Annotated in this window: 112 protein-coding genes, 3 tRNA genes and 1 other annotated feature (2 of these 116 cut by a window edge); of the genes, 100 read left to right on the top strand and 15 right to left on the bottom strand. The window is 29.5% G+C overall.

Features of this window, described 5'->3' with window-relative positions:
* The 29 genes from KQI68_RS06570 to KQI68_RS06435 form a co-directional block, all read left to right on the top strand.
* Positions 1-919, top strand: partial view of a baseplate J/gp47 family protein gene (locus KQI68_RS06570; protein WP_216549333.1) — the 3' portion only. The gene continues 137 nt to the left of window position 1, outside the view; the window shows 919 of its 1,056 coding nt (coding positions 138-1,056); the start codon falls outside the window, past its left edge; it ends in the stop codon at positions 917-919.
* Positions 919-1,920 (top strand): hypothetical protein, encoded by a 1,002-nt coding sequence (locus KQI68_RS06565; protein ID WP_216549332.1) that lies wholly within the window; start codon positions 919-921, stop codon positions 1,918-1,920. The genes KQI68_RS06570 and KQI68_RS06565 overlap by 1 nt, the downstream gene beginning before the upstream one ends.
* Before the next feature lie 6 nt (positions 1,921-1,926).
* Positions 1,927-2,481 carry a hypothetical protein gene (locus tag KQI68_RS06560; protein ID WP_216549331.1) on the top strand — a complete coding sequence of 185 codons (555 nt, stop codon included), beginning with the start codon at positions 1,927-1,929 and terminating at the stop codon, positions 2,479-2,481.
* A 10-nt stretch (positions 2,482-2,491) separates the two neighbouring features.
* On the top strand, positions 2,492-5,911 hold the full coding sequence (locus tag KQI68_RS06555; RefSeq protein WP_216549330.1) for a DUF4815 domain-containing protein: 3,420 nt from the start codon (positions 2,492-2,494) through the stop codon (positions 5,909-5,911).
* Positions 5,912-5,917: 6 nt separating this feature from the next.
* A complete protein-coding gene (locus KQI68_RS06550; protein ID WP_216549329.1) occupies positions 5,918-6,091 on the top strand; it encodes a hypothetical protein in 174 nt (57 codons plus the stop codon).
* Positions 6,092-6,103: 12 nt separating this feature from the next.
* Positions 6,104-6,673, top strand: a complete 570-nt coding sequence (locus KQI68_RS06545; protein ID WP_216549328.1) for a hypothetical protein — start codon at positions 6,104-6,106, stop codon at positions 6,671-6,673.
* A gap of 8 nt (positions 6,674-6,681) precedes the next feature.
* The gene (locus KQI68_RS06540) at positions 6,682-7,251 is read left to right on the top strand and encodes a BppU family phage baseplate upper protein (protein ID WP_216549327.1); all 570 of its coding nucleotides are present in this window, start codon (positions 6,682-6,684) and stop codon (positions 7,249-7,251) included.
* 12 nt (positions 7,252-7,263) lie between these two features.
* The gene (locus KQI68_RS06535) at positions 7,264-7,881 is read left to right on the top strand and encodes a hypothetical protein (RefSeq protein ID WP_216549326.1); all 618 of its coding nucleotides are present in this window, start codon (positions 7,264-7,266) and stop codon (positions 7,879-7,881) included.
* A 56-nt stretch (positions 7,882-7,937) separates the two neighbouring features.
* Positions 7,938-8,411, top strand: a complete 474-nt coding sequence (locus tag KQI68_RS06530; RefSeq protein ID WP_216549325.1) for a hypothetical protein — start codon at positions 7,938-7,940, stop codon at positions 8,409-8,411.
* Positions 8,412-8,415: 4 nt separating this feature from the next.
* Positions 8,416-8,907, top strand: coding sequence for a hypothetical protein (locus KQI68_RS06525; protein ID WP_216549324.1), 492 nt, complete (start codon positions 8,416-8,418; stop codon positions 8,905-8,907).
* A gap of 100 nt (positions 8,908-9,007) precedes the next feature.
* Positions 9,008-9,427: a hypothetical protein gene (locus KQI68_RS06520; RefSeq protein ID WP_216549323.1), complete on the top strand. Its 420-nt coding sequence runs from the start codon at positions 9,008-9,010 to the stop codon at positions 9,425-9,427.
* Between the two features lie 78 nt (positions 9,428-9,505).
* Complete coding sequence (locus KQI68_RS06515) at positions 9,506-9,811, top strand: hypothetical protein (protein ID WP_216549322.1); 306 nt, start codon at positions 9,506-9,508, stop codon at positions 9,809-9,811.
* Between the two features lie 11 nt (positions 9,812-9,822).
* On the top strand, positions 9,823-10,440 hold the full coding sequence (locus KQI68_RS06510; protein ID WP_216549321.1) for a hypothetical protein: 618 nt from the start codon (positions 9,823-9,825) through the stop codon (positions 10,438-10,440).
* Positions 10,441-10,512: 72 nt separating this feature from the next.
* Positions 10,513-10,656 carry a CD1375 family protein gene (locus KQI68_RS06505; RefSeq protein WP_216549320.1) on the top strand — a complete coding sequence of 48 codons (144 nt, stop codon included), beginning with the start codon at positions 10,513-10,515 and terminating at the stop codon, positions 10,654-10,656.
* A gap of 87 nt (positions 10,657-10,743) precedes the next feature.
* A complete protein-coding gene (locus tag KQI68_RS06500; protein ID WP_216549319.1) occupies positions 10,744-11,193 on the top strand; it encodes a hypothetical protein in 450 nt (149 codons plus the stop codon).
* 14 nt (positions 11,194-11,207) lie between these two features.
* Positions 11,208-11,576 (top strand): hypothetical protein, encoded by a 369-nt coding sequence (locus tag KQI68_RS06495; RefSeq protein WP_216549318.1) that lies wholly within the window; start codon positions 11,208-11,210, stop codon positions 11,574-11,576.
* Between the two features lie 12 nt (positions 11,577-11,588).
* Positions 11,589-12,347, top strand: a complete 759-nt coding sequence (locus KQI68_RS06490) for an N-acetylmuramoyl-L-alanine amidase (RefSeq protein WP_216549317.1) — start codon at positions 11,589-11,591, stop codon at positions 12,345-12,347.
* The gene (locus tag KQI68_RS06485) at positions 12,329-12,979 is read left to right on the top strand and encodes a phosphodiester glycosidase family protein (protein ID WP_216549517.1); all 651 of its coding nucleotides are present in this window, start codon (positions 12,329-12,331) and stop codon (positions 12,977-12,979) included. Before KQI68_RS06490 ends, KQI68_RS06485 begins: the two co-directional genes overlap by 19 nt.
* 12 nt (positions 12,980-12,991) lie before the next feature.
* Positions 12,992-13,249: a hypothetical protein gene (locus tag KQI68_RS06480; RefSeq protein WP_216549316.1), complete on the top strand. Its 258-nt coding sequence runs from the start codon at positions 12,992-12,994 to the stop codon at positions 13,247-13,249.
* The gene (locus KQI68_RS06475) at positions 13,246-13,470 is read left to right on the top strand and encodes a hypothetical protein (RefSeq protein ID WP_216549315.1); all 225 of its coding nucleotides are present in this window, start codon (positions 13,246-13,248) and stop codon (positions 13,468-13,470) included. Before KQI68_RS06480 ends, KQI68_RS06475 begins: the two co-directional genes overlap by 4 nt.
* Positions 13,471-13,608: 138 nt before the next feature.
* On the top strand, positions 13,609-13,920 hold the full coding sequence (locus KQI68_RS06470) for a phage holin, LLH family (RefSeq protein WP_216549314.1): 312 nt from the start codon (positions 13,609-13,611) through the stop codon (positions 13,918-13,920).
* A gap of 145 nt (positions 13,921-14,065) precedes the next feature.
* Positions 14,066-14,524 carry a DUF7659 family protein gene (locus tag KQI68_RS06465; protein ID WP_216549313.1) on the top strand — a complete coding sequence of 153 codons (459 nt, stop codon included), beginning with the start codon at positions 14,066-14,068 and terminating at the stop codon, positions 14,522-14,524.
* Positions 14,525-14,526: 2 nt separating this feature from the next.
* Positions 14,527-14,727: a defense against restriction DarA-related protein gene (locus tag KQI68_RS06460; RefSeq protein WP_216549312.1), complete on the top strand. Its 201-nt coding sequence runs from the start codon at positions 14,527-14,529 to the stop codon at positions 14,725-14,727.
* Positions 14,728-14,736: 9 nt separating this feature from the next.
* On the top strand, positions 14,737-15,114 hold the full coding sequence (locus KQI68_RS06455) for a hypothetical protein (RefSeq protein ID WP_216549311.1): 378 nt from the start codon (positions 14,737-14,739) through the stop codon (positions 15,112-15,114).
* A gap of 101 nt (positions 15,115-15,215) precedes the next feature.
* The gene (locus KQI68_RS06450; protein ID WP_216549310.1) at positions 15,216-15,461 is read left to right on the top strand and encodes a hypothetical protein; all 246 of its coding nucleotides are present in this window, start codon (positions 15,216-15,218) and stop codon (positions 15,459-15,461) included.
* A gap of 52 nt (positions 15,462-15,513) precedes the next feature.
* Positions 15,514-15,708: a hypothetical protein gene (locus KQI68_RS06445; RefSeq protein ID WP_216549309.1), complete on the top strand. Its 195-nt coding sequence runs from the start codon at positions 15,514-15,516 to the stop codon at positions 15,706-15,708.
* A 98-nt stretch (positions 15,709-15,806) separates the two neighbouring features.
* Positions 15,807-15,941: a hypothetical protein gene (locus tag KQI68_RS10435; protein WP_281422244.1), complete on the top strand. Its 135-nt coding sequence runs from the start codon at positions 15,807-15,809 to the stop codon at positions 15,939-15,941.
* 44 nt (positions 15,942-15,985) lie between these two features.
* Positions 15,986-16,459, top strand: a complete 474-nt coding sequence (locus tag KQI68_RS06440) for a hypothetical protein (protein WP_216549308.1) — start codon at positions 15,986-15,988, stop codon at positions 16,457-16,459.
* Positions 16,446-16,718 (top strand): hypothetical protein, encoded by a 273-nt coding sequence (locus KQI68_RS06435; protein WP_216549307.1) that lies wholly within the window; start codon positions 16,446-16,448, stop codon positions 16,716-16,718. Before KQI68_RS06440 ends, KQI68_RS06435 begins: the two co-directional genes overlap by 14 nt.
* Before the next feature lie 145 nt (positions 16,719-16,863).
* Here the strand turns inward: KQI68_RS06435 and KQI68_RS06430 are convergent, their stop codons facing one another.
* Positions 16,864-17,382, bottom strand: coding sequence for a hypothetical protein (locus KQI68_RS06430; protein ID WP_216549306.1), 519 nt, complete (start codon positions 17,380-17,382; stop codon positions 16,864-16,866).
* A 125-nt stretch (positions 17,383-17,507) separates the two neighbouring features.
* On the opposite strand from KQI68_RS06430, the gene KQI68_RS06425 reads away from it, so the two are divergent.
* From KQI68_RS06425 to KQI68_RS06385, 9 genes are all read left to right on the top strand, one after another.
* Complete coding sequence (locus KQI68_RS06425; protein WP_216549305.1) at positions 17,508-18,734, top strand: hypothetical protein; 1,227 nt, start codon at positions 17,508-17,510, stop codon at positions 18,732-18,734.
* Positions 18,735-18,736: 2 nt separating this feature from the next.
* Positions 18,737-20,170, top strand: coding sequence for a DEAD/DEAH box helicase (locus KQI68_RS06420; RefSeq protein ID WP_216549304.1), 1,434 nt, complete (start codon positions 18,737-18,739; stop codon positions 20,168-20,170).
* A complete protein-coding gene (locus tag KQI68_RS06415; RefSeq protein ID WP_216549303.1) occupies positions 20,103-20,984 on the top strand; it encodes a hypothetical protein in 882 nt (293 codons plus the stop codon). Before KQI68_RS06420 ends, KQI68_RS06415 begins: the two co-directional genes overlap by 68 nt.
* On the top strand, positions 20,962-22,077 hold the full coding sequence (locus KQI68_RS06410) for a phosphoadenosine phosphosulfate reductase domain-containing protein (protein ID WP_216549302.1): 1,116 nt from the start codon (positions 20,962-20,964) through the stop codon (positions 22,075-22,077). The genes KQI68_RS06415 and KQI68_RS06410 overlap by 23 nt, the downstream gene beginning before the upstream one ends.
* The gene (locus KQI68_RS06405) at positions 22,074-22,661 is read left to right on the top strand and encodes an IbrB-like domain-containing protein (protein ID WP_216549301.1); all 588 of its coding nucleotides are present in this window, start codon (positions 22,074-22,076) and stop codon (positions 22,659-22,661) included. Before KQI68_RS06410 ends, KQI68_RS06405 begins: the two co-directional genes overlap by 4 nt.
* Positions 22,658-23,290 carry a class I SAM-dependent methyltransferase gene (locus tag KQI68_RS06400; protein ID WP_216549300.1) on the top strand — a complete coding sequence of 211 codons (633 nt, stop codon included), beginning with the start codon at positions 22,658-22,660 and terminating at the stop codon, positions 23,288-23,290. The genes KQI68_RS06405 and KQI68_RS06400 overlap by 4 nt, the downstream gene beginning before the upstream one ends.
* 4 nt (positions 23,291-23,294) lie before the next feature.
* On the top strand, positions 23,295-23,489 hold the full coding sequence (locus KQI68_RS06395; RefSeq protein ID WP_216549299.1) for a hypothetical protein: 195 nt from the start codon (positions 23,295-23,297) through the stop codon (positions 23,487-23,489).
* An 83-nt stretch (positions 23,490-23,572) separates the two neighbouring features.
* The gene (locus KQI68_RS06390; protein ID WP_216549298.1) at positions 23,573-24,505 is read left to right on the top strand and encodes a hypothetical protein; all 933 of its coding nucleotides are present in this window, start codon (positions 23,573-23,575) and stop codon (positions 24,503-24,505) included.
* Positions 24,506-24,515: 10 nt separating this feature from the next.
* The gene (locus tag KQI68_RS06385; RefSeq protein WP_216549297.1) at positions 24,516-25,136 is read left to right on the top strand and encodes a hypothetical protein; all 621 of its coding nucleotides are present in this window, start codon (positions 24,516-24,518) and stop codon (positions 25,134-25,136) included.
* A 200-nt stretch (positions 25,137-25,336) separates the two neighbouring features.
* Here KQI68_RS06385 and KQI68_RS06380 read toward each other — a convergent pair whose 3' ends face one another.
* Positions 25,337-26,248 (bottom strand): ribonuclease H-like domain-containing protein, encoded by a 912-nt coding sequence (locus KQI68_RS06380; protein ID WP_216549296.1) that lies wholly within the window; start codon positions 26,246-26,248, stop codon positions 25,337-25,339.
* Positions 26,249-26,369: 121 nt separating this feature from the next.
* On the opposite strand from KQI68_RS06380, the gene KQI68_RS06375 reads away from it, so the two are divergent.
* The 4 genes from KQI68_RS06375 to KQI68_RS06360 are packed head-to-tail and all read left to right on the top strand — an operon-like array spanning position 26,370 to position 30,128.
* Entirely contained in the window at positions 26,370-27,515 is a 1,146-nt protein-coding gene (locus KQI68_RS06375) for a cysteine desulfurase family protein (RefSeq protein WP_216549295.1), read from the top strand.
* An 8-nt stretch (positions 27,516-27,523) separates the two neighbouring features.
* Positions 27,524-28,711: a tRNA uracil 4-sulfurtransferase ThiI gene (gene thiI, locus KQI68_RS06370; RefSeq protein WP_216549294.1), complete on the top strand. Its 1,188-nt coding sequence runs from the start codon at positions 27,524-27,526 to the stop codon at positions 28,709-28,711.
* Positions 28,695-29,267, top strand: coding sequence for a LemA family protein (locus KQI68_RS06365; RefSeq protein ID WP_216549293.1), 573 nt, complete (start codon positions 28,695-28,697; stop codon positions 29,265-29,267). The genes thiI and KQI68_RS06365 overlap by 17 nt, the downstream gene beginning before the upstream one ends.
* Before the next feature lie 21 nt (positions 29,268-29,288).
* Positions 29,289-30,128: a TPM domain-containing protein gene (locus KQI68_RS06360; RefSeq protein ID WP_216549292.1), complete on the top strand. Its 840-nt coding sequence runs from the start codon at positions 29,289-29,291 to the stop codon at positions 30,126-30,128.
* Positions 30,129-30,222: 94 nt separating this feature from the next.
* Here KQI68_RS06360 and KQI68_RS06355 read toward each other — a convergent pair whose 3' ends face one another.
* The gene (locus KQI68_RS06355; protein WP_216549291.1) at positions 30,223-31,284 is read right to left on the bottom strand and encodes a M24 family metallopeptidase; all 1,062 of its coding nucleotides are present in this window, start codon (positions 31,282-31,284) and stop codon (positions 30,223-30,225) included.
* A gap of 41 nt (positions 31,285-31,325) precedes the next feature.
* On the bottom strand, positions 31,326-32,042 hold the full coding sequence (locus tag KQI68_RS06350) for a heparan-alpha-glucosaminide N-acetyltransferase (RefSeq protein ID WP_216549290.1): 717 nt from the start codon (positions 32,040-32,042) through the stop codon (positions 31,326-31,328).
* Positions 32,043-32,233: 191 nt separating this feature from the next.
* Here KQI68_RS06350 and KQI68_RS06345 point away from each other — a divergent pair, with 191 nt between their 5' ends.
* From KQI68_RS06345 to mgtE, 20 genes are all read left to right on the top strand, one after another.
* Complete coding sequence (locus KQI68_RS06345; protein ID WP_216549289.1) at positions 32,234-32,773, top strand: helix-turn-helix domain-containing protein; 540 nt, start codon at positions 32,234-32,236, stop codon at positions 32,771-32,773.
* A gap of 10 nt (positions 32,774-32,783) precedes the next feature.
* Positions 32,784-33,833 carry an ABC transporter ATP-binding protein gene (locus tag KQI68_RS06340; protein ID WP_216549288.1) on the top strand — a complete coding sequence of 350 codons (1,050 nt, stop codon included), beginning with the start codon at positions 32,784-32,786 and terminating at the stop codon, positions 33,831-33,833.
* A 4-nt stretch (positions 33,834-33,837) separates the two neighbouring features.
* Positions 33,838-34,671, top strand: coding sequence for an ABC transporter permease (locus tag KQI68_RS06335; protein WP_216549287.1), 834 nt, complete (start codon positions 33,838-33,840; stop codon positions 34,669-34,671).
* A complete protein-coding gene (locus KQI68_RS06330; protein WP_216549286.1) occupies positions 34,668-35,450 on the top strand; it encodes an ABC transporter permease in 783 nt (260 codons plus the stop codon). The genes KQI68_RS06335 and KQI68_RS06330 overlap by 4 nt, the downstream gene beginning before the upstream one ends.
* Before the next feature lie 14 nt (positions 35,451-35,464).
* The gene (locus KQI68_RS06325) at positions 35,465-36,511 is read left to right on the top strand and encodes an ABC transporter substrate-binding protein (protein ID WP_216549285.1); all 1,047 of its coding nucleotides are present in this window, start codon (positions 35,465-35,467) and stop codon (positions 36,509-36,511) included.
* Between the two features lie 82 nt (positions 36,512-36,593).
* Positions 36,594-37,619 (top strand): hypothetical protein, encoded by a 1,026-nt coding sequence (locus tag KQI68_RS06320; protein WP_216549284.1) that lies wholly within the window; start codon positions 36,594-36,596, stop codon positions 37,617-37,619.
* Between the two features lie 262 nt (positions 37,620-37,881).
* Complete coding sequence (locus KQI68_RS06315) at positions 37,882-38,256, top strand: YbaN family protein (protein ID WP_216549283.1); 375 nt, start codon at positions 37,882-37,884, stop codon at positions 38,254-38,256.
* Positions 38,249-39,955 carry an ABC transporter ATP-binding protein/permease gene (locus KQI68_RS06310; RefSeq protein ID WP_216549282.1) on the top strand — a complete coding sequence of 569 codons (1,707 nt, stop codon included), beginning with the start codon at positions 38,249-38,251 and terminating at the stop codon, positions 39,953-39,955. Before KQI68_RS06315 ends, KQI68_RS06310 begins: the two co-directional genes overlap by 8 nt.
* Positions 39,948-41,606, top strand: coding sequence for an ABC transporter ATP-binding protein (locus KQI68_RS06305; RefSeq protein WP_216549281.1), 1,659 nt, complete (start codon positions 39,948-39,950; stop codon positions 41,604-41,606). Before KQI68_RS06310 ends, KQI68_RS06305 begins: the two co-directional genes overlap by 8 nt.
* Before the next feature lie 5 nt (positions 41,607-41,611).
* On the top strand, positions 41,612-42,445 hold the full coding sequence (locus KQI68_RS06300) for a hypothetical protein (RefSeq protein ID WP_216549280.1): 834 nt from the start codon (positions 41,612-41,614) through the stop codon (positions 42,443-42,445).
* Between the two features lie 219 nt (positions 42,446-42,664).
* Positions 42,665-44,140 (top strand): NEAT domain-containing protein, encoded by a 1,476-nt coding sequence (locus tag KQI68_RS06295; RefSeq protein WP_216549279.1) that lies wholly within the window; start codon positions 42,665-42,667, stop codon positions 44,138-44,140.
* Positions 44,130-45,104, top strand: coding sequence for a heme-binding Shp domain-containing protein (locus tag KQI68_RS06290; protein ID WP_216549278.1), 975 nt, complete (start codon positions 44,130-44,132; stop codon positions 45,102-45,104). Before KQI68_RS06295 ends, KQI68_RS06290 begins: the two co-directional genes overlap by 11 nt.
* Positions 45,094-45,984, top strand: a complete 891-nt coding sequence (isdE, locus tag KQI68_RS06285; protein ID WP_216549277.1) for a heme ABC transporter substrate-binding protein IsdE — start codon at positions 45,094-45,096, stop codon at positions 45,982-45,984. Before KQI68_RS06290 ends, isdE begins: the two co-directional genes overlap by 11 nt.
* On the top strand, positions 45,971-46,960 hold the full coding sequence (locus KQI68_RS06280; protein ID WP_216549276.1) for a FecCD family ABC transporter permease: 990 nt from the start codon (positions 45,971-45,973) through the stop codon (positions 46,958-46,960). Before isdE ends, KQI68_RS06280 begins: the two co-directional genes overlap by 14 nt.
* Entirely contained in the window at positions 46,950-47,711 is a 762-nt protein-coding gene (locus KQI68_RS06275; RefSeq protein ID WP_216549275.1) for an ABC transporter ATP-binding protein, read from the top strand. Before KQI68_RS06280 ends, KQI68_RS06275 begins: the two co-directional genes overlap by 11 nt.
* 106 nt (positions 47,712-47,817) lie before the next feature.
* Positions 47,818-48,345, top strand: a complete 528-nt coding sequence (locus KQI68_RS06270) for a flavodoxin family protein (protein WP_216549274.1) — start codon at positions 47,818-47,820, stop codon at positions 48,343-48,345.
* Between the two features lie 76 nt (positions 48,346-48,421).
* Positions 48,422-56,629, top strand: a complete 8,208-nt coding sequence (locus KQI68_RS06265) for an S-layer homology domain-containing protein (RefSeq protein WP_216549273.1) — start codon at positions 48,422-48,424, stop codon at positions 56,627-56,629.
* A 175-nt stretch (positions 56,630-56,804) separates the two neighbouring features.
* Positions 56,805-57,686 (top strand): stalk domain-containing protein, encoded by an 882-nt coding sequence (locus KQI68_RS06260; RefSeq protein WP_216549272.1) that lies wholly within the window; start codon positions 56,805-56,807, stop codon positions 57,684-57,686.
* A gap of 136 nt (positions 57,687-57,822) precedes the next feature.
* Positions 57,823-59,682: an ATP-dependent helicase gene (locus KQI68_RS10500; RefSeq protein WP_216549271.1), complete on the top strand. Its 1,860-nt coding sequence runs from the start codon at positions 57,823-57,825 to the stop codon at positions 59,680-59,682.
* On the top strand, positions 59,666-61,003 hold the full coding sequence (gene mgtE / locus KQI68_RS06250) for a magnesium transporter (RefSeq protein ID WP_216549270.1): 1,338 nt from the start codon (positions 59,666-59,668) through the stop codon (positions 61,001-61,003). The genes KQI68_RS10500 and mgtE overlap by 17 nt, the downstream gene beginning before the upstream one ends.
* A gap of 31 nt (positions 61,004-61,034) precedes the next feature.
* Here mgtE and KQI68_RS06245 read toward each other — a convergent pair whose 3' ends face one another.
* A complete protein-coding gene (locus KQI68_RS06245; RefSeq protein ID WP_216549269.1) occupies positions 61,035-61,541 on the bottom strand; it encodes a GNAT family N-acetyltransferase in 507 nt (168 codons plus the stop codon).
* Positions 61,499-62,230, bottom strand: a complete 732-nt coding sequence (gene sfsA / locus KQI68_RS06240) for a DNA/RNA nuclease SfsA (RefSeq protein WP_216549268.1) — start codon at positions 62,228-62,230, stop codon at positions 61,499-61,501. The genes KQI68_RS06245 and sfsA overlap by 43 nt, the downstream gene beginning before the upstream one ends.
* Before the next feature lie 78 nt (positions 62,231-62,308).
* Between sfsA and KQI68_RS06235 the strand changes: the two genes are divergently transcribed.
* A complete protein-coding gene (locus tag KQI68_RS06235; protein WP_216549267.1) occupies positions 62,309-62,833 on the top strand; it encodes a cysteine hydrolase family protein in 525 nt (174 codons plus the stop codon).
* A 99-nt stretch (positions 62,834-62,932) separates the two neighbouring features.
* Here KQI68_RS06235 and KQI68_RS06230 read toward each other — a convergent pair.
* From KQI68_RS06230 to KQI68_RS06220, 3 genes are all read right to left on the bottom strand, one after another.
* Positions 62,933-63,008: transfer RNA gene (locus tag KQI68_RS06230), tRNA-Phe, on the bottom strand.
* A gap of 6 nt (positions 63,009-63,014) precedes the next feature.
* A tRNA-Ile gene (locus KQI68_RS06225) sits at positions 63,015-63,091 on the bottom strand.
* Positions 63,092-63,098: 7 nt separating this feature from the next.
* Positions 63,099-63,189 (bottom strand) — tRNA-Ser (locus KQI68_RS06220).
* Between the two features lie 515 nt (positions 63,190-63,704).
* On the opposite strand from KQI68_RS06220, the gene KQI68_RS06215 reads away from it, so the two are divergent.
* Both KQI68_RS06215 and KQI68_RS06210 read left to right on the top strand, forming a co-directional pair.
* Complete coding sequence (locus KQI68_RS06215) at positions 63,705-63,875, top strand: DUF362 domain-containing protein (RefSeq protein ID WP_216549266.1); 171 nt, start codon at positions 63,705-63,707, stop codon at positions 63,873-63,875.
* 322 nt (positions 63,876-64,197) lie between these two features.
* On the top strand, positions 64,198-68,478 hold the full coding sequence (locus tag KQI68_RS06210; RefSeq protein WP_216549265.1) for a 2-hydroxyacyl-CoA dehydratase: 4,281 nt from the start codon (positions 64,198-64,200) through the stop codon (positions 68,476-68,478).
* Positions 68,479-68,526: 48 nt separating this feature from the next.
* Here the strand turns inward: KQI68_RS06210 and KQI68_RS06205 are convergent, their stop codons facing one another.
* Positions 68,527-69,453, bottom strand: a complete 927-nt coding sequence (locus KQI68_RS06205; protein ID WP_216549264.1) for a copper amine oxidase N-terminal domain-containing protein — start codon at positions 69,451-69,453, stop codon at positions 68,527-68,529.
* A 12-nt stretch (positions 69,454-69,465) separates the two neighbouring features.
* Positions 69,466-69,939, bottom strand: coding sequence for a hypothetical protein (locus KQI68_RS06200; protein WP_216549263.1), 474 nt, complete (start codon positions 69,937-69,939; stop codon positions 69,466-69,468).
* Positions 69,940-70,041: 102 nt separating this feature from the next.
* Here KQI68_RS06200 and KQI68_RS06195 point away from each other — a divergent pair, with 102 nt between their 5' ends.
* From KQI68_RS06195 to KQI68_RS06175, 5 genes are read left to right on the top strand one after another with little or no spacing between them, the layout of a single operon-like run.
* Positions 70,042-71,364: a CCA tRNA nucleotidyltransferase gene (locus KQI68_RS06195; protein WP_216549262.1), complete on the top strand. Its 1,323-nt coding sequence runs from the start codon at positions 70,042-70,044 to the stop codon at positions 71,362-71,364.
* A 4-nt stretch (positions 71,365-71,368) separates the two neighbouring features.
* A complete protein-coding gene (gene glmM / locus KQI68_RS06190; protein ID WP_216549261.1) occupies positions 71,369-72,712 on the top strand; it encodes a phosphoglucosamine mutase in 1,344 nt (447 codons plus the stop codon).
* A gap of 8 nt (positions 72,713-72,720) precedes the next feature.
* Positions 72,721-73,554, top strand: coding sequence for a DegV family protein (locus KQI68_RS06185; RefSeq protein ID WP_216549260.1), 834 nt, complete (start codon positions 72,721-72,723; stop codon positions 73,552-73,554).
* 7 nt (positions 73,555-73,561) lie between these two features.
* Positions 73,562-74,683 (top strand): 5-bromo-4-chloroindolyl phosphate hydrolysis family protein, encoded by a 1,122-nt coding sequence (locus KQI68_RS06180; RefSeq protein WP_216549259.1) that lies wholly within the window; start codon positions 73,562-73,564, stop codon positions 74,681-74,683.
* A gap of 5 nt (positions 74,684-74,688) precedes the next feature.
* Entirely contained in the window at positions 74,689-75,813 is a 1,125-nt protein-coding gene (locus KQI68_RS06175; protein ID WP_216549258.1) for a toxic anion resistance protein, read from the top strand.
* A 144-nt stretch (positions 75,814-75,957) separates the two neighbouring features.
* On the opposite strand, the gene KQI68_RS06170 is transcribed toward KQI68_RS06175, so the two are convergent.
* Complete coding sequence (locus KQI68_RS06170) at positions 75,958-76,539, bottom strand: nitroreductase family protein (protein WP_216549257.1); 582 nt, start codon at positions 76,537-76,539, stop codon at positions 75,958-75,960.
* Between the two features lie 331 nt (positions 76,540-76,870).
* Between KQI68_RS06170 and KQI68_RS06165 the strand changes: the two genes are divergently transcribed.
* The 18 genes from KQI68_RS06165 (at position 76,871) to KQI68_RS06080 (ending at position 95,822) form a co-directional block, all read left to right on the top strand.
* Entirely contained in the window at positions 76,871-78,808 is a 1,938-nt protein-coding gene (locus tag KQI68_RS06165) for an acyl-CoA dehydrogenase family protein (RefSeq protein ID WP_246541266.1), read from the top strand.
* Positions 78,809-78,819: 11 nt separating this feature from the next.
* Positions 78,820-80,058 carry an FprA family A-type flavoprotein gene (locus tag KQI68_RS06160; protein WP_216549256.1) on the top strand — a complete coding sequence of 413 codons (1,239 nt, stop codon included), beginning with the start codon at positions 78,820-78,822 and terminating at the stop codon, positions 80,056-80,058.
* Between the two features lie 167 nt (positions 80,059-80,225).
* Positions 80,226-81,341, top strand: coding sequence for a peptide chain release factor 2 (prfB, locus tag KQI68_RS06155; RefSeq protein WP_216549255.1), 1,116 nt, complete (start codon positions 80,226-80,228; stop codon positions 81,339-81,341).
* Positions 81,342-81,348: 7 nt separating this feature from the next.
* A complete protein-coding gene (gene pyrF, locus KQI68_RS06150) occupies positions 81,349-82,056 on the top strand; it encodes an orotidine-5'-phosphate decarboxylase (RefSeq protein ID WP_216549254.1) in 708 nt (235 codons plus the stop codon).
* Positions 82,056-82,682, top strand: coding sequence for an orotate phosphoribosyltransferase (gene pyrE / locus KQI68_RS06145; protein ID WP_216549253.1), 627 nt, complete (start codon positions 82,056-82,058; stop codon positions 82,680-82,682). Before pyrF ends, pyrE begins: the two co-directional genes overlap by 1 nt.
* Positions 82,683-82,730: 48 nt before the next feature.
* Positions 82,731-83,114 (top strand): YkvA family protein, encoded by a 384-nt coding sequence (locus KQI68_RS06140; protein WP_216549252.1) that lies wholly within the window; start codon positions 82,731-82,733, stop codon positions 83,112-83,114.
* Positions 83,101-83,700 carry a DNA-3-methyladenine glycosylase gene (locus KQI68_RS06135; protein ID WP_216549251.1) on the top strand — a complete coding sequence of 200 codons (600 nt, stop codon included), beginning with the start codon at positions 83,101-83,103 and terminating at the stop codon, positions 83,698-83,700. Before KQI68_RS06140 ends, KQI68_RS06135 begins: the two co-directional genes overlap by 14 nt.
* 69 nt (positions 83,701-83,769) lie before the next feature.
* The gene (locus KQI68_RS06130; protein WP_216549250.1) at positions 83,770-84,594 is read left to right on the top strand and encodes an energy-coupling factor transporter ATPase; all 825 of its coding nucleotides are present in this window, start codon (positions 83,770-83,772) and stop codon (positions 84,592-84,594) included.
* Positions 84,585-85,451, top strand: a complete 867-nt coding sequence (locus tag KQI68_RS06125; RefSeq protein WP_216549249.1) for an energy-coupling factor transporter ATPase — start codon at positions 84,585-84,587, stop codon at positions 85,449-85,451. Before KQI68_RS06130 ends, KQI68_RS06125 begins: the two co-directional genes overlap by 10 nt.
* Complete coding sequence (locus tag KQI68_RS06120) at positions 85,444-86,241, top strand: energy-coupling factor transporter transmembrane component T family protein (RefSeq protein ID WP_216549248.1); 798 nt, start codon at positions 85,444-85,446, stop codon at positions 86,239-86,241. Before KQI68_RS06125 ends, KQI68_RS06120 begins: the two co-directional genes overlap by 8 nt.
* Positions 86,238-86,978: a tRNA pseudouridine(38-40) synthase TruA gene (truA, locus tag KQI68_RS06115; protein WP_216549247.1), complete on the top strand. Its 741-nt coding sequence runs from the start codon at positions 86,238-86,240 to the stop codon at positions 86,976-86,978. Before KQI68_RS06120 ends, truA begins: the two co-directional genes overlap by 4 nt.
* Before the next feature lie 75 nt (positions 86,979-87,053).
* Positions 87,054-87,977: a LysR family transcriptional regulator gene (locus KQI68_RS06110; RefSeq protein WP_216549246.1), complete on the top strand. Its 924-nt coding sequence runs from the start codon at positions 87,054-87,056 to the stop codon at positions 87,975-87,977.
* Positions 87,978-88,076: 99 nt separating this feature from the next.
* The gene (metE, locus tag KQI68_RS06105) at positions 88,077-90,356 is read left to right on the top strand and encodes a 5-methyltetrahydropteroyltriglutamate--homocysteine S-methyltransferase (RefSeq protein ID WP_216549245.1); all 2,280 of its coding nucleotides are present in this window, start codon (positions 88,077-88,079) and stop codon (positions 90,354-90,356) included.
* Positions 90,334-91,206, top strand: a complete 873-nt coding sequence (gene metF / locus KQI68_RS06100) for a methylenetetrahydrofolate reductase [NAD(P)H] (protein WP_216549244.1) — start codon at positions 90,334-90,336, stop codon at positions 91,204-91,206. Before metE ends, metF begins: the two co-directional genes overlap by 23 nt.
* 219 nt (positions 91,207-91,425) lie before the next feature.
* A complete protein-coding gene (locus KQI68_RS06095; RefSeq protein WP_216549243.1) occupies positions 91,426-92,115 on the top strand; it encodes a glycerophosphodiester phosphodiesterase family protein in 690 nt (229 codons plus the stop codon).
* Between the two features lie 82 nt (positions 92,116-92,197).
* A complete protein-coding gene (locus KQI68_RS06090; protein WP_216549242.1) occupies positions 92,198-93,475 on the top strand; it encodes a dihydroorotase in 1,278 nt (425 codons plus the stop codon).
* A 63-nt stretch (positions 93,476-93,538) separates the two neighbouring features.
* Positions 93,539-95,299, top strand: a complete 1,761-nt coding sequence (locus tag KQI68_RS06085; protein ID WP_216549241.1) for a DUF4153 domain-containing protein — start codon at positions 93,539-93,541, stop codon at positions 95,297-95,299.
* A gap of 4 nt (positions 95,300-95,303) precedes the next feature.
* A complete protein-coding gene (locus tag KQI68_RS06080) occupies positions 95,304-95,822 on the top strand; it encodes a hypothetical protein (RefSeq protein ID WP_216549240.1) in 519 nt (172 codons plus the stop codon).
* A 28-nt stretch (positions 95,823-95,850) separates the two neighbouring features.
* Here the strand turns inward: KQI68_RS06080 and KQI68_RS06075 are convergent, their stop codons facing one another.
* Complete coding sequence (locus KQI68_RS06075; protein WP_216549239.1) at positions 95,851-97,485, bottom strand: putative manganese-dependent inorganic diphosphatase; 1,635 nt, start codon at positions 97,483-97,485, stop codon at positions 95,851-95,853.
* Between the two features lie 91 nt (positions 97,486-97,576).
* Here KQI68_RS06075 and KQI68_RS06070 point away from each other — a divergent pair, with 91 nt between their 5' ends.
* From KQI68_RS06070 to KQI68_RS06035, 8 genes are all read left to right on the top strand, one after another.
* Positions 97,577-98,773 carry an aminoacetone oxidase family FAD-binding enzyme gene (locus tag KQI68_RS06070; protein ID WP_216549238.1) on the top strand — a complete coding sequence of 399 codons (1,197 nt, stop codon included), beginning with the start codon at positions 97,577-97,579 and terminating at the stop codon, positions 98,771-98,773.
* Between the two features lie 18 nt (positions 98,774-98,791).
* Positions 98,792-100,069 carry an NAD(P)H-dependent oxidoreductase gene (locus tag KQI68_RS06065; protein ID WP_216549237.1) on the top strand — a complete coding sequence of 426 codons (1,278 nt, stop codon included), beginning with the start codon at positions 98,792-98,794 and terminating at the stop codon, positions 100,067-100,069.
* A gap of 43 nt (positions 100,070-100,112) precedes the next feature.
* Entirely contained in the window at positions 100,113-100,520 is a 408-nt protein-coding gene (locus KQI68_RS06060; RefSeq protein WP_216549236.1) for an RrF2 family transcriptional regulator, read from the top strand.
* Positions 100,515-100,706: a binding site (T-box leader), on the top strand. It overlaps the preceding gene by 6 nt.
* Before the next feature lie 47 nt (positions 100,707-100,753).
* Positions 100,754-103,855: an isoleucine--tRNA ligase gene (gene ileS, locus KQI68_RS06055; protein ID WP_216549235.1), complete on the top strand. Its 3,102-nt coding sequence runs from the start codon at positions 100,754-100,756 to the stop codon at positions 103,853-103,855.
* A 44-nt stretch (positions 103,856-103,899) separates the two neighbouring features.
* Complete coding sequence (locus tag KQI68_RS06050) at positions 103,900-104,538, top strand: nitrilase-related carbon-nitrogen hydrolase (RefSeq protein WP_216549234.1); 639 nt, start codon at positions 103,900-103,902, stop codon at positions 104,536-104,538.
* 355 nt (positions 104,539-104,893) lie between these two features.
* Positions 104,894-105,172, top strand: coding sequence for an ArsR/SmtB family transcription factor (locus KQI68_RS06045; protein WP_343221674.1), 279 nt, complete (start codon positions 104,894-104,896; stop codon positions 105,170-105,172).
* A 15-nt stretch (positions 105,173-105,187) separates the two neighbouring features.
* Positions 105,188-108,127 (top strand): UvrD-helicase domain-containing protein, encoded by a 2,940-nt coding sequence (locus KQI68_RS06040; RefSeq protein WP_216549233.1) that lies wholly within the window; start codon positions 105,188-105,190, stop codon positions 108,125-108,127.
* A 16-nt stretch (positions 108,128-108,143) separates the two neighbouring features.
* Positions 108,144-109,487: a butyryl-CoA:acetate CoA-transferase gene (locus KQI68_RS06035; RefSeq protein WP_216549232.1), complete on the top strand. Its 1,344-nt coding sequence runs from the start codon at positions 108,144-108,146 to the stop codon at positions 109,485-109,487.
* Positions 109,488-109,527: 40 nt separating this feature from the next.
* Here the strand turns inward: KQI68_RS06035 and KQI68_RS06030 are convergent, their stop codons facing one another.
* The gene (locus KQI68_RS06030; RefSeq protein ID WP_216549231.1) at positions 109,528-110,865 is read right to left on the bottom strand and encodes an MATE family efflux transporter; all 1,338 of its coding nucleotides are present in this window, start codon (positions 110,863-110,865) and stop codon (positions 109,528-109,530) included.
* 59 nt (positions 110,866-110,924) lie between these two features.
* Positions 110,925-111,863 carry a tRNA modification radical SAM protein MnmL/YtqA gene (gene mnmL / locus KQI68_RS06025; protein ID WP_216549230.1) on the bottom strand — a complete coding sequence of 313 codons (939 nt, stop codon included), beginning with the start codon at positions 111,861-111,863 and terminating at the stop codon, positions 110,925-110,927.
* Positions 111,864-111,959: 96 nt separating this feature from the next.
* On the opposite strand from mnmL, the gene KQI68_RS06020 reads away from it, so the two are divergent.
* The 4 genes in view from KQI68_RS06020 to KQI68_RS06005 are tightly spaced (at most 11 nt apart) and all read left to right on the top strand, a layout consistent with a single transcriptional unit that may run on beyond the window.
* The gene (locus KQI68_RS06020; protein WP_216549229.1) at positions 111,960-112,856 is read left to right on the top strand and encodes a tetratricopeptide repeat protein; all 897 of its coding nucleotides are present in this window, start codon (positions 111,960-111,962) and stop codon (positions 112,854-112,856) included.
* Entirely contained in the window at positions 112,844-113,599 is a 756-nt protein-coding gene (gene map, locus KQI68_RS06015; RefSeq protein ID WP_216549228.1) for a type I methionyl aminopeptidase, read from the top strand. Before KQI68_RS06020 ends, map begins: the two co-directional genes overlap by 13 nt.
* A gap of 3 nt (positions 113,600-113,602) precedes the next feature.
* Positions 113,603-114,967, top strand: coding sequence for an MATE family efflux transporter (locus KQI68_RS06010; protein WP_216549227.1), 1,365 nt, complete (start codon positions 113,603-113,605; stop codon positions 114,965-114,967).
* Between the two features lie 11 nt (positions 114,968-114,978).
* Positions 114,979-115,343 carry the 5' portion of a peptidylprolyl isomerase gene (locus KQI68_RS06005; RefSeq protein WP_216549226.1) on the top strand. It continues 241 nt past the right edge of the window, so 365 of the gene's 606 nt are visible here — the first part of the coding sequence; the start codon lies at positions 114,979-114,981; its stop codon lies off the right edge, out of view.

Raw genomic sequence — 115,343 nt, 5'->3', positions numbered from 1 at the left:
TCAAATAGAAGAGTTTTATTATAACTTATTTAATGCTATTAAATATGCAGTAAGAAACGCATGCTACAACGCTTTTAAGTTCGAAAAATATGCATCAAGCTATGCAAGTGGAACAGTAACGATATATTACGAAGACCCTATTTTACAAGATAAGGTTATAAAAAAGGGAACAGAATTTCATACTGGAGAAAACACCCTAAGAAAAATATACTTTAAATCTACAAAAGATATCCTTATTAAAGAGGGAGCACAAGCAGTTATAGTGCCAGTAGAATGTACAGAAAAAGGAACAATAGGAAATGTTACAGCTGGAGAAATATCTAAGCTATCTATCGGAAACCCTAATATATATCTAATATCTAACAATAACGATTTTAGCAATGGCAAAGACATTGAATCAGACACAGAAAGAGAACAACGCTTTAGAGAGTATGTACACACTTTACAAAGGGGCACAAAAGATGCTGTAGCTTATGGCATAAAGCAAGTAAACGGAGTAGCTGGAGTTTACATCGACGACAACTATATAGGATACTTAATTGCTTATGTACACGATATTTATGGAAATCTAACAGATGAATTAAAACAAGAAGTTTTAAAAGAAGTTGAAGGCTATAGAAGTGCGGGTATTGAAGTAGTCGTAAGACCAACAGTTAAAAAAGTTGTTGACCTTGATATAAAGGTTGTCTATAGACCAGGTTATGACCCTAACGTTTACAATCAAGCGATAGAGAAGATTATTTATCAGTATATAAACAACTTAAAGGTATCAGAGGACCTTAATATATCAACTTTAATTACTGTAATAAATGACAATTTTAGAGAGATTATAGCCTATATAGACCTAGAGGATAAAAAAGATATTGTCACACTCAACAACGAAATCCTAAAACCAGGTGAAATAGTGGTGAGTGATTGATGAACTTTTTAAACAGTATATATTACAAAACTCTAGTAGCATTATATAAACTAAACACAGATAAAGACGGAAGAAGTAAAAGCGTATTAATTGATGCAATTTATGAAGCTTTAAGAATTGGTGATGAAGGTCTACAAAACGGAAAGCTTGCAATGGCACTAGATACCGCAACTGGTGAATGGTTGGACTATTGGGGATATGTTTTAGGAGTATCAAGAGACTTTGGAGAAAATGACGATGATTATAGATTCAGAATTATCGAAGAAATCATAGCACCTAAAAATACTATTGAAGCTATTAAAAGAGCAACAGCAAGAAAGATTAACAAAGGCCACAAAGAAGAATTTATTCCGGAATCCATAAGAGTATTCGAGCCTTGGACTGAACTTATTATCTTAGATGAAAGAGGAGTCTTAGACGGCACTTCAAGAATAATATCTTATGATTATTGGATATATTCAGTAATTGACATTAGTTTGCCAGATTCTTCGTACATCACACCAGACTTAATAAAATATCTTAATAAGATAAAAGCTGGTGGAGTAAAAATAGTTTTTTCACTTGCACCACGATGGGATATTATAACGGATATAGACCGATTAGAAAGAAATACGCATGTATGGGAAAAAATCCACAGAAATACTTATATAGATGTTAAAGAAGTAGACAACACAATATTCCACACAGTACCTATTGGAGCAACTAACGAAGAAGATATACAAAACACTATCCTAGATGGATTCTCACTACTTGAAGGTAAGCAAATAATCTATTGGGACGGAGTTGAACTATCTAGAAGTTACTACGGAACTGGAACAATAAGAAACTACGCTGGCGGTTATTTATCTTTAGAAGATTTAGCGGTAATAATGCAAAAAGAAAATCCTACAATTGCAGATGCTTTAGAATATGAAAGACAAGCTATTGAAGGAACTAGAGAAAAAGAAGGTAAATTCAACATATCTTTAAAACCGATAGAAATTAAAACAGAAAGGATTTAGTGAGAAATGGCAATAAGAGCAGTAAGCACGAATATTCACGAAAGGCTACCAATTATCACAAATACCGCACATTGTTCAAGGGCACTTGCATTTGTAGAACAAGGCAATGTATTCTTTGGAATTGGTAAGACTTCGCCTTGGGAAAAGGAAACGGAAGAAGGATTTATTCCACCAGAGCCTGATTTAGATGCAGAAAATCTTGAAGAGTTAGTAGGACTTAAAAAGGCTGAAAGGGTAAGTCTTGTAGTACCTGACGAAAATGGTGGAATTGAGTATGCTAAACAAAGATTTAGAACTGTATCTAAGGAAGAAGGACTAAGACTTAAATCAAGGTGGGTACTTATAGAAACTACAATTTATTTTGAAGAACTACCACCAGTTGCATATAGACAAATAGGTCTATTCTCTAGAGTAACGCCAGTGAGTGGTAAAGAAAATAGTAATGTATTATTACCTAAAGATATTAAAGATATTGGAATCTTAGAGGTCCTAAACAACAGAAAGCCAGTCACAAGACAATCAGATACTAAAGACACTTATATTATGATAATTGAGTGCTAAGGGGGAAATAATGGCAGATAAATTTGAAAACTTGGATATTTCGCAAGCACCTTATTATGATACGAACTTAAATAACGATTATACGCAAGTTCTTTTTAGACCAGGAACACCACTTCAAAATAGAGATTTAAACGAAATTCAATCCACATCAAAAAGAATAGTTAAAGGAGTTGCAGACTGTTTCCTTAAAGACGGAGACATCAAGAGTGGTGCACAAATAATCATTGAAAGTATTGAAGGTAGCATTGAAAAAGATATCACTATCACAGATGGAAAAATCTATATCAACGGGATTGTAAGAGATTTCAAAAGTCAAAAAGTTAGAATAAAGGGAAAAGGCCTTGAATCAGTTGGAGTAAGACTATCAACTAAAGCGGTAAAATACACCGATGATAATAGGCTTGTATCTCCAGCAAGTGGATTACCAGCCTTTGGATTACCTAGTTCAGACAGACTTGAAGAAACTCTAATCTTAACAGCTAACGATGATAAGGCAACAGCTATATACCTATTGCAAGATGGAGAGTTAGTAACAAATAATAAAAAAGAAGATGACACAATGTACAACAAGTTATTAGCACTACTTGCTAGACGTACATTTGATGAATCAGGACACTATAAAGTTAGAGGATTAGAGCTATCTCAAAAGGCACAACAAGATGAAAACAACTTATACCTCAACTTATCCATTGGTAAAGCTTATGTAAATGGTTGGGAAATAGAAAAGCAAACAGCAACTACTATTCCAATTCCTAGAGCTAAAGCTACAAGGTCAATAGTTGCAGAACCTAAGATATATCAAAGTGGAAATAAAAAATACGCATTAAACAATAATCCGGTATCTAAAATCGACAGATTAATTTCAGTTATTAAGGTATCTACAAGGCTGACAAGACAAGGTTCAGTAAATGGTACAGACCCTATACCTAGCCAGTACACACCAGTAGCCGAAGTTTTATCAATCAAACAATCAAATACAAGTACTAATTACACTAAGAACGTTGACTACGTATTAGAATCAGATACTATTAGATGGTTAAATGGTGGAAAGCAACCCGATTTAGGTTCAACTTATGAAATTGAATTCAACTACAATAAAACAATGATACCTAGTAAAGATTACAAGCTAACAGTAGATAACGGGCAATATTACGTAGAACTACTTAATGGAGATACACCAGTAGAACGAAGTCAAATGCTTATAGACTACACTTTTTATCTTCACTATATAGCTAGTATTACTTTAGATGAAAAAGGTATTTTAAGAGCAGTTCCAGGACAATCAGATACAGAGGACAAGATAGCACCACCGGATATTACAGACCAGGCGGTATTATTACTTGGATATGTTCACGTAGCACCAGTTAATGATACTCTAAAGATTAGAAATTCAAGAAATATTAGGTCAGATATGGATAGAATTCAAAAAATGTTCGAAAGAATCGAAGATATGGAAGTAAATCAAGCTATTACAGACCTAGACAAAGAAGCATTAGAGGGAGAAGATGCAACACAACTTAAAGGTATTTTTACAGATGGATTTTTAGGATTTACAAAATCAGACATCAATCACCCTAAATATAATGCAAGTATCGATGTAGCAAACAACGAATTGACACTTGGGTATAAGCTAAATACTAATAAGTTGAGTATTGACAAAGACAATTCAAAAAACTATTCAGCGTACAACAGAATTGTTACAGCTTTAGGGGAAGAAAAAGCAGGAGACAAACAGCCTTTCGCAACTAGAGCACACAGAATCAATCCTTATACAGTATTCCCTCAAACACCTAGCATAGACATATATCCTAGAGTGGATAATTGGATTGAAACAAACAATATAACACTAAGAGAAAATGGCGGAACTACAGTATCTTATAACTCAATTAGAGATGGTAATAATAGCAGCCCAAATAGAGAAGCTAGAAGATGGTACGAATGGAGACAGTCAGGCACTACCTCATCTACTACTTCAAGTTCATATACAACTACAGATACCAGTACTAAGGTAACAGATTCAGCTATAGAGTACATGAGACCAATCGAAATAAAGGTCACTGGTTCAAGATTTTTCCCTAGACAAGATAACATTAGAGTAATATTTAACGATATTCCAGTAGACGTCACACCTGAATCATCAACATACAAAGGCTCTAATGGTTCGCTAATGGCAGATACTAATGGAGTCGTTAAAGGTAAATTCACCATTCCTAATAATGTTAGATGCGGTACTGTAAATGTAAAAATTTATGCAGAGGAATTTCCAAAACTAGTTGGAGATACACCTTTCATAGCTAATGGTACATTAAAGACAACTACAACAACTTATACAACTAGAACGCACACAACTTATACAACAGTATATAGCACTAAGTGGACCGAAGTATATGTAGACCCAGTAGCTCAAACTTTTTCAGTATTAACAGACCAAATGCTAACTTCAATAGGACTTTACTTTGCATCTAAAGACAATAAGCACGACTTAAGAGTGCAGATAAGAAAATGTGACAACGGATATCCTAGTGAAGAAATTTTATCAGAAACAGTAGTAGGATATAACGACATTAAAATTAGTAACGACAGTTCAGTTCAAACTCTCATAAAGTTCGATGACCCTATCTATTTAAAGGCCAATGAACAATATGCAGTTACTGTTTTATCCAACTCACCTACAGCTAGTATCTATGTACAAGAACTAGGTAAGAAAGATTTAATTACCAATAAAATAGTCTTAGAAAATCCATATGTACCAGGTATGATGTTCGAATCTTCTAATGCTATAGCTTGGAGTGCTAAGCAAGACTTTAACCTTAAATTTGACCTTTATATCAATGATTATACTAGGAAGTCAACTATCTATTTTAACTCAATTAAAGGGGTAGAATACGATGGAATAAAGCTTTTAGCAGATACATCAGTGCCTTTAGATTGTACGCTTAAATGGGAATATTCAATAGATGAATCTAAAACTTGGTTACCACTTGCAATAGAAAATCATGTAGACCTATTAAAGAAAATTAACAATGTTACAGTTAGAGCAAAAATGACAACTAAAGGAAATGTATCTCCAGCAATAGCACTAGATAGCTTACTACTTCTTGGAACTTTAAACAGTCCATCAAGTACTTATGTATCACGAAATATTGTTACTGATGCTAAGTATACAAGTGTAAAGGTAATAGCCGATGTTTATGCACCTAGTGGAGCAGGAGTTGTATTCTACTACGCTACAGATAGAGATGGTAATACTTGGAAAAAACTTACTCAAAATGGTGATGGAAAAGTTAAAAAAGTAGGTGGATATATCGAATACACTTATACAGCTAACGAATCAAGTGGAGTTAATAACTTTAGAGTTAGAGTGGACCTAACAACTAATAATCCGGCAGTTAGACCTACTGTTAGAAGATTAAAATGTATTGTAAAGTAGGCGAATATGAGTTATAGAGTAGATGCAGTAGGAGCTTTAATCTTTAAACCTAAAGACGAAGATAAACCTACTATAGAAAGCTTGAATAAAGAAGTGGTTGAGTTAAGAACGGAAGTAGAATTATTAAAAAATGAATTAAAAGAGATTAAGAAGATAGTTAATAAGCTATCTTCTTTTTAATTAGGTGATTAAATGGAAAAATTAAAAGGCCATTCATATTTAGTTGAAATCATTAGTAGAATCAATGAAATAGTTGAAGAGATTAACAACAATAAAGAGGTTTACGAAACATTAAAGCCTAACATCAAAGAAAAAATTAATTATTCAATAAAAAATACTGATATTCCTAAAGAAATACCAATTCTTGTAATGGGAATGTATAAGATTGAGATGTTAGCAGATATTGGAACTGTAAATATAGACCTATTCAGTAATGGAAAAACAACAAATATTTCACTAAATCCTCAAAGAAAAACTCTAGATGATGTATTTCTTTTAAAGGGCGACAAGATAATTATTAGACAAAGTAACATCAATAGTGAATCTAGCATAAAGATAAATCTTGAAAAGAACATTGTAGAATCCTTTATGGACCAATACAAGTTGTCTAAAAGTAACATCGCAACTATGCAAGGCATATCAGATGAATCTAAAGAAATATTAGAGACTATAAAGAAACAAATAGAAGAATTTAACTATAAATTAAACATTGAGAGTGCATCTAGTGAGGACTTAAAAAGCTTACTTAATATACTAGGGTAGGTGATTTAATGGAGAAACTTTTTAATATAAAAGTAGACGTAAAAAACAACAGCGGAGTTTACAGTGGATTAGTCCAATACGACAACAAAACAAGCATTATATATATTAAGTTAGTTGAAAATCTAAGGGAAATAACAATAGGAAAACACGAAGATATATATTGCTTAATTAAAAGACCAGACAAGGTAAAAATAAAACTACCTTGCGAAGTTTCAAAAGATAAAAAAGTATTAAAGGTAGTCTTGACAGATTCAGTATTATCAGTACCCGGCATATGCGAATGTGAAATCAAAATAATTAATGGCGACACCGTTTTTACAAGCGGTGATTTTTATTTAGAAATAAGAGAAACATTAGCAAGTGGAGTATGTGGAAATATAGTTACTAATCCATTCTTACCTAACATTCAAGGGCCACAAGGACCACCAGGACCGCCTGGGAGAGATGGTAAAGATGGCAAAGATGGGAAAACGCCAATAGTAGGTATAGACTTCTTTAGAGAAGACGACCAAAAGAAGATGCTAGAAGATATAAACATTAGACCGATTGAAGAGGGAGAAATCCTAAAACTATTTTAGAGGGGGAAACAAATGGCAAAATTTCTTGATTTACAAGGATTACAACAACTAATAGGACTTATTAAAGAAAGATTCGTACAAGTGGAAAGCGGAAAAGGACTATCAGAAAATAACTTTACAAATGAAGAAAAACAAAAACTTTCGACCTTAAAAACTTATAACGTAGCAACTAGTGAAGAGCCTGGACTATTATCAAGTGCTAACCTAAATAAGATTAATGGACTTGAAGATGGTGCTGAAAAGAACGTAATTACAAAGATTAAGAGAAACGGAACACTACTTAATATTTCAGGTACAGAAGTAAATATTCAAGTACCTACAAAGTTATCGGAATTAGTTAATGACAATTCTTTTATTAATGAAACTAAGGTTAAAACATTAATTAATGATGCTAGACACATGAAAAAGGAAATATTAGCGACTAGACCATCTACCGGTGAAGAAAATGTAATTTATCTAGTAGGCCCTAAAGGAAGTGGAAACAACATTTACGAAGAATGGTTATACATTAATAGTAAGTGGGAGAAAATAGGAGATACAGACACTAGAGTTGATTTAACTGGCTATCTAAAAGAGGAAGATATTAAGACAATTACCAATACTGAAATTAACGAAGCAATGGGTAGCTGATTATGAAGATATTAGACTATAACGGCTTAAAACAGCTGATAATTAAGATTAAAGAATTGCTAGATAAAAAGGCTGATACAAGTTCTATACCTACCAATTTATCGCAATTAAGAGAAGATAGTACGCATAGACTAGTTACAGATTCAGAAAAATCTACTTGGAATAATAAACTTTCTAGTCTATCAGGGAAAGATATATCAAGAGCAAAAACTGATGGTTATAACACCTCTAACGTTTGGCAATCAATAGATACACAAAGAGATTTAGAGGATTGGATAGGGGATTTTGATAAAAGAACTAGAGAAAATAAAAGTAGTGTATCTTCTTTAGATTCAAACATCTCTACTAAGTTAAATAATAAAGTAGATAAAATAAGTGGAAAGGCTCTATCTTCAAACGACTATACAAATGCAGATAAAACTAAATTATCCAATCTAAAAGAACAGATAATTTTAACAGAATCTCAATATAATGCTTTATCTACTTCTCAAAAGAATGATGAAAGCAAAATTTATTTTATAAAAGAGTGATTTTATGAATAGTAAAAATATAAAAGATATAAAAATTAATGGAAATATTAATAAAGTTTTATGCAAAAATGACGTCGTTTGGGAGTATCCATTTAAAAATTTCTACTATCTATTTGACGAGAAAAATATAATTGATAATGGGTATTACACTATGAACCCTGGTTACCCAATAAGATTTAACAGTAATGAACGTTTCTTTTGTATTAAACCAGTGCTTTTGCCAGAATATTTAGATTATTCCACTTTAAAAATAAATGCTATCCAATACCCTAACACAAATGATATTTTCAGATTTAAAAGTATTGATAGAAAAGAAAGCATTTACTTTGGATTGCAAGATACGATGAGTTCCAGTTTTATAAATAATATGAAAAACAAACTAGCGACACAGCCACAATGGTATCTCGCTTTGGAAGTGCATAAAAGTCTATTAAGCACAAAAAAATTAATTGATGCTTATATTACCATTAGTTTAACAAGTAAATACAGTAGATAGTAGGTGAAACATGAAAATAGATAATAATATTAAAAGAATAACCTCTACAAACGCTGATATTAAGCGAATTGTGAGTGGGGGGGGTATTCTGTGGGAGAAATTGTATTTATGGAAAAGGTACGAGAAAAAGGCGATTTATAGAAGAATAACTAAAAGAGCAATAGGTTTCATTCGTGATGTTGAAAATAATAACAACATAGATTACTACTATGAAACTTGTAAATTAATTGGTAATAAAATTATTTTAAATAATGAAGTAAGTAAAAACTATGTAGAATCTGTTGATACTGGTACATTTTACTATGAGCATGATGGCAAGTTCTATAAATATAGAAGATATTATCTTGGTGGATTTGGAGTAGATACTTATACAGAAGAAATAGGTATTACAAACGAGGAAGAACAAGTATTTTCTCATTATTCAAAAGGAAAATTCTTAAATCTAATTAAACATCAAAACATAAACCAATATCCTCATAGTGGATTCCAGGGAGATTATTATTATGAATTCATAAGATAAAAAAGGAGAATATAAATGGCAAAAAAAATAAATAAAATAGCTTATAATGGCGTAGTTTACGAGATTGGGGGGGGGGTATTGGATTATCAAGTCTTTGAGGGTAGTGGATATATAATTCATGCGAGGAAACTTGATAATAAGTACGCAGAAGTCATAGTCAATACTAATCCTGAAGAGTTGCGTTCTTATAGAATGAATCTTAATCTTAAATCCAGTTTAATTCCGAAGGAGACAACCTGCGAGTATAAGTTCTACAACGCTAAAGATTCTAGCCATACAAAATATCCTAATACTGTTATAATAACCGATTTAGGAGAAATACAAATATTAATACAAGACTCTAGATGTGCCATAATGGCATCAATAGTATATAGAACTCGATAAGAGGTGACATATTGAAAATATATAATTATATAGATGATGGTGAACGTTCAGAATTAACCATTATTTATAAAAACAACACTTGCAATAAAGTGAATATAATAAGCAAAAACAGACAAAAAGACGACATTTTAAAAGATGCTTACATTTTATCTAAAGCTTTACCTAAAGAAGAATTTAAAGGTAATTCAGAACTCATAGAGGAATATGAATTACCTAGACCAGTGGAAACTAATATGGAAGTAGATTTTTATAATTTAACTGGCAAAGTCTATGACCAGTACGGAGATATAATCAATAAAACAATAGAGTTTAAAGTAGATGGAACGGAAAAGGCAAGAATTGAAAATAATAAATTAGTAACAGAGGAGGTCGATAAAGAGACTTCCTTTTTTATTGTAGCTAAATGTGGAGACTTGATACAAAAGGAAGAAAGATATTTATATCCTAAACCTAAGGAAGAGCCTAGACCTCAAATATCAGAAACAGAAAAGTTGGAATTAAAAATAAAAGCGATAGAAGAACAAGGAGCATTTAGAGACGACTTAATACAAGAAATGGCAACTATAGTTTATGGAAGTCTAGAAACAATTCCGCCTGAAGCTACTAATACAGATTCACCCACTACTTAATGAGGTGATTTTATGAAAGGGCTAATTAATTTTATTAATTGGATAAAACTTTATTTTAAAGGGGGTGAAACCATGATGGCAATGTTTTTTGCACAAAGAATTATTCTTGAAAAATGCACATATGCACAAGTACCTAAGGTATTAAAAGCTAGAGTAAAAGAAATCCTAGTTGATTCAGGACTTGGCTTCTTAACAGAAGAAAAAGAAAATAAGTAAGGGATTGGAGCTATCGAAAGGTAGCTCCCTACTTATTTAAAATTGAAAATAATAATTACATTTTATATAGATTTAAAAGAGGAATTTATGAAAATAGATAATAAAATAAAAAGAATAACCTCTTCAAACGTTGATATTAAGCGAATTGTTAATGGGGGGGGTATTCTATGGGAGAAAATTATTTGGTTAAAATCTAATTGTGAATATAGAGTTTATAGCGATTCAATCATGAGTACCAGTTATGGGGCAAAAACATTAGTGGATAGGCCATGGAAAACAGCAGAATTTAAAATAGATTTGAATTTTGCTAGGATATATGCCGTAAAGGAGATTACATTAATGACACCTAGTGCGGTTGATGGTTCTTATGGTGTACAATACTTAGATTTTAAAGTAAAAAGTAATATTTTTAGAATTGAATGCGATAGAACAATTAAAAAAAATAATTCCATAATTATAACTTTAGGTAAGAATTTACAAAATACTTATGGAAATGTAGCTAATGCTTTAGATTTACATTATAGAATTATTGAATGAAAATGAGGTGAGAGATGGCAAACGAAAAATTTATAACCTTTATGATAGAAAAAGGCTTGTCAATGGCTCTATCTATCGTAGTTATATATGCAGTAATAACTCTAATACAAAAGTCACCTAAGATTATATCAGAATTTTTAGATGCTTTTAGAGCGAATATAAAGGCAATGGAAAACAGTACCGAAGTTATAAAGGACACGAAGGAGATGCACAACAGAATGGATAAAAAGATAGACGACATTCAAAGAACCATCGAAGAATTAAAACACGTCCTTGTAACGGTACAAAGTGACAACGAAGTATGCAAAAGGGAATTACTGGATAAAATAGAAAAACTTTATGAAGAAGTTGAAGATTTAAAGAAAGGTCCTAAGAATTTATAGGAGTTGATTTAAATGAAATTTAAGTATAGGCCTATCAGCAACAAAAAACAGATAGGAAAAAAAAGAAGTTACGACGACATTAAATATATTGTTATCCACGATACTGGAAATAGTTCTAAGGGTGCAGATGCAGAAAATCACTTAAGATATCTTAATGGAGCAACTAGATACGGGTCAGCACACTACTATCTTGATGATAAAGAGATTATTCAAACTATAGGAGATTCGTTCGTGGCTTGGTCTATAGGTGATAAGTGGGGATATGCTAACAATCCTAATAGGATTAAAAATGCATATAATAGCAACAGTATAAGCATAGAATTATGTATAAATAGCGATATAGACCAGGAAAAAGCATATAAGAATTTAGTTGAATTAACTAAAAACCTAATGGTTAAGTTTAAAGTTCCAATAGAAAGAGTGATTAGGCACTTCGATGCAACTGGAAAAATTTGTCCTGGTAGCTGGAGTAAAAACAATTGGTCTAAGTGGTGGCAATTTAAAGAGGATATTAAAAAACCTATAGAATGGCAAATAGACTTATCTAAAGATTCAGAATTTGGAACATTAGAATCTAATAAAATATCTAAGGTGAAAGAGGAAAAGAAGATGGAGAAAGACTATAAAGGACATTGGGCAGAAAAACAGATTGACGAGGTCCTAAAAAAAGAAATAATGACTGGATTCGATGATGGAACTTTCAGACCTGATAAAGAAATAACTAGAGCAGAAGTTGCAGTAGTCGTTAGCAGATTATTAAAAAAAAACTAAATAATGAGACTAAGTTCTATGAAAAGGGAAATTTCTATGTAATAGAGACAGACCCTTTAAACATAAGAATTAATTTCATAGCTGGTAGAACACTATCACAATGCAAAAGAGATTTTGCTATTAACGGAACATTCTTCGATACTAAAAATCCACAAAATAAAGATAGTATATGGCAGATAGCAGTGCAAGACAATGTAGCTTTAGGTGGCAATTCTCACACTAATAATTATGGCGGTGCTAGAAAAGGTACAATGGTATGTTTTGAAGATGGTGGCGTAATCATGGATAGATTTAATAATCTTGCAGAAATACAAAAGCTAGGAAAAGTAAAATGGGCGATAGGTGGCAATGCACTTTATCCGGACTATAACCTAAAGTTAGAGCAAGCAATGGCAGATATATCGAGGTATGCACCACACACAATGATTGCATACACTAAAGACAGAAAAATCTTATTGCTAATAACTAAAGAGAATCGAACATTAACTGATGCGAGAAACGACCTATTAAAAGAATTTAGACTTTATAGTGCTCTTAATCTAGATGGTGGCGGCTCTACAGCTATGGTGGCAGAAGGAAGAGTTATTAAAGACCAAAGAAGAAGATTAAATACGATAGTTAGTGTAATTTAAAAGGCAGATGTTATGAAACTAAGTATAAAATTTAAGCCTAGGTGCGATGAAAGACCATGGCTTATAGTAAGAGAAAATGGCGAGTATGAACAGCATGCTCACCTTAAATCTAAAAAAGATGCTTTAAAAGTAAGAAATATAATCGATAGATGGGTCTATCCATATTGTAAAGATTATAAGATAGCGGTACAAAGACTACTAACAGAAGAAGAATTTAAAAGTTTAGATAAAAAACAACGATACTTTAATCCGCAAAAAGGTATAAGATGAAAAAGTTAAATAAGTTTATTAAAATTTTAAAGGGCAAATATCCTTACGATATATTTTGTCTAAAGAAAGATAATGGATTTTATGTAGTTCTAATGAAGAATAGAGAACTAATAAACGATAAGACTTTCGAAGAGTATTTTTATAAATCGGCATTCGATTTATTTGGAGAGTATTCATATAGAATTTATCCATGTTTAGACTATTTAGAAGAAATTAAGTAAATAATCTATTTCATCAAAAATATAAGCATACTTTTATATTACTTAAAAATAAAAATGTGAATTTGGGGGCATTTTAAAAGCACCACCTTTAAAGTAAGTGAATTACAGTATTACAAGCATTTAAGAAAGGAAAATACTATGGAACTTAACTATTTTGAAATTATACAAGCAATTACAGTTATTATTGGAGCAATAGCAGTATATATTTTTGCATCACTAAATCAAAAATATGGAAAACAAAATGTAGACCACGTTTTACAATATGTTAGAATCGGAGTTAAAGCAGTAGAACAACTAGGAGCAGTTAACGGTTGGAATGGAGAAGAGAAAAAACAACAGGCACTAGATTATATTGTTAAGACTTTAAATTCTAAAGGCATTAAGATTTCTAAAAAAGATTTAAATATGATGATTGAATCAGTCGTAGCAGAATTTAATAAGAACAGATAGAGAAATGGCCTAGGTTAATCCCTAGGCTTTATTTTTTTGCACTAATATTTCAATTTATTTTAAAAAACTTCTTGACACTCTATATACGCTTAGCGTATAATAAAGATGTAAGAAAAAGACATTTGAAATATAGAAGGAGAATATTATGAAAACTTATCAAGAGTACAAGAAAATCAAGAATGAACAATGGAACAAATTACCAGTATTTTATGGATATAGTATGGAACAAATCAAAGAACAAATGAAACAACGAAATATCGATAGTTTTGACAAGATAACAAGGATATACGCTGGCACTTATTGTTTAAAAGAAGACGTGGACTTAATCCACAACTTCTTAGCTAACGATGAATTAGACGACCTAATGAAAGACTTTGATTTTGCTAAAGATGCATTTTATTACGAAATGGGAAATCACGAATATGAAATAAACACTTATCAAGGCAATTACGACGTTCTATCTTGCTTTTTCGATGTAGAATACGAAGACGACGACTACGACTATTCATTATACTTTAAACAATTAAATCTTAATGATTCTACAAAGAACGCTTATAGAGCAGCAAGAATTGAATATCTTAGAAATAGAGAATGGGAGATATGAATATGAAATATATTTATGGAATGAGAGCAAGAGGATTCAGCTTAGGGACTTTCCCTAAGTATGGATTCTATGAATTAGTAGAAGACAGAAAAGTCCTAGACTTAGAATCTACTAGAGACTATCACGATTATTTGATATATGACAGAAAGTTAACTGACGAAGAAGTATATCAATATGAATTAGATTTTATAAAAGAAATTTAGGGGGTAAATATGAAATCAATAGCACAAAAAAGTAAATATTATGTAGGAAATGAAATGGAAACAATTTTAGAAAATGTAAGCAAATCTGCCAAGGATTTTTTAGAAAATCTTGAAGAACGAAGTCACACAGAAAGACAAAATAGAGAAAATTTTTATAAAACTATAATTGAGGATATATCACATTTACCAGTAGAAAAAGTCAAATACGATAGATTCAATGAAACTTATAAAGTAACGTGGAAGTGGGATTTCAAACCGCTAACTATAAATGTTTTAGCTGACAGCATACAAGCCTGTACATCGGATATTATTATTCAAACTATTAAATATTTAGAAAATGAAACCACAAAACTAAAAAATATAAAAGATTATATAAAAGAAATTTAAAAAAACACTTGCATCCTATATACGCTTAGCGTACAATATAATTGTAAGGAAAATAATGGTATATATAAAGACAATAATTTTAGAAATATAGGAGATGGATTATGGTAGTAAATGATTCAGTTTACAGTAAAGCGTACGGAGAATTAAACGATAAAATTGAAAGTATAAGCAATAAGATTAGTCTAAACGAAACTAGCAGAAACCCAATAGAGTTAAAAATCTCTATTGCAGGAGTTAGCAAGCTAACAGCAGATGAAGCATTAAAACTAGCAAAGGACTTAGAAACAATATCTAATCTAGTTAAGAATTTTACTTATAATGGATATTTAATAAAATACGACATTTAATAGACTATAAAAGCCTAGGTTAAATCTAGGCTTATTTTTGAAAGGGGATATTATGGCAGAAGAAAGAAAACTTAAGACGTCACCAGCACAAGCTAAGGCAAGGGATAAATGGGATAGTAAAAACAAAGAGAATAAAAAGAGAAGAACATACAAAAGTGGCTGCAAGAACTATATTTTAAAATTAGCGGACCAGCAAGACCTAGAAGAGGTGGAAAGCTGGATAGAAGAAGCAAGAAAAAAATTTTAAAAAACTTCAAAAAAAGACTTGTATTTTATATACGCTTAGCGTACAATATAGTTGTAAAGAAGAGAAAAGAAATATTAGTAATATAAATAGGAGAAAATATGAGAAGAGTAACAATAACATTAGATTTTGAAGAAGTTGTATCAGACGAAGAACTAGAAGAAGTTATATCACAAATAAGACAAGCTATGTATGATTATGGTGATGTTAATGTTATAGATGAAGAAGAAATCTAACAGAAAGTAAAATAAAAAAACATCAAAATACAGGAGTAAATTATATGAAAGAATTAGAATTAGTAAAAGAAAAAATCAATAAATTTTTCGGAAGTGCACTAACAGATAAAGAAATGGCAAAACTAGTTAAGACTAGTCCTGACATGATAACATCACTTAGAAATAGAGACATAGAAGATATTAATTTCGGCTATATTGAAGATATATATTCAGCAATAGCTAATTACGACAATACTATAAAACAACAGTCACAAAACTACTTAGAAAAGCTTAAAAATGGCGAAGAAAAGGTCTTTTATATTAAAGACAAGTACAACATCAAAACAAACAAAGAAACTCAAAATAAGCACAGTCTTTATAGATATAAAAGCGGTGATGAATATTATTATGGAGTATATAGCGATGATGTATCAGCTAAAGGTCAAGTAGACAGTAGAAAAAATACAGACGAAGAAATCCTAAAAGCTATTGAAAAAGAAATTTGGGGCTGTACAGTAGAAGAAAATGTACAACGTTAGAATCTTAAAAAATCAAGTAGTATGGGAAACTGACAAGGCCTTTCTTGTTAAGTTTCCCAAAACTAGATGGAAATTCTGGGTAGGTAAAAAATTGATGCAACCTAATCAAAATTCCTACATTATGATGGTTTGGGATAATATGAAAATTAAACTCATTTCAGCTGCAGGCAATAGCAAAGAGATAACAAGCGATGATTTTTTAGAACAATATGGATTCGATTTAGATAACGATGTAATAGAAGATTTGGAAGATGATTAAATCCTAGGGTAAACCTAGGATATTTTTATGTAACAAAAAGGTCTTTATTATCGAAACAATAAAGACCTAGCTTAAAAATAAGCAAAACTAAATAACTAACCAACTGAACAAAACTAGTTGATTTAACTAAATGGTATGTTATCACTTAATCATTATTTTGTCTAGTTATTTTACCTCTTGCAGAGCTTAATTTCACAAGGTCGTTAGTTGAGTACTTAGAAAATGCAGCCCTTATATTATCATCGGTTACATATTTTTCTCTTTGTTCATCAACGAATTGTTTTAATTTTTGAGAAAAATTAGTTGAAAAAGAGATAAATCTAAAAGCCTTTAATTTTCCATTTCGACAATCAATTAGTTCTATTAGACAAGAATAACCTAATCCATCTTCAAGTTCATCTAATATAATATCAGGATTCTTATTTATATTATAAGGACAGTCAATATAACTTTGCGAACCGAATTTAAACAGCAAAAATATAACATCTTCCACAACTGTAATCCTATATTGAATATCACCCTTACTAATATCTTCAATCTCATTTTTAGTAGGATTTTTATATAGCAAAGTTAAAGTACTACCATATTCTCCAATCTGAAATCTTGCACCCTCATGATATCCTATGTATTTTTCGACAACATCTCCAATTTTCTTAATTTCCATTATAAATACCTCCTGATAAATTATAACATAAATGTTAATAAAAATACTTGCATTATATCTACTCTTAGAGTATAATAATAATTGTAAGAAACATAGATGAAATATAGAGTTCAAAGGAGTAAATTATGAGCAACAAATACTACAAATACGAATTTGATGGAATTTTTAAATGCGGTCACAAGGGAACAATTAAACAAGGTGGATATACAAGAGATTACGCAGAAAGCATAGCATCTAAAGAATTTAAAGATAATGTTTGTCCTGATTGTATAGAAAAAGAAAAGCAAGCACAATATAAAAAAGAAGCTGATATAGCAGAAGAAAACGCTAAGAAGTTAGGATTCCCTGATTTAGAAGGTACTGACAAACAAGTGCAATGGGCACTAAATATTAGAAAAGAACTATCAGAAAAAGCTCAAAACATAATAGATAATGCAGAAGATAAAGAGCTTAGGTATCTAAAACAAATATATAAAGATTATTTCTACGAAGATGATGATTCTTTAAAAATTAGAGTTGATTTAAGAGAATCCTTAGAAGAACTTTTAAAAGAAAAAACTAGCAGTACATTCTTTATTAACTATAACTGGAAAATCAAAAATTTAAATACTGAAGCTATTATTGTAATTACTAAAGATTTTCTACCTAAAATTAAAAATAAAATTGAAAAAGAGAAAGAAGAAAAAGCAAGAGAAGAAGAACTAAAAAGAGACCAAACAATACACCCTGAAAATTATAATGAGACTGATATTTTAATAAAAGCTGATGATTATATAAAAATAAGAACACCACAATACAAAGTAGCAATGGTAACGATACGTGAATATGGTTATAAATGGGATAATCCTTATTGGGTAAAGAAAATAACACAATTTACAGAAGCTACAGAAGATAGAATAGCTGAAATAGCTAATAAACTTTTAGCGGAAGGTTATGGAGTTAGGTTTATGATTGACAACTATAAGCGAGTACAAGATTTAGCCATAAACGGATATTTTAAACAAGAAAACACTAGATGGATATTTTATAATAGTAAATTTGAATTATTACAAATTGTTTTAAATTGGGAAGATGACCTATACGAAGAAGCTAAAAGAATACCTGATGCTAGATGGTTAAAAGGTACTGGAATGTTAGTTCCTTTAAAAAGTTATAAAGAGGTCTTGGATTTTGCTGATTTATATGATTATAAAATAAGTCCTGCTGCAAAAGAAGAGATTGAAATAAAAATGAACGAAATTGAAAAAACTAAGATTAATGTAGTAGAAAAAGAACAATTCGACAAAAATAAAAAATTAAAAGAAATATTAAATAGCAAGAGTGACTTATTAGATGATTTAAAGGACAATTGATTATGATAAGCACTAAAACGGAACTACTTCCACATCAAAAAACTGGATATGATAAATTAATTAAGTTAAAAGTTGGTGCTCTGTATATGGGAATGGGAACTGGTAAAACTAGAACAGCTATAGAGCTTATAAAAGATAGATTTAATAAAAATAAAGTGAATTACGTTATTTGGTTTTGTCCTTGCTCTGTTAAGAAAAATCTAGAAATGGATATTAAAAAACACTCTAGCGGTCTTATAGAAAACACTTCTATTATTGGAATTGAATCCATCTCCATGAGTGATAAAACTTTTTTAGAAACATTGAATTTAGTACAGTTTTACGATTGCTACCTAGTTGTAGATGAAAGTAATTTAGTTAAGAATCATAATGCTTTGAGAACTAAAAGGATAACGGCTTTATCAGAAGTATGTAAGTATAAACTAATTTTAAACGGTACACCAGTTACAAGAAATGAAGCTGACCTGTACAGTCAATGGTGCATATTAGACAAAAGAATATTTGGTTACAGAACTTTCTATTCCTTTGCTGCCAACCACCTTGAATATGATGATTATGGACGTGTAAGACGTGTTTTAAATGTAAATTACCTTACAGACAAAATAGCTCCATATAGCTATGAAATTAGTAAGGAAAAGTGTTTGGATTTGCCTAAGAAAGTAACAGAAGATTTCTGGTTTAGTTTGACTGATGAACAAGATGAACATTATAGAGAAGTTCTAATGGAGATGACATCTCTTGTTAACGAGTGGTCGGAAGCGACTATTTATAGGTTGTTGAACGCAATGCAACTTATAACAGCAGGAAGATATATTTATAATTTAACAGATGTAGTATTAGATGATGCAAAAATCAAACACAGTTCTTATTTTAAAAATATAGAAGAGAATCCTAGAATGGAAATGCTGGAATATATTTTAGACAAAATTGATAACAAGGTAATTGTTTGGTGCAAATACCATTTTGAGATAGAAGATATTAAAAAATTATTGAGCAAAAGAGGTCTTAAATATACAGAATTGCATGGAAAAATAACGTTAAAACAAAGAGAAAAAAACTTGTACGATTTTGAGCATAACAAAGATATTAAAGTGCTAATAGGTAATAAAACAACTGGTGGATATGGTTTAAATCTACAGTTTTGCAACGAGATGATATATTACAATCCCGATTTTGACTGGGGAACTGCTAAACAATCCGAAGATAGAATCCATAGGATAGGACAAGATAGACAATGCTACTACTACAACATTTATTCTAATACTGGAATAGATAATTTAATAAAGAACTGCTTAGAAAGAAAAGAAAATTTAGAAGCACATATAAGAAGCATGTTAAACAAAAAGAACATTTTGGAGGTCTTAGAAAATGATAAGAATAGGACTGGGGATAAGACAGAAAGAGAAACTAATAAAAGAATATTTAGGAAAAAATGATATAAGAGATGTTTTTGTCTTATATTCAGAAAAATATCATCAAAAATTAAATATAGGACGTGAATATGAAGAAATTGAATATAACGAATGGGAAATGTATAGAACCTTTTACCCTATGATAGAAAAGGTCAGACCTGATAGCTTAATAATAGTAAATGAAGCTCTAAGAACTACAAATTATCAAGATTTGAAAGTAAATTGTGCTACAGTATGGATTAATCAAACACCACATAGAATAATATTTAATACACTACCATTTATAGATAACAAGGAAGATTTTAGAATCTTGCAAAAGTTAGACCAAGGCATGAAGCAAGTTGAAAAATTTGATTACGTACAGTTACAATTACAAGACATTAGAATTAAGCCTTATAAGATTAAATTAGAAGTTATAGAAATGATAAAAACTACCTATAAACAAAAAGTTAGTTACGATAAATTAAGGGATAAATTAGCATTAGAAATTGAAGAGAATGCAAATAAAGACCCTAATAACTTACCTAGAAGATTACAGTTAAAAGCTGGAGATTATAAAAAGTCTAGTATCAAGGAAGATTTGTTTTATATTGCAAGGAATGGAAGATTTAAACTAGACAACGTAGAGACTTATCAAAATTTTGATAAAAACAAGAATCACATAATTATTGATTTACCAACATCGAGAATGAATTTAGTTGATTATATTATAGACACTAAAACTAATAAGCTTGAGTATATAAGCACCGATTTATCTATTGATACTTATATGGTTAATGAGTTTAGCAAATGGAAAGGTAGGTTAGATGCGTTTTATGCTAAGGCAAATTTATATTAATTCTGACGTATTAACAGAAACTAAAAAGAGAATATCCAAGCTGTTTGACGACTGGGATAATATTATATGTTCTGTATCAGGTGGCAAAGATAGCACTGTAGCTTGCCATTTAGCTTTACAAGAAGCAGTCAAAAGAAATAGAAGAATTGGAATATTTTTCTTAGATGAAGAAGTTGTATATGACAGTACAGTAAAACAAATAAGATATCTGATGAATATGTACCCTGAAAATACTATAAAATATTGGTTGCAAATACAATTTAATCTAACTAATGCAACGTCCATGATGGAAACACAGTTAAAATGTTGGGAAGAAGGAAAATCTAAAATCTGGATGCGACCTAAAGAACCTGATAGTATAAAGCATAAACCGTGGGATTCTAAAACAGAAACAATTAGAGACAAAAATAAAGGATTTGGATTTTATGACGCATTAGAAAATTTCCAAAGAACTAAAGAAAATACTTGTTTTATATTGGGACTTAGAGCGACTGAATCTCCTAATAGAATGAGAGCAGTAATGAAGAACCCTGGATATGAAGATGTATATTGGACTACAAAAACTGAAAAGGGAGTAAATGCTTATCCATTGTATGACTGGAATTTCCACGACATTTGGAAATATATTTACGATAATGAACTTAAATATTCTAAAATTTATGATTACCAACACAAAAAAGGATTGGGACTGCAAGAGATTAGGGTATCGTCTTTGATACATGAAAAATCCTTTAAAGCGTTGGTCGACTTACCAGAGTTCGAGCCTAAGACTTATGATAGGTTGTTAAAACGTATAGATGGAATTTCTGTAGGTAATTTATACGGTAAAGACCCTAAACTATTAAAGGTTAGAAAACTACCTAAGAACTTTAAAAACTGGATTGAGTATAGAGATTTTTTAATGGAAACATATCCTGACCCTACAAAGAAACCGATATTTGAGAAGAGGTTTAAGAAACATTTAAACAATAACTACGTAGCAAGGCAACAATGCAGACAATTAATCCTAAACGATTATGAAAACAACTTAACAATAGATAATAAAGAAGACCCTAGACAAAAAACACTAGATAAATGGAGAGCGATATTATGAGTAAAAGAATACTAGATACACCTTACGGAAAGTTTGAAATAGAAAAAGCACCAGAGATTGAAATTAAAGGTGGAGAAAAACTGAAACTACCAGTTATGACACCTATAATAGTGCCTACAGAATCCATAGTAGCTAATACTTACAATCCTAACCATGTAGACCCACAAAACATGGATTTATTAAAGACTTCTATTGTTGATAATGGATTTACATTTGCAATAGTTACAATATGGGACGAAGAGCAAGAAAAGTTTGTAATTATAGACGGATTCCACAGATTTACTATCTTAAAAGATGTATTGGAATGTAAAGAAATTCCTATAGTAGTTCTAGAGCATGATATGGTTAAAAGAATGAGTGCTACAGTACAATTTAACAGAGCTAGAGGAGTACACCAAGTTGAGTTAATGGGCGACCTTGTAAAATCAATGTTTGACCAAGGTGCTGATGATGAACAAATTGCACATATGCTAGGTATGGAGCTAGAAGAAGTATTTAGGCTTAAACAAATAACTGGAATTGCTTATCTTTTTAGAAATCAGCCTTATAGCAAGTCCTGGGAAATGCAAGAGGTGGAACAATGACAAAATGGAATTATGGAGATGCTTATTTAAAGTATCCTTTAGGAGATGAACCTTATACTTTTAAAGATGGTTCTATTGTTAAGGTGCATGATATATTTAATCCTATACCTGATTTTATGTATAAAGCAGATGTTATTTTTGTAGACCCTCCATGGAATCAGGGAAACATGACTAGTTTTTACACTAAAGCAGATAAGACTAATCCATTTAAATATGATAGTTTTTATAAAAGATTATTTGAGTGCATAAAAGAGGTTAGACCAAGAATAGCATTTGTTGAAGTTGGTAAAGAATATTTACCTTATTTTATTGAGGAAATGAAGAAGATATACAAGAAGGTTACTTTTTATAACAGTAAGTATTACAACAATAATAAGAACCTATGTTATATAGTACAAGGTGCAGATAAGTATAAGAATCTAAAACTAGATGGAATGGACGAAGAAAAAATAATTGAATGGATATGCACTAATATAGATTATGAGTGCATAGGTGATTTTTGTATGGGACGTGGACTAGTAGGAATGTATAGTTATTTGAATAATAAAAAGTTTGTTGGTACGGAGTTAAATCACAAAAGGTTGTCAGTACTGTTAGAGAGAATTGATAATATAGAAAGGGAAATATAACTTAATGGAAGAGAAGGAAAAATTGAAAACTTCACCCGCTCAAGCAAGAGCGAGAAACAAATGGGACAGAAATAACAAAGAGCGTAAAAAGATAGCTAGTTATAAAAGTGCGGCCAAAAATTTTATACTTAAATATTCCAAAGAAGAAGACCTTCAAGAACTTGAAAAGTGGATTGAAGAAAGAAGAATAAATTTATAAAAAAGTCTTGCATTATATCTACTCTTAGAGTATAATAAAAACAGATAGAGAAAACATTTGAAATATAGAATAGGAGTTGGATTATGACATATCTTAACTATTACAGAGATTACAAGGGCAAAAGATTAGTACCAAAGGATATTGATTTTATTAATGTAGGAGAAGCTCAAAGAGTCTATATAGACAAAATTAATATGGATTCATACCCTGGATATAAATTTTTAGGAGCTTATGTAACATATAGGAATCTTTCATTCGATAGGCTAAGTATAAGAATGATGTTAGCCTTAGAAACACCAACAGGCTTTATAAATTACGATGATTGCACTATAAAAATTGGAGACTATGAAATAGATTCTATTAGTGAAAAAGATTTAGAACGTTTTGTAAGTAAAAAAGAACACATTGCAAAATTGAAAAAAAATGAACATAATGCTAAGCACTACGGATATTTTAAGATATATTTACAATCAGCAAACAATATTGGTGGGGCACGTGGATTTGGAATTCGTGATTTAGAAAAAAAAGAATTATTAGATTTTCTGGTTATAACAGATTATGAAAGTAGAATGAATATCCTAGATGCAATTGAGTTATTAGTAGATTTTGAAAATAAGGCACAAGAACAGTTTAGAAAAGAAAATGGAGTATTACACCAATATTGGAGATTAGAAGAAGAAAATTGGAAAAATAGACCGGAAATGTATTATGTAGATAACGTAAATCCTATACAACTTAGAAACATTATCGGAATAAGCATGTTTAACTTTTATGCAGATGAAAACGGGAGATTATACGTAACAGATAAAGGAACTTATGAGCTAGTACAAAAAGCTAATGAACTGATGTTATTTTATGTAGATTTCTTAGATAGAAATTCTGATAACAAAGAGCTTATAGATGAGTTTAAGAATTTTTTCTTCGATACCATAAGCGAAAGATTAACAATTTATGGAAAAAGATATTTACAGTATAGGGTAGGAATGGAAAAAATAATCTATAACAAGTATAAATGAGGAGTATACCATGAAAAATACTAATCTTGATAAAAATCTATTAATAGATTACGTACATTATGAATCAAATTCAGAACTATTTAAAATGGAATTAAATGATAGTTTACTACTGAAGTTATGGAGTAATGCAATTTATAAATTAAAACCTGCATTGCTACGAAGCGTAGATTACGATATAGATATTGTCACTACTATAAGCCTTATTAGACTAACATTAGCAACAGTTAAAACATTAGATAAAGATATAGATGTCGAAAAATATATAATTAAAGATGAATCAAGTAAAGAAAGTATAGCAAAATTATTTTGGAATGGACTTAATGCTGCATATAATAAAGATTATGCTAACTTAGCCAATATCGCCATTAAAGTTAAAAATAAATCCGGCGATGCAGGTTTTCTACATTCTCTAGATTTTGATGATAATGAGGTTTTAGAAGATTATAGCTATCTTATGTCTTTAATAGGTCAAGGGACTCAAGAAAGAAATGATTTTGTAACTAGGTTCTTTAGACAACAATATGAGGATTCTGATAAGAAAAATATACCTTTAGAATTTAAACTACAACTACTGAATAATGTATTGCGAGATGATAAGATAACGACAAATGATTTACTAGGACTTGAATGATATATAAGTTATAATTAGAGATAATTATATATTCAATCTCTAATTATAACCCTTTTATTTTATAGCCAACTTTTAGCCAACTTTTATTATATAGTTAGTGCGAATATGAGTATTTTACGGTACTGTGGGATTTATGGTGCAAAGTCCCTTCTCCTGCACCAAAATAATCAAAAGAAAAAGACTGTGCAAGGCAGTCTTTTTTAATTTATATTGATTAATTCTCTTTTTATAATAAATTCTAGTAATTCTTTTTCATTTTCAAAGATATGATTCTTATAATATAAAATCAAAATCTTATCGGGACTTTTCAAATTACTTTTATTTTTAATATTTCCAAAATAATTTTTCATTACAAAGTAACAGTTGTCGTCTTTATCATAAGGCAAGTCTCTTGTGTTAATTCTAACAGTAAATTCTTCTCCTAAATTAATTGTATAAAATTCATTAGTGTTAAAATATTCATCTATATAATTTGAAGTACCAGAAATCTCTAATGTATTTCCTATTAGATTCACTTCACAAATTTTAAATTTATATGAAGGTATTTCTAAAGTCAGTTTATCTTCTAATTCATATAAAATCTTCTCATGTAAACTCATCAAGTTTTCTATATTATCTAAATTATTTTCAGAAACTTTATCTATATTTTCAGATTTACCTTCTACAAAATTTTTAAAATAAATATGATTTTTTATTCCCTTAATTAATTTATCTTCACTTACTACATCAAAATTTCTAAGAAGATAATTAATTGCGAAAGAGTCTAGTTTAAATATATAATTATATTTCTTGACTAGGTTTTGTAAATCAATTACTTTTATATCAATTTTATCCCCAATGTAAAATTCATACTTTTCATTTAAAAAGGGCAAATCAAAAGATTTTCCAGAGAATGTTATGAATTCTTTATCTTTGCAGATTTTATAGAATTCTTTTATAATTTTTTCCTCTTCTTTTAAGTTTTCAATTGAAAGGTTTATAACTTCATCGCTATATTCTAAGATAAAACTAATTGATATTATTTGATCTTTATCCCTTGACAGTCCCGATGTTTCTATTTTAAAGTAATTGTAATTTGATTTTAAATTTAGTTTTCTATGTAAAATTTTCATATTTTCACCTTTGATATATTTTATCACATAGGATTTGTTTAAAGATATGATTTTTAGAAATTAGTCAAATATAGTATAATAAAGATAATATGATTTAAAATTTATATAGAAAGAAGATATTATGATTTATTTAGATAATTGTGCAACTACAAAGCCAGACAAAGAAGTTGTAGAAGTAATGTTAAAAGCACTTCAAGAGGATTTTGCCAATCCATCTTCACTTCACAGTTTTGGTCTAAAAGTTGAAAAAGAAATTGAAAATGCTAGAAAGAATGCTGCTGATTTAATTAATGTAAACTCTGATGAAATTTATTTTACATCAGGTGGAACTGAAAGTAATAATATTGCTATTCATGGAGCTATTCAAAAAAATAAAAGAATGGGAAAAAAGATTATTACAACTTCAATTGAGCATGCTTCAATTTATGATCAATTTTTACATTATAAAGATGAAGGATTAAATGTAGTGTATCTTCCTGTTGACAGCTACGGAAATATTGAAATAAATGCTTTAAAAAATGAATTAGATGATGTAACTATTTTAGTTTCACTTATATATGTTCACAATGAGCTTGGAACTATTAATAACATCAAAGAGATTATAAAAATTATAAAAGCTTACAATAAAAATATTTTAGTTCATGTTGATGGAGTTCAAGCAGTTGGAAAAATTCCAGTGGATGTTAAAGATTTGGGAGTAGACACTTTTTCTTTCTCATCTCATAAAATTTATGGGCCTAAAGGTGTTGGAGCCCTATATAAAAGAAAAAATCTTCAAATTCCAAGCCTTGTAATAGGTGGAGGTCAAGAGAAGGGACTTCGCTCAGGAACTGAAAATGTGCCGGGAATTTTAGGTTTTGGCAAAGCTTGTGAACTTACAAGAAAAGATTTAAATAATAGGCTTAATCATGCAAAAGAGATAAAAAAATATTTATTAAAAAAACTAGATGAAAATTTAACTGATTATAAAATAAACACTCCAGAAAATTCAAGTGATTTCATAATTTCAATATCAATACTAGATATTAGAGCTGAAGTACTGCTTCATTATTTAGAAGGTGAAGAAATTTATATTTCAACTGCTTCAGCTTGTACTTCAAATGGCACTCATCATTCCAGCACTTTAAAAGAGATAGGAATGAGTCCAAAATATATGGAAGGTACCATTAGAATATGTACTTCCAAAGACACTACAAAAAAAGATATTGATGAATTTGTAGAAAAACTTGTAAAATATGTAAATGAAATAAGAGAAATAATGAGATAGGTGATTTAATGAATAGAGAAATGGCTCTCTCACTGGGAGAACTTGTCTTAAAAGGCAAGAATAGACATAGATTTTTAGAGCAACTTATGAGACAAATTAAGAGAAATCTACGTGGAATTGATCACGGGAAGATTTATCACAATATGGGAAAGGTCTATGTTGAAGTTGTATCTGACAATGAAGAAAAATTAATCAATAGATTAAAACATGTTTTTGGAATTGTATATATTGCTCCAACTATTAAAGTTGAGACAAATCCAGAACAAATCGAAGAAGCTGTAAAGGAAATTGTAAAACAGACTCTTGAAAAAAATCCTGAATACAAAACATTCAAGGCAATAACATCAAGAGGAGATAAAAAATTTCCATTAAATTCTATGGAAATTTCAGCAAAAATTGGTGGAATAGTTTTAAAGAATTTTGATGTAAAAGTTGATGTTCACAACCCTGACTTTAATGTTTACTGCGATTTAAAAAAGGATACCTATATATATGTAGAAAAGATTAAAGCTCATGGCGGACTTCCTTCTGGCACTAATGGTAGAGGACTACTATTATTATCAGGTGGAATTGATTCTCCGGTTGCAGGGTTTTTAATGGCAAAAAGAGGAGTTAAAGTGGACTGCTTGCATTTTCATTCCTATCCTTTTACTTCTGAAAGAGCAGAGGAAAAGGTGAAAAAACTTGCAGAAGATATTGCAAACTTTAGCGACGAACTCACATTTTATTCTGTTAATATTCTTCCTGTTCAAAAGGAAATTAATAAAAATTGTCCTGAAGAGGAAATGACAATTATTTCTAGAAGATTTATGATGAGAATTGCTGATAAAATTGCAAGAGAAAATAACTACGACTGCATTATAACTGGGGAAAATCTCGGACAAGTTGCTTCTCAAACCATAAATGGTCTTACTGTAACCAATGATATTACTAATAAATTAGTTTTTAGACCTCTAATAGGAATGGATAAGGTAGATATTATTGAAATTGCAAAGGAAATAGATACTTATGAGACATCGATTCTTCCATTTGAAGATTGCTGTACAGTATTTTTACCAAAACATCCTAATTTAAAACCTACAATTGAGGGTATAGAAGAATCAGAAGAGCCGCTAGACTCTGAAAAACTTGTTGAAGAGGCAATGGAAAAAATGAGCGTTAGTAAAATAGGAGGTTATGATGAAGAGGAAAAATAAAGGGGCTGCTGGCATAATAATAATTATTGCCATAGTTATTGGTATTGCAGTAGTTCTTGGTGGTCAATGGAACAAGTTAGTAAAACTTGATGAAGATGTAAATGGTGCTTGGGCACAAGTTCAAAACCAAGTTAAAAGACGTGCTGATTTAATTCCTAATATAGTTGAAACTGTAAAAGGTTATGCAGGACACGAAAAAGAAACATTTACTGAAATTACACAAGCTCGTGCAGGAGTTCAAAATGCAAATACTCCTGAAGAATTAGCAGAAGCTAATGATAATTTAACCAATGCTATTAGCAGACTTAATGTTGTAGTTGAAAACTATCCTGAGCTTAAAGCAAATCAAAACTTCTTAGATTTACAAGCTCAACTTGAAGGAACAGAAAATAGAATAGCAACAGAAAGAATGAGATATAACGAAACAGTTAATGTTTATAATCAAGCTGTTAGAAGATTTCCTACTAATATAGTTGCAGGAATACTAGGATTTTCACAAAGACAATATTTTGAAGTTTCAGAAGCAGATAATGAGGTACCAGAAGTTAAGTTTTAAGATCATAGATAGGTGATAGAAATGAAAAAGTCAATTTTTACAATCTTTTTTATACTAGCACTTGTGTTAAATGTCAATGCGGCCTTTAATAAAGATGGAATGTCCTACAATGTCTATGATGAGGCAGGAATTCTATCACAGGAAAGCATAGACTATTTAAACAAGACAACCTATGATTTAAAAAAGAAAACTGGTGGAGAAATAGCTGTTGTCATTGTAACTGATTTAGAAGGTTATACTCCCGAAGAATATTCTACAAAAGTCTTTAATGATATTGGAATAGGGGATGCAAAAAAGCACAATGGAACTTTATTAATGCTTTCTTTAACAGATGATGGCAATAGATATGTGAGAATAGAATCTGGATATGGAACTGAAGGTTTTATCCCAGATGCTTATGCTTCAAGAATTATTAGGTCTATGGCTGATGTTACAAGTAAATATCTAGATGATAGACCACTTGAAAGAGCAATGCTTGAAGGATATGCTCATATTATTAAATATTATGAAGATGAATATGGAATCACTATTGAGGCAAGAGAACCAGAAGGAGAAATAACTCCTACCGAAGAAGGACTTGAGTTGGGAGATATTTTTAAAATAATTCTAATCTTATTTATTCTTTCAGCTTTCCTAGGTGGAGGTTCTGGAAGAGGACCTGGTAACAGAAGAAGGAGAAGAAGACCTCCAGTAATATTCTGGGGTCCAGGATCTTTTGGAGGCTTCGGCGGCCGTGGAGGCTTTGGTGGTTCCGGTGGCTTCGGTGGTTCCGGTGGCTTCGGTGGAGGCTCTGGCGGAGGCTTTGGAGGCTTCGGCGGCGGAGGTTCTTCTGGAGGAGGAGGAGCCGGTGGCTCAATATAACTCAAAAATTTAACCCTCTTAGATTAAAAGAGGGTTTATTTTTAATATAATACTAATAAAAAGGATGCAATTTTGCATCCCTTTTTAGTATTTATTATCCAACTATTGTAATTTCTTTATTATAATTATTTAAAACTTTGCAGCCATCTTCTGTCACAAGAACCAAATCCTCGATACGCACTCCAACCTTTCCTGGAAGATAAATTCCTGGCTCTACAGAGAAAATATTTCCAACTTCTATAATAGCATCATTAGTTGAAGAAACATCTCCCTTATCATGTGTTTCAAGTCCAATAAAGTGTCCAGTTCTGTGAGTAAAGTATTCTCCATAACCTGCATCTTCGATTACTTTTCTAGCAGCCTTATCTACATCTGAAAGTTTATTTCCAGGTTTAACAGCAGCAATGCCAGCAAGATTTGCAGCAAGAACTGTTTCATAAACTTTTTTGCTTTCTTCAGGAACTGATTTGTAGAAGAAAGTTCTAGTCATATCAGAACAATAATCATCAAGTATGCATCCCATGTCAACAACAATACTGTCGCCATCTTTTGGAAGAGATGAATCATTTGTGTGATGAGGATTTGCTCCATTTGCACCATAGGCAATAATTGGATCGAAAGAAAACTCCTTGGAACCTAAATCTTCATAAACAGACTTTAAATATTTAGTCATTTCCTCTTCTGTTAAGCCTTCGCTTAATTTTTCTTCCATCTTAGCCATTGCCTTGTCATTTGCAATTGAAGCATTAATCATTTTTTCGATTTCTTCAGAATCTTTTCTACCTCTTAAGTAATCGACTAAGTGAGAACCCTCTACGAATTCGCAGTCTGTTTCTTTGATTAATGGAAGTAAAAACATTGCAGGCATTTTTTTGTCTATGCCCACTGTTCCTTTGATATCTTTAATTACATCTTTTAATGGATTATCAGTGTCATCATGCCACTTCAACTCCACGCCCAAGTCTTCAGTAGGGAATAATTTATTTACATATAAAATTACTTGACTGTCCTTTGAAACATTTAAAAGAACTAGTCTTTCACCAGGTTCATACCATTTTCCAATAAAGTAAAAAATAGCATAAGGATCAGTTATAAGTAAATTATCAATTTTATTTTCCTTTAATTTTTCAACTAAATTTTCAATTCTTTTATTCATAATTCCTCCATTTATAAATTATATTTAATTATACACCTAAATTAACTTCCTACAAAATAAAAGACGATACTAAGTAGGACTACTAATACAATTTGATGAACTATATAGAGAACTAGAGAATGTCTTCCCATAATATTTATAATATTCTTTGAAGCTTCCTTTTTCTTTAAGTCAATAAAATCATAGAAGAAATACCCAACATAGAATAGAAATATCCATGGAATAATTGGGAAATAATCAGCAGATGAAAAGCTTGGGGAGGGTAGACCTAGCACAAATAAATTCAAATTATATAGTGAATTTGGAATATCAATTAATCCAAAGAAAATATTTCCATAATAAATTCTCTTAAAAATAATAAACAATATTAAACAAATAATAAGTCCAAACTTAGGATTTATTTTTTTTATAAAATTTTCAAAAATAATGTGAATTAGCATTGCAGCTGCAAAAAAATGAATTATACCAAAATAAATAGCTTCATTTTTATCAAATAAAAAAGTTGCCAATGTAATAGCAATAGAAACACCAGTTAAAATCAAAAACTTTTTAAAATAATTTTTAGAAAAATTAAGGCTAAGTCCAGAAATTAAAATAAAAGACATACATATGTACTGTTGGTAATAATAAAGATTGTAGGGAATTTCTATTCCATAAAAAGCTTCTAAATCATAAATACCATGATAAATAATCATATTTATAATAGTAAATCCCCTTAAAAAATCTATAATATTGTATCTCTTTTTATTCTTTTCCATTTTGCACCTCTAAAAAATTATAACATAATATATTGAAATGATAAAAAACTTAAATTTTAGTATGTGAATTGTAAATTTACTGAAAATTCCAATAAAAATCATATATTTGATTTGACATTTAATATATTAAGTTTTATAATCTTATATGGTTTAGTAAATTAAGTAATTTGTTTAATAACATAGGTGATGAAATGGAAATAGGAAGTAAAATTAAAGAGCTTAGAATTGAGAAAGGTCTTACTCAAGAAGAGCTGGCTGATAGGTCAGAGCTGACAAAAGGCTTTATTTCTCAAATTGAAAGAGATCTTACTTCTCCTTCTGTAGATTCTCTTTTAGATATTTTAGAGGCACTGGGTACAGAACCAGGCATTTTTTTTGAGAAGGATAAAAATGAAAAAATAGTCTTTAAAGAAGAAGATTATTTTGAAACAGATAATGATGATTTAAATTATGCTTTAGAATGGATTGTGCCAAATGCACAGAAAAATCAAATGGAGCCTACAAGAATTAAGATTGCTCCTGGAGGTAAGTCTAAAGTTATTCCGCCTTATGAAGGGGAAGAGTTTGGATATGTTATAAAGGGAAGCATAGTTTTAATTTATGGAGATAATGAATACAAGGTAAAAAAAGGAGAGACTTTTTACTTTGAAGCAAAAAAATCTCACTGTTTAGTTAATAAAAGTTCAAAGGATGCTGAAATATTGTGGGTTAGTTCCCCACCAAGTTTTTAAGGGGCGAAATATGGAAAATTATGTAATTGAATTAAAAAACATTACAAAGAGCTTTGGAGATAATGTAATATTAGAAAACTTTAATATTTTAGTTAAAAAGAATGATTTTCTAACTATTCTTGGACCTAGTGGTTGTGGAAAAACAACTATTTTAAGACTTATTGGAGGTTTTGAAGAACCTGATAGTGGGAAGATTCTTTTTAACGGAGAAGATATTACAAATAAAGAGCCATATGAGAGAAAAATTAACACTGTCTTTCAAAAATACGCACTTTTCCCACATATGAATGTATTTGAAAATATTGCATTTGGTTTAAAAATTAAAAAAGTTGATAAAAATACAATTAAAGAAAAAGTTAAAGAAGTTTTAAAGCTTGTAAATCTTGAAGGATTTGAAAATAGAGAAATTGATTCACTATCTGGCGGTCAGCAACAAAGAATTGCAATTGCAAGAGCACTTGTAAATGAGCCAGATGTACTGCTTCTTGATGAACCTCTAGGAGCACTTGATTTAAAGCTTCGTCAAAACATGCAGATAGAGCTTAAGAGGATTCAAAAAAGTGTAGGAATTACTTTTGTCTATGTAACTCATGATCAAGAGGAAGCTCTTTCAATGTCAGATACAATTGTTGTATTAAATAGTGGAGAAATTCAACAAATGGATACTCCTATTAATATTTACAATGAGCCAAAAAATGCCTTTGTTGCTGATTTTATTGGTGAATCAAATATTATAAATGCAGTAATGGTTGATGATTACAAAGTTAGATTTTTAGGTTATGAATTTAAATGTGTTGACTCTGGTTTTAATAAAAATGAAAATGTTGAAGTTGTTATAAGACCTGAAGATGTATTTTTAGTAGATGAAAATGATGAAAATTCACAAATTGCTGGAGTTGTAACAAGCTTAGTTTTTAAGGGCGTTCACTATGAAATGACTGTAGATGTAGATGGATTTACAATGCTTGTTCAGTCTACAGAAAAAAGAGAAGTTGGAGAGAGAACTGGAATTAATATTAAACCTGATTTAATTCACGTAATGAAAGTAGAAGGGGAGTAATATTATGAAGAAAATGTCATTTGTATATTTTATATGGGCACTGGTCTTTATATTATTTCCTCTAATTTTAATCTTAGCTTATGCATTTAATGCAAATCAAAGCTTAATGGATTTTAGCTTTACTTTGGATAATTTCTCTAGATTTATGGAGCCACTGTATTTAAAAATACTTTGGGTTTCAATACTTCTAGCAGGTGCATCAACAATACTTTGTCTTCTTATTGGTTATCCAGTTAGCTATATAATTTCTAGAATGCCAGAAAAAGTAAGAAATAATTTAATCTTAATTTTTATAATTCCAATGTGGATGAACTTTTTATTAAGAACTTATGCATGGCTTACACTTCTTGGAAATAATGGACTTATAAATAAATTTATTGGGCTTTTTGGAATTGGACCATGGGATTTAATGTATAATTCTAAGGCAATTATGATTGGTATGGTTTACAACTTCTTGCCATTTATGGTACTACCAATTTACACAATACTTTTAAAGATGGATCAAAAATTAATTGAAGCAGCGAAGGATTTGGGAGCAAATAATTTTAAAGTTTTTATTAGCGTAATTTTCCCATTATCACTTCCAGGAATTTACACTGGTATAACAATGGTATTTATCCCGGCTATATCAACTTTCGTTGTGCCAAACTTACTTGGTGGAAATAATTTTTATTTAATAGGAAACTTAATTGAAAAGCAATTTACATTCACAGGAGACTGGGGATTTGGTTCAGCAATTTCAATTGTGTTGATTATAATAATGCTTTTAATCCTTGTGATTCCAAAAATTTTTAAAAGAACTGTTAAATCTAGTAGTATTGGAGGTGGATTAGTATGAGAAAACTAGTAGATAGAATATATTTATTCTTAATATTTTTATTTTTATACGCTCCAATAATTGTTCTAATAGTATTTAGTTTTAACAATTCAAAGCTAAGAGGATCATGGGCAGGCTTTACTCTTAAATGGTACAAGAACATGTTCACAGATCCAAATATTTTAAGCTCACTTAAGACAACTTTTATAGTTGCCATAGTTGCAACAGTTATTTCAACAATAGTGGGAACTCTTGCAGCAATTGGAATTAACGAGCTAAGAGGAATAAAGAAGAGTACAATTTTAAATATAAACTACCTTCCAGTAATTAATCCAGATATAGTTACAGCTATTGCTCTTATGGGATTTTTTGGACTGATAAATTTAAAAATGGGATATACTACTATGATTATTTCCCACATAGTTTTTTGTATACCCTATGTAATATTATCAATTCTTCCAAAATTATCTCAGCTACAAAAAAACACTGTTGAGGCAGCACTAGATTTAGGAGCAACTCCTTCTTATGCAATATGGAATGTAGTAATACCGCAGATTAAACCTGCGATTTTAACAGGAGCCTTGATGGCTTTTACACTTTCAATAGATGATTTTGTAATATCTTTTTTCAACACTGGTCAAGGAGTTTCAAATCTATCTATTACAATATATTCAATGGCGAGAAAGGGAATCAACCCTTCAATTAACGCACTTTCAACAATAATGTTAGTAGTTCTTTTGATTTTGCTTGTAATAATTAATAAGCGAAATGAAAAGGATAAACAAAATAATCTATTCTAATACGAGGTGAAGAAATGAAAAAATTAATCTTATTAATGTCTTTATTAATATCTGTAACTTTAACTGCATGTGGTGGAGAAAGTAAAGCCACAGAAGAAATCTCAGTTTACAACTGGGGAGAATATATCGATCCTGAAATTTTAAAAGATTTTGAAAAAGAAACTGGAATCAAAGTAAATTATTCAACTTATGCATCTAACGAAGACTTATACATCAAGATGACTCAATCACAAGATCAATATGATGTAATTGTTCCTTCAGATTATATGATTGAAAAACTAATTAAAGAAGATTTACTTCAAGAAGTAAATTACGAAAATATTCCAAACTTCCAAAATGTAGAAGATAGACTTAAAAATCCTACTTTCGATCCAGAAAATAAATATTCAGTTCCATATTTCTGGGGAACAGTTGGTATTGTTTATAACAAAAAAGCAGTGACTGATCCAGTGAATTCATGGGATATTCTTTGGAACGAAAAATATGCAAATCAAATTATAATGTATAATTCTCAAAGAGATACAATTGGTGTTGCTCTTAAAAAGCTTGGATATTCTTTAAACTCAACTAATGAAAAAGAATTACAAGAAGCAAAAGATCTATTAATTGCACAAAAACCTCTAGTATATGCATATCTTGATGATGATGGAAGAGATGTAGTAGTTCAAGGAGATGCAAATCTTTCTGTAATGTATTCAGGAGATGCACTTTTAATGATTAAACAAAATGAAGACCTTGATTATGTAATTCCAAAAGAAGGATCAAATATTTGGTACGACTCAATGGTAATTCCTAAAAATGCAAGAAATGTATCAGGAGCTGAAAAGTTTATAAACTACATGCTTGAAAAAGAAGTTCAAGCTAAAAATGTAAATTACTGTGTTGGTTATACTTCTCCAGTAAAAGGAGTAAAGGAACTTCTACCAGATGAAATCAAAAACTCTAAAGTAGCTTATCCAGATTTAACAAATGCACCAGAATTAGAAGCATTTAAAGACCTTGGAGAATTTATCAAAGTTTATGACAGAATTTGGACAGAAATCAACGCTTCAAATCTTTAATTAACTAAAAATTTTGTTTATTTTCAAACCTTCATGTGATATTATATAGTATAAGTTAAATGTTTTATAATGGAGGTTTGAAATGAACGACAAAATAAAAAGACTTGTAGTATTTGCAATTTTCTTATTTTTATTAGTAATAATTTCTTTTACAGCATTTTTTAACAAGTCTCTTTTATGGCCTAACTCCACAGTTAACAGAGAATTCGATGGAATAATCTTTAATAATTCAGACGGAGTTGAAGGACTTCAAATCACTAGAAGTGTAGAAGGAAATGGCCTAAAAAAACTTATTAAATACGACATAAAATTTAATTATACAGGTGAAGATTCTACTGCCAGAATTTTAGGAACGCCTGTTAGACAAATCTTTTTTGGAGATGATGTTACTTATAGCAAATCTAAAGTTAATTTAAAGGGAGATTTCGATAAAATAAACTCTTCTCTTTTTGAAGAAAAAATGAAGCTAAAAGTGAAAGACTTTTACAACAAAACTAGTAACAAAGAGTTTGATGCAGTAAGTGCCATTAAACTTGACTTAACAGAAAAAGTTGGAGAATATGATTTCACAGTTTATTATGCACCAAATCCACTTTATTTCTCAGGCAGACAATTAGTTGAAGATGCGTCAATTTTTATAACTGATGCTAAAGTTGATAACTTTACTGAGACTACTAAGGTTAAGGATAGCATTAAGGAAGCCTATACAAATTCAGGTTATTATATTAATAAACTTGAATTAATTAACCAAGGACTTGTTAACAAAATTTCATTACTTAATACAGCAAGTACAGTTGCATTTTTACTTGCAGTAGTTGCAGTATGTGCACTAATTTGGTTTGAAAGAGGAAACTTCTTTATCTATCTTGGAGCAATGTTTGTAATGATACCAACATTCTTTAGATTTATGGATAAGGGAACTAGCAATATGGGAGTATTAATAGTTTATCCAATTCTTGGATTTATTGCTTCAATATTTGCAAAACTTATGGACAATAAAGAATTAAAGCTCGGAGCAAATGATATAAAACAATCAGTTGCCTTTGGTTTAATTTACTTTGTAATTTGTAATATTTTATTTATGATTCCAAGAGTATTTATTGGATGATAAATTTTAAAATTAATTATATGAGTAGGTGTTTAACGCACCTACTTTTTTTATGTAAAAATTTACATAAAATTATTTTTTTGTTACCTCAGGTTAATTCCTCTAAAAAGATTGAAATATAGGGATTTAAAGAAAAATAAAACCTATTTTGATAAGCAGAAATAATGATAAAACTTATCAATATTTCTTTACAAATAAATATTTTTTGATAATATAAATCTAAAATAAAAAAGATTATCAATTACTATTTAGGGAGGAAATTTTGAAAATAATATATTTAATATTTGGTTTTATATTTTTAGGACTAGGTATCGTGGGGATATATATGCCACTACTTCCTGCAACACCTTTTCTACTTTTAGCAACTTACTTTTTTGGAAGAGGTTCTAAGAAATTTAATGCCTATTTTATTTCCACAAAACTATATAAAGAAAATATAGAGCCAATAAAAAATAAAATTGGTATGACGAAAAAGAGAAAAATAAAAATTTTAGGTATGATTTCCTTTTTTATTGCGCTCTCTTTTATATTAATAAATAATCTTCATGCGAGAATATGCCTTGCAATTGTACTTATATTTCATTATTTCTATTTCTTTTTTAAGGTAAAGACAATTTCGGAGGATAAAGATGTTTGACAAGAGATTATTTAAAGAACTTAAAAGTGAAAAAATATATTTAATTATTTTAGTAGTATTAAAAGTTATGGAAATGATTTTAAATGTTTTTATGATTTTTAGTTTATCAAAATACATAGAAAATCTAATAGAAAAAAATAACAATATTAATCTTTTATCCATAATTTTATTTATAATTATTGCTCGAATTTTTATAACAAAAATTTATTATAAAATATCTTTTAAGGTATCTACTGAAGTTAAAAATATTTTGAGACAAAGATTAATAAAAAAAGTCTATTCTTTTAAAATGAGCTTTGTAGAAAAAATTAGAATTTCCGAAATCATAAATTTAGGAGTAGAAGGAATAGAACAATTAAATATATTTTATTCAGAAATGTTGCCGCAACTTTTCTTCTCATTGATAGGACCTTTAATACTATTTATAATTGTAAGTTTTTTAAATTTCAAAATAGCAATTATAATGCTTGCTATAGTGCCAGTTATTCCAATTGCTATATTAATGGTTCAAAAATTGGCAAATAAAGTTGTGAAATCTTATTGGAAATCTTACACAGATTTATCAGATGTATTTATAGATTTCTTATATGGACTTACAACATTAAAGGTATTTAATGCAGATAAAAGGCAAAATGAAAAGTTAAATGAGTATGCAGAAGATTTTAGAGTTAAAACAATGAAACTTTTAATGGTTCAACTAAACAATATTACAGTTATGGATATTGTCTCATATTGCGGTATGGGGCTGGGAATTATTTTAAGCTTAGTATTTTATAATAAGGGAGAAATTTCTATATTTGCTGCCATTTCCATAGTTTTACTTGCTCAAGAATTTTTCACACCTTTAAGAAGGCTTGGTTCACTATTCCATGTTGCAATGAATGGAATTTCCGCAGCAAAAAGTATTTTTAAAATTTTAGAGACAGAAGATGAAAAAGAATTTGAAAATTATCTAAAGAGTAGTGAATTAAACGTAAAAATTAAAGATTTAAATTTTTCTTACGACAAAAAATTAGTGCTTGATAATGTTAATTTAGAATTTAAGAAAGGTAGTATTACTGCTATTGTGGGCGAGAGTGGATCAGGAAAGTCTACAATTGTGAAAGTATTATCAGGTATATTAAAACCAAATAGTGGAGAAATTTATTTTAATGGAATGACTGATGTAAATTTAAATTCTCTATTAGAAAATATAATGATGATAGATAACGAGCCTTATATATTTAATGAAAGTCTTAGATATAATTTAAAAATTGCAAAAGAAGATGCAACTGATTTAGAAATTCTAAATGCACTAGATAAAGTTGGACTTAAAACTTATTTTGAAAATGGAGATGGACTAGACACAATACTAGATGATTTAGGAACTAATTTATCAGGTGGTCAAAAGCAAAGACTCTCCTTTGCAAGGGCAATTTTAAAATCGCCAAAGCTATTAATACTAGACGAATCTATATCAAATATAGATATAGAGTCTGAAGAATTAATACTTAATTTATTAGAAAAAATGAAGAAAGAAATGAATATTATTTTAATAACTCATAGGCTTAAAAATACTGAGTATGCAGATTATATTTATTATTTAGAAGATGGAAAAATAAAAGAAGAAGGCAAGTTTAATGAAATATTAAAAGGCAGATTATTTTCTTCATTATATAATTATCAGATTTCTTTAGAAAAGTGGGGTCTGTATGAATAAGTTAAAACACTATAAATATTTAATAAAAGAACTTTTAAAACTTGTAAGTAATTTAAAAATTCAAATGATTTGTGCAATATTTTTTGGAGCATTGGGCCATATATTCGCAACACTTATCCCAGGACTAGGCGGCTTATATCTTGCAAAATTAATTTTAAAGGAAGAAATTAACTTTAAAATGGCAGTTTTATCAATAATAGGTCTTGGAATTATAAGAGCGATATTCAAATATATTGAGCAACTATTTAATCATTATGTGGCTTTTAAAACACTTGCAACAATTAGAGATAAAGTATTTAAAAAACTAAGAGAATTATCTCCTGCGAAAATGCAAGAAAAAAATAAGGGAGAGTTAATTTCTATAATAACAGCAGATATAGAACTCTTGGAAGTATTTTATGCTCATACTATCTCGCCAGTGTGCATTGCTCTAATTCACAGTTTTGTTTTTTTTATGATTTTATTAAAATACAGCTATATATATTCACTTATACTTTTGTTATTTCATTTGATATTAGCAATTATTGTGCCTATTATTACTGAAAAATCTGCAAGAAATATAGGGAAAATTCAAAGAGGAGATTTATCAAGATTAAATTCAAAAATCTTAGAAACTTTTAAAGGTCTAAAAGAAATAATAAATTATAATTACGAAGATAAAAGACTAGAAGAGATAAATAATTTGACTAAAAAATTAAATCAATCAACAAAAAAATTATCACAAAAATCAGCAAATAATTTTTCTATAACTTCAGCTATTATAATATTTTCAAACTTTGTATTCATAATGGCAGCATCAATATTATTTATTGAAGGAAAAGTAGATGAAGTAGGATTGATATTTCCCTTTGCAATATTTATATCTTCCTTTGGACCTACATCGGCCTTATCATCACTTGCAAATAATCTAGTACTTACCTTTGCATGTGGTGAAAGAGTTCTTGGACTCTTTAATGAAAAACCAGTAGTAGAAGAAAATATAGAAGGGGAAAAAATCGAATACGATAATTTAAGCACTAGAGACTTATGTTTCTCATATGATGATAAAAAATTAATAGAAAAATTTAACCTAGATCTTAAATTAGATGAAGTTATTGGATTATCCGGAAAGAGCGGTTGTGGTAAATCAACAATAATAAAGCTTATAATGAGATTTTTCGATCCAGATAAGGGAGAGATTTTAATTAATAATAATAATTTAAAAAATATTAATACAACTAATCTTAGAGATAATATTTCATACACATCTCAAGAAACACATTTATTTAAGGGGACAATTAGAGAAAATCTACTAATTGCAAAGGAAGATGCAACTGAAGAGGAATTAATAGAAGCATCCAAAAAAGCAAATATTTATGAATTTATAAGAAGTTTAGATAAGGGATTTGATACAGAAATAGTAAAAGAAAATAAGCTTTTATCTACTGGACAAATACAAAGACTTGCCCTAGCAAGAATGTTTTTAAGAAAATCTAAACTATATATATTAGATGAACCTACAGCAAATATAGATGCTTTAAATGAAGGCATAATTTTAAAGTCTCTTCATGATGAAAAGAAAAACAAAACAATTATAATATCATCTCATAGAAAATCAAGCCTTAGAATTTGTGACGAAATAATTAAATTTAATAGGGGAATGGAGTCGTAAATTAAATGTTAAATTTAAATATAACCAGAGTACAAATTGAATATTTATTGTTCATACAAAATTATGAGGGAAATAAGACTATAACAGAAGCAAGTAATTATTTTAATTGCTCAAGAGTAAATTCTAAGAAAATTCTAGATAGAATGGTTGTAGTTGGCGTACTTTACAAAGAAAATAATGAATATAAGCTTACTCAAGTCGGAAAAGATTTAAGCAATATTTATAACGAAAACCTTGAAAAAAACATATATATCTTAGAAAAATTCTTAGAATTAGATGAGGAAGTTGCAAGAGATGTTAGTTATGAGATTTTAGCAAAAAGAATTGGTAGTCTTCAAGATGCTCTAGATAGAAGATATAAATTTTTAAAATTTTCTAAAAACTTAAAAGAGAAAACTAGAATTTCAAATATATCTGAATTAATTGGAGAAGGATCCTATGATATTGGTTTTAACATAAAAAAAGTTCAGTACTGCTCAGATAAATCTTTTGTAGAAGATTCAATGGCGCTAAGGGGTTTTGAAAGTTACGGAAAATTAGTTATTGAACAAAAGTCTTACATAGAATTATATGCAAAGACAGTTAAAAAAGCTCAAGATGGATACAATAGAAAGGGCATCGCAACAAAATTATATTATTTTAAAAATAATGAAGAATTTGAAATTGAATCTAAAGAAAAAACTTTTAAAATTCCTTTAGATATTATTGATTATTGGTCTACTTCTGATGGAATCATTTTAGAATCTTCAATTATTTTAACGATAAAGTCACAACTTGGAATGAAGAATCATGTAAAGAAGGCAAATTTTATCTTCTATATTAACCTATGTTTAATTTAGAAATTTACAAATAATTAATAAAAATAATTATAAAAGGTTGAAAATCTCTAGTAATTTACTAGATTTTTTCAACATCATAAATAAAACAAAAAATAAAAAGCAAAACCAAAAACATTGTTAACTATTATTAACAAAAGTTTTTGAATTTTTTTGTGGTTTATTATAATGAGAAATACTATCATTAACATCAAAAAGATAAAATAATCACAAGAGGTAATTATGAAACAATATAAAAAAATATTTGCGTATATATTAATAATTTTTTCTCTATTTACAGTTGTTTTTGCAAAGGAAAAAGAAACTCCCGTAGAAGAAGAAATAAATTTGGAGGATGGATTTTATAGAATTCCAATAAAGCTTTGGCATGCTATTGATAATAAAGAAAGTATGGGAAACAAAGCTTTAAGTCAAACTGCAGAAATTGAAGTAAAGGATAAAGAAGCTAATTTATACATAGGATCAGACAAAATGGAATATATGTCTATCATAGCTTCCCTTGTTAATGTATATTTTGAAAAAGCTGATGGCAAGTACTATCAAGCAGAACCGGGTTGCTTCGAGTTAGAAGTTCCTAAGGAAAATTATAAAAGACCAGAAGTATTTAGGACATCTTTAATAAATCAAAATGATTTTACAAAGGTATATATAGATCCAAAAGTTGAGCCAATGGGAGATGAGCCAATAAGGGCAAGAATTAAACTTGATTTTGACAAATTAGAAAAAATTGATGAAAAAGATGCAAAACTAATTCACAAATTTAAAAATGGTGCAAAAAAGAAAGAATTTTCCAAAGATGAATCTGGAGAAGTGCAAAATAAAAATTTAATAATAAATTATGATAAAGATACTTTTGCAGAAGAATTTACATTTTATGGAAATAAATTATCTGGAGAAGAAGCAGATAATTATTCTAAAAATTTTGATAAATTAGATCAAGTAAATGTATTTAAAATTGAATTTTTAGGGCCACTAAAAGAAATAAGTGGAAATGAAGAAAGTATTCAAAGCACAAGAAAGAAAATAAAAACAGAAAAAGAATTTACTTTAAAGATACCACTAATTAATTTTAAGAAAGAAGACAATCTTGAACTGTATGATATGACAGGTGGAGAAAAGAAAAAATTAGAATTTAAAATTAATGGTGAACATTTAGAAACAAGAGTTAAAAATCCAGGAGTATATCTAGTAGTTAAAACTAAGGATGCAAATGCTATACCAGAAAATACTAATGCAGTTAATAACTCTGGAGCAAATAGTGTAAATAATAAAGCTAGCACAAAAACTGAAAGAGCAAAATCCTTTATGACAACTGCTAAAAAGCTAAAATCAAAGAATGTAGCAAATTCAACAAGTGGAAATAACTCAGCAAATTCTACACTAACATCAAAGGTAGCATCAACATCGGCAGTAAACACAAGTAGTGAAAGTTCATTACAAAAACAAATGACTTTTGCAAAGCAAGGCGGACAAAATACTTCAGGTAAATCTAATATTCCCAACACTAATACTGAAAAGGCAGAAGATGTAGAGGAAATTAAAGAGAGAGAATCTGCTGGAATTATATTTTTTATAATATTAATTTTTATCACATTAAATGCAGTGGCAATAATTTTTATTAAGAAAAATTTTAAAGATATAAGAGATATGAAAGATGAAATCATATTTTTAGGAGGGCTTAAGAAAAATGAGAAATAAAATAAAAAGTCTTATCCTAATTTTAGCAATTATCTTTAGTCTAAGCACTAATGTATTTTCATATACTCAGGAAATTGCAAAATCTACACCATATTATGCTCACCCTGTAACAGGAGTTATAGAAGATCCAGGTAATAATCCAGGAATAGGACAAGGGATGACAGAAAATGTATTAAATCCAAATGCTTTAGTAGAGACAACAGATGATGGGAGAATATTTTTATCAGTTCGTTATAATTTAGCAAATTACATTAAAAAAGAAAGCTTTGCTGTACAGAATTATGGAGAAGATACACTCTATTCAGTGCCAGCAGAAGTAACTGCACAAACTGAAGAGACAAGAGATTATAGATTTGAAATACCATCTAAAAATATAGTGGTAAGAGCAAAATTATTTGTAGAGCCAATGGGTCGTGATGTAATTTTCTACTACACTATATCTGATTTAGTTTCAGGAAATACAGACTTTAAATCACTGGAAGGTTCATCAACCAATAAAAAAGTAAATGATAAATCAATGCCAGTGAATGAATCTCAATCTAACGTAAATCAAAATGATCCTACAAAAACTAATAGTAATATTTCTAATATGGATGGATTAAGAACTAATGAAAATAATTCACAAGTAGGACAAATTTTAGCACCTCAAAGTCAAGGTGAAAAAATAGAACAAAAACAATTAAACTCTAATTTTTCAGCAGGAGATCTTGGTTACTCTCATGGACTTTTGACAAAAGATTCTGACATAATTAAAAAATTATATTATTCAAATGAAAATGATGATGAACCGAAGGAAAAGACAAAACTTGGCAAAATAACTCTAGCTTTTATATACGCATTAATAGGATTAATGGTTGCTATAACAGCGCTAGTAATATTACTGGCAATACTGACATACTTTTTCAAGAATAAAACAGAAGAAGAATTAGAAAAGAAAAGGAGTGAAATATACTATGAAGATTAAAAAACTCCTACTAATATTTTTATCAGCTTTATTTCTTACATCTTGCGTAAATCAAAAACAGGGAAAAGCGAACAATGGCAGTGGATTAAGAATTGCCGCAACATCTATGGGAACAGTTTATATTATGGAAAAGCTAAATGTAGATTTAGTAGCAGTGCCAGATTCACAAATAGATAAAATGCCAGAGAGATATAAGGATGTACCAAAAGTTGGTATGGCAATGTCACCAGATATAGAAAAACTAAAACAGATAAACCCTGATTATGTTTTTTCACCAGTATCTTTAATTTCAGATTTACTTCCTAAGTACAAGGCAGCAGGATTAGATTATGGATTTTTAAATCTAAATAATATTGATGGAATGTACAAATCAATTGATGATTTAGGAAAATTATTAAATCGAGAAAAAGAAGCTAAAGAATTAAGAGATGATTATGAAAAATTTATCAATGATTATAAGGAAAAGCATAAAAATAAAAAAGCACCAAGAGTTTTAATACTAATGGGCCTACCAGGTTCCTATGTAGTAGCTACAGAAAACTCATATGTTGGTTCACTAGCTCAATTAGCAGGAGCAGAAAATGTCTATGGAGGAACTGACGAGCAGTTTATAACAATAAACACAGAAGATATGTTAAAGAAAGATCCGGATATAATACTTAGAACTGCCCATGCACTTCCAGATGAAGTAATGGAAATGTTTAAAAAAGATTTTGCAGAAAATGATATATGGAAGCATTTCAGAGCAGTAAAAGAGGGAAAAGTTTATGACCTAAGCTATAAAAAATTTGGAATGAGTGCAAAATTAAATTACAAAGAAGCCTTAGATGACTTAGAAAAAATATTGTATAGAGGAGATGAAAATAGTGAAAAAAAGTAAAATCATTTCAATCTATATAATATCAATTTTAATATTAATTGGATTAATACTTTTTTCAATGAGAACAGGATCAATAGAGATGTCTTTTTCAAAATTAATACATGGACTTTTTATAGAATATGATTCCGATGTATCAGCTATATATGACTTGAGATTTCCAAGAATAATAATATCAGTCTTAGCAGGTGCAGCACTAGCAACAAGTGGAGTATTACTTCAAGCAGTAATGCAAAACCCATTAACTGACCCTGGAATAATAGGCATATCATCAGCAGCGAGCTTAACTCAAAACTTACTACTAATAATATTTCCTTCATTATATGCATTTTCACCAGCATTTTCAGTATTAGGAGGACTTCTTGCATACTTACTCATATATTCCCTTGCGTGGAATGGAGGAAGTAACCCAATAAAACTAATACTTGTAGGTGTTGCACTAAATATGACAATCATGGGAATAAATGAAGCTATTAAGTCAATGATGGGCGGAAACCTAACAAATGTTCAGTCAATAATAGAGGGAAATGTAGCACAAAAAACTTGGGGCGATGTAAAGATAATGGCAATTTATGGAATATTATTTCTAGTGATATCACTATTTACAATAAGAACAGCAAACCTACTTCAATTAGAAGATAGCACAGCAAAATCTCTTGGAGTAAATGTAAATAGAGATAGATTTATATTGGCATTAATCGCAATAATACTTGCATCATCATCAACTGCAATAATTGGAGTAATAGGATTTTTAGGACTTGTAGTACCGCATATAGGAAGAATAATTGTGGGATCAAATCACAAAAATCTAATACCCTTCTCAATGATATTAGGTGCCATCACACTTCTATTATCAGATACATTAGGAAGAGTAATTGCATATCCATACGAAATAAAACCATCAGTTGTAATGACAGTAGTGGGAGGAATATTCTTTATAACACTTTTAAAAGTAGGAGGAAAAAACTATGGAAATTAAACATCTTTTTTTCGCCTATGGAAAAAATTTAGTAATAAAAGATTTAAATTTAGATATTAAGAAAAATAAAATCACAACACTACTGGGAGCAAATGGATGTGGTAAGTCAACATTATTTAAGCTCATCAGCAGAGCAGAAAAGCCGAAGATGGGTCAAATAACACTTGATGGAAAAAATATAAAAAATATAGATATAAAAGAATATGCAAAAAAAGTTGCCATAGTAAGACAAAAAAACCACATAACAGGCGACATAAAAGTAGAAGAATTAGTAGCATATGGCAGAAATCCATATATAGGATTTATGCAAAGAGCTAAAGAAGAAGACGAAAAGAAAATAGAAGAAGCAATAGAAGTATGTGGACTCGAGAAAATTCGAAAATCACAAGTAAACGCCCTATCAGGAGGACAAGTACAAAGAGCTTGGATAGCAATGGCAATTGCACAGGATAGTGAAATACTTCTATTAGATGAACCAACAACATACCTAGATATTAAATATCAAATTGAAATCCTAAAGTTAGTGCAAGAACTAAATAAAAATTTAAATAAAACTATAATAATGGTACTTCACGATATTAATCAATCTATAAAATATTCAGATGAAGTTGTAGGAATGTATCAAGGACAAATTTTATTTAAAGGCGATCCTAGAAAAGTAATCGAAGAAGATAAAATTTCTAAAATATATGACACTAAACTTAGAGTAGTTGAATTTGAAGAAGAAAAATTAGTTTTAGCTAGTGAGTAAATTTTTTAAATTAAATGAAACAAAACCCCAGCAGGCTGCCCTTTAGGGCTGTCTGCATCTAAAATCATTGTATCTAGAAAAACAATAGAAAAAGAAAGAAGGAAAAATGAAAGGCTTAATAATATATTCATCAAAAACTGGAAATACAAAACACATGGCAGAAGTAATATGCCAAGAAATTAGTAATACTTCAGATGTAGATTTAGTAGATATAAAAGAATATAAAAATATGACTGAATCTCATAAAGAAAATTATGACTTTATCTTATTAGGAGCATGGATAGATAGAGGAACATTAGAAAATAAAGCAATGAAACTATTTAAATCATTAGAAAATCAAAAAATAGGACTCTTTGCCACATTAGGAGCAATGCCAGACTCCGAACATGGAAGAAAAGTCATAAAAAATCTAGAAGAATTATTAAAAGATAAAGAATCACTAGGACAATACATATGTCCAGGACTTGTAGATGAAAAAATGATAGAAAAACTAAAAGGAATAACTGGAATGGTAGTTCCAAAGCATGTAAAAGAAAAAATGATAGAAACAAGCATCGCATCTCGATATGCAACAGAGGAGGAATTAGAAGAAGCAGGAAAGTATTTCAAAGAAAAAATCGAAGAATTTCTATAAAAATAACATGGGCGGTAGGGTGGGAATTAGAAAACGAAGATATCAATTAATTATATATAAAGAAAGAAGGAGTAAAATGAACAAAAAAGAAAAGCCAAATATAATTAGCTTGCATAAAAAAGTAGCACTGGGCTTATCAATAATAACAATGCTGAGTACAGCAACACCAGTATTTGCATTCACACCAGCAAATAGCGAAACAAAACAAGCTATAAAACAAAAGATTGAAGAAATTCAAAGAAATCAAGAAATTCAAAAACATTTATTAGGAACAGATTATCTAGCTCCACCTCACAATACAAATTATACACCAGGTATTGACCTAGGTGATTATGAAGATGTTGATGATAGCGGAAAGCTCTACAGTAAAGATTCTTATATATTAACAGCTGATCAAATTTCTGAAACTGCTTGGTATGCAATATATGATGAACTTGCAAAAGCAAAAAATAACGTGGATTCTTTAGATCAAGATGGGGCAAATGCTTTATTAGCAGAACTTAATAGAATTTTAGATTTATATTCTGTTAATAATGATCAAAAATTAAAAGAAGATGGAGACTACGAAGGTAGTAAGAATTTTAAAATAGTAGAAGTTAGACAAGATTATACAGATGGAAATACATCTGTATATAAGAAGACTGGAAAAGAAATTCAAGAGATTAAAGATATTTTCTCTGAAATGCAAATTGTAAAATGGGGAAATGAATTAGATTTATTATTTGTTTCAAAAAATAAGATTAATTCACTGGTTTTAAGAAAAGTATCAGGAAAAGATATTTGGGCAAGTATAGGAAGTTCAGCCCCTAAGAATCTAAAGAAAAATGATTTAGTTGCGATTCCAATTCCAGCAGAACTTAATGGAGAGCAGTTAGTAGTTGAATCCATGTCCTATGTAGACAGTGAGGGAGAAACTAAAAAAGTGGGTCCTTTTGGAATAGATATAGATTATGCTGCTATGGGAAAAACAACTCTAACTGATAACTCTGATAGATTTTCTAAAAAGACAAAAGCTAGAATTAAATATTGGATAAAAAGAGGAGAAATCTTAATAGGGAAATATCTTGATGCTGATGTAGACAAAGATAAAGAAAGGATTGCAAAAGTAACAGAAAGCATCGAAAAATTAAATCAACTTAGAAACTCTGATAAACCTTCTATGACAAAGGCATTAGAATACGCTCAACCTATTTATGAAATAGAAAATGCATTTACTTTAATGGAAGTATTAAATATTAAAGTAGCAGAAGCAATGGAAGATATTAGTTCTAAGGATGTAATAAATGAAGATAAATATACAAAGGAAAGTATAGAAAACTTTAAGAAATTCTTAGAAAACACTGAAAAAGAAGCAGGAGATTTAGATGCTAAGGAATTAGTTGACAGAATTAACATGGTTCAAGGAGCATCACAAAACAGGATTCTTAAATATAATACTTCAAAACTTGAAAAATTAGTTGAAAAAGCAAAGAAATATGAGGAATCTAAATGTGAACAAGAAAGCTATCTAGCAATGAAACTAGCTTTAACAAAAGCAGAAAAATGGCTAGAAGCAAATAAAACTTATTCTCCAAGTTATAACGAAACAGAAGAACAATATAAAAAATTAGATGAAGCTATAAAAGCTCTCAAAGGAAAAGATGGACAACCTGTGCCAGAAATAAGTGATGATTCAAAAAAATCTCAATCAAATGCGGTATATGAAGTTCCTGTAACGTCTGTATCAAACGATAAGGTTAGACCATTACTAAAAAATACTGCAAAATACTATGAAAAAGAAAATAAGATTGTACTGACATTTGAAAAAAATAATAACTTTATAACTGATTTAACATACTATGACGCAGAATTTCAACAAAAAAAGGGAGATGTAATATCAGCTAACGGAAAACATGAAGGAAAGGATATTTTAAGAGAAGTAGCTCTAACTAATGTATTTGGGAAATCTACACTTAGTCCGGCAGTTTATATTAATGTTAAGTATCATGATGTAGATAAAATGGGCGATGATGAGCTAAACGCTATATCAGTTGGTTTAGATTTAAAAAACAAAAAACTTATTTCTGGAGAAATAAATAAAAAAGATGAGAAAAAAGAACAAACTAAACCATATGAAGTTCCATTAGATATTAAAAACCAAGATGGAAATGAAAAAACTTATCTTGAAAGATTAGTTGAACCAAGGGGAATTTATGACCCAGTAAATAAAAAGTTAAAATTAAAGGTAAATCCTGAAATGCAAGACGGGAAAGTAAAAACATATTTAACTGCAATACAATATACTGGCTCTAAAAATGCTGAAGTTACTAAAAAAGAAAGTAAAGAAGTAGTCGGTCAAAACACACCACAAGAAATTCCAATGGAATTTACAATTAATTTCGATATTGAAAAGGATATTGATGATAATAAAAACGCAAGATTAGTTTTATCAACTGATGCATATGATAGTTCTAAGACAAATAAAAAAGGATATGACTTTAGTATATATTTATTTGTAAAAAATGAAAATAAAAAACAATCAAAAGAGGAAAGTGAATCAATAGACAAAACTTTAAATACAAGATTAGATACTCTAAAAGAAAACTTTAATAAAGTTCAAACTTATTTACCAGATGAAATAGATGTCTTTGATTCAGTTGACAAGTCAGTAGAATGGAACCAAAACAATGGCGAAAATCAAAAAATAAAAACTAAAAAAGTTAATATAAAGAGTGAAATAATTTCTGCTTTAAACCAAAGTGATGAAATAAAAACAAAAGCTACTAAAGAAAAAGAAGGGTTTATTAATAAGCTTGAAGGATATTCTCTAGCTATACAACCATGGGTAAACTTTATCGATAGATTACAAGATGAAGTGGATAATATTAATGAAATAAAAACTTCAAAGAGATATACTCAAGAATCAGTAGATAAAGTTGATGGAATTTTATTAGAATTAGCTAAGAAAAAACAACCAACTATATCTCAAAATGATTTAAAAGAATATACAGCTAAGTTAAATGAATTATATTCTTATTTAAGACTTGATCCGACAGCTCTTGAAACAAAAATCAAAGAAGCGGAAGAAAAAATTAATTCTGGAAAATATAAAGATCAAGGTGTTAAAGCTTTAAAAGATACTCTTTATGGATATAAGCAACCAGATATTTCATATAAGCCATATTATGATAAAGATACAATTAACTATAAAGGGTTATCAAATTCTTATGGTGCAAAGGCATTTTTAGCAGATATAAACGATCCTAAAAATACTAATAAAGATGAAAACAAAGGGAAAGATGGTGTAAATCTTGATATATTAGTTTACGATACATGGATTAAGAGACTGGATAAGGCAATGGAAGCTTTAGAAGAAAAGACAGCTAAAGATGTTACAACTAGAGCTTTAGAAGAAAAAATAGAAGAAGCTAAAAAATTAAAGAAAAATAATACTAAATCAGAAGAAGCAAACACTACTATTGATGCTGCAATTGAATCTGCAAAAAAATTATTAAAATCAACAAAACAAGATGAGATTGATAATGCAGTTAAAACTTTAGAAAAAGCTATTGAAGATTATAAAAATTCTAACGATGTATTTAAAACTGATAAATTAGAAAAAACAATTGCAAAAGCAAAAGATATTTTAGCAAAAAGCAATAAAGAAGAAAAAGCTAAAGTTGATTTAAATAAAGCAATAGAAACTGCAAAAAATGCATTGAAGGCAAATAATCAAGCAGATATTAATAAAGCTGATGAAGCATTAGAAAAAGCAATAGAAAATTTCTCACAAACTCCTGATAAAAAAGACTCAGATGTTAATGTAGAAGCAACAAAAACTGCAACTGTTGAGTTATATCATGAAAAAGAAGAAAAACTTTCTATGGCTAAAGATGTACTTTGGAATAAAGCAAAATTAACAAAGGAAAATGGAAAATGGTATTTACAACTTCAAATTGTGCCAATGCAAAATGAGAATCCAAGTACTAAAAAGATGGAAACAACAGGTGCATTAACTAAGTTAAAATACACATTAGATGGACAAGAAAAATTTGCCCAAGTATTAGGTAAAGTACCAGTAAAAGTTGGAAATAATTCATTTGAATCTCCTTCATTCTTAAGATTAGAAGTAAAAGAGAATCAAAAAGATATACCTGTACAATTATTCTATTTAACTTTCTTAAGCTCAGAAGAATATAGTCCTAATGCAAGAATTAGAATTAACTGGGATTCTTTAGTGGATGGATTTAACGAAAATGAATATAAAGTTGATAAGGGACCTTTAATTGAATTAATAAAAGGATATGAAAGTTTATCAAGTTTCACAAAAAATAATAAAGATTTAAATGAAACTCTTAAAAATAATTTAGTAAATGAAATAAATAAGGCTAAACAAGTAGTAGCTAATCCAAGTGCAACAAGAGAAAACATTGAAAAGGCATATAATGATTTAGTTCCAGTTGGCGAAGCTCTTAGAAATGCATATGAAATAAAGCAAACTTATATAACAGGAGCGGAAGCAAATCTAAGAGAATTTGAAGGTGAAACTGGCAAATACACTGCTGAATCATTAAATAAATATAAAGAAATAATAAAACAGGCTAAAGATGCACTAAAAGAAGCATCAGATTATAAAAAAATAAGTGATGCATATAATGCAATAAAATCAATAGATGATGTATTAGTATATGATACTTCTAAATTGGAAGAAAAAATAAAAGAATCAGAAACTAAACTTAATGGTAATTTTACAAAAGATAGTATTGATGCTTTAAAAATAAAGATTAGTGACGCTAGGTCATGGGTTGATAACGCTAAACGAAACGGAATAAAAGCAGGATACAAAAAGGAAGAACATCTAAAAGCTTTAGAAAAAGCTGTTGCAGAACTTAAAAACATTGAAGCACAAGAATCTAAAGAAATAAAAGTATCCTTAAAGAATAAGGATAACAAACCTTTAGAAATAAATCCGGAAATAGTTGTTGGAAAAGCTATAAGTAAAAAGGTAAACGATAAATATTATGTTGAAGTAAGTTTTAAAGCAGTTGAAAAGGCTACAGGTTCTCGCGATGTTACAAAAGAATATGTACAAGCAGTTTCTAGTGTCAAGTATAAGTTTAATGATGAATTAAAAGATGCAGATGTTTTATCTAAAGAAAAAGTTAGAGTTAATAACGAAGAATTTAATTCTCCAACTAAGGTTAGAATGCAAGTTAATAAAGACCAACAAAGCGTTGATTTGAAGCTTGATGTTAAAACTGAAACTGGTAACAAAGAAGCAGATGCAATTTTATCTTTTGCAAATACAGAAGAAAATAAGAAGACTTATACAGTAACATTTAAAACTGATCACACAGATGCACCTAAAGCTCAAGCAGTAGAAGAAAATGGTAAGTTAACTAAACCAACTGGATTTGAAAAGGATATAACAGAAGTTCAAGGCAAAGACGGCAAGAATTATGTATTTAAAGGTTGGTTTAATGGTAATGATGAGTTTGACTTCTCTAAAACTATAACTGGAAGTATCACATTAATAGCAAAATGGGAAGCTAAAGAAGAATCTAAAGTATTAGATAAATCTGCTTTAATAAGTAAAATAGAAAAAGCTAAAGAAATAAAAAAAGGTAATAAGACAGCAGAAGCTTTTAATAAGCTTGTAAGTGTTATTGATGATATTGAAACTTCTCTAGATAGCATTAAAAATAAAGATGCATTAGATAAAGCCATAGCTAGACTTAATGCTGCTATAAAAGAATTTAATGAAAGTGATAACGAGGTTGAATTAAATAAAGATGCATTAGAACAATTAATTGAAAATGCAAAAGCAAAGCTTAATGATGATAAACCTCAATCTGAAAAAGATAAATTATCAGCTTCAATTACAATTGCAACAAATATTTTAAATACAGCAACAATTCAAGATGTTTTAAATAATGCCCTAACAAGTTTACAAAATGCAATAAGTGCTTTTGATAATTATACTCCACCAGTAGCTAAAAAAGTGATTTATAAAGTACCTGTAGCATTCTATAGTGCAACAAATAAGGGGAATCCAGTTGCTATGGGCGGTGATACACTAGTTCCGAACGCAGAATTATTAGTTGAGGGCGATAATGCTAAATTAACAATTACATTAATACCATCAAATAGTATGCAAGGTAAATATGTTACTAAATTATATAATAATTCAACTGATAAGACTCCAATTGGAGAGGTTATAACAACTAGTGTTGGAGAAGGTCTAGAAACAAGACCTGAGCAATATATTATTAATTTAAAAAGCATTGATCTTGATAGAGTCTATGATATTCCAGCAGTAATGGAAGCGAAGGACATGCCAATGCCAATAGGTGTTGATATTCATGTAAATCTTGATCAAAAAGAAGTTATTTCACAAGAAGAGGGTCAAGATCAAAATACAGAAGTTAAAAAGACTGAATTAATAAAATTAGTTAAATCAATAGAAAATAAAGATTTTGCATCTGCTACAGAAGAAGCTAAAAAGCAATTAAACGATGCATTAACTAATGCAAGCACTGTAATTACAAACAAAGCTGCATCTGAAGAAGATGTAACAAATGCAATTTCTAAATTAAACACAGCTATAGAAAACGCATCAAAGAAAAAAGAACCTGAAACACCACCAACAGTTAAGGTTAATAAAGATGCTTTAAAGGCTTTAATTGATAGTGCAAATGGAAAGAAGGAATCTGATTATACAACTGATTCGTTTGCAAAATTTAAAGAAGCCTTAAATAAAGCGAAAGAAGTATACAATGATATTAATGCAAAACAAGATAAAGTGGATGAAGCAAAAACAAATCTTGAAAATGCAATAAATAAATTTGAAGAAAATAAAGTAATTCCACCAGCTAAAAAAATAGATAAGACTGAACTTGATAAGGTAATTAAAAAAGCAAATGGAATTTCTACTTCAAAATATACTTCTGAATCTGTAAAGAATTTTGAAAAAGCATTAAAAGTAGCAAAAGATTTAATTAAAGATTCAAATGCAACACAAGAAAAAGTAAATGAAGCAAAAACAAATCTTGAAAATGCAATTTCAAATCTTAAAGAAAATGTTAATAAGATAGATTTATTTAATTTAATTAAAGAATCTGAAAGGATTTATGAAAGAGATTTTGAAGATGATGTTTATTTAAGAGAATTTAGAGCGGAACTTCGTAAAGCTAAAGCTGTATATAATGATAAAAATGCAATCCAAAACGAAGTTGATAAAGCAGTTAGAGATCTTTCTGTAGCTAAATCAAATTTAAATGCAAAGAAAAAAGGCAATAGATTTTATGAAGTCCCAGTATATGCTGAAAAAATAACTGGTGGAGAATCAATGGCAAATAAAGTTTTAACTTCTTATGCAAAAGTTGAAGAAAAAGACGGAAGATTCACATATACTGTTCAATTTGGAAAACTTACTATTGGAGATAAAACAGCAGGCGTAGATACACTTTATATTTACGATGGTGGAACTAAATACACTGCATCAAGAGGATATAATGGAACATTTAGCTGGACTACAAATTCTAAAGTTTATACTCAAAGAGTTTCCTTTGAAGTGTCTGCAATGTCATCTGCTCAAGATGCTATCTTAAGATTCAACTGGTCAGGCGCAACTGTAACCAAAGAAGATTCTAGATTTAATACACCTGCTCCTAACAAGAAGGTAGAAATGCCAAAGAAATCTGAAGATAAAAAGAAAGAAGAAGAAAAGAAAAACAATATTATTAATAGCAACAAAGCTGATGTCAATAATTTTAACGACATTAACGGACATTGGGCAAAGAATGCAATTGATTATGTTGTATCTAAAGGATATTTTAAAGGACTAAGCAATACTGAATTTGGACCTAACAAAGCTATAACAAGAGGTCAATTTGTTACTGTTCTTGGAAGAATGTTAAATGTAAATACTTCAGAATATTCTTCTCAAAGCTTTAGCGATGTTAATTCAAACACTTATTATAGTCCATACATTGCATGGGCAAGCAAGATGGGCATAGTAAATGGAGTTGGCAATAATAAATTTGCACCAGACAAGGAACTAACTAGAGAAGAAATGGCAGTAATGATGAGTAAGTTCTTAAAAATTGCAAATAAAAACTTATCTGTTAAAGGTAATGTAAACTTCAATGATAATAATACGATTGCTCCATGGGCTAAAGATTCAGTAGCTGAAATGGCAAAACTTGGTGTAGTAAAGGGAATGGAAAATGGAAACTTTTCTCCAAAGACAGCCTTTACAAGAGCTCAAGTAGCACAAGTTTTATACAATATAGATCATCAATAATATTTTAGTAGTTGTAGTAAGATAGGGGATAGTCCCAGAAATTTTATATTAAATTAAGTAATATTTGATATATTGAAGTACTCACAAAAGCTTTAAAATAGAAGGACAATCCTTAACTATTATCAAATAATTGAAAGAGCTGCAAAAGCAGCTCTAAATATTAAAGGAGTGTAAAATGAAAAAAATACTTTTAACATTATTATTAGCTTTGGTATTAATTCCAAATTCTATATTTGCAGCAAAATATGAAGTGCCTGTTAAACTTGAAAAATTTGGAGAGCCTGGTAAGGAATCTATGGGTAATACTGCGCTAAAGAAAACTGCAGAAGTTGAAGAAAAAGATGGCAAATATTTTTATACATTAAATCTTAAAAAGATGAATTTCATGAACATGGAAGGAGAAATTACAAATCTTTTTGTATTTGATGCTGATGATAATTCTAATAAAGTTGAAACTAAGCAAACTCCAGTTGAAGGAGAATACAATAAGATTCATGAATTTGAAAGAGTAAATCCTAAAGAAGAAAAAATTCTTGTTGCTGTATGGGTTGATGCAATGGATGCCATAGCTGGTGGTGGCAAAGGTTCAGGAGAACAAAAGGCTTATCTTAAATTTGATTGGGCTAATGCAAAGGAATTAAAGTCAGAAAATAAAGATGCAAAACAAGAAAAAAATCATGCGAAAGCAGCAGACAAAGTAGAAAAAGCTTCTAAATCTGATATTAAAATTATTGTAAATAATAAAGAAATCAAGCCTGAAACTCCAGCTTATATTGAAAATGGAAGAACTATGGTTCCTCTAAGATTTATATCTGAAGCTCTTGGAGAAAAGGTTGATTGGAAAAATGAAACTAAGACTGTTGTAATTGGTGACAATAAAGCAAGTCTTGTTATCGGTTCAAAAGAAATTCAAGCAAATGGTAAAAATATTACTATTGATTCACCAGCAGTTATTAAAGATTCAAGAACTTTCGTACCCCTAAGAGCAATTGCAGAAATCTTAGGTGCAAAAGTAGATTGGGATGGCAACACTAGATCTGTAGTTATCAACAGATAAATCTATTATAAATTCATATTTTCTCAATTAATTCTCCTGCCTTTTTGGTGGGAGAATTTTTTAATTGGAGCTGATATAATAAAATAGATTTCAAATATCTTAAAAATAGTTTAAACTATTTAATAGGAGTGATTAAGTGAAATTAACATCAAGTCAATTAAAAGCAATCGAGCATATAGATGGACCTGCAATTGTTCTAGCAGTGCCTGGTGCTGGGAAAACTACGATGATACTTCATAGAACAAAAAAATTAATAGACTTGGGAATTGATCCAAAAAGTATTTTGACTATTACTTTTTCAAAGGCACAAGCTGTGGATATTCAAAATAGATTTTATAAAATGGATTCTGTGCATAAACCATATTTCTCAACTATTCACGCATTTTGCTATTCGATTATTAGAGATTATGCAAATAAAGTTGGAAGAGTTTACAATCTTATCGATTCAAATATTTCAAAAAAATATGAAATACTTCGTGGGATTTATATGAAAGTAAACAGCGACTATCCAACTGAGGATAGAATTGAGACTGCAATTTCAGAAGTTGGCTATTGCAAAAATGCGATGATAAGTCCAAAATCCTTTGCAAAATCAAAAAGATGTGAAACGCAAAACTTCCAGAATTTTTATAATTCCTATGAGAAGTATAAAGAAGAAAAAAATTTAATAGACTTTGATGATATGATTACTAAATCCTATGTGATTCTTAAAGAAGATGCCAGCATTAGAAAAAAATACAGATACAGATTTAAATACATCCAACTTGATGAGGGACAGGATACTAGTAAGTCACAATTTTTAGTTTTAAAGCTTCTTGCTAAGCCTGATGATAATTTATTTGTCGTTGCAGATGATGATCAATCTATTTATGGTTTTAGAGGTGCAAATCCCAGTGAATTATTTAAATTAAAAGAAGATTATAAAAATTTAAAGACCTTTTATATGCAGGATAATTTCCGTTCCACTAAAAATATTGTAAATATTTCAAATATTTTCATTGAGCAAAATAAAAATAGATTTGAAAAGACTCTTGTAACAGACAATCCCTTTAAAAATCCTGTGAGCATTATAAAAGTTAAAGAGCCGAAGGATCAATATAAAATTATAGAAGATGAAATAAATAAAAGCGATTTAGACACCGCAATTCTATACAGAAATAATTTGTCAAGCATTGGTCTTGTTGAATATTTTGAGAGAAAAAATTATAATTTTAATATAAAAGATAAAAAGACAAAATTTTTCTCACATTTTATAACTCGAGATATTTTAAATATCTTAGAATTTTCTAGAGACTTATCAGATATTGATTTATATGAAAAGTTTTATTTTAAACTCATTGGATATATTTCAAAAAGGCATATTGAGTACCTTAAAAAGCATAGAGGGAAGAATGTTTTTAATATATTAAAGGGTTATCCTGGACTTCCACCTTATTATCACAAGAATATAAACAATTTATTAGTTGGATTTAAGAAGATTGCAAGAAGTGATGTTTACACTGCAATTAATTATATTGACAAGGAAATGGGTTACGGCGACTATTTAAGAGATAATGCAAAGAGATTAAAGGAAACTGTTCCAAGTTTAAATGAATATTTATATTATTTAAAATTAATTGCAAAAAATGTAGACTCCTATGAATTATTTATAGGTAGACTTAAAGAGTTAGAATATATTTTAAAGAAGCCCAAAGATTCAGATGCAAATATTACATTTTCAACTATACATTCTGCTAAAGGACTTGAATTTTCAAGGGTTTTTGTTGTAGACTTATATGAAGGAACTTTGCCTTCAAGCACAAGTATTGATGCTTTGGGCGAAGACGAAGACTTAATTGAGGAAGAAAGAAGGCTATTTTATGTAGCGATGACTAGAGCGAAAGATGAACTTTATCTCATGTATTCACATTACACAAATGGAAACAAAAATGAGGTTTCAAGTTTTCTATCGGATTTAGAAACTTTGGCAGGTGAAGATAATGGAATTAATGGATGAACTTAATATTATAATTAATGGAAGAGACGAAGTTCTAGCCAATGGGCTATTCGATGATTATCACGCAGTTGATATATCAATGGAACTTGAGAAATTAGAATCTGATGATATTGAAAAGTTTGTAAGGCTCTTGACTAATGAAAATGTGGCAACTCTTCTTGAAGCTTCTGAAGATGACATACTTTTAGAAATTACTAGGGACTTTTCTAATGAAGAATTAATTGAAATTTTCACTCATATGGAAGACTCTATTGTAGCAGACCTTTTAGGTCTTATGTCAACTGCTAGAAGAAAGTCGATTTTATCAATAATGAAAAAGGCCGATTCTAATATTTTAAAGATGATTTTATCCTTTGATGAAGAATCTGCCGGCGGTATAATGTCTACAAACTTCATAGCGCTTAAGAAAAATTTAACTGCAGAAGAAGCCATAAAAAAGATTAGGTCAATATCTCCTGAAAAGGAAATAATAGATGAGATTTTCGTAACAGATGATTATCACAGACTTCAAGGAATTGTAACTATTAGAGATTTACTTGTATATGATGCAAAAACTCTCTTAGAAGACATTCTTGAAGAAGTTGACTTTTATGTATATGGAACCGATGACCAAGAAATCGCAGCAAACTTATTTAGTAAGTATGAGCTTGACTTGCTGCCAGTAGTAAATAGCAATATGGCAATTTTAGGAGTTATAACTTCAGAAGATATCATCCCAATCATCGAACAAGAGCACAACGAAGATATCTTACAAATGCACGGTGTTAACGCCGATGAAGAATACGACTCTAGTTGGTTTGATTCTTTTAAAAGTAGAATACCCTGGCTTATAATAAATCTTTTGACGGCATTTTTAGCATCTTTTGTTGTAAAATCTTTTGAATCAACTATTTCGCAAGTAGTTGTACTTTCTGCAGCAATGCCAATTGTCACAGGTATGGGAGGTAACGCAGGATCCCAGACGCTTTCAATTATTTTAACTTCCATTGCAAGGGGAGAAATGTCCCTTAAAGATGACTTTAAATTAATTTTCAAGGAAATGTTCCTTGGACTTACTGAAGGGGCTCTAATAGGACTTTGTGCAGCAGGAGTATTTGTTTTTTGGCACAGAAATTTATATCTCGGTTTAATTCTTTTCTTGGCAATGATATTTAATATGATTATTGCCTGTTCCATGGGATTTTTAATTCCACTAGTGCTTGATAAATTAAAAGTCGACCCAGCAATTGCGTCTTCAATATTTTTAACGACATTTACAGATACTTGTGGTTTCTTTATATTCCTTGGAATGGCGACTGTGTTTTTGCCAAAATTAATTTAATATAAAAATAAAAGACCTGGATAACCGGGTCTTATTTTATAATCTTTTCAAAAGCAATTCTCTTATTAATTCCCCCTAAATAAACAAATCCGCAGTGATTATAATCTAAACTTTTTAAAAGTCTTTGCATTGATGTATTCATTTCATGAGTATCAATTCTAATGGAATCAAAATTATTTTCTTTTGCATAATTTTCGCATAATTCTAAAATTTTTCTGCCATAGCCTTTATTTCTCTCTGTAGAAATAGTTCCAACTCTGTGAATAGAAATATAAGGACCATCTGAAACCCAATCTCCATCTAAATTACTTTCATAATCTATGTCGTAGTTATAAATAAGAGCAGTGGATACAATTTTATTTTCATCTTCTACGACATAAATAATTTTATCTTTTATTAATTGTTCAAGATTATCTGTGTTTGGCTTATCAACGCCTTGCCACTGATTAATTCCCTCTTTTCTTAATTTATTTGATCCATCTTCATATATTTCATCTATTTGAGATTTGTCTTCTGGTTTTGCAAGTCTAAATTCCATATTTCCTCCAAGTCAACAGGTATTTCTTCTTTTATATTAATTTCATTTTTAAAAACTTCGCAATTATATGCAATGATATTTACACCATTTTCTTTTGCATTTTTAAGAGTTTCTGAAAAGTCTTTGTCAGTTACATAATTAGGAGTAAAAATTTTGGCATCTTCCATTTGAATTACAAAAACTATATAAGCTTCATATTCATCTTGAGAATTTACAAGACCTTTGATATGCTTTAATCCTCTTTTTGTTGGAGCATCGGGAAAAGCAGTGATGCCACAATTTTCAAGAGTAACTCCTTTAACTTCTAAAAGAATCTTTTTGTTTTTTCCTTCAATATAAAAATCAAATCTAGAATCACCATGAGTGTATTCTCTTTTGATATAGGTAGGGGAGAAACCAATGTCAATCTTTCCATTATTAAGACCTTCTTCAACTAATGTGTTTGGAGCTTGTGAATCAATGTTAATTAATTTATCGCCCTTTTGAACCATTATAAGTGTGTAAGAAGTTTTTCTATTAGGATTGTCATTATAGGCAAGATACACTTTTGTTCCATGAATTAAAAGCTCATTACATCTACCAGTATTAGGAACATAAACTTCAAGCTCTAAAAATCCTTTTTTACAAACTGAGATAAATCTATTTTTTCTATATAAAAATGTAGCTGACATTATACTTTTATATTTCATTTAATCACCATAAAATATTATACATTTTACTTTAGTTTAAGTAAAATTTCATATAAAATAGGAAAAAAGGAGGTCTTTATGGACGTATTAATTGTAATAGATATGCAAAATGATTTTATTGATGGTTCTTTAAAAAGTAAAGATGGCATTAATCTATTAAATAAAATAGTAGAAAAAGTAAATGAATTTAATGGAGAAGTGGTCTATACAAAAGACACTCATGAGAAGAATTATCTAGATACCTTTGAAGGACAAAATCTTCCAATAGAGCATTGCATTAGGGGAACAGAAGGACATGAAATTGCAAAAGCTCTTCAAGAAACGAAGTCTTTTAAAGATTCTAAAATTATTGAAAAATATACCTTTGGCTCAATAAAATTGGGAGAGTATTTAAAAGACTTAGATGATAAAGAGAATCTGGAAAATATATATTTTGTAGGACTTGTAGCAGATATTTGTGTAGTATCAAATATTTTAATTACAAAAGCATTTTTACCTGAGAAAAATATTTACCTATACAAAGACTTAACAGAAGGATTGACAGATGAGAAAAAGAAAAGTGCAATAGATGTGCTTGAGTCCTGTCATATTAAAATAATTTAAAAAATCTTAGCTAATACGTAGCCAACTTTTATGAATAAAATTAAAAAAATTATAAAAAAGCAAATAAAAAAGACTGTTGTAAAACTCAACAGTCTTTTGTGGTGCCCAGAGCCGGAATCGAACCAGCGACACGAGGATTTTCAGTCCTCTGCTCTACCGACTGAGCTATCTGGGCAAGTAATGGTGGGCCTTCAGGGACTTGAACCCGGGACCTACCGGTTATGAGCCGGGCGCTCTAACCAACTGAGCTAAAGGCCCTCACCATTGGCGGAGAAAGAGGGATTTGAACCCTCGCGACCCTTGCGGGACCTACTCCCTTAGCAGGGGAGCCTCTTCAGCCACTTGAGTATTTCTCCACTTAGAAGTGTACTCTTTAGCAACTTACTTTACCTATTTTACAAGAGATTTGTGACTTTGTCAACAGTTATTTACAAATTTTATTAAATATTTACAAAGCCTCTTCAGCTGCTGTTTTTACATTATCTCATAAAAGATTAGAAAAATAAAGTGTAAATTTAATAATTAAAATTAATTTAAAATCAAAATAAATTTATAGATTATAAAATAGGCAAAGGGAAAATCAAAAGAAAAAATAAAAATAATATTCCCTAGTAATTTACTATGATTATTAGTTTTAATATATAGTTCTTTTTGAAAAGCAGTATCAATTAAAACAAAAATTTCAAAAAATAATGACAATTAATATTGAAATTATGGGATTAACATAAAATTAACAATAATTTCACACAAAATATTCATAAAAAAATAATAATAAATGATTGTATTTTATATATCTTTATGTTATTATAATTTCAGAAGATTATGAATGGTATTCATAAATGGTATAAAAATCTTATGGAGGTAAATAGATATGGCATATGTAATTAATGATTCTTGCATCGCTTGTGGTGCATGTCTTCCAGAATGTCCAGTTAACTGTATTTCTGAAGGAGATATTTACGAAATTGATCAAGATCAATGTATCGATTGTGGCAGCTGTGCAGCAGTTTGTCCAGTAGGTGCACCAAATCCTGAAGACTAATTATGTAGAAAAAATAAGGCTTAGGCCTTATTTTTTTGTCTATTTTTATAAAAAATCTGCTTGAATAACCAGGCAGATTTTTTTATTTACTTCAAAAAATTTAAAAAATGTACTTTTCACTTGACTTTATCGGAAAATAGAAGTAAATTAATCTTAGACATTTCTTAGATTTTTATTAGAATGGAATTAATATAATGATTAAAAAATTTTATTAAAATACTTATTGAAATAGAAATATTTAATTAATCGAGGAGAAAAAACGGTGGTATAATATAGTTCTATTTTTGAACTATATTTTTTAATTTGAAGGGAGTAATAAAGTATGCTAATCCATATGGGATTGGATGTAGGTTCAACTACAGTAAAACTTGTTATTTTAGACAAAAAACTCAATATCCTATATAAAACATATAGAAGACATTTTTCTGATGTAAGAAAAACTGTCAAAGATGTTATAAATGAAGTATACAATGATTTCAAATACGACACTGTAACAATTAATGTTACAGGTAGTGGTGGACTATCAGTTCACGAATTTTTAGACATAGATTTTATTCAAGAAGTAGTTGCCGGTAGGGAAGCTATTTCTTGTTTTATACCTGAAACTGATGTTGCAATTGAGCTTGGTGGCGAAGATTCTAAAATCACTTATCTAAGAGGCTCTGTTGAACAAAGGATGAACAGTATTTGTGCAGGCGGTACAGGTGCATTTATAGATCAAATGGCATCTCTTTTACAAACTGATGCTGCTGGTTTAAATGAAATGGCTAAGGATTATAAAAAGCTTTATCCAATTGCTTCAAGATGTGGTGTATTTGCAAAGACTGATGTGCAAGCACTTGTAAATCAAGGAGCAAGCAAGGCAGATATTGCAGTATCTGTTTTCCAATCAGTTGTAAATCAAACTATATCTAATCTTGCCTGCGGTAGACCTATCAGAGGTCGCGTTGCTTTCTTAGGTGGACCACTTCATTTCTTGCCAATGCTTAAAGAAAGATTTATTGAGACATTAAATCTAACTGAAGATGAAGTAATTGCTCCAGAAAATTCACAAATCTTTGTGGCACTTGGTGCAGCTTTATCAAGCATTGAATCTAAACCTATATCTTTTGTTGAACTTTTAAATAGAGTTAATAAGGGAGAAAGTGTTGAGATTTCACAAAATGATGTTATGGATCCTTTATTTACAAGCGATGAAGAAGTTATAGATTTTAGGAAAAAACACGAAACAAAAGATTTAAAAGAAGTTGATATAAAGACATATAGGGGACCAATTTATTTAGGTATTGACTCAGGATCAACTACTTCAAAAGTTGTTGCTATATCTGATAAAAATGAACTCTTATTTAGTTTTTACGGCTCTAATAATGGCAATCCCTTAGATATTGCTGTTGAGCAATTAAAAGAAATTTATAGATTAAAAAATGATGATTCATACTTTGCAGGTTGCGGAACTACAGGTTATGGAGAGGAATTTTTAAAGGCAGCTCTTAATCTTGATATAGGTGAAGTTGAGACAATTGCCCACTTTACTGCAGCTAAATTTTTTGACCCGAAAGTTGATTTTATTCTAGACATTGGTGGACAAGACATGAAGTCCATGAAAATTAGAGATGGGGTAATTGAATCAATTCTTCTAAATGAGGCATGTTCTGCTGGCTGTGGGTCATTTCTTGAAACTTTTGCTCATTCAGTAAATATGAGTGCAAGTGAATTTGCAAACGAAGCTACAAAATCTCGCACGCCTGTGGATTTAGGATCAAGATGTACTGTATTTATGAATTCAAATGTAAAACAAGCTCAAAAAGAAGGTGCGTCAGTTGCAGATATTTCTGCAGGTCTTGCATATTCGGTAATTAGAAATGCAATTCAAAAAGTTATAAAAATTAGAGACCCTAAAGATTTAGGTCAGCATATTGTTGTACAAGGTGGTACTTTCTTATCAGATGCAGTTTTAAGAGCATTTGAAAATTTAACAGGTGTTGAAGTTACAAGACCAAAAATTGCAGGACTAATGGGAGCACTTGGAATGGCTCTTATTGCTAAGGAAAAATCTGATGGCAAATCTAGTTTAATTTCAGCAGCAGAACTTGATGAGTTCACATATAGATCAATTTCTACAAATTGTCGACAATGTACAAATCACTGCAGTTTATCTGTAAATATCTTCCCTAATGGAAAAAGATTTATCTCTGGAAATAGATGTGAAAAGGGAGCAGGTAAAGTTAGAAGCAGTGAAGATGAACTTCCAAATATGTACAGATATAAGTATCAAAGAGTATTTGATTACGAATCATTAGATGAAAAAACTGCTAAGCGTGGAGTTGTTGGTATTCCAAGGGTCCTAAATATTTATGAAAACTACCCATTTTGGCATACATTCTTCACTGAACTTGGCTATTCAGTAAAACTTTCGGCAAAGAGTACAAGAGAAGTTTATGAAAAGGGAATTGAAACAATAACAAGTGAAACTGCTTGCTATCCTGCAAAAATTTCTCACGGTCATATAGAAGATTTAATCGAACAGGGAATTAAATTTATATTCTATCCTGCAGTGTTTTATGAAGAAAAGCAATTTAAAAATGCTGACAATACTTTAAACTGTCCAGTAGTTGCTGGATATTCTGAAGTTATTAAAAATAATGTAGATGAAATTTTAAATGGAAATATTAAATTTATGAATCCATTTTTGTCCTTTGATGATAGAAAGAAACTTGAAAAGAGACTTTCAGATGTATTCAAAGACATCCCATCATCAGAAGTTAAGAAAGCTGTAAGACTTGCTTACGAAGAGCAAGACAGATACAGAATGGATGTGCTAAATGAAGGTACTAGAATTCTTGAAGAAATCGAAAGAAAAGGTCAAAAAGCCATTGTTTTATCAGGTAGACCTTATCACATTGACCCAGAAATAAATCACGGAATTCCAGAACTTATAACAAGTCTTGGACTTGCAGTTATCTCTGAAGATGCAGTTGCAAGAAATGTTGAAATTGATTCAAGAATTAGAGTCCTTGACCAATGGAATTATCACTCTAGACTTTATAGAGCGGCAAAATTTGTTGGGGAACACGACAATCTTGAACTAGTACAATTGAATTCCTTTGGCTGCGGTATTGATGCAGTAACAACTGACCAAGTTCAACACATTCTTGAATCTTATAACAAGATTTATACTGTTTTAAAAATAGATGAAGTTTCAAACTTAGGATCTGTAAAAATTAGAATTAGATCTTTAATTGAAGCAGCTGAAAAACGTGAATTTGAAAAAATTGATGCTGACTTAGAAGGACTGCTTGATGACAATCCAGTTTTATTTACTAAGAAAATGAAGGAAGATAATTACACTATCTTAATGCCTCAAATGGCACCACTTCACTTTAGCATCTTTGAACCAATACTTCGTCAAGAGGGAATTAATATTGAAGTTCTTCAAGACGATGGACACAAAGTTGTCAACGAAGGACTTAGATATGTAAATAACGACTCATGTTATCCATCGATATTTGTAGTTGGTCAATTTATAGATGCAATTAAGTCTGGAAAATATGACACAAATAAAATTGCACTTTTAATGAGTCAAACTGGTGGAGCTTGTAGAGCTTCAAACTATGTTGGATTTATAAGAAAAGCACTTGCAGATGCAGGTTATGGGCACATTCCAGTAATTGGTCTTTCTTTCCAACAAATTGAATCGCATCCAGGACTAGAGCTTGATAAAGTAACTTTAGTAAGGCTTGGAACAAAATTAGTGCAAGCACTTTTATACGCAGATTTAATTATGAGACTTACTCAAGCGACTAGACCTTATGAAGTGATTAAAGGATCAACTAATATACTAAGAGATAGATGGATGGATATTGTAAGTTCAAGTGATTTAAGTTACAGCAAAAAATCTTTCAAAGAAAATGTAAATAAAATGGTTTCTGAATTTGAAAGACTAGAAATAACTAATGAAAAGAAACCAAAAGTTGGAATTGTTGGAGAAATACTAGTTAAATATCATCCAGCTGCAAACAACTATGTAGCAGACCTTCTTGAAGAGGAGGGAGCAGAAGTTGTAATTTCTGATATTACAGACTTTATGATGTATTCATTTAAGAATGCAAAGGCAAAGGCTGAAGAACTTTCTAAATCAAGACTTACATCATTCATTTGCGAAATAGGAATAAGTTATATTGAATCTTACAGAAAATATATAAGAGAAGCACTTGAAGGCACTAGATTTACTCCTCCAGGAAAGATAGAAGAGATTGTAGATTATGCCAAAAAATATGTAGATCTTGGAAATCAATATGGAGAAGGCTGGCTTCTAACTGGTGAAATGGTTGAGTTAATAGAAGATGGCGTTGAAAATATAATTTGTGTTCAACCTTTTGGTTGCCTTCCTAACCATATTACTGGTAAGGGAGTTATAAAAGCAATTAGAAACACATATGAAAAGGCAAATATAATTCCAATTGATTACGATGCTTCAGCTTCAGAAGTAAATCAATTTAACAGAATAAAGCTCATGCTTTCACAAGCTAGGAAAAATATGGAAGATGATGACAATAAATACAAAGTTGAAAAACTTAAAAGTACAGCTTCAATGAAGCTATAAAAGAAAGGGTAGATTTCATTCTACCCTTTTTCTAATACATATTAAATTTTATAGATTTTTAAATATATTTTCTAAAGATTTTTTTAAATTTGAATTTTCTTTTCCTTCGTTATAATACTTTATATCATCTTTAACTTTATATTCTTCGCCCTTTAGTGCTGCTTCAAAAGCATTTTTTGATTCAGCTATTTGGAATCCATAGTCCATTAATTCTGCTGTTAAACCAGTCATTAAAGTTGTATCTCTTGAAATCATTGATTCCTTTAATTTAGGAATTATATCGACAATCTTTTCTCCTGTTTTTACTGCGTGATTGTGAGAATTTTTAAATCTTTCTGGTGCATCTAAATTTTTAATTTTAGATACTGTGTTTTCAATTTGAGAAAATAATTTATTTGTATTTGCAATTATTTCGTCTTTAGTTAGCTTAGATTCTTTTTCAAAGAAATTAGTTTTAAGTTCAGTGTAATCTCTATCTAAATCTTTAAATAAATTTGTAAATCCATCTACATAAGAAGATTCAGCTTCAGTTAAGTTAATTCCAAGAGATTTATTTTTTGTAATGATTACCTTGAAATTTTTCGCATCCCAATCTACATCAGCGTTAAGATTTTCTGCAACAAATCTAAGTGGCACGAAAGTTCTATCTTGTTTAATAACTGGAGCTACATCAAGTTCTACATTTTTTGAATTAACAAGGGCATTTTTTGCTCCAATTGTAAGTTTAATATTTGTGTTATTGTCTTCAATAGTTACTTCTCTAGTGTCATTATTCCATTTAACAGAATATCCCAAAGTTTCTGAGATAAATCTAATAGGAACTAAAGTCCTGTCATTTTCAATAAATGGTTTTACATCAGTTTCAATAATTTTTCCATTGTATTCTATAATTGGTGTTCTCGCTGCAAATACATTTGCACTTAGGAAAAATGCTGTTAAAATAATTAGAATTGAAAATATTTTATTCTTTTTCATTTTTTACCTCCATTATTTAGAATTAGTTGTTCCAAATTTCTTTTCAACATAAGTTAGATTAGTATCCTTATCGCCATTAAGTTCTATAAAAACTCCTTCTCTTTCAGTAGGAACTACATCGCCGTTTTGGTCATCTTTATAGAAAACAATATATTCTTTGCCAGGTGAAAGTGTCTTAGGAATAGTAATGTCTATTTTTGATAAATCGCCTCTATAATCTCTTATAAAAGTTGCATTGACTCCTTCAGCAGTAGAAGTTTGTAAGCGAAGTCTAGATATGTAATCTGACTCTTTAATAAGGCCGTCAATTAATTCTTTGTCAAAATTAGATGTAGATAAATTTTCTTCTTCAGTTTCATTTGCAGAAGTCTGTGTAGATACTTTAGAAGCACTATTTGTTTTTACATCAGTTTTAGTTTTATTTCCACAAGCCATAAGGCCTAGAGATAAAACAATTGATAATAATATTAACGTTATTTTCTTCATAATTACCTCCAATTTAGTTCATTATACCATAAACGTTCTATCAAAAAAATTATATTAATTTTAAAATAGTAATAAGAATGATATAATAAAAAGGGTGATATAATGCCACTTGATGTAATTTTTATTTTAGATAAATTAAATGAAAATTGCTTTGAAGCTTATATTGTTGGAGGATGCGTAAGAGATTATTTACTTGGGAATACTCCAAATGATTATGATATTACAACTTCAGCAAGACCAGATGAAATAAAAGAAGTTTTTAAAGACTTTAAAACTATTTTGGTGGGCGAAGCTTATGGAACTGTTGCTGTTATAATTAATGGTATAAGTTATGAAATCACTACTTTTAGAATTGATGGTAAGTATTTAAATAATAGGAAACCAGAAAGTGTAGAATTTTCAGATAATTTACTTGAAGATTTAAAAAGACGTGACTTTACAATTAATGCAATGGCAATGGATAGAAATAAAAACTTATATGACCCTTTTAATGGAAAAAAAGATTTAGCTGAAGAAATTATTCGAGCAGTTGGAAATCCTTACGAGAGACTAAGAGAAGATGCAATTAGAATTTTAAGGGCAATAAGATTTTCTGGAAGATTTGATTTTTATTTAGAAGAAGATTTGCACGAAGCAATTTCTAATGAAAGAGAACTTCTTAAAAATATATCTGTTGAAAGAATTTTTGACGAGTTTAAGGCCATGATAACTGCTGATAATCCATCAAAGTATTTACTACTTATGGAAGAGACAGGAGTTTTAACTGTTTTATTTCCTGAACTAAAAAGGACAATTGGCTTTAATCAACATACTCCTTTTCATGACAAGACACTTTTTGACCACTTAGTCCTTACAACAGATTTTGTAAAAGGTGATTTAGCTTTAAGGCTTGCTGCGTTATTTCATGATATTTCAAAAGTCGACACATTTTCAATTGGCGAAGATGGGAGAGGTCATTTTTACGGTCATGAAATTTACGGGGCAGAACTTTCAGAAAAGATTTTAAAGAGGTATAAGGCATCTAATAAAATTATTGAAAAAGTTAAAATTTTAATTTCAGATCATATGAAAGTTCATTCTGAAATGACTGATAAGGCTCTTAGAAGACAAATAAAAAGAGTAGGAAGAGAAAATGTCCTAGATTTATATGATTTAATGATTGCTGATTGCATGGCGACTAGGACAGATAGAGATGCAAGCTTTATTATAAAAAGAAAAAATAGGGTAAAAGAATTATTAGAAGAAAAAGAAATGAAATCTAATAAGTTTTTAGAAATAGATGGAAATACAATAAAATCTTTGGGATTTCAAGAAGGGAAAATTATCGGAAAGATTTTAAAAGATTTAGAAGAAATAGTATACGACGATCCTTCAAAGAACAACAAAGAATATTTGACTCTATATATAAAAGAAAATTATAGGTGATGTAATGGGAAAATTATTTGGTACTGATGGAATTAGAGATATAGCTAATAAGGGGTTAAATCCAAAACTGTGTTATGATGTGGGAAGAGCTGCAGCCTTTGTACTTGCAAAAGATAAAAAGGGAAAAGTCTTAGTTGGAAGAGATACTAGGCTTTCGGGAGATTTAATTGAATCAGCTTTAATCAGTGGATTTATGAGCATTGGTCTTGATGTAGATGTTGCAGGAATTATTCCGACTCCAGGAGTAGCTTATTTAACAAGAACTGGAGATTATCTATGCGGAGTTTCAATATCAGCATCTCACAATCCCTTTGAATACAATGGAATTAAATTCTTCTCAAGCGAAGGGCTCAAGCTTGACGATTCAATAGAAGAAGAAATTGAAGAGAAAATTTTATCAAGTACGAAAATTTATAAAGACGTCACTGGAGATGAAATTGGGAAAGTAAACAGATCCGATGAATTTGTTAATAAATATAAAGAGTACTTAAAGGGTCTAACTGAGGAGAGCTTTGAAGGAATAAGAGTTTCAGTTGATGCAGGAAATGGTGCACAATACCATATTGCTAAAGAAGTGCTAGAAAGTTATGGAGCAACTGTAAATATTATTAATGATGCTCCCAATGGCAAAAATATAAATGACAATTGTGGCTCAACTAATCCAGATTTAATAGTTGATCTTGTAAAAAAAGATAACTTTCAAATTGGAATGAGCTTTGATGGAGATGCAGATAGAATAATTGCTGTTGATGAACTAGGAAGAGTTGTAGATGGTGACCATATCCTTGCAATAGTTGCTACTTATTTAAAAGAAGAAGGAAAACTAAAGAATAATACTGCAGTTGGAACTATTATGTCAAATATGGGACTTAAGAAATATCTAGAATCCATTGATGTCAAGTTTAGTGAGACTAAAGTTGGAGATAGATATATATTAGAAAATATGCTTCAAGAAGGCTATGTAATAGGAGCAGAACAATCAGGTCATGTAATATTCTTAGATTATAATACCACTGGAGATGGATTAGCTACTGGAATTCACCTTCTTGAAATAATGAAAAAGACTAAAAAGAAATTATCTGAGTTAAACGACCTTATGAAGGATTATCCTCAAGTTCTTAAAAATGCAAAAGTTAGAGCTGATTTAAAATATAAATTCTCAGAATATGAAGAAATTACAGATAAAATAAAAGAAATAGAAAAGCATTATGATGGAAATGGAAGAATAGTCATAAGACCTTCTGGAACAGAAGCCTTAGTTAGGGTAATGATTGAAGGAAATGACCAAAGTCTTTTAGAAAAAGACGCAGACAAATTAGTTAAATTAATAGAAAATAAATTAAATTAGGAGTTCATATGTACAAAATAATTAGCGATTCAAGTTGTGACTTAACAAAAAAGGAAATAGTTGAAATGAACATTGAATATGTTCCTTTTATAATTGAAGTGGACGGCGTTGAGTATAAGGATGATAATAATTTAAATATTGAAGGATACCTAGGTAAAATGGAGAATTCAAAAAATCCTATAAAGACAGCTTGTCCATCACCTTATGATTACTTAAATGTAATAGAAAGAAATTTAGACAAAGATATTTATATTTTGACAATATCGTCTAAACTTTCAGGCTCATATAATTCTGCAAAAGTTGCAGAAAAGGAAGCTAAAGAAAAACATCCTGATATTAAGATTCATGTAATAGATTCAAAATCAGCTTCAGCAGGACAAACTAGAATAGCTTTAAAAATGCTAGAAGTTTTAAAAGAAAATGATTTTGATAGCACTATTAAAATCATTGAAGAATTTGTAGACAATCAAAAGACTATGTTTGTACTAGAAAGCTTACAAAATTTAATTAAAAACGGAAGAATTAAAAAGACAACTGGACTTTTAGCAAATGTTTTAAATATTAGACCTATTATGATTGCTAATAATGGAGAAATTGAGCCATATGAAATTAGTCGTGGTACAAAAAAATCTCTAGACAAAATGGCAAAGGCAATAGGATCTTTAAAAAATGAAAAAGATTTAGATATAGTTACTATTTCTTATGTTAGAAATAAAGAAAGAGCTGAAAAATTAGGAGAAAATATTAAAGAACTTTATAAAAATGTTAAAGTTCATATAAGACATACAAATGGATTATCTTCAGGTTATGCCGACTTGGGAGGTATTGTAATAGCTTATTGAGGTGAGTATGAATAAAAATACTGATAGAGAAAATAAATTTGAAAATATTATAAATAATGCTATTAAAAACGAAAACTTTAAAGAAATCGGAGATTTAATTGAAGGGGGAATTGATACTGCTTTAGACTTCACTAGAAAATCTCTATCAAAGATAGTTGGTAGAGATTCTTCGAAAATTCCCTATTCAATACAAAATGACGATAGAGTTATAAATCAAAGTCCAAAGGCTGTTAAACAAATTAAAACTTGGGATACATTGAGTAAAGTTTCAATTGGTGTTCATCTTTTTATCTTGGCTGGACTTCTTATGGATGCTGTCAGTTCATTAAGTGCACCTAAATCTATAATAGAAAACTTAATTCTTATGGTTGTTTGGATTATTCCAGCATTAGCCGCTTCATTTTATGGAGTTAGAAAGGCAAAACGTACAAAGGATTTATTAATAAGATTTAGAAAATACAATCGTGAAATAGGAAATAATACTGTAATTCCTGTGGCAGATCTTGCAGCAATTACTGCAAAACCAATAGAATTCACTATAAATGATTTGCTTGAAATGATAGACAAAGATTATTACAGACAGGCGAGAATTGTAGAAAATGGTGAGCTTTTTATACTTGACTCTAAGACTTATAAATTATATAAAGAACATCTTTTAGAATTAAATGAGTCAAATAATAACAGTGAAGTTAATGAAGATATTCAAAGTTTAATTAATGATGCTAAGATTCAAGTTACTAAACTTACTAAAATATCTGAAGAAATTAAAGAGCCAATGAGTTCTAAAGTTCGTGAGATTTTAAATATTACTGTAAAGATTTTTGAACTACTTAGAGAAAATCCAAATACAGCTTCTGATTTAGATAGGGCAGTTAAATATTACCTACCAACTACAGTTAAATTATCAGAGTCTTATATTGAAATGAGTGAAAAACCTACTGAATCAGCAAAATCATCTATAATTGAAATAGAGAACACAATGGATACAATTAAACAAGCCTTTCTAAAGCTGCTTGATAATTTGTACGCAGAAAAAGCTATGGATCTTTCAAGTGATATTAGCGTTTTAAAAAATATGCTAAGACAAGAAGGTCTTTTAGATGAAGATGAATTTAAAATTGGGAGGTAAATATTTTGGAAAGAGAAATTAAATTATCCCTAGATGGAGCAGAAAATTTAGAACAAGAAAATGAGATTGTAAAAATTGATGACATTGATGAAAATAAAGCTGAAGTAAAACTTTCTCCAGAAGAACAAAAGCAAGTCGATGAATTTGCAGAGATGATAGATCTTACAAATTCAAATGTAGTTCTTCAATATGGAGTAGGAGCTCAGAGAAAGATTTCTAATTTTTCGGAAAAGACTTTAGAATCAGTAAAAACTAAAGATTTAGGAGATGTGGGACATTTACTTAATGATGTTGTAACTGAACTAAATAGTTTTGATATTGATGAAAATGACAACAAGCTTGTTGGATTCTTTAAAAAACAATTTAACAATGTATCATCTCTAAAAACTAAATACGACTCTGCAGAAAAAAATGTAAATGCAATTATTAAGTCACTTGAAAATCATCAAGTAACTCTAATGAAAGATATAGCAACTCTTGACCAAATGTATGAGTTAAACGAGTCATATTATAAAGAACTTAGCATGTATATTTTAGCTGGTAGAAAAAAACTAGAAATCGCAATGAATGAAGAGCTTCCAAAACTTCAATCAAAGGCAAATACATCAAATCTTCCAGTAGATGCACAAAAGGCAAATGACTATGTAAATATGATTAATAGATTTGAAAAGAAACTTCACGACTTGGACTTAACAAGAATGGTTTCACTTCAAATGGCTCCTCAAATTAGAATGGTGCAATCTTCTAACACAGTTATGGTTGAAAAAATTCAATCTACTATTGTAAACACTATTCCACTTTGGAAGTCACAAATGGTTATTGCACTTGGAGCTAATCATTCTAGGGAAGCAGCTAAGACTACAAAAGAAGTTACTGATTTAACGAACAAACTCTTAAAGAAAAATGCAGAGACATTAAAACAAACTACAGTTGACACGGCAAGATTATCTGAAAGAGGAATTGTTGATATGGAAACTATAAAATATACTAATGATCAACTTATTCAAGCCCTAACTGAAGTTCGTGAAATTCAACGAGAGGGCCATAAGAAGAGAGAAGAAGCAAGTGAAGAGCTAAGAAAAATAGAAGAAAATTTAAAAAACTCACTTAGAGATATAGCAAATAAATAAAAAACACCTCCTTATAGGAGGTATTAAGTCATTAGATAAACCCACTATAAAGCTCACAGAATTTCGCTTTTATAGTGGGTTTTTACTTTTTGACACTTTGAAAGCTTCTCATAAGAGACTTTTTTATATTCTTTTAAAATGTTTTTATATTCTTTTTACTATATCTTCTTTTTTATATTTAGGAACTACATAATTTCCCTTATCATCTAAATAATATGACTGATCTTCGTCAATTTCAATCTCTTTAATTGATGATTCTACAATTGGATAGCCAAAGGCAACTACAACTTCGCATGAATAATTTTCATCATAACCTAAAATTTCACGTATCTTTGCATCTTTTACACTTCCAATGATACATGATCCAATTCCTTTTTCTGCAGCAGCTAGAGTTAAATTTGAAATCACTAAACCTTCATCAATTCCATTAAATCTTAATTTTCTCTTTTCATCAGTTAGAATTGCTACAAAGTAAACTGGTCTTTCGCCTTCTTTAGGTGTAGCAACATCACGGGGAAGAGATGCAGCCCATAGAGAATTTTTAAAAACTTCTAAAACCTTTTCTTCGCTTTCAATTGAAATAAATCTTAAGAACTGTCTATTGTTTGCACATGAAGCAAATTTAATTGAGTCTAAAATTTCTTCGATGTCATTTTTATCAATCTTTTTTGATTCGTTAAATTTCCTATAAGTTCTTCGCCATTCTAATAATTTTTTTAAATCCATATTAACCTCCATCACCAAAATTTTCTTGTTTATTAAATTTTATATTATTTCACTAAAAAATAAAATATATTAAAGAGAAAAAGCAAAAAAATTAATATATAATGATTATTTTGTATAATTTGGGTATAAATCAATCAAACGGATTTATCTAAAAGTATGTTTAATTTCTTAGTTTTCCAACAAATTTTTATATTTTTATCGTTTGAGAAAACCTTTGACACTTTAGATAAGTTGTTGTATACTGTAATTATTGTATACCGGTTTGGTACAATTTTTATTTAAAATGAAATTGGTAACATGTAGTATTTTTTTATTTAAGAAGGAGGAAAATATGTCAAATATGTACAAGACTACTGCAGAACATGAAGAGCTTCGTAAAGCTATAAGAGAATTTGCAGAATCTGAGATTAAGCCACTTTCTTTTGGCCTTGATCAAAACAATGAATTTCCAGAAGAAATCATCAAAAAAATTGGTGAAAATGGTTGGATGGGACTTCCTTATTCAGAAGAAGAAGGCGGAGCAGGAAAAGATGTTATTTCTTATGCAATTGCTGTAGAAGAATTATCTAGAGTAGATGCAGGTGTTGGGGTAGTTTTATCAGCTCATACATCACTTGGTTCTTATCCTATCCAAGCTTTTGGTACACAAGAACAAAAAGAAAAATATTTAGTTCCACTAGCTAAAGGGGAAAAGCTAGGTGCTTTTGGTCTTACTGAACCTAATGCAGGTTCTGATGCAGGGGGAACTGAAACAACAGCTGTTCTTGAAGGAGATTATTACATTTTAAATGGTAATAAGATATTTATTACTAATGCTCCAGCAGCTGATATATATGTAGTATATGCTGTAACAACTCCAGGAATTGGAACTCACGGTATTTCAGCATTCATTCTTGAAAAAGGAATGGAAGGATTTACATTTGGAGACCACTATGACAAATTAGGTATTAGATCTTCAACTACTGCTGAACTTCAATTTAACAATGTTAAAGTTCCTAAAGAAAATCTACTTGGTAAAGAAGGTCAAGGATTTAGAATCGCAATGCAAACACTTGATGGCGGTAGAATCGGTATCGCTTCTCAAGCTCTAGGAATTGCACAAGGTGCATATGAAGCTGCACTTTCTTATGCAAAAGAAAGAGTTCAATTTGGTAGACCAATTGCTTCTCAACAAGCTATTAGATTTAAGATTGCTGATATGGCAACTAAAATTAGAGCAGCAAGACTTATGATTTATTCAGCTGCTGAAATGAAACAAAATCATGAAAATTATTCAATGGAAGCTGCAATGTGTAAGACAGTTGCATCTGAAGTTGCAATGTGGGTTGTAAATGAAGCACTTCAAATTCACGGTGGTAATGGTTACCTAAAGGGAATGGATGTAGAAAGATTCTTCAGAGATGCTAAGATTACTACTATTTATGAAGGTACATCTGAAATTCAAAGAGTTGTAGTAGCAAGTCACCTAATAGGTAAAGCTCCTAAGAAAAAAGGAAAAGCTGCTGCAATTGATAAAAAAGCAGGTCCTATTACAGGAGAAAGAAAGAGAGAAATCATCAAGGCTGATACTGCTGAAGAAGCTGTAGAAATTCTTGTTAAAAACCTTAAGAAAGATGGTTATGACTTCTCAGTAGGTATTGATATTGATACTCCAGTTTATGATGCTGAAAGAGTAGTTGCTGTAGGTAAAGGTATCGGTGGAGAAGAAAATATGGATATGGCAAGAGAACTTGCTCACGCTGCTGGTGCTGCACTAGGTGGATCTAGACCTGTTGCTGAAACTATGAAATTAATTCCTCTTGAAAGATATGTTGGTATGTCAGGACAAAAATTCAACGGAAATCTATATATAGCTTGTGGTATTTCTGGAGCTAACCAACACTTAAAGGGTATTAAAAATGCTTCAACTATTGTAGCTATCAACAAAAATGCTGGTGCTCCAATATTTAAGAACTGTGACTATGGTATTGTTGGAGATATGTTTGAAATTATGCCACTTCTTGCAGAAGCATTTGGTACTGGTGAAAAAGATCCAGCTCCTCCAATGAAAAAAGTTAGAAGATCTAAACCAAGAAAATTAGCTCCTAACTACAAAGTAATGGTTTGTCCAGGATGTGGATACGAATATGATCCAAACTTCGGTGATCCAGAAGGAGAAATCGATGCTGGTACAGAATTCGATAGATTACCTGATGATTGGACATGTCCAGAATGTCAAGAAGAAAAACAAAACTTCATTGAAGAAGAATACCCAGCAGATAGAAAATAAAGGAGGAACAAATGTATACTGTTAGAAAAGTTACAGATGATATATATTATGTTGGTGGTAATGACCATAGATTATCATTGTTTGAAAATATATTCCCTATTCCTGAAGGAGTAACATATAACTCATATGTACTAAAGGATGAAAAAAATGTAGTATTTGATACTGTTGATTGGTCAATTGCTAAAGATTTCTTAGAAAATGTAGCAGAAGTTCTTGATGGAGAAGATCTTGATTATCTTGTAATTCACCACTTAGAACCAGACCATGCTGCAACAATTGATGAAATTGTATTAAGATATCCAAATGTTAAAGTAATTGCAAGTGAACAAGGCTTTGAATTCATGAGACAATATGGATTCCATGTAAGCGAAGAACAATCAATTATCGTTGAAGAAGGAGATACTATTTCTTTCGGTAAACACGAATTTATATTCTTAGAAGCTCCAATGGTTCACTGGCCAGAAGTTCTAGTAAGTTTTGATACAACTGATGGAGTATTATTCGCAGCAGATGCTTTTGGTACTTTCGGAACTTTAGACGGAAAACTATTTGCTGATGAAGTTAATTTCGAAAGAGATTGGCTTGACTCTGCTAGAAGATATTTAACTAATATCGTAGGTAAATATGGACCATTTGTACAAGACGTTCTTAAAAAAGCTTCAACTGTTGATATTAAATATATCTGTCCACTTCACGGACCAGTTTGGAGAGAAAATATTGGATGGTTTATTGATAAATATGACAAATGGTCAAGATATGAACCAGAAGAAGAAGGAGTTATGATTGTTTACGCATCCATGTATGGAAATACAGAACGTGCTGCTCAAGCTCTTGCAAGTAGACTATGCGATAAGGGAATGACTAATGTAGTTGTACACGATGTAAGTAACACTCACATGTCATATTTAATCTCTGATACTTTTAAATATTCCCACATTGTCATTGCATCAGTAACATACAATCTAGGAATTTATCCAGTAATGAAGAACTTCCTAATGGATCTTGAAGCTCTTAATGTACAAAACAGAACTGTTGGTATTATCGAAAATGGTACTTGGGCTTGTACAGTTGGAGATAAGATTGAAGAATTTATTGATGAAAATCTTAAATTATTTGATGTACTTCCAGAAAGAGTTACTATTAACTCAGCTTTAAATAAGGCTAACGAAAACGACATGGAAGCTTTAGCTGATTCAATTATCGAATCAATGGCAAAAATTAGAGAAGTAAAAGAAAAATCTGCAAACTAAAAATACCTAACCAAATCGGTGTGGATGAATAGATTAAATTCGGCTGTCTATGGATGCAGCCGAATTTTTTATTTTATAATCTTATTGAATTATCGCCATTTATGCAATAAAATATACAAAGATAATTAATGTGATATACTTAAATAAATAATATAAAGGAGGCTTTTATGGAGCAAAATATCTATTTAGATAAAGAGCGACTGGAAAGTTCCAAAACAACGACAAAATCTTTGGGCGAATCTATTCAAATAGATGATTTAAAAGAAAAAGTTGTTGAATTAAATAAAAAACAAATGGAACCAGGTTTTTGGGATGACAATGATTCAGCTCAAAAAGTTATAAAAGAAACTAATCACTATCAGAATAAAGTTAATCAATATGAAGATATTAAAAGTTTAATAGAAGATGCAGAAGATTTAATTACTCTTATGGAAATTGAGGAAGATTATTCGTCATATTCAGATTTTCAAGAATTAGTTGATGAGATTGAAAAGAAAACTTCAGCTTTTAAACTAGATACACTTTTAAATGGAGAGTATGATTCTCACGATGCAATTCTTTCAATTCACGCAGGAGCAGGTGGAACTGAAGCTCAAGACTGGGCAAGTATGCTTTTAAGAATGTATACAAGATATGCTGAAAACAAGGGATTTAAAATTGAAACTCTAGATATTTTAAAAGAAGATGAGGCTGGAATCAAATCAGTTACTTTGAAAATTTTAGGAGACAACGCCTATGGATATTTAAAAGGTGAAAAGGGAGTTCACAGACTTGTAAGAATTTCTCCTTTTGATTCTAATAAGAGAAGGCACACTTCATTCTCATCAGTGGATGTTTTCCCAGAACTTGATGATGATACAGAAGTTGAAATTAAAGAAGATGAAATTAAAGTAGACACTTATCGTTCATCAGGAGCAGGCGGACAACACGTAAATACTACTGACTCTGCAGTTAGAATTACACATATTCCAACAGGTATCGTTGTTCAATGTCAAAACGAAAGAAGCCAAATTCAAAACAGAGAAAAGGCAATGAATATGTTAAAGGCAAAACTTATAGCCCTAGCAGAAGAAGAAAAGAAAGAAAAAATCGAAGACTTACAAGGAAATTATTCACAAATTGCTTGGGGTTCACAAATTCGTTCCTATGTTTTCCAACCTTACACAATGGTTAAAGACCACAGAACTAATGTAGATGTTGGTGATGTAAATAAGGTTATGGATGGAGATTTAGATGTCTTTATAAATGCTTATCTTCAAGATAAAGCTACTGAAGAAAGTTGAGGTTAATATGGCAAAAGATGTAATAATTGCACTTGATTTTCCAAATGGAAGAGATGCTTTAAGTTTTTTAGAAAATTTCAAAGAAGAAGAAGTTTTTGTAAAAGTTGGAATGGAACTTTTTTATAAAGAAGGTCCAGAAATTGTTAGAAAAATAAAAAAACTTGGTCATAAGATTTTTCTTGATTTAAAAATTCACGACATTCCAAATACATGCGCTGGTGCTACAAGATCACTTTTATCTCTTGATGTAGATATGATTAATTACCATGCTGCAGGCACTGGTAAAATGCTTAATGAAGCTTCAAAATTAATTAAAGAATCTAATAAAGAAGTAATTAGTCTTGCAGTTACTATGCTTACTTCAACTGATGAAGATACAATGCATGATGAAATAAAAATCGATAAAGATTTAGTCCTAGAAGACGTTGTGCTTTCATATGCAAAGCTTTCAAAAAATTCAGGTCTTAGCGGAATAGTGTGCTCTGCATTAGAAGTTCCTAAAATAAAAGAGGCACTTGGAGAAGAATTTATAACAGTTACACCAGGAATTAGAAAAGACAAAAATAATTCTGATGACCAAAAAAGAGTAGTAACTCCAAAGGATGCAAGAAAACTAGGATCTGACTATATCGTAGTGGGAAGACCTATTACAAAAGCAGAAAATCCACTTAATGCTTATAGAGAAATTAAAGAAGAATTTTTAGGAGGCAAGTAATGAAAGAAGTAGCAAAGATTTTATTAAAGCAAAAAGCAGTAACTCTTTCTCCAGATGATCCATATACATGGGCTTCAGGAATAAAATCTCCAATATATTGCGACAATAGACTAATACTTTCTTATCCAGAGGACAGAGATTTAGTTGAAGATTCACTTGTAAAACTTATTGAAGAAAATTTTGAAAATGTAGAATACATTATGGGTACTGCAACTGCAGGCATACCTCATGCTGCTATTATTGCAGATAAAATGAATCTTCCTATGGGATTTGTAAGAAGTTCAAACAAAGACCATGGCAAGGGAAATAAAATTGAAGGTGCAAAAATTGAAGGTGCAAGAGTTGTGGTTATTGAAGATTTATTCTCAACTGGAGGATCTTCTATTGAAGCAGCAAAAGCTTTAGTAGATGAATCCTATGAAGTTTTGGGAATAGTAAGTATATTTACTTACAATATGAATTCTGCCAAAGAAAACTTTGAGAAAGCTGGATTTAATCATTATTCACTTTCAAACTTCGATGAATTAATTGAAGTTGCTCATGAACTAGATTATATAAAAGAAGATCAAATAGAAAAACTTAAAAAATTTAGAGATAATCCACAAGACTCAAGCTGGATGGACTAATAGTTTCACTTAAAAATAAATTGGGTAATTAATTTGTGGAGGGATGAATTGAATTATTTTAGTGTTTTAAGAAAACTTTTCCCAATGGCTAGAAAAGTTTACAAAGATAAAAATAGATTTAAAAGTGTAGTAGATGAATCAATGCGAAAGTCCAACAAAGTAGATTTATTTAAAGAAATTTCCCATGAACTCAGATTAGTCTTTGGACTACTTAAGGATTACAGAAGAGGAAATTACAGAAATATTAAGAAAAAAGATATATTTCTTATGTTGGCAGCACTTTTATATCTTTTAAACCCAGCAGACATAATTCCCGATTTCATCATTGGCGTTGGATTTGTTGATGATTTAAGTGTATTAGCTTATATAATTAAAAAGCTTAAAGATGAATTAGAAAAATATAGAATTTGGAAAGAAAATGCTAGATCTTAATTTTTTTAAAAGAGATACAATAGAGGTAGCCAAAGACTTACTTGGCAAGAAAATTATCAGAGTCACTTCTGATAATTTTTTGTGTGCAAAAATAGTTGAAACTGAAGCTTATCTAGGTCTTAATGACAAGGCTTGCCACAGCTACGGAGGTAATATAACAAATAGAAATAAGATTTTGTATAAAGATGGAGGACATATTTATATCTATCTAATATATGGAATTTATGATTTGTTTAATATTGTAACAATGGATAAAAATCACCCTGAAGCTGTATTAATAAGAGCAGTGGAGCCTATAAAAGGCATTGATAAAATGTCTATGAATAGATTTAATAAAAATTATGACAAGCTAAGTAGTTATCAAAGGAAAAATCTATGCAATGGTCCTGGAAAACTAACTAAAGCTTTAGATATTGATAGAAGTTTAAATGGTAAAATTTTATCCAAGGATTATCTCTACATTGAAGATTGCAAAGAGAAAGTAGAAATAGAAAAGGATAAAAGAATTGGAATAGATTATGCAGGAGAAGATGCAGAGCTTCCACTTAGATTTTTTATCAAGGGTAATAAATATATATCTAAATAAATTTAAATAAATTATAGCAAATCGTCAAGTTTTATATTATAATTAGTTAACAAATATCGGAGTGATAAAATGATTAGCATAAATAATATGTCATTTAAATATGACGCAGAAGATGAAAATTCTAAACAAATTTTAAATAATATTAATTTAGATATACATGAAGGCGAATTTATAGCTCTTCTAGGACATAATGGATCAGGAAAATCAACTCTTGCAAAGTTAATTAATGGACTTCTTACTCCTGTTTCAGGAGATGTTTTAGTAGATGGTATGAATACTAGAAATGAAGAAGAAATTTGGGACATTAGAAAAAATGCTGGAATGGTTTTTCAAAATCCAGACAATCAATTAGTCGCAACAATAGTTGAAGATGAAGTTGCTTTCGGTCCTGAAAATCTTGGAGTTGAGCCAAAAGAAATAAGAAAAAGAGTAGATGAGGCACTTGAAATTGTAAATATGAGTGATTTCAAAAAAAATGCACCTCATCTTTTATCTGGTGGGCAAAAACAAAGAGTTGCTATCGCTGGAATTCTTGCTATGAGCCCAAAATATATCATTTTAGATGAACCTACAGCAATGCTTGATCCAAGTGGTAGAGCAGAGGTTATGGAAACTCTAATTAATCTAAATAAAAATCAAAAAAAAACTATTATATTAATTACACATTACATGGAAGAGGCGGCTCTTGCAGATAGGATTGTTGTAATGGAAGATGGAAATGTAGTTCTCGAGGGAAATCCTAGAGAGGTATTCTCACAAGTTGAAGAGATTAAGGCTATAGGTCTTGATGTACCTCAAGTAACAGAGCTTGCCTATGATTTACAAAAAAGTGGATTTGATATTTCAACAGAAATTTTAAATATAGATGAAATGGTGAATGAATTATGTCCTTGATAGAAATTAAAAATTTAAAACATGTTTACAGTGAAGGACTTCCCTTTGAAAAAATTGCTTTAAATAATGTAAATTTAAAAATTGAAGAAAATGAATTTATTGGATTAATTGGTCATACTGGGTCGGGAAAATCTACATTAATTCAACACTTAAACGGACTTTTAAAACCAAGTAGTGGAGAAATAATTGTAGATAATATAAAAATTGAGAAAGATACCAAGGATTTAACAGAACTTAGAAGAAAAATTGGACTAGTGTTTCAATATCCAGAGTATCAGTTATTTGAAGAAACTGTTGAAAAAGACATTGCTTTTGGACCAAATAACTTATCTCTTGATGATGCTGAGGTTAGCACTAGAGTTAGAAATGCAATGGAATCAGTGGGACTTGATTATGAGAGGTATAAAGATGCTTCTCCCTTTGAACTTTCTGGAGGACTTAAAAGAAGAGTTGCAATAGCGGGAGTTCTTGCAATGAATCCAAAAGTTTTAATACTCGATGAGCCAACTGCAGGTCTTGACCCAAGAGGTAGAGATGAAATTCTAGGAGAGATTGTAAACATTCATAAAAATAGCAATATGACAGTTGTTTTAGTTTCACACTCAATGGAAGATATTGCGAATATTGCACAGAGAATAATTGTAATGGACTCTGGAAATGCAGTGTTAGATGGAGCTCCACGAGAAATTTTTAAACAAGAAGATAAATTAAAATCAATTGGACTTGGTATTCCGCAAGTAACATCTCTAATGCATGAGCTTAAAAAGAGAGGACTTGACATCAATGAGAATGCCATAACAATAGAGGAAGCAAAAATTTCATTGGAAAAATATTTGAGGGGTAAGAAAAATGCTTAAAGATATTACAATAGGTCAATATTTTCCAGGAGACAGTTTAGTACACGAATATGATCCCAAATTAAAAATTTTAACAATGTTTGTATACATAATTTCACTATTCTTTATAGATTCTTTTATTATGTATATTCCAATTGTTATTTATTTATTTTTAATACTTTTCAATGCAAAACTTCCAGTTGGACTTGTATTAAGAGGATTAAAACCTTTGAGATTAATTATTTTTGTGACATTTTTAATTAATTTATTCTTTACACCTGGAAAACCAATTTATGAACTAGGTTTTTTAAAAATTTCACAAGAGGGAATTGATCTTGCGTTCTTTATGGGAATTAGATTAATTTTATTAGTACTGGGAACAAGTTTATTAACTTACACAACTTCTCCAATAGAACTTACTGATGGAATTGAGTCACTATTAAGACCTTTTAGAAAAATTGGAGTTCCAAGTCACGAAATAGCAATGATGATGACAATTGCTCTTAGGTTTATTCCTACACTTATTGAAGAAACTGATAAGATTATGAAAGCTCAAATGGCAAGGGGAGCAGATTTCGAATCTGGTAATTTAATTTCAAGAGCAAAAAATTTAGTTCCGCTATTAGTTCCACTATTTATAAACTCCTTTAGACGTGCTGAAGAACTTGCAACAGCCATGGAGTCAAGATGTTACAGAGGTGGAGATGGAAGAACTAAAATGAATACATCAAAGATTACATCTAAAGATATTTCAATTTTTGTGGGAAATATTATTTTCTTTGTTGCAGTTATAGTGGGCTCAAAGATATGAATATTTTAATAAAAATTGTCTATGATGGAACTAATTTTCATGGCTTTCAATATCAACCAGACAGAAGAACTGTTGAAGGTGAATTAAATAAGGGCCTTTTTAAAACTTTTAACGAAGAAATAAAAATTTACTATGCAGGAAGAACTGACAGGGGAGTCCATGCACTTGGACAATATGCAAACTTTTATGTTGACACGACAATTGATATAGGTAATCTTCCAAAGGTATTAAATTATAATTTGCCAAATGATGTTTCAGTCAATGATTCGAAGATTGTACCAGAAAATTTTCATGCGAGGTTTGATGCTAAGAAAAAGAAATACAGATATGTAATTTATAAATCTCGTTACAGAAATGCACTACTTTTTAATAGAGCTTATGAATATCCTCATGAAATTGATATAGATAGAATGAGAGAAGCTGTAAAATGTTTATTAGGGGAGCATGATTACGCATCTTTTATGGGTAGAAATGCAATAGTAAAAGATTCAATTCGATCAATTGATGAAATTGAAATAACTGAAGATGAAAAATTTATTTACTTTGATTTTACGGCTAAAAGTTTTCTTAAAAATATGATTAGAATAATCGTTGGAACTGCCATTGAAATTGGTAGAGGCATTAGAGATATAGATTACATGGAAAAAGCTTTAGTTTCAAAAAATAGAAAAAAAGCTGGGCCAACTGCTCCAGCATGTGGACTTTATTTAATGGATGTTAAATACGATGAAAATTAAAAATAAAATTTGGATTAAGGCTTCTATTTAGAAGCTTTTTTCTTAAATAAAAATAATATAGACCAGGAGAGAAAAATGACATTACAACAATTAAGATATATTATTGCTATTGCAGAAGCGGGTTCAATTACATCTGCGGCTTCAAAATTATTAGTTTCGCAACCTTCTCTATCAAAAGTTGTTTCAGAAATTGAAAATGAAATGGGAATTACAATATTTTATAGAAATAACAGAGGAGTATATTTATCAGAAGAGGGAATAAGTTTTTTATCATATTCTAGACAAGTTGTTGAACAGGCTGACTTGTTAGAAAATAGGTATAAAAATAAAGAAAAATTAAGACGTGTATTTTCAATTACAAGTCAACATTATGCCTTTGTAGTTAATGCTTTTGTTGCACTTGTTAAGGAATATGGCAAAGATAGATATGAATTTTCTTTAAAGGAAACTTTAACTCATTACATAATTGAGGATGTTAGAACATCGAGATCTGAAATAGGAGTTTTATTTTTATCTAATTTTAATAGGGAAGTTTTAATTAAAATGTTTGAAAATGCCGATTTGGAATTTGTTTCTCTATTTACGGCTAAACCACATGTATTTGTATCAAGGAACAATCCATTAGCAAAAAAAGATACTGTTACTCTTGATGAATTAAATACATATCCTAGACTTTATTATGATCAAGGAATTAATAATTCTTTTTATTTTGCTGAAGAGCCACATTCCATTGAAGAAAATGATAAAAATATTGTCGTAACAGATAGGGCAACAATATTTAATTTAATGATTGGACTAAATGGATATACAATATCTTCAGGAATATTATCTGAAGATTTAAATGGCACAAATATAGTTTCAATTCCATTAGTTTCTGATGAAGTTATGGAAATTGGCTATATTAAAAATATTGACAGACCTCTTTCTTCGATTTGCAAATCCTATATAGAACATTTAAAAAACTATATAAAAACCTATCGTCATAACTTAAACTTATGACAACTCAAAACTATTAAGTATTAACGATTATAAGCTTTAGCTGGTTATAATAAATAACAAGTTAAAGCTTATTTTATTTTATGCGATAGGAGAGAAATTATGAAAACATCAATAATAGGATTTCCAAGAGTTGGAAGTTTAAGAGAGTTAAAATTTGGAACTGAAAAGTTTTTTAGAAATGAAATTGATAGAAATGAATTAGAAAAAATTGCAAAAGAACTAAGAATTAAAAATTTAAAATTAGAAAAAGAATCTGGACTAGATTTTATACCATCTAATGATTTTTCTTTTTATGATTTGACATTAGATGCAGCTGTACTTATTAATATTATTCCTAAAAGATACAAAGATTTAGGTCTTGATGATTTACAAGAATATTTTGCAATGGCTAAGGGTTACCAAGGAGAAAATGGTGATGTAAAAGCTTTAGCAATGAAAAAATGGTTTAATACAAATTATCACTACATGGTACCAGAAATTGACGATGAAACAGAAGTTAAATTAGTTGGAACAAAAGTATTTGATGAATTTAAAGAAGCAAAGAATGAAGACATTCTTTCAAAGCCTGTTCTTATAGGACCTTATACACTACTTAAGAAATTAAGATATGTTGGAGATAAAAAAGCTAATGATTTTTCTGATGATTTCATAGCTGTATATAAGGAAATTATCGAAAGATTAAATAAATTAGGAGCAGAATGGATACAGTTTGACGAACCTGAAATTGTTTATGACTTAACAGATGGTGATAAGAATTTATTCAATAAATTATATTCAGAAATTCTAAAATCAAAAAATAATTCTAAAATATTAATTCAAACTTACTTTGGAGATGTGAGAGATATTTATTTAAATCTATTGGAATTAGATTTTGATGCAATAGGTTTAGATTTTATTGAAGGATTAAAAACTAAAGATTTAATTGATGAATATGGTTTTAAAGAAGATAAAATTTTATTCGCAGGTTTAATTAACGGAAAGAACATCTGGAGAAATAATTATAAAAAAACATTAGAAACTATTGAATTTTTGAAAAATAAAAATATAAATTTCGTGTTAAATACTTCTTGTTCATTATTACATGTACCATATACTCTAAAAAATGAAAGTAAATTAGATAATAAATACTTAGAACATTTTTCATTTGCTGAAGAAAAGTTAGTAGAATTAAAAGATTTAAAAGAACTTTCTGAAAATAATTATGAAACTGATAAAAAATACATTGAAAATCAAAAATTATTTAACAACAGACCTGATTCTTACGACAAAGATGTAAACAATAGAGTTAATAATATAAAAGAAGAAGACTATATTAGAAAACCGGATTTTGAAACTAGAGAAAAGATTCAAAGAGAAAAATTTAAATTACCATTATTTCCTACAACTACAATAGGCTCTTTCCCACAAACAAAGGAAGTTAGAAAAAATAGATCTGATTTTAAAAATAATTTAATTAGTGAAGAAGAATATATAGCTTTTAATAAAGAAAAAATTAAAGAATGTATAAGAGAACAAGAAGAAATTGGAATAGACGTATTAGTTCATGGTGAATTTGAAAGAAATGACATGGTTGAATACTTTGGAGAAAGACTAAATGGTTTCTTATTTACAGAAAAAGCTTGGGTTCAATCTTATGGTACTAGATGCGTAAAACCTCCAATAATATGGGGAGATGTTTTCAGAAAAAATCAAATGACTGTTTTTTGGTCAAAATATGCAAAATCATTAACAAATAAAGAGGTTAAGGGAATGCTTACAGGTCCTGTAACTATTTTAAACTGGTCTTTTCCAAGAGAAGATATAGAAATTAAAGAGCAAACTTTACAAATTGCTCTTGCAATTAGAGATGAAGTTTTAGATTTAGAAAAAAATGGAATTAACATTATTCAAGTAGATGAAGCTGCTTTAAGAGAAAAATTACCATTAAGAAAATCTGACTGGTTTAAAGAATATTTAGCTTGGGCAATACCTGCCTTTAGATTAGTTCATTCTGGTGTTAAAGAAGATACACAAATTCATACTCATATGTGCTATAGCGAATTTACAGATATTATAAAAGCAATAGATGATATGGATGCAGATGTAATTTCTTTTGAGGCTTCAAGATCGGATTTACAAATTTTAGATTCTTTAAAAGAAAACAATTTTAAAACTCAAGTTGGACCAGGAGTTTATGACATTCATTCTCCAAGAATTCCTTCAAAAGAAGAATTGGTAAATCAAATTAAAAGAATTTTAGAAAAAGTAAGTCCAGAAAAATTATGGATTAATCCAGATTGTGGTTTAAAAACTAGAGGAAATAAAGAAGTTAGAGAAAGTTTGAAAAATTTATTAAATGCAACAAGGGAAGTAAGAGATGAAAACAACAGAAATATTTAAATATAAACAAGTTTTTTCTTATGAGGTTTTTCCTCCTAAGAAAAGCTCTAATGTGAGTACAATTTATAAAACTATTGAAGAATTAAAAAAATTAGCCCCAGACTCTATAAGTGTTACTTATGGAGCACTAGGAGCAAAGAACAATGAAGAAACATTTAAAATAGCTTCTGCAATAAAATCTTACGGTATTGAATCTATCACACATCTTCCATGTATAGGTCTTACTAAAGAAGATGTATTAGAAAAATTGGAAGAATTAAAAAAGCTTAGAATTGAAAATATCTTAGCTTTAAGAGGAGATTTGCCTGAAGGAGATTATAAAAAAGGCGATTTTACCTACGCTTCTGATTTAATTAGATTTATTAAAGAAAATGGTAACTTTAATATAATTGCAGCATGCTATCCAGAAGGACATATTGATTGTAAAAATATAGTCGAAGATGTTAAAAATTTAAAGATAAAAGTAGATGCTGGAGCAAGTCAATTAATGACACAACTATTTTTAGATAATAATGTATTTTATAATTTTAAAGAAAAATGCGAACTTGCAGATATCAATGTACCTATAGAAGCAGGGATTATGCCTGTTGTAAATAAAAAACAAATTGAAAAAATGACTTCATTATGTGGAGTTAAACTTCCAAAAAAATTTATAAAGATTATGGAGAGATACGAACATAATCCTGTCGCTATGAGAGATGCAGGAATAGCATATGCCATTGACCAAATTGTTGATTTAATTGCTCAAGGCGTTGATGGTATTCACTTATACACTATGAACAATTCATACATTGCAAGAAAAGTTCATGAAGCAGTTGCTAATTTATTATTAGAAAAGAAAGCATCTTAATATAATAGTTAAAAAAATGTTTTTAAAATCTCCTTATTTAAAATAAAATATATAAAATTGGCCTTATGGCCATTTAGTACCATAAAAGTGTAAGTAGAAATAATTTTCTATTTGCACTTTTTCTATTTGAAAATTTTATTTAAATATTAAAATCTGATAAAATAATAAAGAAATTATAGTAGTTAAAAATTAAGTGATTAATTAAAAATAGGAGCAATTATGACAAATATATATGCCCATAGAGGATATAGCTCAAAATATTTTGAAAATTCAAAACAAAGTTTTGAAGCTTGTTTGGATTTAAATATTACAGGAATTGAATTAGATGTGCAGCTTACAAAGGATAAAGAAGTAGTTGTGATTCATGATGAGTACTTGGAAAGACTTTTAAATTTGAAAGCTTTTGTAAAGGATTTAACACTTGAAGAGTTAAAAAGTTATAAATACTCAAATGGAGAATCTGTTATTACTCTTAATGAATACTTAGATATAGTAAAAAACTCAAATCTAATTACAAATTGTGAACTTAAAACTTCTGTTTTTGAATATATTAGAATAAAAGAGAAAGTTTATAATTTATTTAGTGAATACAATATGCTAGATAGACTATTAATCTCAAGTTTTAATCACTACTCACTTCTTAGATTTAAGGAAATTTCAAATTTAAAAGTAGCGGCTTTGACAGAGAGCAATATAATAAATCCTTCAAAGTATTTAAAAGAAAATAAAATTGAAATTTATCATCCATTCTTTACAACATTAAATAAAGATGAAGTTTTAAAATTACATGAAGCAGCAATAGAAATAAATACTTGGACAGTAAATGACAAAAATTCTTATGAAAAATTAATAGAAATAGGAGTAGATGGAATAATTACAAATTATCCCGAACTAGATTTTAAATATTAATGGCCTTAGGGCCTTTTTTAGTTGCAATTAATTTTCATTTAGACATATAATCTGATAAAATTAAAAATAAAAAGGTGATTTTATGATTATAAAAAATGGTAGAGTAATAGATCCAATTTCAAATACTGATGAGATTTTAGATATAAAAATTAAAGATGGAAAAGTAATTGAAATTAGTAAAAATATTGAAGCAGATGATGAAACTATTGATGCAGGCGGAAAAATTGTTGTACCAGGCCTTGTAGATGTTCACGTTCACTTTAGAGATCCAGGAATGACTCATAAAGAAGATTTAACAACTGGGTCAGAATCTGCAGTGGCTGGTGGCTTTACTACTGTGATTCAAATGGCAAATACAGCTCCTAAAATTGACAATCCAGAAATTATCAAAGAGCATTATAAAAGAGCAAGAGAATTGCCACTTAAAGTTTATACAGTTTCTGCACTGACTAGAAATTTTGGAGATACAGAGCTTGTTAATATGGAAGAAAACTTAAAAGCAGGTGCAGTAGCATTTACTGATGATGGAATTCCCAATAGGAATACTGATTTAATTCTTGAAGCTATGAATCGTGCTAAGGAACTTGATGCGATTATATCTTTTCACGAAGAAGATCCAAATTTAATTAAGCAAAATGGTATAAATCATTCAAATGTTTCTGATGAGTTAGGAATTTATGGATCTCCAAATATTGCTGAAACTTCTTTTATATCAAGAGATATAGCAATGGCAATCTATACTGGAGCAAAAGTTTCAATTCAACATCTTTCTACAGGTCTTGGCGTAGATCTTGTTAAGTTTGGAAAAGAAATGGGTGCAAAAGTTTATGCAGAAGTTACACCTCATCACATCGCCTTAAATGATGAAGCAGTTTTAAAATATGGCACACTTGCAAAAATGAATCCGCCTTTAAGAAGCGAAGAAGATAGACAGAGAATAATTAGAGGAATTGCAGAAGGCACAATAGAAATAATTGCCACAGATCATGCACCTCACAGCGAAGAAGAAAAAAATGTAGAAATTACAAAAGCACCTTCTGGAATAATTGGACTAGAAACTTCATTTTCAATTTGTTATGAAGAATTAGTTTTAAGTGGCATCATTTCAATTAATAAATTAATAGAGCTAATGAGTACTAATCCAGCTAAAATTTATAATTTAAATGCAGGAAAAATAAAAGTTGGCGAAGATGCAGACATTGCGATTATAGATTTAGATAGTGAATATAAAATCGACAAATTTAAGTCTAAATCACAAAATTCTCCATTCAAAGAAAAAACTCTAAAAGGAGAAATAATTTATACAATTTCAAGGGGAAATGTAGTTTATAAAAAGTTTCAAAAAGGATACAAAGGCTAAGATTTAAGCCATTATCTTTAAAAAGAAATTATTTTATTATATTATAATTTTAGGGAGGTAGACATGAAATTTTTCAATATAAATTTACTGGACTTTACTAGAATTAAAAGTACTGTAAAGAGATTTCCCTTGACCATTTTAAGTGCATTAATTGGCACGATATTTTTAATAATGTCTTTATCTATAACTGATAAAGATGCTTATTATGTTGAAATTGGAACAATAGCCTTTGTTGCTATATTTGGAATATTTTTATTTGCTTTTATTAAGCTATTTAATGAAGCGCTTAAAAATTATTATGATTTGAAAAATATAAAAAATAATTATCTTGTTACAATTTTATCCTATGTCATAGCAATTCCAATTCTATATGGAATCGTAGAATTAGTAAGTTGTGAAAATGGATACCTCTGTGATTACGATTCTAATTTTATTTATGGAACACTAATTACTGCTTTAATAGTTGGATGTTCTTTTATAGGAAAATTTAATTATCATAAAGATTATGTTGCCTATGTTTCAAAGATTTTACAATCTTTTATAGTTTCTAATATTTATAGTTTTATAGTTTTTGTTGGAATTTCAGGAATAGTTTTTGCTTTTTCAAGTTTATTTAATGTAAAATTTGCTGAAAATATTTATCTTAAAATATTTATTTTCTCATTTATTTTATTTAATGTTGTTACATTTTTATCTGATTTTCCAAAAGTTAGAGATTCATATATTGAGTACAAATATCCAAAAGCCTTTAGGTTTTTACTGGTTTATATTTTGACACCAATTGTTGCAATCTATACTTTAATATTATTTGCATATTTTTTAAAAGTAATACTTATTCAAGAAATACCAAATAATATTATTGTAAATTTAGTTCTATGGTTTGGAGTATTCTCTGTATTTTATTTATTTTTCCTTTCTAGGATTAAAAACTATGAAATTATAAATAAATTTAAAAAGATACTTCCAATTGCAATAATTCCACTTCTTTTAATGATGTTTTTTGCACTGATTTTAAGAATTCAAGAATATGGAATTACAGAAAATAGATTCTTATCTTTTGCAGCAGGAATTTGGATATTGTTATCACTGATTTATTTTATTTTTTACAAAGATAATTCAAATATTACCGTACCAATATTTCTATTTGTGATAATTTTAATTTCAGGAATAGGGCCAGCTTCTGCTACAAATTTAAGTATAAAAAGTCAAAGTGGCAGGTTTGTAAGTATTCTAGAAAAAAACAATATGATTCAAAGAGAAAATATAAAACAAAATCCTAATATAAAAAGTCAAGACAGAAGAGAAATTGTTGAAATTGTATCTTATATGGCATCGAAAGATAGAGTTGATAAACTTAAATATCTTCCAAAAGATTTTAAATACGAAGAAGAAAATTTCAAAAAATTATTTGGATTTAGTAATATAATTCGTGATAATGAATATCTTGGATATAATATTGATGAAAATGAAATGGAAAATGGATCGACTAATGACATGGGAATAAATATCGAAGGTTATAGTAGGCTTATCGATGCAAATAATTCTTATGACAAAGTTGTAAGGGGAGATTTTAAATTCGTTAAAAATGATAAATTTATCGAAGTTTATAAAATGGTAGATAAAAATTATGTTTTTGAATTTAGTATTGATCTTTCAAAGGTTAAAGACAATCTTAAAATGCTTTCTAAAACTAAAGATAGAATAAACCCAGAAGATCTTGCCATTACTGAAGATGGCTACAAGGTAATCTTTAAACACATTTATTTTTATAATGAAAATGTTTCAAATAATGCCTATGTTGAATTTTATTTATTAGTGGAGTGATAATTTGTATTATATAAATTTTGAAAATGACGTTTTTATAGATGAAGATATAAATCTAGAACCAATTAAAGATATTTTTAGAATTTATCTTAATAAATGTGATTCTTTTCAAATTAAGATTTTAAAAGAAGATGCAAAGTATAAGAAAGTTCTAGAAGATTATGAAATTTATTCTGACGATAATGAATACGAGTATATATTTCAAGGATTAATCGATGAAGATTTTAAAGAAATGATTTTGGAAAATCTAATAGGTGAGATGGCGATTAATTTCACTGACATAAGCCTTTATAAAGATGGAATTTTAAAATTGGAGATAATAAATTTTGGTTCTGAAGTTTATATCTATGATTTTGATGAAAAAACTGTAGTAGAATTTGCTGAGGAGCTTGAAAAAATCTACGGCATTAAAGATATAAATGTTTATACAGATGATGAGGACTTAGATGAGCATAATCATGAACATAATCACAATTGTTCTTGTCATGGAGATTCTTGCAATCACAATCACATATTACATTAAAAAAGATGGGCTAAAACCCATCTTTTTTTTAATTTAAATCTTCGTTTACCGCAGCACTTAAATTTGGAATTAATTGTTTCTTACGAGATAGAAGTCCATCTGCCATAAACTTTCCATCTTTAATTTCTTGACCAAATTGTCTTGCCAAGGAATCTTTAAAGCTTCCAACTACAATAACTTCAGAAACTTCTCTAAATATATCTGTAATCATAAGAATAAATGACTCGCAATTTTCTGTATTGATATAATCATTCATTGCATCTTTTAAATCTTTTTCAACTGATGTAGTAGAATCTAAATCCATTGTAAAGATTTGGCAAACTCTTACGTTCTTACCTTCAAAAGAAAAGTTTTTAACATCAGAGTTTAAAAGTTCTTCAGGCTTTTTACCTTCAAGACTTGTTCCGGCTTTAAACATTTTCATTGCAAAATCTTCAACATCAATTGCAGCAATTTTACTCATCTTCTTTAAAACATATTTATCAGTTTCTGTAGAAGTTGGTGAGCGGAATAAAAGAGTATCAGAAATAATAGCAGCACAAAGAAGTCCTGCAATTTTCCTAGATGGCTTTATTCCATTTTCAAAAAACATTTTTGAAATAATTGTTGAAGTTGATCCAACTGGCTCATTTCTAAAATAAATTGGCTGAGAAGTTGAGACATTGGCAACTCTGTGATGGTCGACAATTTGTACAATTTCAGCAGAATCTATATCATCAATTGATTGGTTTCTCTCGTTGTGGTCGACAAGAATTATTTTTTTCTTTAAATTAGAAATTAAGTGATATCTAGAAATATTTCCAATAACTTGATTTTTGTCATCAAGAACAGGATAGGACCTAAATCTTGATTGACTCATTTTTTCTCTAGCATCGTCAATTAAATCATCTTTATGAAATACAACTAAATCTTCCTTAGTCATTACATATTCAACTGGAACAGCTTGAGGTAATATTCTTGCAACCATAAAAGTTGAAAGGCCAGTGTTAATAACTGTTACATTTCTTTCTTTTGCAAGCTTTAATAAGTCATCATTAAGTTTAGTAGAGATAGTCAAAATTAAAAGAGAAATATCCTTATTAATAACTGATTCTTGGTCAGATTCGTCATCTCCAACTATAACAATATCGCCTTCATTTATTAAATCTTGATTTTTAATTGCCTTAACAGCCATCTTTCCTGAAAGTTCTCTAGGATTTTCTGGCATGTATAAAATTTTTGCTTTGAGTACATCAATTATATTTTCAAGACTTGTGTTACTTCTTCCAATTATTGAATCGTCCCAAATTTCCATATAAGAAGATGCAATATTAGATAGACTTACAATTCCAATTAAATTCTCTTCATCATCGACAACTGGAAGAGAATTAATATTGTTCTTTTGGATTAAATCCATTGCTCCTGCCATTGAAAGCGATGGATTCACACAATAAGCCGCATCAATTTCAATATCTCTAATTTGTGGCTTGATTGAAGTTTTAAGCCTTGGTTTATCAACTTTAAAATAATCTAAGACAAATTCAGTTTCTCTATTTAGACCACCTAGTCTAATAGCTTCTGCATCTTCTCCCATTTTATTTTTAAGTTCAGCTAGAGCGATTGCAGAACAAATACTGTCAGTGTCTGGATTTTTATGACCTGTTATATAAATTTTATTTTTCATAATTCCTCCAAATTTCTATGATATTATAACATAGATTTCTTAATTTATTGTAAAATAATAGGGAATTAGGATATAATTTAATGGTGATATTATGGATATAATAATTATTGGAGCAGGGCCAGCAGGTATGGTCTGTGCAATAGAAGCAAAAAATGAAAACAACAATGTTATTTTACTTGAAAAAAACAATAGAATAGGGAAAAAATTATTAGCAACAGGTAATGGAAGATGTAATTATACAAATCTAAATCTAGATGAAAATAATTATTCAAATCCTAATTTTGTAAAGGAAACTTTAGAAGATTTTAAAAATCAAGACTTAATTAATTATTTTAAAATTCATGGACTTGAATCAACAACTGATGGCAATAGAGTTTATCCCATTACATTAAAGGCAAATACAGTTTTGTCCATTTTAATATATTGGCTTGAGAAGAAAAATATTGAAATAAAAACCGACTCAGAAGTTTTAAAAATTGAAAAGAAAAAGAATAAATTTCAAGTTACTACTAAAGATGAAGTGCTATATGCAGATAAAGTTATTGCAGCTTTTGGTGGAAATTCAATGCCTTCAAGCGGATCTGATGGAAAATCTTTTAAAATATTAAGAGATTTAGGTCATCACATAACTGATTTAAAGCCAGCTCTCACACAACTTACGCTTGATTCAAAATATTTAAAACATTTAAGTGGAGTTAAAGTTGTAGGAGATGCTAAACTTTTAAAAAAAGATGGTATAATAATTGAGGCAAATGGAGAAATTTTATTTACTAATTATGGAATAAGTGGACCGCCAATCCTTGACTTATCAGTTTATGCAAATAGCGGAGATTATCTAGAAGTTCCCATTATTAATAATGTAGATGAAAATACAATGGACATGCTTTACACTAGGTACTATATGTTTAAAGAATTTTCTATAGTAGAATTTTTAATGGGTATAGTCGACAAAAAATTTATTCACTATATACTAGATAGTCTAAAGTTAGATAAAGATATTGTAATTGATGCAATAGATGATAGAGAGTTTATAAAAATTATAAATCTTCTTTTGAGATCAAAATTTACAGTTACAGGTAATACTGGATTTAAAAATTCTCAAGTTACTAGAGGTGGAGTTATATTAAATGAAGTAAACTCCAGTGACTACTCTTCAAAAGTAATTAAAGATTTATACATCATAGGAGAGGCATTAAACATTGACGGAGATTGTGGAGGATATAATCTTCACTTTGCCTTTGCATGTGGATACAGACTAGGTAAAATACTTAATGAAAAGACAAAATAGATTGGAAGCGGAGGACAAATGTTTTATTTAGAAAATAAATTAAGAGAATATGGAAATATTTCTGTTGGAATAGTGGGAACAGGACTAATGGGTTCTACACTATTTAGTCTTCTTGTAGAAAAGGGGAATTTTTATCCAATAGTTCTTGCTTCAAGAAATAAAGAAACTTTAAAAAAAGCAGTGGAAAGTGCAAATGTAAATGAAGCTGATACTTTTTATACTGATGACATAGAAGAAGCTAAGAAAGTAATAGATAATAAAAAATTTATAATTACAACTAATAATAATATAGCATCAAGTATTGTAGATGTTGTAGTAGATTGTACAGGAAATACTGAAGCTGGTACTGAAATAAGTCTTAATGCTATTGAAAATGGTGTCAATATAGTTAGTTTAAATGTTGAAATGGACGCTACAATTGGTCCTTATTTAAAACATTTGGCTGATGAAAAGAAAGTTGTATATTCTGGAAGCTATGGAGATGAACCTGGAGCAATTATTGAACTCTATGAATTTGCAAGGGAATGTGGATTTGAAGTTTTAGTTCTAGGTAAGGGAAAAAACAATGAATTAAATAATTATGCAACTCCATCCGAGCTTTATGAAAAGGCAAAAGCTAAGAAATTAAATCCAAGAATGTTGACTTCTTTTGTAGATGGTACAAATACAATGATTGAGTTAAATGCAGTTTGCAATGCTCTTGGTTTTGTACCAGATGTTAGAGGATGCCATTTTATTGATACGACACCAAAAAATATTGCAGACGACTTTAAATTAAAATCAGAAGGTGGAATTTTAAATAATTATAAAGTTGTAGATTTTGCAACTGGAATTGCACCTGGAGTATTTGCCGTTGTTCGTGCAAAATCTGATATAATAAACTACGAAATGAATTACTTATCTATGGGAGATGGACCTAATTATACAATTTACAGGCCTTATCACCTTACAAGTTTAGAAACACCTAGGTCAATTATAAAGGCAGTTGTACTAGGTGACTCATCTATAGCACCATGTAAAGGACCCGTTGCAGAAACCGTTGCAGTTGCAAAAAGAGATATTAAAAAGGGTGAGAGCTTAGAGTCCATAGGTAGTGATATGATTTTTGGAACACTTGAAACTAAAGAAGATCAATTAAAGGGAAATCACATTCCAATTGGAATAATTGTAGAAGGATCATTTGCAAAGAGAGATATAAAAAAAGATAAAATTTTAACCTATGAAGATGTAGTGTTAAATGAAAATTCAAGTATTGTTAAAATTAGAAAATTACAAGATGACTATTTCAAAATGTGATAATAGATGATATAATGGATAAATAGTCGAAAAGGGGTATAGAATGAGAATTACGCAAGAAACAGATTATGCCTTTAGAATTGTGAGCTACCTAGCAAGACATGAAAATGAAGTTGTTGGCGCTCCAACAATTGCCGAAGAAGAAGCTGTGACAAAAAGATTTACACTTCGCATACTTCGTAAATTAAATCTTGCAGGGATAACAGCTGCCAAGAGAGGCTCTACAGGTGGCTATTATTTAAATAAGCCCAAAGAAGATATTACACTCTACGATATAATCGTTGCAGTGGACGGACCAATTGTTATTAATAGATGTCTTTATGAAGACAATCATTGTAACAAGAGAGAAAAAGATGATGTTAAACATTGTAAATTCCACAGTAGCTTAGGTGGAATTCAAAGTAATATTATTAAAATGTTTAAAAGTCAAACAATTGACAAGTTTATATAAGCTATGATGAGAAGAGTGCATTTGTCTAAACCACAGAGATCAGCTAATTGGTGAGAGGCTGAGTTTTAATAATGCATAGATCACCTCGGAGCTTGAAGATTAAAAGTCTTCACGTTAATTGCGATAAAATTATTAAGTGATAGATACCTATAATTAGGGTGGTACCGCGGTTAATTCGTCCCTTCTCCATATTGAGAAGGGATTTTTATATTTAGAAGAAAAAGGAGTTTTAGATGGCAAAGTTTAAAGAATTATCAAAAGCTCATGTTAGTGAGAGAGAAGAAAAAATTTCAGAATTTTGGGATGACATCGATCTTCTTCACAGATCTGTGGAGACAAGAAAAGATGGACAACCATATATTTTCTATGAAGGACCTCCAACAGCTAATGGTAAACCTGGAATTCACCATGTAATGGCGAGAACTTTAAAGGATTTAACTTGTAGATATCATACAATGCTTGGATATGAAGTTAAGAGAAAAGCAGGTTGGGATACTCATGGTCTACCAGTAGAAATTGAAGTTGAAAAGAAATTAGATCTTCACAATAAACAAGACATTGAAGCTTATGGAGTTGAAGAATTTAATAAAAAATGTAAAGAGTCTGTTTTTGAATATGAAAAAGAGTGGAGACAACTTACTAGAAGAATGGGATATTTAATTGACTTAGATCATCCTTACATCACTCTTGAAAATTCTTATATAGAATCTGTATGGCATATTCTAGACAAAATGTTTAATGATGGACTTATATATGAAGGTCATAAAATTGTGCCATATTGTCCAAGATGTGGAACTGGACTTGCATCTCACGAAGTTGCACAAGGCTATGAAGAAATCAAAACAGTTACTGCAACTTGTAAATTTAAAATCAAAGACATAGATAATGAATATTTCCTAGCATGGACAACTACACCATGGACTCTTCCATCAAATATTGCCCTTGCAGTTAATCCAAAAGTTGAATATGTAAAAGTTAAGCATGAAGATGGAAATTTCTATTATGTTGCAAAAAATCTTGCAGGAGATGTTTTTAAAGACAGTGAATATGAAGTAGTTGAAACTCTTCTAGGTGAAGAACTTGAACACATTGAATACGAACAATTACTTGATTTTATAAAACCAGATAAAAAAGCATTTTATGTCGTTTTAGCTGATTATGTAACTACAGAAGATGGTACTGGTATTGTTCATACTGCACCTGCATTTGGTGAAGATGACTACCAAACTGGAAGAAGATATGACCTTCCGATGATTAAACCAGTAGATGAAGAAGGCAAGTTTACTGAAACTCCATGGAAGGGTCAATTTGTAATTGACGCAGATCATGAAATTCTTCATTATTTAATTGATCACGATTTACTATTCTCTAAGCAAAAAGTGTCACATAATTATCCACACTGTTGGAGATGTCACACTCCACTTATTTATTACGCACATCCATCTTGGTACATTGAAGTTACTAAGTTTAAGGATAAGCTAATTGAAAATAATAACGGAGTAAATTGGTTCCCAGATTTTGTCGGAGAAAAGAGATTTGGAAATTGGCTAGAAAATCTTAATGACTGGGCAATTTCTCGTTCAAGATATTGGGGAACACCACTTCCAATTTGGAGATGTGAATGTGGTCATACAGAATCAGTTGGTTCTATCGAAGATTTAAGAAATAAAGCCGTTGAAGATGTACCTGAAGATGTAGAGCTTCACAGGCCTTATGTTGATGATATTCATTTGAAATGTCCTCACTGTGGCAAGGAAATGAAGAGAGAACCTGATGTAATTGATGTATGGTTTGACTCTGGCTCAATGCCTTTTGCACAATGGCATTATCCATTTGAAAATAAAGAAAACTTTGATGAATTATTCCCAGCAGACTTTATCTGTGAAGGAATTGACCAAACTAGAGGATGGTTCTACTCCTTAATTGCAATTTCAACTTATATGACTGGAAAGAGTCCGTATAAAAATGTACTTGTAAATGACTTAATTCTTGATAAAGAAGGAAAGAAGATGTCTAAATCAAGAGGAAATACTGTAGCACCATTTGAATTATTTGATAAATACGGTGCTGACGTTGTGAGATGGTACTTACTTTATGTATCACCACCATGGGCTCCTACAAAATTTGATGAAGATGGATTAAGAGAAATTGAATCTAAATTCTTTAGATCTTTAAGAAACACTTACAACTTTTTTAGTCTTTATGCAAATACAGATGAAATCGATCCAAGAGAATACGATGTTAAATACGAAGACTTAGATGAAATCGACAAATGGTTAGTTTCTAAATACAATAGACTTGTTAAAAATGTTAGAGAAGATATGGATCAATTTGAACTTACAAAAGTAGTTCGTGAAATCCAAGAATTTGTAATCGAGGATATCTCTAACTGGTATATAAGAAGGAACAGAAGAAGATTCTGGAAAACTGATAAAGATCAAACTAAACTTGCAGTTTACAAGACAACTTATGATGTTCTCTTAGGAGTAACTAAACTAATAGCTCCATTTGTTCCATTTATAGCTGAAGAAATGTATAAATCACTAACTGAGGGAGAATCAGTTCATCTTGCAGATTATCCGGAATTTGATGAAGCTAAAATTGATGACAAGGTCGAAGAAAAAATGGATCTTGTTAGAGATTTAGTAACACTTGGTAGAGCTTCAAGAGAGGAAGCTAAGATTAAAGTTAGACAACCTCTTAATAAGGTAATTATCGATGGTAAATATCAAGAAATAATTGGCGAATTAACTGATTTAATCGAAGAAGAATTAAATGTCAAAGAAGTTGTATTTGAAAAAGATCTTTCTAAATATATGGAATTTGAATTAAAACCAAATTTCAAAGTTTGCGGTAGCGTACTTGGAAAGAAAGTTAAAGAATTCGGAAATGTACTTCGCGAATTAGATTCTAAAGAATTCCTTAATGAACTAAATGAAAAAGATGTTATGTTAGAACTTGGCGGAGAAGAAACAGAAATCAAAAGAGATTTTGTTGAAGTTAAAATTAGCGCCAAAGAAGGTTTTGACGTAGTTATGGAAAATAATCTTTTCGTAATTCTTGACACTGAGCTCGATGAAAAACTTTTAAAAGAAGGTTATGTAAGAGAATTTGTATCTAAAGTTCAACAACTTAGAAAGAAAAAAGATCTAGATATTCTTGACAATATTAAGATTAAATACACTACTGATGAAGAAGTTACAGAAGCAATTGAATCAGAAAAAGAATTTATTAAAACTGAAACTCTTGCTCTTGAGATTGAGAATGTAGACAACTCTTCTGAAGTTGAAAACTTAAATGGTCACGATATTAAGATAGCAATAGAAAAGTTATAATATTAAGGTTCAGCATTGCTGGACCTTTTTATATAGGAGGGCTTATGAAAATAGCAATTATTCAAGATAAATTTGACCCTGTAAATATAGATAAAAATTATAAAATTGCTGAAGAAAAAATTCTAGAAGCAGCTAAAAATAGACCTGATACTATAGTTCTACCTGAACTTTGGAATATTTGTGAATTTGATGAAGAGTTAAAAGAAAAAGTTATTGGAGAAGGAGATAGAGTAAATAAATTTTTCTCAAAACTATCTAAAAAACTAAATGTAAATATAATAGGAGGAAGCGTTGCGAATTTTTATAATGGAGAAGTAAAAAACACTTCTTTTATTTATAATAGAAGTGGTGAACTTATAGCTTCCTATGATAAGACTCATCTTTATATAGGTTCAGATGAAGATAAATTTACAGCACAAGGTTGTAATTTTATAACTTTTAAAATTGATAATATTAAATGTTCAGTTGCAATTTGTTTTGACATTAGCTTTCCGGAAATGATTAGAAAACTAGCCTTACAAGGAATAGAAATACTATTTATAGTCGCAGCTTGGCCGGAAGCTGGAGAAGAAAATTTTAAAACCTATTGCAAGGTTAGGGCGATAGAAAATCAAATTTTTGTTGTTGCAAATAATAGACTTCAAAAAATTCCAAAGATAGATTCTGTGGTCAAAGTGCGGTAATAAACCCAATGGGTGATTACTTAATAAGCCCTGATAAAAAAATAGAAATTAAATTCACAGAGATTGATTTAAACTATAAAAAGAAACTATTAAAAACATTCGACCTAATGAGTTCTCGAAGAAAAGAATTATATTAAAAAGACTAATAAAATTTATTTGTAAATACTTAAAAAATTTAATATAAATTTAAACAAAAGTTAAGTAAAGTCTAAGATTTTTTACACAAAATTTACAATAAGGTTAAATGGCTTTATATAGCAATTTTAATAATAGATTTCAAAACCTCGAAGAATTGACAAAGATTCAATTATTAAATATTATAATGTTATTATATAAAATAATTTGGAGGTATTAAGTGAAAGATAAAACATTAGATTTAGACAAGACAGCAGAGGTACTTAAAGTCATGGCTCACCCAGTCAGACTTAATATCATCAAGAATTTAATTGATAATGGACCTTGTAACGTAGGTAGTATGCAAGAAAAATTTCAAGTGCCACAGCCTACAATCTCTTCTCACTTAGGCAAATTAAAAAGAGCTGGAATTTTAGAAAGTACTAGAAAAGGTACGGAAATATTTTACAAAGTTGAAAATGATCTTATCATTTCTGTAGCACGAGCATTATTTAGTTAGTTTATTGGAGAAATAATGAAATTAAATCATATTCAAGAAAAAGCTGTTAATTTAATAGATGAAAATATAACTTTAATAGCTGGAGCTGGTACAGGTAAAACTAGAGTACTGACTTCAAGATTTATTAATATTGTAAAACACAACACTCTTCCTAGAAACATTCTTGCAATTACTTTTACAAATAAAGCAGCAGAAGAAATGAAGTCAAGAATTTCTAAGGAAATGGTTGAAGAAGAGATTTCTTTTGATGAGTCAGAATTAAATATTATGACAATACATGCTTTTTGTCTTGAAATGATTAAGGATTATTCCCTAGTAATAGGGATTAATCCTAATTTTGATGTTTGCGATGAAGCAATGTCTACAACACTAATTAAAGAAAGTGTTAAAAAAGTTTTATATACATATAAGGGTGGTGACTACGAAAGTTACTTAAAAGATTTTAGAACAACGCCTTTTGAGGAATTAGATGAATTTATAAATCTTTACAATGATTTTAGAAATAATAATTATGATTTCGATGAAATACTACATAAATCATTGATTTTTGAAGATTCTAGTGGAGATTTTAATAATTTACTTATTTTGCTAGAAGATTACTCAAAAGTTTTAAAACCAACTTCAAAATTTAATAAATTATATTTAACAGAAGAATTTGAAGAGATAAGAAATTCTTCTGAATATAATGGAGAAATACTTGATAAAATCTTAAATAATCTTGGAAGCTCTAAACCTAATCAAGATAAAATTCATGAAATAACAGAATATATTGTAGAACTAAAAAAGAATTTAGAATCAAAGAATAAAGATTATTATATTTTTATAATTGATATTTTAAAAGAAATTGACAAGGAATACTCGACTAGAAAAAACTTCTTAAATCTTCTTGATTACGATGACATAATAATTTACACAAGTGAAATTATTGAAAATGAATACTTAAAAAAAGAAATTCAAGAAAGATACAAATACATTTTAATTGATGAATATCAAGATACTAATAAAATTCAAAATAAAATAGTTAGAAATTTTAGAGATTCCAATCTTTTTATTGTTGGGGATCCAAAGCAGTCAATATATGCATTTAGAGGATCTGATTTAGATTCCTATTATAATTTTTCGGATTATGTAAAGTCTATGGGAAAATCTCTTTTGATGAATATTAATTATAGAAGTGACAAAAATATAATAGATTTTATAAATAATGTATTTAATGAGATTTTAGACCCTTACGAAGAATTAATTTCTGACCAAAGTTTTGATGGTGGAGTTTATCTTTATAACACAGATAAAAAATCTGAAATAGTTAATTTAGTAAAAGATTTGCAAAAAAATTTTGATGTTAAAGATATAGCAATTCTTGCTAGAAGTAATAATCAAATTCAAGAATTATCCGAAGTATTTTATGCAAATGATATTGCTTTTAATAAAGGCAAGAAAAATATAAAAGAAATTGAAGTTTTAAAACTTGCAAATAATATTTTGTCAACTATTTACAGTCCCGATGATTTTATAAAGACTTTATCTCTATTTAATTCACCAATTTTAAATTTTAAATTTGAAGATTTGCTCAATGTTTTAAATAGCAATGCAAAGAGTTTTGAAGATTTATTAAATATTGAAAAAAAGGGAGATAAATTAGAAAAATTTATAAATTTCTTAGTAGAACTTCAAGAAAAATCAAAAACTTTATATTTAGATGAAGTTGCTAAAGAAGTTATAAAATACTTTTATTCTCTTAAAAATTTGACAAGCAATGAAATGAAATATCTATTCCAGTTTCAAGATATAATAACTGAATTTGTAGAAAAATTTTCCAGTGATTATAGATTATTTGAAGAATACATTGAGTTAAAGGAATTTGACGATTTAGAAGATGGAATTAACTTACTTACAATTCACAGGTCTAAGGGTCTCGAATTTAAAGCACTAATTATATCAAATATGGATTCTAAAAGATCCAAAAATGTAACAAATAAAATTGTAGTAAGTGAAAATGGACTAGGAATTAAATCAAAATATTCAAATTATAAATTTAAAAATATTGTTAATTTTAATAAAGATATGGACTCAGAAGAAGAAAAGAGAATTCTATATGTTGCAATGACAAGGGCAATGGAAAAACTTATTTTATTTGGAAATTTTGACAAACCTCAATCAGATTCATATTTTAAAATGATGGAAAACTGTGACTTAAATTTATTAGATTATGAGTTTACAAGTGAAGAAAGAAAAGCGATTGAAGTAAAAACTTATGAAAATCTAGGTTCCTTTGAGAATAATGAAAGCAGAATTCGAGAGTACTATACAGTTACTGATTTTATAAATTTTAAAAGAAATAGAGAGGATTTTTATAAAAAATACTTTTTAGGAATTGATGAGTATACAATGGGTAGCGGGAAAGAACAAGTAATGGATCCTATGCTACTGGGAACTATTGTGCATTTCTTTGCAGAAAATTATTCCAAAAAAGATATAAAAATAGATGATATAAAAATTTATATAGAGAGAATTTTTAATTTTTACGAGGAAGAATTAACGGAAGAAAAATATAAACTTGTTTCAAAACTTTGTAAAAATTATCTTGAAATGGAAGAAGATGATATAATTTATAAGGAACTTCTTTATTATTACAGCTTAAATGGATATTTAGTAAAGGGATTTATTGATCAAGTTGTAATAATAGATGGAGAATATTATATAATAGATTTGAAAACATCTTCACTGCCAATTGGAGAAATATATGAAACTTACAAGGACCAGCTAATTTTATACTCTAAATTTTTCGAAGACCTATACAAAATTACTGTAAAGGGTGCTTATATTTTTGACTTAAGGGGTAGGAATAAAATATATGTTGAGACTAATGTAGGAAGTGAAAGGGATATCATAAAAGAGTTTGAAAAGTTTATTAAATTCTTAAGATGTCACAATAGTTATAAGGATTATATATAGTTTTAAAGGAGGAAATATGGACTATTCTAAACAATATGAATCAAAATTAATTTCTGCTAAAGATGCAGCAGCTATGGTAAAGGACAATATGTGGATTGATTATGCATGGTGTGTTAACACTCCGGTTGCTTTTGATAAGGCTTTAGCTGAAAGACTGGATGAATTAAATGAAATTTATTTAAGAGGTGGGGTACTTCTTTGGGAACCTGAAGTATTTAAAAAGGATCCAGAAGGAGAAAAAGTAGTATGGAATTCTTGGCATGCTGGTGGACCAGACAGAAATAGAATTAATAAAACTCAAGGTGGATTTTACAGTCCACTAAGATATTCTGAACTTCCAAAATGGTATAGAGAAAACTGTAAGGTTGATATTGCAGTAATAGTTACTCCTCCAATGGATAGACACGGTAATTTCAACTTTGGACTAAGTGCATCTCACTTAATGGCAGTTATTGAAGCAGCTGACAAAGTAATTATAGAAGTTAACGAAAAAATGCCAACAGCTCTTGGTGGATTTGAACACGAAATCAATATCAAAGATGTTGACTATATAATTGAAGGAGAAAACCCTGACATTGCAACTCTTCCATCAGGAAGCTTTGGAGAAGTAGATAAGAAAGTTGCGGAATTAATCGTAGAAGAAATTCCTAATGGGGCTACTCTACAACTTGGAATTGGTGGAATGCCAAATGCAGTAGGATCTCTTATCGCAGAATCAGATTTAAAGGATCTTGGAGTTCATACAGAAATGTATGTTGATGGATTCGTTGAAATGGCTAAAAAAGGTAAGCTTACTGGAGCTAAGAAAAATATAGATAGATTTAGACAAACTTATGGATTTGCTGCTGGTTCAAAAGAAATGCTTGATTACATTGATAACAATGCTGATTGTATGGCTGCACCAGTATCTTATACAAATGATGCAAGGGTTATTGCTCAACTTGATAACTTTGTATCAATTAACAACGCAGTAAATATTGACTTATTTGGACAAGTAAGTTCTGAATCTTCAGGATTAAAACACATCTCTGGAGCAGGTGGACAACTTGACTTCGTGCTTGGAGCTTATTTATCTAAAGGTGGAAAATCATTTATCTGTCTATCATCAAAATTCCACAATAAGAAAACTGGAAAAGATGAATCTAGAATAGTTCCTAATTTCGAAACATTCTCTGCAATAACTGCTGCAAGACCAAATACACATTGGATTGTAACAGAACACGGTAAATTTAACTGTAAAGGAATGTCAACATGGCAAAGAGCAGAAGGAATAATTAACCTTGCTGCACCAGAATTTAGAGATGATTTAATTAAAGAAGCAGAAAAAATGAATATTTGGAGAAATTCAAATAAGAGATAATAAATAAAAAAATCCTCCCTTTTGGGAGGATTTTTACATATCAGTCTAATTTTCTAAATAAATCTAATTGAATGACAAGTGTTAGCATAAAGGAAAGTATTATTGCAAGTGGGCTTGATAAAAACACTCCAGTTATTCCTAAGTATTTTGGAAGTATTTTTACAAGTATTACCAAAAACAACATTCCATTTCTTGATATTCCTATTAGAGTTGCACTAAAGGCATATCCTATAGTTTGAAGCATCATATTTGAAGCTGTTATAAATGGAGTTAAGTAGAACACCAGGCTTTGTAAGATTAAGGCAAGTGTTCCAAGTCTAATAATTTCTTCTTCATGTCTAAATATTCCAATTAAATTTTTTGCAAAGATAATTTGAAGTATTGAAACAAACACAAGTAATATACTTGAAAATTTTACTATAAATATAAAGCCTTTTTTAACTCTATCTATTTTTCTTGCACCGAAGTTATAACCACAAACTGGTTGATAACCTTGGCAAAGCCCAACAACCACTGAAGTTGTTAGCTTTGTAATTTGATTAACTATTGCATAAGCTGCAAGTGCGTTATCCCCGTATAGTTTAAGTGATGTATTTACTGAGACAATAGCTAATGATATGAACATTTGTCTAAATAATGAAGGTATACCTCCATTAAAAATTAAGTATAAATATTTGCTGCTTGGTTTAAAGTTTTTAATTGAAATTTTTACCAAGCCTTTTTTATTAATAAAATATAAAAGTACAATAAATACTAAAAATTGAGAAATAATTGTAGCTATTGCAGCTCCTGCAATTCCTAAATCAAGTACAAAGATGAATATCGGATCAAGGATAATATTTAAAATTGCACCTGAAGATAATCCATACATTGCAAGTTTTGGAAATCCCTGAAACCTTAGAATTACATTTAATACAAGTGCTGCACAATAGTAAGGACTAGATAATAAAATTATTCTAAGATAAGAAATAGCATAAGGCGTAATAGTATCAGTTGATCCCAAAATAGGCATTATGCTTGGCAAAATTAAATTACCTACTACTGCAATTATTAGACCCACTATAAGTGCAGAGAAAAACCCAACACTTGCCAAAATACTTGAAGCCTCGTGATCTTTTTTTCCAAGAAATTTTGAAATATTATTTCCAGAACCCTGTCCTAAGAAAAAACCTATGGCTTCAATAAAAGCAATAACTGAAGTCGCGATTCCAACAGCAGCGGTTGCCTTTGCATTAATCTTTGATACAAAAAAAGTATCCGCACTTTGATACAGTGTAATTATTATCATTGAAAATATTGCGGGTACAGATAGCTTTAAAATTAATTTTTCTAAAGGAGTATTTATCATCTCTTCATATTTGTCAATCTCTTTTTCCATTGTCACCTCCAAGGTTATATCTATTATAATACTTTTTAAAGATTTTGCATTAAATAAATTTAATAGTTCTTCCAATAATCACAAACCTCTTTAATTTCTTCTTCTGTAATTATTGGGATATTTTTCTCTTTGAGTTTCTTATCAATTGATGAGATTACAGATAATTTATCACGCGACCAATTTGGTGCTACAAGTTTATCTCTATCGGGATCTCCTGTAAGTCTGTGAATTACAGTTTTATCATTTATATTTTCTATTGAATTAAGGACTAAATCAATATATTCATTCTTTTCTAATATTTTAAAAGGATTTTCTTTATACATTTTATGAATATAAGTATTTTTAGTGATGTATAAATTGTGAAATTTAATTCCAAAAGGTTTAAGTGAATTTGCATAATCAAAAGTATTCTTAAAATCAATGTGATTCTCACCGGGTAGTCCGTAAATTATATGAAGAAGATATTTAATTTTATTCTCATCTAATTTTTTTATAATTTCATCAAATTTTTTGTGAGAATAGCCTCTATTTATAAGTTTAATTGTGTTTTCATTTGTGCTTTGAAGTCCAAGTTCTAAGAAGACTAATTTTTTCTCATTAAGTCTTGTTATTAAATCAACTATTTTTTCATTGATGCAGTCACATCTTGTTGCAATGGAAATAGCAGATATGTCGTCTCTATTAATTATATTTTCATATAAATTTTCTATGTAATCATAATCTCCATAAGTATTTGTAAAGTTTTGAAAATAAGCCATGTACTTTTCAGCTTTCCACTTATTTTTTAAAAAATCTTTTTGCATCTTAATTTGTTTATCAATTTCCTTTGCATCAGATAGAAAATCTCCACTTCCTGAGTCTGAACAAAACACACAACCACTGGTTGAAATTAGTCCATCTCTATTAGGACAAGTAAAGCCTCCATCTAAAGATAACTTTACAGTTTTTCCACCTAAATAAATTTTAAAAAAGTCGTTAAAAGAAAAAAATCTTCTCATAATATCACCAAAGTAATTATATATTTTTATTAACTAAATTTCCAGGATGTGAATTTTTTTAAAATGCTATATAATAGGAATGGGAATTGAGGTATTATGAATTTAAAATTTAAAAATTATATAATATTAGCCGAAGATTTTTTACAGAATAATAATTTAGACAGAGCTCGAGAACTTCTTTTAAAATCATTAGATTATGCAAATGATGAAGAAAAGATTTCAGTTTACTTCGAACTGGCAGATATATATTTCAAAAAAGACGAAAATGAAAAGGCAAAATCTTGTTTTGAAAAAATTCTTGAAATAAAAGAATTACCTGGCGCCTATTATGGGCTAGCAGTTAGTCTAGATTTGTTAAAAGAAGATATTAGAAAAGTTATAAAGAATTATAAAAAGGCAATAGAACTTGATGAAAATTATGACAGGGCTCATTATTATCTAGCTCTTTGTTATGACAAGATTGCAGAGTCAGACCTTGCAATAAAGCATCTAGAAAAGGCAATCGAAATAGATGAATACGACTTTATTAGCTACAATGATTTAGGTTCAATTTATGAAAATCTTGAAAAGAATGATTTAGCAAAAAAATATTTCGAAGAATCTCTAGAGATAAATCCTGATTATGGCAGAGCTTTATTTAATATGGGAGTGCTATATAAAAAACTTGGAGACAATGAAAAGGCACTTCAATATTATTACGATGCCATTGGTAAATTTGACAGCCCATTTTTATTTTTAAATATGTCTGCAATTTATATTGAAGAGAAAGATTATAATGGGAGTATAAAAATTTTAAATAGAGGTCTAGAAGATTTTGATGATTCTGTAAATTTACATTATAATAAATCTTGTTCTTATAGTCTTCTTGGAGAGAGACAAAGAGCAAAGGAAGAACTTTTAAAGACTATTGATATAAAAAAAGAAGCCCTTGACTGGGCAATAAAGGACAGAGACTTATGTGATATAGCAAAGGAGATAAAATGGTCATTATAAAAACAAAAGAAGAAATAAAAAAAATGCAAGTTGCAGGCAGGGTTCTATCAGATGTTCATCACGAACTTAGAGATTTTATAAAACCTGGAGTTAAGACAATTGAAATTGACAGATTTGTTGAAGATTATTTGAGAAAAAGAGGAGCAACTCCTGAACAAAAGGGATACGAAGGATTTCCATATTCAATTTGCGCTTCAGTAAATGATGAAATTTGTCACGGATTTCCAACAGAATATGAACTTAAAGATGGAGACATTATTACAGTTGATATGGTTGTAAATGTCGATGGATGGTTAGCAGATTCTGCTTGGTCATATGAAGTGGGAAATGTATCAGATGAAGCTAAAAAACTTCTTGAAGTAACAAGAGAATCTATGTATAAGGGAATCGAAAAAGCTGTAATAGGAAATAGACTTGGAGATGTAGGACATGCTGTTCAAGAATATGCAGAAAGCCATGGTTATTCTGTCGTAAGAGAATTTTGCGGTCACGGAATTGGTCAAGAAATGCACGAAGATCCACAAGTTCTCCACTATGGCAAACCTGGAAGAGGTTTAAGAATCCAAGAGGGAATGGTATTTACAGTTGAGCCAATGATTAATATGGGCAAGAAAGAACTTACAATTGATGATAATGGATGGACTGCTAGAACTAAAGATGGCTCTTTATCAGCTCAATATGAACATCAAATTGCAATTACAAAAGATGGTCCAATTATTATCACTGATCAAGGCGATTGTTAATTAATGAAAGAAGTAAATTTATTAAAGGGAAATATTTTACATGTATTAACTAAAATGGCTCTGCCCTTAATGGGCACTGCCTTTGTTCAAATGGCATATTCACTTGTAGATTTAATGTGGCTTGGAAGACTTTCCACAGAAGCTGTAGCAGCAGTGGGAACATGTTCTTTTTTTGTGTGGGTCGCCCAAGCCATTACATTAATTTCTAAAACTGGAGTTTCTGTTGGACTTGCTCAAGCTTATGGCCGTGGAGATAATGAAGAATCAAAAGATGTATGGATTTCTGGATTTATAATTAATTTAATTTTTTGTGCAATAATTTCAATATTTTATATTATTTTTAGAAATCACTTAATTGGATTTTATAATCTAGAATCAGAAGTTCATAATATGGCAACTACTTATTTATTAATTGTAAGTATTGGAATGATATTTACTTTTTTAAATCCTATACTTTCATCGGCATTTTTTGCTAAGGGAAACTCTATAACACCCTTTAAGATTTCAGTAATTTCATTATTAATTAATTTAATTCTAGATCCATTTTTAATATTTGGATGGGGAATTTTTCCAAAACTTGGAATAGAAGGTGCAGCACTTGCGACAGTATTTGCACAGATGATTTCCACTTTATTTTACTTATTTGTAGGAATTAGAAATAGAGAAATTTTTGTAAGAGTTAATTATTTTAATTTGCCTAATAATAAATTCTTTAAAGAAATCTTAAATTTAGGAGTACCGGCATCACTTCAATCATTAATCCAAGCTATTGTCAGCATGATATTAAATAAATATATTTCAAGCTTTGGCGCAGTTTATATAGCAGTTTATTCTATAGGCTCTCAAATCGAATCTATATCTTGGATGACTGCAGATGGATTTTCAGTAGCTTTTGCTTCATTTTTTGGACAAAATTATGGTGCAAAAAATTTCCACAGATTAAGAGATGGAAGAAAAGAAGCTATGAAGATTGTAAATGTAATTGGTATCTCAACTTCAATAGTATTATTTTTATTTGCGAGAAATTTATTTGGTATCTTTATACCAGAAGATCCACTTGCTATTGAAAAGGGAGTGGATTATTTAAAGATTATGGCAATTTCTCAGTATTTTATGACCCTTGAAATTGGCACAACTGGAATGTTAAATGGACTTGGACTAACTAAATATCCTGCAATAAATGCTGCAATATTAAATATTTTGAGAATTCCTACAGCACTTATCTTAATGCCAATACTTCATGTAAATGGTATATGGACTGCAATGAGTGTAAGTTCAGTTTGTAAGGGAATATTTTTAACAATAATTTATTATTATTTGCGTAAGAAGACAGAAGGCTTTAAAATAAATATGATTAGGTATACTTGAAAGGAGAAAAAATGTTAAAACAATTTGAAAAACCAACTAATGGCGAAAAAATAGCAATCTTAAAAACTAATAAAGGCGATATTAAAATTAGATTATTTGAAGAAGCTGCTCCAAAGGCAGTGGAAAATTTTACAAGCCTTATTGAAGATAAATATTATGATGGAATAATTTTTCACAGAGTTATTGAAAACTTTATGATTCAAGGTGGAGATCCAAGCGGCACTGGAATGGGCGGCGAAAGTAAATGGAAAAAGCCTTTTGAAGATGAGTTTGACGTAAACTTTAGAAACTTTAGGGGAGCTCTTTCTATGGCAAATGCTGGACCAAATACTAATGGTTCACAGTTTTTCATTGTTCAAGGAGATAAATTATCAGA

The organism is Peptoniphilus ovalis (assembly GCF_018919265.1).
In the GTDB taxonomy this organism is placed as follows: Bacteria; Bacillota; Clostridia; order Tissierellales; family Peptoniphilaceae; genus Peptoniphilus_A; species Peptoniphilus_A ovalis.
Note: the sequence above shows the minus strand (reverse complement) of the source record. Positions and strands in the feature narration are given on the sequence as shown.

Bases quoted from the DNA above. Each gene is read 5' to 3' on its own strand.
- KQI68_RS06565 (WP_216549332.1), top strand. From the start codon at position 919: ATGAACTTTTTAAACAGTATATATTACAAAACTCTAGTAGCATTATAT.
- KQI68_RS06560 (WP_216549331.1), top strand. From the start codon at position 1,927: ATGGCAATAAGAGCAGTAAGCACGAATATTCACGAAAGGCTACCAATT.
- KQI68_RS06555 (WP_216549330.1), top strand. From the start codon at position 2,492: ATGGCAGATAAATTTGAAAACTTGGATATTTCGCAAGCACCTTATTAT.
- KQI68_RS06550 (WP_216549329.1), top strand. From the start codon at position 5,918: ATGAGTTATAGAGTAGATGCAGTAGGAGCTTTAATCTTTAAACCTAAA.
- KQI68_RS06545 (WP_216549328.1), top strand. From the start codon at position 6,104: ATGGAAAAATTAAAAGGCCATTCATATTTAGTTGAAATCATTAGTAGA.
- KQI68_RS06540 (WP_216549327.1), top strand. From the start codon at position 6,682: ATGGAGAAACTTTTTAATATAAAAGTAGACGTAAAAAACAACAGCGGA.
- KQI68_RS06535 (WP_216549326.1), top strand. From the start codon at position 7,264: ATGGCAAAATTTCTTGATTTACAAGGATTACAACAACTAATAGGACTT.
- KQI68_RS06525 (WP_216549324.1), top strand. From the start codon at position 8,416: ATGAATAGTAAAAATATAAAAGATATAAAAATTAATGGAAATATTAAT.
- KQI68_RS06505 (WP_216549320.1), top strand. From the start codon at position 10,513: ATGATGGCAATGTTTTTTGCACAAAGAATTATTCTTGAAAAATGCACA.
- KQI68_RS06500 (WP_216549319.1), top strand. From the start codon at position 10,744: ATGAAAATAGATAATAAAATAAAAAGAATAACCTCTTCAAACGTTGAT.
- KQI68_RS06495 (WP_216549318.1), top strand. From the start codon at position 11,208: ATGGCAAACGAAAAATTTATAACCTTTATGATAGAAAAAGGCTTGTCA.
- KQI68_RS06490 (WP_216549317.1), top strand. From the start codon at position 11,589: ATGAAATTTAAGTATAGGCCTATCAGCAACAAAAAACAGATAGGAAAA.
- KQI68_RS06480 (WP_216549316.1), top strand. From the start codon at position 12,992: ATGAAACTAAGTATAAAATTTAAGCCTAGGTGCGATGAAAGACCATGG.
- KQI68_RS06475 (WP_216549315.1), top strand. From the start codon at position 13,246: ATGAAAAAGTTAAATAAGTTTATTAAAATTTTAAAGGGCAAATATCCT.
- KQI68_RS06470 (WP_216549314.1), top strand. From the start codon at position 13,609: ATGGAACTTAACTATTTTGAAATTATACAAGCAATTACAGTTATTATT.
- KQI68_RS06465 (WP_216549313.1), top strand. From the start codon at position 14,066: ATGAAAACTTATCAAGAGTACAAGAAAATCAAGAATGAACAATGGAAC.
- KQI68_RS06460 (WP_216549312.1), top strand. From the start codon at position 14,527: ATGAAATATATTTATGGAATGAGAGCAAGAGGATTCAGCTTAGGGACT.
- KQI68_RS06455 (WP_216549311.1), top strand. From the start codon at position 14,737: ATGAAATCAATAGCACAAAAAAGTAAATATTATGTAGGAAATGAAATG.
- KQI68_RS06450 (WP_216549310.1), top strand. From the start codon at position 15,216: ATGGTAGTAAATGATTCAGTTTACAGTAAAGCGTACGGAGAATTAAAC.
- KQI68_RS06445 (WP_216549309.1), top strand. From the start codon at position 15,514: ATGGCAGAAGAAAGAAAACTTAAGACGTCACCAGCACAAGCTAAGGCA.
- KQI68_RS10435 (WP_281422244.1), top strand. From the start codon at position 15,807: ATGAGAAGAGTAACAATAACATTAGATTTTGAAGAAGTTGTATCAGAC.
- KQI68_RS06440 (WP_216549308.1), top strand. From the start codon at position 15,986: ATGAAAGAATTAGAATTAGTAAAAGAAAAAATCAATAAATTTTTCGGA.
- KQI68_RS06435 (WP_216549307.1), top strand. From the start codon at position 16,446: ATGTACAACGTTAGAATCTTAAAAAATCAAGTAGTATGGGAAACTGAC.
- KQI68_RS06430 (WP_216549306.1), bottom strand. From the start codon at position 17,382: ATGGAAATTAAGAAAATTGGAGATGTTGTCGAAAAATACATAGGATAT.
- KQI68_RS06425 (WP_216549305.1), top strand. From the start codon at position 17,508: ATGAGCAACAAATACTACAAATACGAATTTGATGGAATTTTTAAATGC.
- KQI68_RS06420 (WP_216549304.1), top strand. From the start codon at position 18,737: ATGATAAGCACTAAAACGGAACTACTTCCACATCAAAAAACTGGATAT.
- KQI68_RS06415 (WP_216549303.1), top strand. From the start codon at position 20,103: ATGATAAGAATAGGACTGGGGATAAGACAGAAAGAGAAACTAATAAAA.
- KQI68_RS06410 (WP_216549302.1), top strand. From the start codon at position 20,962: ATGCTAAGGCAAATTTATATTAATTCTGACGTATTAACAGAAACTAAA.
- KQI68_RS06405 (WP_216549301.1), top strand. From the start codon at position 22,074: ATGAGTAAAAGAATACTAGATACACCTTACGGAAAGTTTGAAATAGAA.
- KQI68_RS06400 (WP_216549300.1), top strand. From the start codon at position 22,658: ATGACAAAATGGAATTATGGAGATGCTTATTTAAAGTATCCTTTAGGA.
- KQI68_RS06395 (WP_216549299.1), top strand. From the start codon at position 23,295: ATGGAAGAGAAGGAAAAATTGAAAACTTCACCCGCTCAAGCAAGAGCG.
- KQI68_RS06390 (WP_216549298.1), top strand. From the start codon at position 23,573: ATGACATATCTTAACTATTACAGAGATTACAAGGGCAAAAGATTAGTA.
- KQI68_RS06385 (WP_216549297.1), top strand. From the start codon at position 24,516: ATGAAAAATACTAATCTTGATAAAAATCTATTAATAGATTACGTACAT.
- KQI68_RS06380 (WP_216549296.1), bottom strand. From the start codon at position 26,248: ATGAAAATTTTACATAGAAAACTAAATTTAAAATCAAATTACAATTAC.
- KQI68_RS06375 (WP_216549295.1), top strand. From the start codon at position 26,370: ATGATTTATTTAGATAATTGTGCAACTACAAAGCCAGACAAAGAAGTT.
- thiI (WP_216549294.1), top strand. From the start codon at position 27,524: ATGAATAGAGAAATGGCTCTCTCACTGGGAGAACTTGTCTTAAAAGGC.
- KQI68_RS06365 (WP_216549293.1), top strand. From the start codon at position 28,695: ATGAAGAGGAAAAATAAAGGGGCTGCTGGCATAATAATAATTATTGCC.
- KQI68_RS06360 (WP_216549292.1), top strand. From the start codon at position 29,289: ATGAAAAAGTCAATTTTTACAATCTTTTTTATACTAGCACTTGTGTTA.
- KQI68_RS06355 (WP_216549291.1), bottom strand. From the start codon at position 31,284: ATGAATAAAAGAATTGAAAATTTAGTTGAAAAATTAAAGGAAAATAAA.
- KQI68_RS06350 (WP_216549290.1), bottom strand. From the start codon at position 32,042: ATGGAAAAGAATAAAAAGAGATACAATATTATAGATTTTTTAAGGGGA.
- KQI68_RS06345 (WP_216549289.1), top strand. From the start codon at position 32,234: ATGGAAATAGGAAGTAAAATTAAAGAGCTTAGAATTGAGAAAGGTCTT.
- KQI68_RS06340 (WP_216549288.1), top strand. From the start codon at position 32,784: ATGGAAAATTATGTAATTGAATTAAAAAACATTACAAAGAGCTTTGGA.
- KQI68_RS06335 (WP_216549287.1), top strand. From the start codon at position 33,838: ATGAAGAAAATGTCATTTGTATATTTTATATGGGCACTGGTCTTTATA.
- KQI68_RS06330 (WP_216549286.1), top strand. From the start codon at position 34,668: ATGAGAAAACTAGTAGATAGAATATATTTATTCTTAATATTTTTATTT.
- KQI68_RS06325 (WP_216549285.1), top strand. From the start codon at position 35,465: ATGAAAAAATTAATCTTATTAATGTCTTTATTAATATCTGTAACTTTA.
- KQI68_RS06320 (WP_216549284.1), top strand. From the start codon at position 36,594: ATGAACGACAAAATAAAAAGACTTGTAGTATTTGCAATTTTCTTATTT.
- KQI68_RS06310 (WP_216549282.1), top strand. From the start codon at position 38,249: ATGTTTGACAAGAGATTATTTAAAGAACTTAAAAGTGAAAAAATATAT.
- KQI68_RS06305 (WP_216549281.1), top strand. From the start codon at position 39,948: ATGAATAAGTTAAAACACTATAAATATTTAATAAAAGAACTTTTAAAA.
- KQI68_RS06300 (WP_216549280.1), top strand. From the start codon at position 41,612: ATGTTAAATTTAAATATAACCAGAGTACAAATTGAATATTTATTGTTC.
- KQI68_RS06295 (WP_216549279.1), top strand. From the start codon at position 42,665: ATGAAACAATATAAAAAAATATTTGCGTATATATTAATAATTTTTTCT.
- KQI68_RS06290 (WP_216549278.1), top strand. From the start codon at position 44,130: ATGAGAAATAAAATAAAAAGTCTTATCCTAATTTTAGCAATTATCTTT.
- isdE (WP_216549277.1), top strand. From the start codon at position 45,094: ATGAAGATTAAAAAACTCCTACTAATATTTTTATCAGCTTTATTTCTT.
- KQI68_RS06275 (WP_216549275.1), top strand. From the start codon at position 46,950: ATGGAAATTAAACATCTTTTTTTCGCCTATGGAAAAAATTTAGTAATA.
- KQI68_RS06270 (WP_216549274.1), top strand. From the start codon at position 47,818: ATGAAAGGCTTAATAATATATTCATCAAAAACTGGAAATACAAAACAC.
- KQI68_RS06265 (WP_216549273.1), top strand. From the start codon at position 48,422: ATGAACAAAAAAGAAAAGCCAAATATAATTAGCTTGCATAAAAAAGTA.
- KQI68_RS06260 (WP_216549272.1), top strand. From the start codon at position 56,805: ATGAAAAAAATACTTTTAACATTATTATTAGCTTTGGTATTAATTCCA.
- mgtE (WP_216549270.1), top strand. From the start codon at position 59,666: ATGGAATTAATGGATGAACTTAATATTATAATTAATGGAAGAGACGAA.
- KQI68_RS06245 (WP_216549269.1), bottom strand. From the start codon at position 61,541: ATGGAATTTAGACTTGCAAAACCAGAAGACAAATCTCAAATAGATGAA.
- sfsA (WP_216549268.1), bottom strand. From the start codon at position 62,230: ATGAAATATAAAAGTATAATGTCAGCTACATTTTTATATAGAAAAAAT.
- KQI68_RS06235 (WP_216549267.1), top strand. From the start codon at position 62,309: ATGGACGTATTAATTGTAATAGATATGCAAAATGATTTTATTGATGGT.
- KQI68_RS06215 (WP_216549266.1), top strand. From the start codon at position 63,705: ATGGCATATGTAATTAATGATTCTTGCATCGCTTGTGGTGCATGTCTT.
- KQI68_RS06210 (WP_216549265.1), top strand. From the start codon at position 64,198: ATGCTAATCCATATGGGATTGGATGTAGGTTCAACTACAGTAAAACTT.
- KQI68_RS06205 (WP_216549264.1), bottom strand. From the start codon at position 69,453: ATGAAAAAGAATAAAATATTTTCAATTCTAATTATTTTAACAGCATTT.
- KQI68_RS06200 (WP_216549263.1), bottom strand. From the start codon at position 69,939: ATGAAGAAAATAACGTTAATATTATTATCAATTGTTTTATCTCTAGGC.
- KQI68_RS06195 (WP_216549262.1), top strand. From the start codon at position 70,042: ATGCCACTTGATGTAATTTTTATTTTAGATAAATTAAATGAAAATTGC.
- glmM (WP_216549261.1), top strand. From the start codon at position 71,369: ATGGGAAAATTATTTGGTACTGATGGAATTAGAGATATAGCTAATAAG.
- KQI68_RS06185 (WP_216549260.1), top strand. From the start codon at position 72,721: ATGTACAAAATAATTAGCGATTCAAGTTGTGACTTAACAAAAAAGGAA.
- KQI68_RS06180 (WP_216549259.1), top strand. From the start codon at position 73,562: ATGAATAAAAATACTGATAGAGAAAATAAATTTGAAAATATTATAAAT.
- KQI68_RS06170 (WP_216549257.1), bottom strand. From the start codon at position 76,539: ATGGATTTAAAAAAATTATTAGAATGGCGAAGAACTTATAGGAAATTT.
- KQI68_RS06165 (WP_246541266.1), top strand. From the start codon at position 76,871: ATGTCAAATATGTACAAGACTACTGCAGAACATGAAGAGCTTCGTAAA.
- KQI68_RS06160 (WP_216549256.1), top strand. From the start codon at position 78,820: ATGTATACTGTTAGAAAAGTTACAGATGATATATATTATGTTGGTGGT.
- prfB (WP_216549255.1), top strand. From the start codon at position 80,226: ATGGAGCAAAATATCTATTTAGATAAAGAGCGACTGGAAAGTTCCAAA.
- pyrF (WP_216549254.1), top strand. From the start codon at position 81,349: ATGGCAAAAGATGTAATAATTGCACTTGATTTTCCAAATGGAAGAGAT.
- pyrE (WP_216549253.1), top strand. From the start codon at position 82,056: ATGAAAGAAGTAGCAAAGATTTTATTAAAGCAAAAAGCAGTAACTCTT.
- KQI68_RS06135 (WP_216549251.1), top strand. From the start codon at position 83,101: ATGCTAGATCTTAATTTTTTTAAAAGAGATACAATAGAGGTAGCCAAA.
- KQI68_RS06130 (WP_216549250.1), top strand. From the start codon at position 83,770: ATGATTAGCATAAATAATATGTCATTTAAATATGACGCAGAAGATGAA.
- KQI68_RS06125 (WP_216549249.1), top strand. From the start codon at position 84,585: ATGTCCTTGATAGAAATTAAAAATTTAAAACATGTTTACAGTGAAGGA.
- KQI68_RS06120 (WP_216549248.1), top strand. From the start codon at position 85,444: ATGCTTAAAGATATTACAATAGGTCAATATTTTCCAGGAGACAGTTTA.
- truA (WP_216549247.1), top strand. From the start codon at position 86,238: ATGAATATTTTAATAAAAATTGTCTATGATGGAACTAATTTTCATGGC.
- KQI68_RS06110 (WP_216549246.1), top strand. From the start codon at position 87,054: ATGACATTACAACAATTAAGATATATTATTGCTATTGCAGAAGCGGGT.
- metE (WP_216549245.1), top strand. From the start codon at position 88,077: ATGAAAACATCAATAATAGGATTTCCAAGAGTTGGAAGTTTAAGAGAG.
- metF (WP_216549244.1), top strand. From the start codon at position 90,334: ATGAAAACAACAGAAATATTTAAATATAAACAAGTTTTTTCTTATGAG.
- KQI68_RS06095 (WP_216549243.1), top strand. From the start codon at position 91,426: ATGACAAATATATATGCCCATAGAGGATATAGCTCAAAATATTTTGAA.
- KQI68_RS06090 (WP_216549242.1), top strand. From the start codon at position 92,198: ATGATTATAAAAAATGGTAGAGTAATAGATCCAATTTCAAATACTGAT.
- KQI68_RS06085 (WP_216549241.1), top strand. From the start codon at position 93,539: ATGAAATTTTTCAATATAAATTTACTGGACTTTACTAGAATTAAAAGT.
- KQI68_RS06075 (WP_216549239.1), bottom strand. From the start codon at position 97,485: ATGAAAAATAAAATTTATATAACAGGTCATAAAAATCCAGACACTGAC.
- KQI68_RS06070 (WP_216549238.1), top strand. From the start codon at position 97,577: ATGGATATAATAATTATTGGAGCAGGGCCAGCAGGTATGGTCTGTGCA.
- KQI68_RS06065 (WP_216549237.1), top strand. From the start codon at position 98,792: ATGTTTTATTTAGAAAATAAATTAAGAGAATATGGAAATATTTCTGTT.
- KQI68_RS06060 (WP_216549236.1), top strand. From the start codon at position 100,113: ATGAGAATTACGCAAGAAACAGATTATGCCTTTAGAATTGTGAGCTAC.
- ileS (WP_216549235.1), top strand. From the start codon at position 100,754: ATGGCAAAGTTTAAAGAATTATCAAAAGCTCATGTTAGTGAGAGAGAA.
- KQI68_RS06050 (WP_216549234.1), top strand. From the start codon at position 103,900: ATGAAAATAGCAATTATTCAAGATAAATTTGACCCTGTAAATATAGAT.
- KQI68_RS06040 (WP_216549233.1), top strand. From the start codon at position 105,188: ATGAAATTAAATCATATTCAAGAAAAAGCTGTTAATTTAATAGATGAA.
- KQI68_RS06035 (WP_216549232.1), top strand. From the start codon at position 108,144: ATGGACTATTCTAAACAATATGAATCAAAATTAATTTCTGCTAAAGAT.
- KQI68_RS06030 (WP_216549231.1), bottom strand. From the start codon at position 110,865: ATGGAAAAAGAGATTGACAAATATGAAGAGATGATAAATACTCCTTTA.
- mnmL (WP_216549230.1), bottom strand. From the start codon at position 111,863: ATGAGAAGATTTTTTTCTTTTAACGACTTTTTTAAAATTTATTTAGGT.
- KQI68_RS06020 (WP_216549229.1), top strand. From the start codon at position 111,960: ATGAATTTAAAATTTAAAAATTATATAATATTAGCCGAAGATTTTTTA.
- map (WP_216549228.1), top strand. From the start codon at position 112,844: ATGGTCATTATAAAAACAAAAGAAGAAATAAAAAAAATGCAAGTTGCA.
- KQI68_RS06010 (WP_216549227.1), top strand. From the start codon at position 113,603: ATGAAAGAAGTAAATTTATTAAAGGGAAATATTTTACATGTATTAACT.